This window comes from Bradyrhizobium nanningense, assembly GCF_004114535.1.
Taxonomy (GTDB): domain Bacteria; phylum Pseudomonadota; class Alphaproteobacteria; order Rhizobiales; family Xanthobacteraceae; genus Bradyrhizobium; species Bradyrhizobium nanningense.
In genome coordinates, this window is sequence record NZ_LBJC01000013.1 from 1 (window position 1) to 115343 (window position 115343).

Genomic DNA, 115343 nt, shown 5'->3' on the forward strand with positions numbered 1-115343 from the left:
GACCGACGTTGCCGTTTTGCCATCTGACACCTCTCGCTGCCTAAGCTATAGGTGTCCACCGATTTAGGGGAGGTCCAAGTCTGGATTGCTTCGTCGCCAGCGCAAATTGCTTCGCAATTTGTCGCAAGGGCTCCTCGCAATGACGAGCCGAGAGGCCGTCGCACCAAATAAAAACGCCGCCCGGGATTGGGCGGCGTTTCATTCCAGAACGTGCAGAGGTAGTTCGGCGGAGAAACTACCTCAAACTCGTGAAAATCTCAAGACCGATAGCCCGGAAGCTCGCGGTCGAGCTTGCGCAGCAAGGGCGGCCACACGAGGTTGGTGGCGCGCAGCTCGGCGCGATCGCGGTTGGCAAGCAGCTCGGTGTTCTTCTCGATCGCGGTTCCCTCGACCGGGTAGACCGGCGTGCCGAGTGCGCGCGTGCGCACCTGCATCGAGCAGGCGCGCTCGAGGTGGTACATGCGCTCGAAAGCGGAGGCGACCGAGCGGCCGACCGTCAGCGTGCCGTGATTGCGCAGCAGCATGTGATTGTGGTCGCCGAGGTCCTTCTGCAGCCGCGGTCGCTCGTCGTGGTCCAATGCGATGCCTTCATAGTCGTGATAGGCGAGGTCGTGGGTGACGAGCTGGGCGGTCTGGTTCAGCGGCAACAGACCTTCTGCGCTGCTCGACACCGCGGTGCCGTCGAGTGTGTGGAGATGCAGCACGCAGATCGCGTCCTCGCGGACCTCGTGGATCGCCGAATGAATGGTGAAGCCCGCGGGGTTGATGCTGTATTCGCTCTCGGAGAGCTGGTTGCCGTGCAAATCGACTTTGACGAGGCTCGAGGCCGTGATCTCGTCGAACATCAGCCCATAGGGGTTGATGAGGAAGTGATGCTCGGGACCGGGCACGCGCGCGGAGATGTGGGTGTCGACCAGATCGTCCCAGCCGTACAGCGCGACCAGACGATAGCAGGCGGCGAGATTGACCCGTTGCTGCCACTCGGCCTCCGTCATATCAGACGGCACTTCCTTCAGGCGCGCTTCCGCTGGCGACATGGCTGATCTCTCCGAACATCGTTGTTGCGGGGAGGGAGCGTAGTCGTGGTGGTGAGGGACGGCAAGGCGGCCAGAGCGGGGCTGTTCAGCGTAGCCCGCATGCTTGTCCGCCGTAGCTCGAAGAGCGAAGGCGGAAGCGCTACGGGTGAAAATCATTACGGCGCGGGGATCGACAGCAAGCTGGAAATGCTGCGGCCGCGGATGTCGTAGACGCGGGCGAACACCACGTCGTCGCGCTTGATCTCGACCATGACAGGCGCGGTCAGGCCCTTGCAGTAGAACTCGCCGAGCGTCATCGCGAAATCGGCTGCGTTGGAATCCCAGCCGATAGTGAAGTCGGGCCCAAGCGCGACCTGCGCAGGGCGCTGCGGACCGCACACCGCGACCTTCCATTTGCGGCTTGCCGGCGGCACCTCCTGGCGCTCGACGAGTTGCTCGCGCAATCCGTCGGAGGCCTGCTTCAGCGCAAGGCCCCAATAGTCCAGCATGAAGCGGTCGTCGGCGCCGCGCACGGTGCCGGCGATGTGGTTGAAGTGCGTGTATTGATAGGGATGCAGCCGGATCATCTCGGCGAGCGACAGCGCGAGGCCGAAGCAGAATGTCGCGAGCACGACCGGCTGCCAGGTGCGGTGATTGGCGCGCAGGCGCTCCATGACCCAGGCGAACGCGACGCCGCCGAGCACCGCCATCGGCGGAATCACGAACACGAAATGGCGGATGCCGTTGTACAGCGCCGGCCGCTTCACCATCGCGATCGCGAGCGGCAGAGTCGCAGCCAAGGTCAGCATCAGCAGGATGGTCTTGCGCCGCGCCGGCACGTCGCCTCGCGGCAGCATGGCGAAGGTGCTGACCACGGCGCCGGCCATCAGCACCAGCATCACCTCGGGCAGTTGCAGCGCGAACAGGGTCGGCAGATAGGACCAGGGCATGTCCGGCACCGACACGATGGCGCCGTCGAACATCTCCTTCCACGGCTTCTCGAAGAAGTGCGAGAAGTAGGTCAGCGCCTCGAAGGGATTGCCGGGCTCCATGATCGACCACGGCCAGATCAGGCCCATCACGAGGTAGCCGAACGCGAGGCCGGGCAGCAGCACGTAGACGACATGGGCAAAGCGGCGGACCGACTCGCGCAGCCCCTCGCTGCGCAGCTCCTCCAGGAACAGCGGCACGAAGCCGAGCATGGCGTAGACCAGCGCGAGCCCGCCGAGGATGCGGCAGCCGATCGAAAGGCCGGCACCCAAGCCGACGATCAGGATCGTGCGCGGCGACGGCTGCGGATATTCCTCGGCGAGCCGGACGAGGCCGAGCATCAGGATGATCATGGCCACCGCGAAGGGCGCGTCCTTCGGGTTCATGAACATGTGGCCGTAGAAGATCGGGCAGAGCGCGAGCAGCAGCAGCGCGGCGAGACCGGCGAGCGGCCCGCCGACGCGGCGGGCGAGGCGCCAGGTCACCGCCAGTCCGATCACGCCGACGATGGCTCCGACCAGGCGGCGCGTCTCGAACAATTCGAGCGGAATGACTTTGTGGAGAAGGGCCGCGACCATGTCGAAGCCGCCGCCATACATGTAGAGATTGGCGAAGGAGAGCGCCGCATTGTCCTTGAAGCCGGAACCGAACATCCGCAGCAGCAGGTCGGCATATTCGGCGTGGGTGTAGTCGTCCCAGCCAAGGCCGTAGTCGCGGAAAGTCAAGCCTGCAATGACGGCGACCGCAGCCAGCACCAGCATGGCGAGATCGTCGCAAGTCCGTTCGACCGAGCGCCGCTGAGGCGTGTCGATCGCGGAAGTCGTGATGGATGTCATGGCTATCGGTGCCCCGGAATCCCCTCTTGGCGCAGCTGGTGCGCGCGGGCCTCAACCCCGGACTTCCTATAGCGCAGTTCCATTACCAAGTAATTGGGCATTATGGCTAAATTCCTGATGCGACGCAGCAATTCCGGATCATTGACAGCAGTCTAGCAGTAGCGAGCCCTAGCTGAAGGGAATGTGAATAAGTCCCTGATTTCCTTCCCATTAGGAACGCTGCTTGCAATTGGCCGTTGGCGTGGAACAGCGTATGACGGTATCGTGGCGTGACGGGTCGCGTGTGGATGTGCGGCCGGGGGTGAGTTCGATGACCTTGGCATTGTTGATCGCGGGGATTTTCGCCGTTGTGGCGGGCCTCCTTTCGATCCTATTCGGCTTCTCCGTCAGGGAGTTCAGCCTCGGCAGCCCCCTCATAATCTCGGGCACGATCGCCGTCTGCTCCGGACTGTTACTGGCCGGCCTCTATGTCGTGGTCGCGGAACTGAAGGGCATCGCTCGCCGGCTGGCCGGTGCGCCGTCCGAGGTGCGGGTCAGGCCCGTGCTGCCGGGCCTCGCCGCATCAGGTGCTGCTGCGCCCGAGCCGATGCCTGCCTCGGCGGCCAGGATCGAGTCGGCGCCGCCACCGGCCGCAGGCCCGCCGCCGTGGCAGAGCGAAGCTGCCGCGCGCGAGCGGCCGCGTGTCGAGACGCCGCCGGAGCCGGAGGCTCCAACGCCGCCCGCGGCTCCGGAAGCGCCGCGCCGGCGCAACCTGTTGTTCGCCTCGACCTCGCGCAAGGAGCGGGAGCGCGCGGAGGCGAAGGCCACCGAGGGCGCGCCGCCGCAGCTACCTGCGGAGCCCAGTGAGGCCCTGGACACTCCGCCTGCAAGCTTTGACGATGCTTGGCCGAAGCCGGACCGTATGCGTCCGCCGGAGCCGCCGGCCGCCTTGCGCCGCCCGCCGCCGCGCTCGCCATCGACCTTTGCGGAGGCCGCTCCGCCGCCTGCACCCGAGCCGCCGCCGCCACCTGTCGAGCAGCCGCCCGTGACCGTGCTCAAATCCGGAATCGTCGACGGCATGGCCTATTCGCTCTATTCCGACGGCTCGATCGAAGCGCAGATGCCTGAGGGCATGATGCGCTTTGCTTCGATCGACGAGCTGCGCGCCCATCTCGACCAGCGCGGCTGAGGCGGCTGCGCCCAAGTAAAGCACCACCTCTCGTCTGTAATCAGTCGATCGTCGTCAGTTGTCGGATTTCAGCCGAACGTATTGTTGACACGGAATACTTCGCCGTCGTCTATCCCGTGAGGCGCAAGGTGGAGAGAGGGCGGGCCCATGTCGGATGCGGGGGCTAAGAATTTCATCGAGCTGACGGCGAGCATCGTGTCGGCCTATCTCAGCAACAATCCGACGCCGGCTGCGGAGATTCCGAACCTGATCAGCCAGGTGCATGGCGCGTTGGTGCGGGTGTCGTCAGGTCGCACCGAGGCCGCGCCGCTCGAACCGGCCAAGCCGGCGGTCTCGCTGAAGAAGTCGATCGCGCCCGATTATCTGGTCTGCCTGGAAGACGGCAAGCGCTTCAAATCGCTGAAGCGCCATCTGCGCACCCAGTACAACATGACGCCGGAACAATACCGCGAGAAATGGGGCCTGCCGGCCGACTATCCCATGGTCGCGCCGAACTATGCGGTGGCGCGCTCGCAGCTGGCAAAGCAGATGGGTCTCGGACAGCAGCAGCGGAAGCGGAAGTAGATCGGGTCACTGCTCTCGTAGGATGAGTTAGCGCAGCGTAACTCACCACTTCTGGTTCTGCGGATAGAGAAGCGGTGGGTTACGGCTTTCGCCTAACCCACCCAACGAAGCCTCTCACGTCGCTTCCGCGAGCGCCTCTTTCGCGTCGGTCTTGATGCGCTCGACCAACGAGCGCAGGCCGTTGGAGCGCTGCGGCGTCAGATGATCGCGAAAGCCGAATTCGTTGAACACGGCGATGGCGTCGGTATCGAGAATCTCCTGCGGCGTACAGCCCGAATAGAGCGAGAGCACGATCGCGACCAGCCCGCGCACGATATGCGCGTCGCTGTCCCCGCGATATTTCAGGATCGGCACACCCTTGCTGCGGTCGACCAGCTTCTGGAGCCAAACCTGGCTGACACAGCCATTCACCTTGTTCTCGGCGGAGTGCTCGGCCTCCGGCATCGGTTCCAGGGTGCGGCCAAGCTCGATGACATACCGGTAGCGGTCGTCCCACTCGTCCAGAAGCTCGAAATTGTCCCTGATTTGGTCGATTGTCGTCATGCTGGCCCATCTTTCCGCTTCCCGCCAATATAGGGATGCGAGGCGCCGAAATCGATAGGGTTTGGGGCCTAATTCGCCGGCTGCGGGCCGCGCCATTCCAGCGCGAGGTCGTCCTGGCTCAGGGTGTCGCGCGGCGCTTCGCTCGCGGCAGTGTCGCCTTCGCCGGCCATCGCGATCGAGCCGGTGTGATCGGGCGCTTTCTTGTCGTTCTTGTCGTTCTTGTCGGTCTTGTCGTTCTTCTCGTTGCCGATCTGCTCTTTCTTGTCGTTGATGATCTGGTAGATCTTGCGCGCGCCGTCCTGGGCGCGCTGGCCGATGATGGTCGCGGCCTGTCCGCCGACCTCGCAGGCCGCCGGCTGGCGCTTGCAGAACTGGGTCATATCGGAGACGGCCGCGGTCGCAGCCTGCACCGCGTCGGCGGCGCCGATCTGCGGCAGCTTGTCCGATTCGGGCGTCTTGTCCCGCGGCAGGAGCACCAGCACCAGCCCGAGCCAGAATGTGATGCGGAGCAGAAAGCGCATCTTTATCGACCTGTATGGTAGATCCCGTCCGCGGCGATGGTCCGCGCGCGTTTCGACCTAGCAACTCTCGATAAATCGCAAGTGATTGCCTTGAGCTTAATTCGCGGAAAATTTACGCAAAATTCTTCGGGATCGAAGGTGTCGTAAATTTTCGATTGACGCCGAGGCCCGTGATTCTGCCGGCGGGCAAATCCACCAATTCGAAACCATGAGCGGGAAGGTGAAACCCTGTGTTCACCATCCGCAGCGAAGACGTCGTCAAATCGTCTAAAAAGCCACGCGATGTCCCGGCGTCCGGTCGCGCATCCCGCCGCCTTAGCACTCGTTTAAGGTCGCTCTGACACGGTGGCTCAACGACAAGGAGGCGTTCCGGCGCGTCTTCTAAAGACGATTGAGCCGAAGCGCGAGACCCGTGACAGTTTTGAGTATCATCCGCGATTGTCTCGATGCACTGCTGCATCCCTCCGCGCGTTACGATGCGCTGATGCGAGCACGTCATCGTGCCTTCATGGCGCCTCGGCTGCTCGGCAGCCTGGCCGCCTTCGCCGCATTCCCGATCTATCTCGCCATGCGGGGCGCGCCGAGCGCGGTCGAGGTCGCCGCTTTCGCCTGGCTGATCGCGCCCATCCTGCTGTCCTGGTTCCTGTCGCGCACCGGCCGCTATGAAGGCGCGCATGTGCTGTCGTCGCTGGCGCTCGCCGGCCTGATCATGGCGGTCGCGGGCACCACGGGCGGCATCGAATCGTTCGCCGCGGTCTGGCTGGTCGTGGTTCCCCTCGAAGCCGCGCTGTCGGCCTCGCGCCGCGTCGCCGCCTTCGCCTCATTGCTCGCGCTGTCCTGTGCGGGACTCCTGATCCTCCTCAGTCAGCTCGACTGGCTGCCGCCGGCAGACACCAGCGCCGCGGAACGCGGCGTGCTGATGGCCTGCGGTGTCGTCTCGGCGACGCTCTATGCCGCGGGCCTCGCCTTCGGTGCGGAATCGCTCGCGCGCACCAGCGTTGCGCTGCTCTCGCGCGAAGAGGAGCGTTATCGCCTGCTCGCCCGCAACATGAGCGATGTGATCTCGCGGCATCAGCGCAACGGCGCGGTGCAGTTCATCTCGCCGGCGGCGGAGGCCATGCTCGGCATATCAGTGGCGGAGCTGCTCGGTCATGGCCTGTTCGACCGCGTCCATGTCGCCGATCGCCCGGCCTATCTCACCGCGCTGTCCGATGCCGCGCGCGGCGAGGTGCGCAGCGTCGAGTTCCGGCTGCGGCGTGAGCCCGACGGTTCGGAGCGCGGTCGGGCCGATTTTCTCTGGGTCGAGATGCGCTGCCGCCCGCTCGACCAGGATATGGGCCAGAATCCTCATAGCGACGCCACGCGCGAGGCCGAAGTCGTCGCCGTGATGCGCGACGTCACCGACCACAAGCTGTCCGAGCAGGCGCTCGAGCAGGCGCGCAGCGCCGCCGAAGCGGCCGATGCCGCCAAGACGCGCTTCCTCGCCACCATGAGCCACGAGCTGCGGACGCCGCTGAACGCCATCATCGGCTTCTCCGAGATGATCGCGCAGGAGCAGACCCTGATGCTCGGTGCGGCCCAGCGCCGGGAATATGCCCAGCTCATCAACGATTCCGGCCAGCATCTCTTGTCGGTCGTCAACGGCATCCTGGACATGTCGAAGATGGAGTCGGGCAATTTCGAGATCGCGCCCGAGCCGTTCGCGCCGCGCGCCTCGCTCCTGCATTGCTGCAATCTCCTGGCGCTGAAGGCACGGGAAAACGGCATCGACCTCATCACCGACGCGCCCCACGACCTGCCTGTCATGACCGGCGATCCCAGGGCCTTCAAGCAGATCGTGCTCAATCTCGTCGCCAACGCCATCAAGTTCACCGAGCGCGGCGGCCAGGTTTCCGTTTCCGCTGCGGTGACCGGCTCGCAGCTGATGCTGCGCATCAGCGACACCGGCGTCGGCATCGCGCCCGACGATCTCAAGCACATCGGCGCGCCGTTCTTCCAGGCGGGCAGGACCTATCAGCGCCGTCACGAAGGCACCGGTCTCGGCTTGTCGATCGTGAAGAGCCTTGTGGCGTTGCATCTCGGCGAATTGACGGTACAAAGCAAGCTAGGCGAGGGCACCGCCGTCACCGTCAGGCTGCCGCTGGTCTACACGCCGCTGCAAGCCAAGCCGGCCGAGAGCAAGATCGCGACGCTGACGCCGGTGCTGCGCCAGGAGCTTCAAGGCCAGGAGCTTCAAGACGAGGAGCTTCAAGACCAAGCTCACGACCTGTCTCAGGACCAACCCGCTCTGGTGAAGAAAAGTGCCTAAGAAGTCTGCCAAGGACGAAACCGCTCCGCGCCGCCGTGGTGCCAAGGCCGCGATTGTCGACGTCGAGACCGAGCGCAACCTCGTGATGCGCGCGCTGCTGCACAGCCCCAAGGACACGCTGGCCGGTCTCGTCGCCGTCGCTGCGATCGGCGCGATTGTTGCCAATGCGCTGTTCCTGCAGACTGGCCGGCATCCGGCGCCGATGTTCGGCACCGTGATCAACCTTCCCGCGCCGTCATCGGTGTCGCTGTCGAATCCCTTGCCGCGTCCGCGCCCGGTCGGCGCCGATACCTCGCCGCTGGAGCCGCGCGCGACCGAGTTCCGCGCCGAGCCCAAACCTGCCGAGAGGGCCGCCGAGAAGCCACCGGAGAAGCCCGTCGAAGCGACCGCATCGACGCGCTCGAACGATCCGATGACCAACCTGGTCAAGGCGACGACCTCGACGCCGCCGTCCGCCATGCGTCCGCCGGCGCCGATTCCCGTGCCGCAGAGCCCGGCCGCACGGCGTATCGCCGGCGTGCAGCGCGCGCTGTCCGAATATGGCTACGGCAATTTGAAGATCACGGGCACGATGAGCGGCGAGACCCAGTCCGCGATCCAGAAGTTCGAGCGCGAGCACAAGATGCAGGTCACCGGCCAGCTGTCCGATCGGCTGCTGCGCGAGCTCGGTGCGGCGATCGGCCATCCCGTCGAATAACGCGCGTCCCACTGTCATTGACGCGGATCAAATCCGGGCACCGCGCGCCGGCAGACCCTGGCGCGCCCCGCAGGCGCGATTTGCTTGGGATCAATGACGGCCGACAGCTTCGGGGACCATGATCACCCATCTTCAACGAAGAAGAGAGGGTGTCATGTTCAAGGTCTCGGTCCTGGTCTGGATCATGCTGGGTACGGTGCTGGCAGGCGTCAGCCTGATCGTGGTGCTGATGGTGCCGAGCTTCGCCGCGGACGCCATCAGGAACATCCCCTATGCGGTCGCTGTGGGATTTGCGCTTGCGATGCCGCTGTCATACCTCGTCGCACGCCAGATCCGCGGCGGGCAGGGCCTGCGCAACGTCTGAGGCGCGAGCTGAGGCTGGCGGCGCGCGTCACGCTGGCCTATCGTCCGACTCATGCGTTTGAAATCCAATATATGGGTCGCCGCTTATCTGCGCCGATGCCAGACCGAGGGCGTGTTCGGCGCGGTACGCCGTCGCGGTGCCGAGGAGGCGGGAGCGGTGTTCGTGAAGGTGTCGCTGCTCGACGGCCATGCGATGCTCTACGTGCCGGCGCCGCAGACCTCTTACGACGACGGCCGCCCCGTCGATCGCTTCTTCGTGCCGGTGGCGCCGCAACCTCTGCCGGAGCACACCGTCGAGGAACGGCTGACCAAGGAGATCCGCTTCGATCCGGACGCCTGGATCGTCGAGACCGAGGATCGCGCGGGACGGCATTTTCTGGAATTGGCGAAGACGTAACTGCTGCTCGTCGTGTCCCGAACCAGCGGCGACGCGTCAGCGTCGCCGTGCAGAGCCGGGACCCAGAAGGCGGCATCAACGGACGCGGTGAGATGGGCCCCCGGCTCTGCAGCGCACCGCACCGGACGATGCTTCGCGTCGCCGGCGCGCTGCGCTGCGTCCGGGGCACGCTGCAATGACAAGCTTGGGATACGTCTCGCTCAGCGTTGACGCGGCGCGCGAGCCAGTCACCGTTCCGACGATCCGTCGGTGCCGGTGCGGCGCGGCGGCATCGCACCCGGCTGCACGCCCGGCCGCGTCTGGCTTGCGCCGGCGCGGGCGCGCTGGCGTTCGCCGTCGTGCAGTGACGGCTGGTACTTCGCGCGGGTGACGGCGAGCGTCGAGCCGCGCCAGGCCGCCAGCATCACCAGCGCCGAGCGGTCGACGAGGCGGTCGTAGAGCCGCGACAGCCGGTACACCTCGTTCACGGAATTGCCGATCTCCGGCTTGAAGAACAGCAGGATGCGCTGGAACACCGGGCTCGGCATGTCGAGCGCGCGCGCGGCGACGGCGAGTGCTTCACCGCCGGCATCGTCGACGATCTGGGCTGCGACGCGCGAGGGCAGGATCAGGCTGTCGCCGAGCTCGAGGGCGAAGCTCTCGACGTCGCCTGCGATCGCCGCCATCTCCAGGATCTGGATCGCGCGCTTGGCGCGCACGGTCGGAATCCGCGGCGCGGCCTTCAGCGGGGTCTGCGCCAGATTGTGCAGGATCAGCGCGCGCTCGGATGGGCCGGCGCCGAAGAACATGTCGTGGATCTCGGCAGCGTCCTTCGGCTGCATCGCCATGTTGGCGGCCATGCGCAGCTCGGCGTCGCTCGGCGTGCGGGCTGGGGAGGGGGGGTGGGCGGGCGCCGGGATCTCGCGGGCGAGCGGAACCCTGCGGCCTTCCTGGGCTGCGACCAGCCCGAGCTTCTGCAGCACCGGGACGGGCGTCTGCGGATAGATCGCGAGCTTGGCCTTGATGGCCGCGCGCGTCGCGTCGTCGACCTGGTCGATCAGCCGCGTCGCAAGCTCGGTAAATTGACGCTGCTCGTCGTCGCTGTGGATGCGCGTCTGGACATAGAGGTCGGTCAGCACGCGCAGCAGCGTCGGCCGAACATCGACGCCTTCGCGACGGGAGAGGGACATCAGCCCGTCGAATCCGGGAAACAGCGACTTGGTCATGGAGAGATACGCGACCTGGAAGACATACTCGTCGCCAGCCTATCGCAGGCTCCTTTAAAGGCTCGTTAAGGAAAACGAGGCGTGAAGCCGAACGCTCGCTTTGTAGCGATCTCGTGCCTTAACGGGACGTCGCGGCCGGCCCGTGCGGCTACGGTCCGAATGGGTCGTTTACACCCCGTTAACCATGAACTGATCTTAATGAATGCATGTTGCAGGGGCGCGTTCGGTCGCGCGGCAATTGAAGAGAGCTGACATGGGGACCATCATTGAATTTCCGGCCGGTCGCCGGGTGGGCTCGTCGGGGGATGTCGCTCCGCGCGCGGACATGGGAACGATCCTGATCCTTCCCGTCATCCGTATCGAGCGCGAGGCAGATGAACCCAGCGGCGATCGCGGCCCTGAGCAGGGCACAGCGCCGGGGCGCCGTCGTCGCCGTCGCTGACATCCGGCTTCATGCAATGCCGGACAATATCCGCCAGATCCGGCCCGTCACATCGGCCGTCCTGCTCGCACTGCTGGCTGCGACGCTCGGTGCGTGCAGCGGCGGTGATTTCGGCCGCACCCGGGCCGACATGCGCAGCGACGACATGCATCGCTGGCTGGGCGCGGAGGTCACCTCCAGCGTCGGCCTGAAGCCCTCGCAATTCCAGCTCACCGACGAGGAGCGCCAGCTACGCGACCTCGCCTATCCCATGATCGAGCCGCCGCTGTCGCGCCCCGCATGGAAGAGCGTGTTCGGCGACTACAAGGCGATCCCCTCGCCCTGGCGGCAGAAGGTCGTGTTCGACCGCACCATGTATGGGCGCACGCTGATCGACGAGCCGCACCGCTCGCATTCCTCGCGCTATGCGCAGCTGATCGAGGACGTGCGCAATGACATCACCCGCTTCGAGCCGTTCTTCGCATCGGCGATCCGCGTCATCGATCTCGACCGGAAGCGCAATGCCAGCATGGCGCGCGTCTCCGCGCTCTCGCCGAGGGAGCAGGAGGATGCGGTCGCGCGCATGCAGGAGAACTCACTGATCGTGCAGTGGGTGCAGCAGTGCCTCGAGCAGCGCATCTCGTCCTATCGCTGGGCGCTGGAGCGCCTGGTGATCCAGGCGCCCGACGGCATGGCCGCCGATGCCGACCGCCTGATCGGTGAACTCGCCGCCCAGACCGCCAACCCGCCGGTCCAGGCCCAACCGCCCTACGGTCGCGCGGTCATCTCGAAGGGCTGAGCGTTTTGCGCGCGCCCGCCCGGCGCCCGGTTCGATCCGGCCCGCGTGGCTTCTGCAGCTTTCCGACAAAATCCTTCAGCGGATCCGCCAGCGGCGCCGATGCGAGGTAGGCAAGGCCGACCTCGCGCGTCACCTTGACCTCGATCTCGCGCACGGCGACGTCGGGATTGCCGCGCGCCACGCCCTCCGGAAGGATGGCGACGCCGACGCCGGCCGCGACCAGGGCGATGGCCCAGTCCTCCGATTGCGCGATCGCTGCGGTCTGGCGACGCTGCGCGGCGCGGCCGAAGAAAGCGCTTTGCTCGCAATGGCAGCGGTCGATCAGCGGTACGCCGGCGAGATCGGCGGTCCGAAGCTTGTCCTTCAGCGTCAGCGGATGCGACGGCGGCAGTGCGGCGACATATCGATCGCTCCACAGCGCGACGAACTGCTCGTCCTTGCGCAGCATGCTCTTGGAGATGATCCGCGCATCGGCGGGCTCGTCGCTGCCGACAAGGCGGAGCGCGACGTCGCTGCGCGCCGTCAGCGGCTTCAGGAGCGCGATGGTCCGGGGCACGTCGAGCGTGCGCATCAGGCCGAGCGTGACATTGGTCTTCGTGCTCGGCTTCCTGAACAGGCTGCGCGCTGCGTCGGCCTCGTCGATGATGCGGCGGGCCAGCGTGTGAAACTGCTCGGCCGAGGCGGTCGGCGCCACGCCCTTCTTGTGGCGGATGAACAGGGTGGTGCCGAGCTCGGCCTCGAGACTGGTGATTGCGGTCGAGATCGACGGCTGCGATACGAAGCAGGCCCGCGCGGCGGCGGTCAGATTGCGTTCGCGGTAGACGGCGGCGAAGTAGCGGAGTTCGCGGATATCCATAGGAATGGCCTAGAGATAATATCAATACTCGATATTTTACCTATGGATTGGGTCATGGCAAGAACGTCCCGCTCATGAACCGGCAGGGACACGCGATGAAGATCCACCATCTCAACACCGGCACGATGTGCCCGCTCGGCCGCCGACTGGTGAACGGCAGCGGCGGCCTGTTCCAGCGCGCCCGCCTGGTCTGCCATTGCCTGCTGGTCGAGACCAATGACGGGCTGGCTCTGGTCGACACCGGCATCGGCCTCGGCGATATCGCTGCGCCCGAGCGGTTGGGACGTCGATGGCTGCGCCAGACCGCGCCAAGACTCGATCCCGCCGAGACGGCGGTCGAGCAGGTCAGGGCACTCGGTTATTCACCCAAAGACGTGCGTCACCTGTTGCTGACGCATCTCGACCGCGATCACGCCGGCGGCGTGCCCGACTTCCCCCACGCCGCGATCCACGTCCATCGCGCCGAATACGACATGGCGGTGCTGCGCAAGCCGGCGCCGCCGCAAGGGCGCTATGTCACGGGCCAGTGGAGCCACGGATCGCGCTGGCAATTCTATGGCGAAGCCGGCGAGGACTGGTTCGGCTTCAAAGGCGTGCGCGCGCTCGGCGACACGGAAGCGGACATCCTGATGATCCCGCTCGCCGGCCACACGCTCGGCCATTGCGGCATCGCGGTGCGCTCGGGCGAGACATGGCTGCTGCATGCCGGCGACAGCTACTTCCACCATGCCCAGCTCGACGCATCGCCGCGCGTGCCCTTGATGCTCGGCTATTTCCAGCGCCGCGGCGACATGGACAGAAGCATGCGGATCGCCAACCAGGCGCGGCTGCGCGCGCTCAAGCTGAGCCACGGCGACCGTGTGAGGATCGTCAACAGCCACGATCCCGCCGACTACGAGCGCTGCCGCTGCGGAGGGCATTGAGCGCGGGGCCGTTGACGTCAGCGCTGCCCGTCGTGCACGGAGATCTCCGATGCCTTGAGGCCGCCGATGCGCGCGTGGGGGCGGCCGCCGGTTGCCATCACGAGGCCGAAGGCGATCTCGTCGCGCCGTGGCGCATCCCACAGCGTCATCTCCGCGGTGCCGAAATGGCTGCGGACATAGGCGGCGTGGATGTGGCCGAGCGGCACCATCAGGCGCGTGCCGGGTCCGCCGATGGACTTTGCCGCCGGGACGATCGCTTTGGGCTGTCCCAGCATCTCGCGCATGCCGTGGCCGCCGGCTTCGTGCCAGACCGCGCCGTGCTCGAGCTCGCCGTCTTCGCCGACGATGATGCCCTTGCCATAGGCTTCGATCTGCGGCGCGCCGCCGAGCTGCGCGATCAGCCCGCTGGCGAGCTCGCGGCCGAGCTCACGTAAGGACGCCTGAAACGGCATCAGGTCGGGCTCATAGCGGCCGGCGAAGGGATTGCGGATCACGGCAACGGCGGTGCCGACCAGAAGCGGCTTGTCCAGCCGGGGCCCGCGCTCATGCCAGATGGTCTCGACGCCGAGCGCGGTCTTGCGAATGTCGTAGGACATCAGCGGCCTTGCGCCTCGTCCACGACGGGATTGCGGAGCACGCCGATATTCTCGATCTCGACCTCGACCACGTCGCCGGCTTTAAGGAAGATCGGCGGCTTGCGGGTGAAGCCGACGCCGGCCGGCGTACCTGTCGCGATGACGTCGCCGGGGACGAGGTCGAAAATGGTCGAGCAATATTCGATCAGCCGCGGGATCGAGAAGATCAGCATCGAGGTGTCGGAGGACTGCACGGTCGCGCCGTTGACGCGCGTCTCCAGCTTGAGCTTGGTGGGATCGCCGATCTCGTCCGGTGTGACCAGCCACGGACCGAACGGGCCGGTGCCGACGAAGTTCTTGCCCGAGGCGATCTGCTGGGCATGACGCTGCCAGTCGCGCACACTGACGTCGTTGTAGATCGAGTAGCCCGCGACGTGGCTCCAGGCATCGGCCTGGCTGATGTGGCGGCCGCCCTTGCCGATGACGACGGCGAGCTCGCCCTCCCAGTCGAAATTGTCCGAGACCTTCGGCCGGATTACCGGCGCGTTGTGCGCGACCTGTGAACGCCAGACCCGCAGGAAGATCGGCGGAAACTCGGTGATCTCGCGCTTCATGCCGAACGCCACGGCTTCATTGTGGTGGTCGAGATAGTTGCGCACGGCGCAGACGATCTTCTCGGGGCGCGGGATCACCGGCAGATATTTGACGTCGCTCAGCGCCAGCGTGGGCTTCTGCCCGCCGACGATCGCTTCGCGTTTCGCGTAGTCATCGCTGCCGAGAAAGTCCGCAAGCGTCGGGTACTGGGGCAGGGCACGGCCCAGATCCACCACGCCGTTTTCGACAACGGCGCCCCAGCTCTCGCGATTTCCGTCCAAGAACGACAGCAGCTTCATTGGTCTCGCCCCAAAGTTTCCATTTTCGATCTATCGTATTATTTTCGAAAATCTGGCGGGACGCAAGCCCGCCGCTCTGAAATTGCCGATGGCCTATTCGTTGTCGAGCAGATGGCCGGCGTATTTCGCCACGTTGTCGGAGGTCGAGCGGATATGCGCCTCGATCAGCTGCACGGCGAGATCGGCATTGCGCGAGATCGCGGCCTGCATGATCGCCTGGTGCTCGCCGGCCTTGTCGCGCGGGCGCGGCCGGAAATTGGCAGAGAGGTGCCGGTAGCGCTCAGCGCGGTCGAACAGCTCGGCGCGAATGGCGAGCAGCGTCGCCGAGCCACAGGCCGAGACCAGTGACTGATGGAACTGGCGATGGGCGATCTTCCATTCGGGATCGCGCAGGGGATGCTCGGGATCGCGCTGCTCGATCCGCTTCAAGCGGTGCAGCGTCGAGATCACGGCGATTTCCCAGTCGTCATCGCCGCGCGCGATCGAGCGGCGGATCAATTCCATCTCGATCAGCACCCTGGCGTCGGTGACCTCCACCAGATCCTGGCGGCTGACCGGTGCCACGCGAAAGCCGCGCTGCTCCTGGGCGTCGACGAGGCCCTCCGCGGCGAGCGCGGTCAGCGCCTCGCGCAGCGTGGTGAAGCTCGCGCCAAAGCGTTCGCGCAGGACGTCGAAGCGCAGCGGCTCGCCCGGCGGAAGTGCGCAGGCAATGATCTCCTCGCGCAGCCGATGGGTGATGTCGGCGGCGATCGTCTTGCCGAATTCCTTGCGGGGGCGAATGGCGCTGTCAGGCATGGTCCTGCCCATGAATCGATGGCTCAAGATGCCGCGCCAAGGACCATCTTGCAATAATTTTCGTAAACGATATGATTTTCGAAAATATGGTCTGGGGAGCGTGAAGACATGAGGGCAGTGCTGGTGCGTCAGCCGGGTGGGCCGGATGCACTTGAGGTGGTCGAGCTGCCGGTGCCCGAGCCGGGCGCAGGGCAGGTGCAGGTCCGGGCCGAGGCGTTCGGCGTCGGGCAGCCCGACGTGCTCATCCGGCGCGGCGTCTACAAATGGATGCCGCCATTGCCGGCCAATCCCGGCAACGACGTCGCCGGCCGCATTTCCGCGCTCGGGCCGGGTGTCGCGGGCTTTGCGATCGGCCAGAAGGTGCTGCTGAGCGCACGCGATCTCGCCCAGCGCGGCGGCTGTTATGCCGACTATGTGGTTGCACCGGCGGATGCCGTGCATGCGCTGCCTGACAATGTCGATCTGCAAGCCGCCGTGTGCCTGTCGAACTACCAGGTCGCCTATGCGCTGCTGCATGAGTGCCGCCATGCGCGTGCGCCCGCATGCGTGCTGGTGATCGGCGCTGCCGGCGGCGTCGGCACCGCACTGGTGCAGCTGGCAAAGCTCGCCGGGATGACCGTGATCGGCACGGTCTCGACCGAGGAGAAGGCCGCGTTCGCCAGGGCGAACGGCGCCGATCACATCATCTTCTACCGCAGCGAGGACGTGGTGGCACGAACGCGCGAACTGACGAAGGGCGAGGGCGTCGGCCTCGTGCTCGACCATGTCTGCGGGCCCGAGTTCACCGCCTATCTCGGCGCGCTCGGCAAATGGGGCACGCTGCTGTCGTACAACGCCTTTGCCGGATTGCCGGAAGAGAATCTAATGGCGGCGATGCGCAACCATCTCGACATCTGTCCGGCCGTGCGTTGTTTCTCCTTCCACGTCTACGACCACGATCGCGACGGCCGCCGCGCCCTGATGCGCAGCGTGATCGAGGCGCTGAGCCGCAATGCGATCAAGCCGGCGATCTCGGCGGTCTTGAGGCTCGACGAGGTCAGGAAAGCGCATACGCTGCTGGAGCAGGGCTCCGCGCTCGGCAAGATCGTCATGATACCATGAGGGGTGGACGATGACACAAGCACCCATTGCACGCTTCACCCGGCTGCGGCACGCCACCTTCACCTCGCCCGATCCGGAGCGGCTGCTCGACTATTATCGCGCGGTGATCGGCCTTGGCCTCGTTGCCCGCGACGGAGGCCGCCTGTTCCTCGCCAGCGATTCCGAGCAGCTCTCGCTGGTGATCGAGCCCGGTGATCCCGCGCTGAAGAGCATCGCCTTCGAGATCTCTCCCGATGTCCAGCTGGAGGCGCTGGGCGCCGCGCTGAAGCAGGCCGACTTGCGGCCCGAGCTCCACAGCGATTCCCTGCCTGGCGTGTCCGGGCTGCTGTCCTTCAGTGACCCCGAGGGGACGCGCTTCGAACTGATCCAAGGCTGGACGCCGACGCCTGCGCAGGAGCGGATCGGAGGGCTCGCCGTCGTCAAGCTCGGCCATGTCGCGCTGCGCACGCCCGATCCGAAAGCCGCTTCGGAGTTTTATGCGAATGTGATGGGACTGCGGGTCTCCGACTGGATCGAGGACCGCTTCGTCTTCATGCGCAGCGGCTTCGAGCATCACACGCTGAACTTCGCTCGTGCGCCCGCGCGTAGTCTTCATCACTTCGCCTTCGAGCTGCGGGGGCCTGACCACATGCATCGCGCGTGCGACCATCTCGCGCGGCACAGGCTGTCCGTGCTGTGGGGACCGGTTCGTCACGGCCCCGGTCACAACACCGCGATCTATCACCGCAATCCCGACGGGCATCTGGTCGAGCTGTTCTGCGACCTCGACCGCATGACCGACGAGGCGCTGGGCTATTTCGATCCGCGCCCCTGGCACCGCGATCGTCCGCAGCGGCCAAAGGTCTGGGTCGGCTTGCCGCGCGATGTCTGGGGCATGCCGCCTTCGCCGGAATGTACGGAGTTCGCGCGTTAGCGCGATCGCAACTTGAAGACGCCGCACGCGCTGCGGTCAACGATAGAATAATCAAAGGGAGAGGCATCCATGCGTCGGATGAAGCGGCTTGCTGCGTCCATTTTTCTGCTGGGCATTTGTCTCGCAACCATCTCGGCGCTGGCGGACACCTATCCCTCGCGCCCGATCCGCCTGCTGCACGGATTTGCCGCCGGCGGTGCGGCCGACACGCTGTCGCGCATCATCGCCGACGGTCTCGCGAAGAAGCTCGGGCAGCCCATCATCGTCGAGGCGAAGCCTGGCGCGGGTGGCAACATTGCGGCGGACGCGATCGCGAAAGCGGCGCCCGACGGTTACACGCTCGGGCTCGTCACCGGGGCGCATGCGATTTCCGCGGCGACCTACAAGAGCCTCGCCTACCAGCCCGCCGAGAGTTTTGAGATGATCTCGACGCTGGTCTATTACGCGCTCGTCATCGCCGTGCGCAACGATCATTCCGCAAAATCGCTCGGCGATCTCATCACTATCGCGAAGGAGAAGCCGGGCGCGCTCAGCTTCGGATCGGTCGGCTTCGGCAGCACGCATCATCTGGCGGGAGAGCTGTTGAACGCGACCGCCGGCGTCGAGATGGTGCACGTGCCGTATCGCGGCGATTCGCAATCCGTCACCGCACTGCTCGGGGGAGACGTTCCTGTCATCGTCGGCACGCCCGTTTTGCTCGCCCCGCAAATCCAGAGCGGCGCGATCCGCGGCTTGGCAGTAACCTCGCCGACGCGCACCGCGTTGCTCCCCGATGTCCCGACGGTTCAGGAAGCCGGCATCAAGGGCTATGACGTGCGCACCTGGGCAGGCCTGCTGGCGCCCAAGGGAACGCCGCCCGCCATTATCGCTGCACTCAACGCGGCGACGCTGGACGCGCTCCGAGACCCCGAGCTCAGGCAGCGGCTGGAGACCGCCGTCGGCGGCGAGGTCCGCGGCAGCTCGCCGGAGGAGATGAAGAAGCTGATCGAGAGCGAAATCGCCAAATGGACCGGCGTGGTGGAGCGGGCGAAGATCCCGAAGATCTGAGCGCTCGACCGGGGCGCGCGATGATGACTTCGAATGTGCAAAAGTGGACATAACGACCTCCTTGCATGCGGTAGTGCAATTCCTAGGGAATCGATCGGGAGCGCCGCGCTAATCGCTCGACGACCGGCTTGAATGTCGGACTGCGGCGTGCGTCATTGACCGCCCGGGAGGAGAGCGTGGCCGCCAGAGCAATCAGCCATATCGCGCGGGTGCTGGTCGTCGGGGTCTGTCTGATCGCGGCTGCCCGGTCTGCGGCTCAGGAAGACAAGAAAACGGACGAGGACAAGCCTGCCGATCCCGATACGGGAGAAAGCACGGTCGAGGAGAAGACGCTCGGGCTGCTGCCGAACCCCTGGCAAAAGAACGGCGTGAAGTTTGCCGCGACCTATATCGGCGAGGTGCTCGGAAATCCCACCGGCGGCCTGAAGACGGGCGCGGTCTACGAGGGCCGGCTCAACCTTGCCGTCGATCTGGACTTCGAAAAACTGGTCGGCCTCGACAAGCTGACCTTTCACGCCAATATGTTTCAGATCCATGGCGACGGGCTGTCGCGATCGAATCTGCAGAATTTCTTCGTCGTCAGCGGTATCGAAGCGTTGCCCGCGACCCGGCTTTACGAAGCCTATTTCGAGAAGCAGTGGGGCGACAAGAAAGTCTCGCTCAAGTTCGGGCAGCTCGCGGCCGACAGCGAATTCTTCAATACCAAATATACCGATGTGTTCACCAACGCATCGATGGGCTGGCCGGCGATCACCTCGCTGGCGTTGCCGAGCGGTGGGCCATCGCCGCCTCTGGCGGCGGTGGGCGCGCGCCTGCTTGTCAACTTCACGGACCAATTGTCCGTTCTCGGCGCGATTTTCGACGGCGATCAAGCCGGTCCGGGCCCGGGTGATCCGCAAGAGCGCAACCGCTACGGCGTGAATTTCCGCGTCAACGATCCGCCGCTTCTGCTGGGCCAGATCCAATATGCCTGGAACAACAAGAAGGGCGATCCGAATCTGGCTGGCCAGATCAAGATCGGCGGCTGGCGCCATTTCGGATCGTTCGAGGATCTGCGCTTCGCCTCCAACGGCGCTTCGCTCGCCGCGCCGGCGAGCAGCGGCGAGCCGCTGCTGCTTTCGGGCGATATCGGAGCCTGGGCGGTCCTCGAGCAGCAGATCTACCGGGTGCCGAACAGCGACGACCGCGGCATCGGCATTTTCGCGCGGGTGTCGGGCGCGCCGGCCGACCGCAACCTGGTGGACCTCTACGTGGATGGCGGCATCGAGCTCATCGGACTCAGCAATGCCCGTCCGGACGACAAGTTCGGCATCGCCGCCGGCTATGCGCATGTCTCGAAACGCGCCCAGGCGCTGGACGCCGACTACGGCAAGTACGTGGACCCCCGCTGGCCGCTGCGGAGCTTCGAGGGGCTGTTCACGGCGGTCTATCAATATCAGGTCAAGGACGGCTGGACCGTTCAGCCGAACTTCCAATACATCGTCCATCCCGGCGGCGGCGCGACGGCTCCGGCCGGACCACGGCCGGGAAGGCCATTACCAAGCGCGTCCGTGTTTGGATTGCGAACGACGCTGAAGTTCTAGTGCAGGCTGGTCGGCGGCCCCGGAAGTTGAGGGGGCCGCGTCGCGGGAGGGCGTTTCGCTCACGAATGCTTGACCGGGATCAATGACTGTTTTCGGCGTCCGAATATGCTAGTGAAGCTGTGTTCCAGCCGAAAGGTTAAGCTGATCTTGATGCGGTTCGTCCGTACCATCCTGGCATTCGCAATCGCCATATCTCTGGCGATGCTGCCGGTTGGCGTCTCCGCCTCTCACCTCGCCATGTCGCCGGACGACATGCAGGCGAGCATGCAGATGGGCGGCAACGCCGAGATGTCGATGGACGAATGCTGCCCCGACATGAAGGGACCGGCCTCCAACACAGGCGATTATAAATGTGGGATGGGCTTCTGCTGCGTCGGCGGGCTCGTTGCGCTCGATGACATCAGGCCCGTCGCGTTCGCGCATTTCACCTTAGCGGCGAGCAAGATCGCCATCCCTGAGGATCAGGTCGTCTCCGTCCTCGGCGGCAGTCCTCCCTTCCGACCTCCTCGAATCTGATCTCGTCAAGCCTTAAGACGCGAGCGGCACGCCTGCTTGCGACGACGACTGACGTGCGCGCTTTTCTGCGCCACGGCGGAAGATCAGATCATGAGGACAGGACAATGCTTTCCAGATTCAGCACAGCGGCGCTCGCCGCCACCCTTTCGCTTGCCGCTTCCGCCGCAATGGCGGGCGCCGGCGAATACGTCTTCGAGCCCGTCAATGCGCAGATGAAGAAGGGCGACGACGTCACGCTCTCGGTTCGCCTGACCAACAAGCAGACCGGCAAGCCGGTGGCGGACGCCGTCATCTTCAAGACCCGCGTCGACATGGCCCCCGACGGGATGGCCGAGATGGAATCGGCCGTGGCGCCGCTGCCGTCGAAGGAGCCGGGCGTCTACGCCTTCAGGACGGACCTGCCGATGGCCGGGCGTTACCAGGTCACGCTGTCGGCCAAGGTGCAGGGCGAGGCTGAGACCGTCACCGGCAAGGTGGTCGTCACGGCGACCAAGTGAGCGCGCGGACGCCGCTCGCGGCGTCCGGACTTCTCTTTCTCATTCAGATGGACGCGCGCCGGGCGCGCGAAGACACACCATGAAGACGCTGCGTCTCCTGACGATTCTCACACTCGGCGGTGGCCTCGCCTTGGGCGGGCACTGGTCCTCGAACGACGGGCGCTGGTCCGTTCACGCCGAGGTGACCCCGGCTGCGGCAGAGGCGAACCGGGCTCCGCTCTATTACCGCGATCCCGGCGGCGCGCCTCTGTGGTCCGCCGCTCCGAGGAAGGACGACCGCGGGCGCGACTATCTGCCGGTCTATGACGATCAGCCCGCCGCGGCGGCACCGAAGCCGGCGCAGGCGGAATCATCGCGAAAGATCCTCTACTACCGTAATCCCATGGGCCTGCCCGACACCTCGCCGGTGCCGAAGAAGGATCCGATGGGGATGAACTATATCCCCGTCTACGAGGGCGACGAGGTCGACGACGGCACGGTGAAGCTTTCGCCGGGCAAGATCCAGCGCACCGGCGTGAGATCCGAGCCGGCCCGGCGTCGCGCCATCCGCGTCGCGGTCAAGGCGCCCGGCACGATCCAGCTCGACGAGCGGCGCGTCTCGGTGATCGCAATGCGCGCCGAAAGTTTCGTGCAGAAGGTCGCCGACGTCACCACCGGCACGCGCGTGAAGGCGGGCCAGCCGTTGATGGAGATTTACAGTTCGGCGGTCGCGTCCGCCGCCGCTGAATATCTCTCGACAATCACTTCTAAGACCACGGGCGGGATCGAGATCTACGGCCGCGGCTCGCGGCAACGGCTGGTCAATCTCGACGTCCCCGAGCAGGTCATCGCCGAGATGGAGAAGACGCGGGTCGCGCCCGTCACCATCCATTGGTCGGCGCCGCGCGACGGCATCGTGCTCGAGCGCAGCGCGATCGAAGGCATGCGCGCAAATCCGGGCGACGTGCTGTTCAAGATCGCGGACATCTCGCTGGTCTGGGCGCTGGTCGACGTCGCCGAGCGCGATCTCGGCAATATCGCGGTGGGACAGGGCGTGGCGGTGCGCGCGCGGAGCTTTCCCGGCCGCATCTTCAGCGGCAAAATCGCAATCGTCTATCCGCAGGTGAACCGCGACACCCGGACGGTTCGCGTCCGGATCGAGCTCGCCAATCCCGATGCGGTGCTGCTGCCGGACATGTACGTCGATGCCGATATCGACACGGCTGATAGCGCGCCCGTCCTGGCGATCCAGGACAGCTCGGTGCTCGACACCGGCACGCGCCAGGCCGTCCTCGTCGACAGGGGCGAGGGGCGCTTCGAGCCGCGCGAGGTGAAGCTCGGCCGGCGCGGCGGCGGCTACATCGAGGTGCGGGACGGACTTGCGGAGGGCGAAGCGGTGGTCACATCCGCCAACTTCCTGATCGATGCGGAAAGCAATCTGAAGGCCGCGCTCAAAGGCTTCGCCGACGCGGCGCCTCAGGCTTCCGAACCTGGCCATGCGCCGGGAGAGCACAAATGATCGCCCGCATCATCGCCTGGTCGGCGCGCAACCTGCTGCTGGTGCTGTTCGGCACCGGCTTTGCGGCCGCCGCCGGTCTCTATGCGCTGATCCATCTGCCGCTGGATGCGATCCCGGACCTCTCGGACACGCAGGTCATCGTCTACACCGAATATCCCGGCCAGGCGCCGCAGGTGATCGAGGACCAGGTCACCTACCCCTTGACCACGGCGATGCTGACCGTGCCGAAATCGAAGGTCGTGCGCGGCTTCTCGTTCTTCGGTGTGTCCTTCGTCTACGTGATCTTCGAGGACGGCACCGACATCTACTGGGCGCGCTCGCGCGTCCTGGAATTTTTGAACGGCGCTGCGTCGCGGCTTCCCGCCGGCGTCTCCCCGACCATCGGCCCCGATGCGACCGGCGTCGGCTGGGTCTATCAGTACGCGGTGATGTCGAAAGAACTGAACCTCGCCGACGTCAGGACGATCCAGGACTGGAATCTGAAGTTCGCGCTGGCCAAGGCCGAAGGCGTCGCCGAGGTCGCCAGCATCGGCGGCTTCGTCAAGCAGTACAACGTGGTGCTCGATCCGCAGCGGATGCGCGATCGCGGCATCAGCATGCAGAAGATCCGTGAAGCCATCCGCGCCAGCAACGCCGATGTCGGCGGCCGCACTGTCGAGCTCGCCGAGTTCGAATACGTTATCCGCGGCAAGGGCTACCTCAAGAGCATCAACGATCTCGGCAACATCGTGCTGAAGACCTCCGGCGGCACACCGGTGTTGCTCCGCGACGTCGCTCATGTCGAGCTCGGACCGGACGAACGCAGAGGCATCACCGAGCTGAACGGTGAAGGCGAGGTCGCAAGCGGCATCGTGCTGCAGCGCTTCGGCGTCAACGCTCTCGACGTCATCGAGAACGTCAAAAAGCGCTTCAAGGAGATCGCGAGCAGCCTGCCGAAGTCGGTCGAGATCGTCCCGGTCTACGACCGCTCCAGCCTGATCTACGCGGCCATCGACACGCTCAAGCACACGCTGTTCGAGGAGAGCATCGTCGTCGCGCTGGTCTGCATCGTGTTCCTGCTCCATGTCCGCAGCGCGCTGGTCGCGATCCTGATGCTACCGGTCGGCGTGCTGATGGCGTTCGGCGCCATGAAGCTGCTCGGCCTCGGCTCGAACATCATGAGCCTCGGCGGAATCGCGATTGCGATCGGCGCCATGGTGGATGCCGCGATCGTCATGATCGAGAACGCCCACAAGCATCTCGAACGCGCCAAGCCCGATCAGTCCCGCGTTCAGATCCTGATCGATGCCGCGTCCGAGGTCGGGCCTGCGCTGTTCTTCAGCCTGCTGATCATCACCGTGTCGTTCATGCCGATCTTCACGCTGGAATCGCAGGAGGGGCGGCTGTTCAGCCCGCTTGCCTTCACCAAGACGTTCTCAATGGCGGCTGCGGCTCTCTTGTCCGTCACTTTGGTGCCGGCGCTGATGGTGATCTTCGTCCGTGGCCGGATCGTGCCGGAGAGCAGGAATGTCATCAACCGCTTCCTGATCTGGGTCTACCGTCCGGTGATCAAGGGCGTGCTCCGCGCCAAGACGTTGGTGATCCTGGCCTCCCTCGCCATTCTCGCCGTCACGACATGGCCGGCCCGCCAGCTCGGCACCGAGTTCATGCCGACGCTGAACGAGGGGACGCTGCTCTACATGCCGACCACGCTGCCCGGCATCTCCGTCACCAAGGCGGCCGAACTGATGCAGATTCAGGATCGCATCATCAAGTCGTTCCCCGAGGTCGCCTCCGTCTACGGCAAGGCGGGACGGGCCGCGACCGCGACCGACCCGGCGCCGACCGAAATGTTCGAGACGGTGGTCAACCTGAAGCCGAAGGAATCCTGGCGCCCCGGCCTCACCGTCGACAGCCTGATCGCGGAGATGGACAAGGCGCTGCAATTTCCCGGCGTCTCCAACGCCTGGACCATGCCGATCAAGGCACGCATCGACATGCTGTCGACCGGCATCCGCACGCCTGTCGGCGTCAAGGTCATGGGTACCGATCTCGTCGAGATCGACCGGCTGGCGCGGCAGGTCGAACGGGTGATCAAGACCGTCCCGGGCACGTCGTCGGCTTACGCCGAGCGCGGCATCGGCGGCTATTATCTCGAGATCGTCCCGGACCGTGAGGCGCTCGCCCGCTACGGCATTTTGATCCAGGACGTTCAGGACACCATCGCGGCAGCGCTCGGCGGCCAGACGGTGACGACGACCGTGGAGGGACGCCAGCGCTTCACGGTGAACATGCGCTATCCGCGCGACCTGCGCGACAATCCCAAGGCGATCGCCAGCGACATCCTGGTGCCGATGCCGGCGGGCGGCGCCGTGCCGCTCGGCGAGGTCGCGAAGGTCGAGCCGGCGCGCGGACCGACGTCGATTCGGACGGAGAACGGTCAGCTCGCGACCTACATCTATGTCGACATCCGCGATCGCGACATCGGCAGCTACGTCGCGGACGCGCAGCGCGCCGTGACGGAGAGCATCCAGTTTCCCGCCGGCACCTACGTCGTCTGGAGCGGCCAGTACGAATATCTCCAGCGGGCTGCCGCCCGCCTGAAGATCGTCGTGCCCGTGACGCTCACGATCATCTTCCTGCTGCTGTACCTGAACTTCAAGGCGCTGACCGAGACGTTGATCGTGATGCTGTCGTTGCCGTTCGCGCTGGTCGGCGGCATCTGGATGATGTGGTGGTTCGGCTTCAACCTGTCCGTCGCCGTCGCGGTCGGCTTCATCGCGCTCGCGGGCGTCGCCGCCGAGACCGGCGTCGTGATGCTGATCTATCTTGAGCAAGCTCTTGCAGAGATCAAGGCCAAGCGAAGCGCGGCCCATCGGGTTCTCACGCGCCAGGATCTGCACGATGCCATCATGGAGGGGGCCGTCGAGCGCGTCCGCCCGAAGATGATGACAGTGGTCGCCATCATGACGGGCCTGCTGCCGATCATGTGGAGTACCGGTGCGGGCTCGGAGATCATGCAGCGCATCGCACTGCCGATGATCGGCGGGATGATCTCGTCGACGCTGCTGACGCTGATCGTAATTCCGGCGATCTTCGGGCTGGTCAAAGGCTTCCGCTTGCCTCCCAAGGACGAAGACAAGGGACCATCGATCAAAGTGCCAGAGCCGATCAGTACGAGATCGCGGGTGCTGGAGCCTGCCGAATGAGGTGAGCCATGATGCACGACATGATGTCGGGAACGTTCGGGACGATGGGATTGATCACCGCACTGATCGTCATCGTTCTCGTATTGACGGCGGCGGCGCTGATCAAATATCTCTTCAAGGGAGATTGAAGATGCATCGCTTCTATCTTACCGGACTGGCTGTGATCCTGGCTTCCTCGCCCGTTCTTGCGCAGCAGGATGCCGTGACTCGCGGCCAGCGAGATTTCCGAGGTTGCATGCCGTGTCACTCGCTAGAGCCGGACCGGAACATGACCGGCCCGAGCCTCGCACAACTATGGGATCGAAAGGCCGGCAGCTTGGAAAGCTTCGAACGCTATTCCGATGCGCTCAAATCGTCTGGAATCATTTGGAACGAACGCTCGCTTGATGCCTGGCTCATGAACCCGGAGCGCATGGTGCCGGGCAACGAAATGCCATTCAACGGTATCAAGGATGATCGCGCCCGCGCCGATTTAATTGCGTTCCTGAAGCAGGCCACCAAACCGGGCGCGCAGCCGCAGTCCGCTGTCGAAGGTCGAATGGGAGGGATGACGGGCGGAATGATGGGGGGCGGCGGACGCGATCCCGATTTGAAAAGCCTGGAGGAGAGTATGCAGGTAGAAGCGATCACCTATTGTCACGACACCTATCGTGTCATCACCGCCGACGGCAAGACGCGCGCCTTCTGGGAGCGCAATCTGCGCCTGAAGACGGATTCGGGCAAAGATGGTCCACAAAGCGGCGCGCCCGCCCTGGTACCCGCCGGCATGATGGGCGACCGTGCGGACGTGATCTTTGCCGCACCTGAAGAGATCAGCAAGACTATTGAACGGCGATGCTAGGAGACGCGCATGGGCTTCTACAACGATGTCATTCTCCCGCGGCTTTGCGACCTTGCGATGCGGAACAAGGAACTTGCGCCCTACCGGGAGCGCGCGGCCCGTGCCGCACACGGCCGGGTGCTCGAGATCGGCATCGGGTCCGGCCGCAACCTGCCGTTCTACGGGACGACCGTGAAGCAAGTCGTGGGGCTTGAACCCGGCGCGAAGCTTATCGAGATGGCGCGACACGCTCCACATCCGGAAACTCCGGTCGAGTTTGTCGAAGCTTCGGCCGAGGCCATACCGATCGGGGACTGCAGCATCGATACGGTGGTGACGACCTGGACCATGTGCAGCATTCCGGACGTCGATCGCGCGATGACAGAGGCGCGCCGTGTGTTGAAACCGGGAGGGAAGCTCGTCTTCGTCGAGCACGGCCGCGCGCCCGAACCGCGCGTGCGCTGGTGGCAAGATCGCCTGACCCCCGCGTGGATGTGCATCTCGGGCGGCTGTCATCTCAATCGGGACATTGCAGACATCCTGAACCGGAACGGCTTTCGCATCGAGGAGATGCGCACCGGATACATGAATGGGCTGAAGCCCATGACCTTCATGTACGAGGGCCAGGCGAGTCCTCGTTGACACCTGTGGCAAGGAGATTCGAAGATGAAGAAACGCGCGCATTTGATGACGCGCCGGTCGCTTGTATGGCTTATGGCCGCGGCGGTCGTTGCCGGGCCTGCCGGCGCGGCGCAGGCCGAACAAGCCACCATCACGGTGCATAAGGATCCGAACTGCGGCTGCTGCGCCGGCTGGGTGCAGCATCTCCGAGACGCAGGATTTACCGTACGGGTGGAGGAGGCTGCCGATCTCGACGCGGTTCGGAGCCGTCTCGGCATTCCCCCGGACTTGGCCGCGTGTCACACCGCGGAGGTCGCAGGTTATCTCGTCGAGGGGCACGTGCCGGCTGCGGCCGTGCGGCGGCTTCTCTCGGAGCGTCCCATTGCGAAGGGGCTCGCCGTGCCGGGCATGCCGATCGGATCGCCCGGGATGGAAGGCGGCAAGCCGCAGCCCTACGCCGTCGTGCTGTTCGGTGCTGATGGACAAAGGCCATTCATGCGCTTCGTCGGCTCGCAGGCGATCGGTTGAGAGCTATCGACGAAGCATGTTCCCAGGCTCGGCGTCACGGAAACCGAGGCCACGGCCGGTGAACTCTTCGTGCCCCGCGCCGGCGATTTTGAGAAGACTCCCCGGATTGACAGCCCTTGGCACCGGCCCTCGCTGACGAGCCGGCCGTCGAAAGAGAGAAGGGCCCTGCAGGGCGACGCATTCGCCGTCCTGCAAGTCGAATGAGACAAAGATGTGCAGACGTTTGAGTGCGCGGACCGTCAGCATGTGTCAGTGCTTGCGCTGCAGCCGATCGGCAACTCGCGCGGCGATTTCCGCAGGCGCCTCGTTCGGGTAAGGATGCACCGAGCTGACATTGATCTCGCCGAGTACATAGCTGTCGGTGCCGTCGGGAAGGACCGGACCAAGCATGAAGTCGGCGTCCCAGATCATTGGTAGGTCACCTCGCGCGATATCTAGCAACGAGGTCAGCTGCGGCGTCCACTCCTCTTCCATTAAGCGACGCAGCCGCTGGAAGCGCGGGTCCGCGTTCGACGTGTAGAGCCGTGGTCCGGCCTCGGAACGTGCGACCGGCGAGTCAACCAAGGCCTTGACTTTGTGATGACCGAAGCCGGCGCAGCGATCACCTGCCATATAGCAGCGCACCACACCTTCGCTCAAGCGAGGCTGGAACGGCTGATCGACCACGCTGCCGTTTTCGAAATACTCCGCGCAACGGCGGACAAAATCATCCAGCGTCAGTTCCTCGGACCCATCCCTGGTCGCGTCGAGCACCTTTATCATCGGGGAAGCCGGCAGCCTCTCGACTTTCCAGACGCCTTGACCCCCGTTGCCCCGGTTGCGCTTGATTACCCGCGGACCGGTGGCGAGACGTGTCGGCAACTCGGCGCGCATGGCCGCGGCGGTTTGATATAAAGCCGTGTCGCATCCCCACCCCATCGAGCGGGTACGATAGAGGACCTCCTTGGTGCCCATCTTGAGAATGACGTCCGGATGAGCGCTGACCCACACGCCCCGTGCGGCGACGTCCCGTAGCAGCGCGTCGAGATCGGCGCGATCTCGACCGTCCTGAATTGGGTTAACCCAGACCAGCACGCCGTCCGCCGCGAGCAGTTGATGCCGCACCTCCTCGGTGAAACTTTCATCGTAGATCGCCGGCCACGCCTCGATGCCCAGAGCGGCGAGGGCTTCGAAGACGTGCACGAAGCGGCTGTTCCGCGGGTTCGCATCCTGGCGCGCCGCAGCGTCGCCTCGCGAAAGAATGGCCACGGAAGGTCGGGAAGAGGGCTGTCGTTCGGTATTCATGCGCAAGCTCCACGAATGGCGTGCTGCGCAGAGCTTGGACCGAGGCCTCACGGGGAGTCTGCTTTGTCCCCACTTGCGGAACAATAATCGGACCGTTTGCGAGTTTCAAGGCGGCGGTCGGCGCGTTCCGTTCCAATCGTGAACTCTTGGTGATGCTCGCTCGCGGTCGGTAGGCTCGCTCCGGCACATGCCGGTTGACAGCTTCCGGGCCTCGGGGTTTTATCTCTGGACCGGGGACGTGCGATCTCCCCGTGAGGCGACACGCCCAAGCATCGCGTCCTGATCACCAAGGGCGCAGCATGCCATCATTCACCCCCGATACATCCGACAGATTATCCCGGCCTCGGTACAGCGCCCGCGCCGACCGCATCGCTTGCGCGCGCGGCGTTGCGCCCTTTTGAGCACCGAGCCGGGATGTAGGGGCAGGATCGCGAGACGGACTTCGCCTGGGGCAGGGCATAACCAGGAGAACGATCATGCGACCAGGAACAACCTTCCGCACCGCTCTATTGCTTGCGATCGCGGGCGGGCTGTCGAGTGCCCAAGCCCTGACACAGGAGGAACTCGTCGCGAGGATCCAGGCGGCCGGTTACACCCAGGTCAGCGACATCAAGTCGACCGCCGAGGGCATCACTGCCAAGGCGCTAAAGAACGGCAAGGCGGTGACGCTCGTCGTCGACAGCAGCGGCCAGGTCAAGGAGCGAAACTAAGTCGGAGGAGTAGAACGATGAAAAGAATCATCTGGTCCGTGGCGGTCATTGGCGCCTGCCTCGTTGCATTTCGCGTTGGCCCCTTCATCCCGGCATATGCCCAAGATGCTGACTGGCAGAAGGTTGACGAGAATTTGGGGCGCAAGCCCGCCGTCTCGGACGACGTCCGCCGCTACGGCTTTCCCCGCACCGATCTCTCCGTGACCTTGGACGGGGTGACGATCAAGCCGTCGCTGGCGCTCGGCGGCTGGATCGCGTTCAAGCCTGCGCATGGCGGCGCCATGATCATGGGAGACCTCGTGCTCCTCGAGACCGAGATCAATCCCGTCATGGCCAAGATGATCGCGAGCGGTCTTGCGATCACCGCCGTGCACAATCATCTGCTGCGCGCCAGTCCGGCCACGTTCTACATGCACATCGCCGGGCACGGCGACCCCGTCAAGCTGGCCTCGGCGATCCATGATGCGCTCGCCGAAAGCAAGACCCCGCTGACGGTCGCGGCGCCATCGAACCCGGCACCGGCGATCGACCTCGATACGGCCAGGCTGGATCAGATCATCGGCGTCAAAGGGCAGGCCAACGGCGGCGTCTACCAGTTCAACGTCAAGCGGCGGGACCCGGTCACCGAAGACGGCATGCCGCTGACGCCGGTCGGCGCGATGGGCGTCGCGATCGCCATCAATTTCCAGCCGACGGGGGCAGGCAAGGCCGCCATCACCGGCGATTTCGTGCTGACCAGCGACGAGGTCAATCCGGTCATCGTGGCGCTGCGCACGCACGGCATCGAGGTGACGGCGCTGCACAGTCACATGCTGGATGAGCAGCCAAGGCTCTTCTTCATGCACTTCTGGGCCAATGACGACGCGATCAAGCTCGCGGGCGGCCTGCGTGCCGCGCTCGACAAGACCGCCAGCACGAAAAGCTGACGTCTGGGAGGGAGCTGCGCACGATGATGCGTCGATCCGGACGCGTCCTTGACCGGATCCTCGTCATCCAAAGCGGCGCTCCAACGTATCGACAGAGCAGGCATTCTCCTTGTTCGTGCCGCTGTCTTGCAGTGCAGCGCCACGGGCTGGGATGCTTTCTGAACTCATGCGCGGGCCGGGTGTTACCGTCTATCGAACTATGGAGGAGATTATGCGTGTTCTTGCGACGATAACGGCAGTTCTGCTGTCCTGCACTGTCGCCCCCGCGCTCGCCGCCGAAGCGGAGAAGGCCCCGGCCCAGTCGGACCCGGCCGCTGCTCCAGTACAGCCGGATCAAACGCCGCGCCAGGCCGAGCAGGCCCGCGAGCAGAGCAGAAAGGATGCCGAAGACGTTCAGATTGGGCGTGATTGGAAAGCGCAAGGTGGCGGTGAAGGCGGCCGCGCGGATCGAGCTGAGCCATCCGGACAGGAGCATCAGACCGTCGGTCGAGACTGGCGAGCTCATCCTGACGCTCGTGAGCCGCGGTGAGCCGACAGCCGACCCCGGAGAGTCCTGCGCATCCATTTGACAAATCCGCCAACTGCGCAATAGTTGTACGTACGGGGAAGCGATCTCCCCGTGAGGCGACATGCCCAAGAATCGCGTCCGGTTCCGATAAGGACGCTGCATGTCTGCCGTTTGCCGCCCCCAGCCCCAAGACGTTCTATCCGTGCTTCGCGCGTCGATGTCTCGTTGTCGGCTGCGGGATCGCCGTGCCGACGGCCTCCGCCGAGCCAGGCACGGCGTACGACCGAATGTGAAACTTCTCTTTGATCTCAATGGAGAACTGCCATGACGCACGTCATGAAACCGCTGTCGTGCGACCCGAGTCGCATCCGCGGCATGTCGGAGCGGATGATTATCAGCCACTACGAGAACAACTATGGCGGTGCAGTCAAACGGCTGAATCTGATCGCAGAAAAGCTCGCCGAGATCGACTTTGTCACCGCGCCCGGCTTCTTAATCAACGGCTTGAAGCGCGAGCAGCTCATCGCAACGAACTCGATGATCCTCCACGAAGTGTTCTTTGATGGTCTGGGGGACGAGAGCGATCCGGGAGCAAGTCTGAAGGAGGCCTTGGCACGCGACTTCGGTTCGTACGAGCGGTGGCGGTCGGAATTCATGGCGATGGGCAAGGCGCTCGGCGGTGGCTCCGGCTGGGTCTTGCTGACGTGGTCGCCGCGCGACCGCAAGCTCGTCAATCAGTGGGCGTCGGATCACTGTCACACCCTCGCCGGTGCAACGCCGATTCTGGCGCTCGATATGTACGAGCACTCCTATCACATCGATTATGGCGCCAAGGCCGGCAGCTATGTGGACGTTTTCATGACGGCGGTCAATTGGAGCGTCGTGCAGCGGGCTTACGAAGGGATGCAGGAATGAGGCGCGCTTCACACGACGCATTGCGTCTGATCGGTTGCGCGGCGCTGCTGGTCCTTACGATCGAGGCACGCGCAGGAGATCGGTTTCAGCCGCTGGACGGCAAACAGATCCGTGCACGTATGGTGGGCAAAGACATCACCGATGGAGCGCATTGGTCGCTCTATCTACGGCCAGACGGCTCGATCATAGGTTCAGAGTCCGGAGATTCCTGGACCGGTAGTTGGAAAATTCGCGATGAGAGGCTCTGCATGACGCAACCGAGCATCACGTCGCTTGTCTGCAACCAGGTCTGGATGTCGGGCGAAAATATCAGGATGCGCGCCATCGGGGATGAAAAGACGTTCGAGGCTAAAGTCTTGGCTCACCAACCGAACCGATGAAACGATTGCAGGTCCGGCCCGGCAAGCAGGCTGCTTTGGAGGGCACGACCAACATCAATCAAGATCGATGAAAGCTCCGGCGCCGGACAAAGTGCTACTCACGAAAGGAAAATCGAATGCGAAGCGCGGCACTGGGTTTATGCGTGCTGATTGGTCTGTTCGCTGCGAGCGCGACGGCGCAGGCTCAAACATCCTGCAGGGTATGCGCCGAACAGCAAAAAGCCTGCATGAAGAATTATGCAGGGCCAGCCTGCAAGACCGAGTATCAGATATGTCGCAAGTCCTGCAGGAAGTGAGGCCCATGGAGCTCGGAAGCTTGCGAGCGAGTTGTTTCATCTCGGCACTTGCTGCCGGCGCCGGGAGCCTGATCGCCATCCATGCTGGTCTTGCCACAGCCAAAGGTCTGCGTGCCCTTACCGGCGCAGAGATACGTGCGAGCTTCACCGGCAAGCAACTCACTGACGAAGTCCATTACCGTCTCGTCTATGACCCGGATGGCACGCTTCGAAGCTATGCGATGGGCGTGAAGAAGATCGGCAAATGGCATGTCGATAAGGACGAATTATGCCTCGATCTCGGAGAGACCGATGATGGCTGCTATCGGGTTACGCTGAGCGGCGAACGGATTGAGCTGACGCCGACGGGCATCGGCGGCCCGCTCGATGGCATTTTGCAGCCGGCATATCGCGGCGACGGGAGGTAGGCCGGACAGGCATCTGAATAACGGCTGGCGATTTCGGGGATGCCGCGACCTCCCCGTGAGATGGGGTCCCATCCAAGTGCGCGCCACCTCGTTCCGAGGGACGACCCTATGGATACACTTGTCTTCACTGTCTTTGCTCTTGCCGCGCTCATCGGCGGTTTCGTCAGCGGCTTCTCGGGCTTCGCGATGGGCCTGGTGGTTTCTGGTGTCTGGCTGCACATCATCACGCCAATGCAGACCGCCACTCTGATTGCTGGATACGGTCTGCTCACCCAAGGCTACGGCATTTACAAGCTGCGACATGTCCTGGATCTGCGCAAGGCATGGCCGCTCGCGCTCGGAACCGTGATCGGCATTCCTATTGGCGTCGGAATTCTCGCCTATCTCAATCCGGTCCATCTAAGGTTCGGCGTGGGCATGTTGTTGTTGATATATGCGATCTACGGCCTCGCGCGGCCGGTATTCGCGCCGCTGAAGATCGGGACCGGTGCCGATATCGCGATCGGCATCTCGAACGGCATGCTTGGCGGCCTGACGGGGTTGGGCGGCGTCATCTCCACGATATCGTGCCAGTGGCGGGGTTGGCCGAAGGATGTGCAGCGAGCCGTCTTTCAGCCGGTGCTGTTCATCGCCTTCGTGGTCATCTCCCTGTCGCAGGCCGCAGCCGGCACGCTCACCAAGGAAACACTGATGCTGTACGCTATGGGTGTTCCTTTCATGGTCGCGGGCCTTTGGTCCGGCTTCAAACTGTTCGGCACGATCAAGGACGAGACATTCCGCAAGACTGTATTGGCATTGCTGCTGTTTGCGGGACTCTCGCTGATCGTGTCGATCCCGCCGTTTTCCTTCCGTTGACCATGAGGGCGTCATGCCGCTGAAGAGCTTGGGCTTCATTTCCATCCCGAACGGGCCCTTCTGGTATTCTCGGATGAGTGATGACGCGAAGACGGAGCGGGGCACGCCCCACGCCCACGGAGGAGCCGCATGTCGAGAAACTTGATGACCCGCACCGCCGCAATCCCAGCGTCCCGACCCTCTGCGCGGGCGAGGCTTGCCTTGACCTGCATGCTGGCTCTGTTCGTAGGAGGGAATGCCGTGGCCGAGACCGTGAATTTTGACAACGCTCCCGCCGGAATGCCGCCCGAAGGGTGGACCTTGACGATGACCGGCAAGGGAGCGCCGAAATGGACCGTCGAGGCCGACCTCACGGCGCCGAGCAAACCGAACGTTCTCAAGCAATCCGGACGAGCGACGTTTCCGGTGGCCATCAAGAGCGATACCTCCATCCGTGACGGCTTCGTGGAGGTCAAATTCAAGGCGGTTACCGGCTCTGAGGACCGCGCCGCGGGAGTGATCTGGCGCGCGAGGGATGCCGACAATTATTACGTTGTGCGGGCCAACGCGCTGGAGGCCAATGTCGTGCTCTACAAGATGGTGAGGGGCGTTCGAACCTCGCTGGAGATCGTCGGTCGCAAGGGCGGCTACGGTGTCGGCACGCCGGTGTCATCCGGGCAATGGCATGCGTTGCGCTGCGATTTCGCGGGAAGTCGGTTCAAGGTGACCTATGACGGAAAGCCGTTATTCGAAGTGGAGGACGCGACCATGACGGATCCCGGCATGATTGGCCTGTGGACCAAGGCGGACAGCGTCACGCTGTTCGATGATCTGGCATATGGCGCGGTCAAATAGGCGCTTGTCACCTTTGCCGGAGATTGTCATGAATGTTCGATGTTGGTCGGTCGCGACCGCTCTGCTGATCGCATCCATCGGTCCAATGCGGGCGGAAGAAGCCCTTGTCGCCTACAAATCACTTAGCCCGGAACTGGCGCTCGATCTTGCGCGCGCCGCGTTGGACAGCTGCCGTAGCCGTGGATATCAGGTCGCCGTCGCTGTCGTCGATCGCTCCGGCGTCACGCAAGTGATGCTGCGCGATCGCTTTGCAGGGCCCCACACGCCATTGACGGCATCCGGCAAAGCGTGGACCGCCGTGTCGTTCAAGACCAGCACGACCGAGCTGAATGCAATCAGCCAGCCCGGCATGATGCAGGCGGGCATTCGCGATCTTCCCGGAGCAGTCATCATAGGAGGAGGACTGATCGTCGAAACAGGCGGCTCTCTGGTCGGAGCGGTCGGCGTATCCGGCGCACCCGGCGGCGACGCGGACGAAGCCTGCGCGAAAGCCGGGATCGAGGCCATACGCGACAAGCTGGAGTTCTGAGACCGGACGTCAAGACTACGGCTGGACTGCTCATCAACGTCGGCGCGAGCTTGGCGCGCCGCCCTCGCAGGGCGAGGTGCGGCGCGCTTGGTCGATGGAAAATGAACAATCAACCAGTGTTGCCCAGTCGGCGGAGGCAGACTTTCGAGCTTCCGCAACGATCGTTCTCGATAAACCCATGTCCGCGAGCAACCGGTCATCCAGTTCGAGAAGCTCGCCGTATTGGCGGCGCCGCGTTATTCCGTTCAAGAGCGCGAGCGGCAATCTCCAGACCCATGCAAGATTTGGAGAAGGGCTGAAGGCTGCGCGGGATGTATCGGTTGAGGCAATGGTGCTGTCGCAAGACATGTTTCACCTCCGAAATGGAGCGAAACAACGCTTGGCTCGAGAGCTGGTCGGGCGGTTGTATGTGGCCCGAAACCAACCGCTATCATGCTCCTCCTTGGCGCACAAGCGATCCCTGGCAGTGCGTGACCTGAGACCGGATCGTGATGTCTGCGGCTGCTGAAAGTCGCCCAGTTGTGTGAACCGGCTCATACAATCGACCACAGGTTGCTCCTATCTTTTCGAACCGCGCCACAGAGCGATTGTTTTAGCGACTCTCCGTTTGCCTCCGAGAATGCCCTCTGGCGCCGCCGTCCCAGTGGAACGTGACACGGCCGGACCAAACATCTGGTCCGCTGCGGCATTAACGCCTCGAAAGGAGCTTTCCGATGCTGACCTTTCTTCAACACGATCCTTCCATTCCCGTCGACGTCCAGGACACGGATTTCACGCGCGATCTGCTCGGCAGATACGTGTGCAGCACATTCGACGAAGCGGTGAGCAACGGCGGCAGGCCGTTCGACGTCGTGGTGATCGGCGCCGGGATGTTCGGCGCGTATGCGGCCAACAGGATCTATCGTAAAGGTGCCGACCAGAACCTTCGGGTGCTCCTGCTCGACGCGGGAGGCTATCTTGCCCCGACGCATGTGCAGAACATGCCGCATCTTGGCCTGAATGCGCCGGATACCGCCTTGGTGACCCGCAATGATCAGGATCGGGGTGCGCGCAACGGTGTCTGGGGCATTCCTTGGCACAGCAACGAGCCGTTCACCGGCCTCGCTTACTGCCCCGGAGGACGCTCTCTATTCTGGGGCGGTTGGGCGCCCCGGCTCATGCCGGCCGACCTCGCGACGTGGCCCAATGACGTGCGCGCTTTTCTGATGGCGACCTATCCTGACGTGGAGCGCGAGATCGGCGTAGAGGACAAAGCTGACTATCTATCGGGTCCGCTCAACACGGTGCTCAATGCGCAGTTGCAGGCTGTCGCCTCGGGCACGAGCGCGATCATGCCTGACGTGACATTGGACGTCGTCGAGGAAGCTCCGATCGCGGTGCAGGCGAGCTCCCCGGGCCCTGGGCTGTTTTCGTTCGACAAGTTCAGCAGCGGACCCCTGCTGCTCGAAAGCATCCGGGACGATATCGCCAAGCGCTGGACCTTGAACGATAACTCGCGGCGGCGCTTCTTCCTCGTTCCACGGTGCCACGTGATACGGCTTCGCAACAGCGGAGGCAGAGTCACCGGGATCGATCTCACCTACAATGGTCAGTTCCGGTCGCTTTCCACTCCGTCCAATCTCAGTCCCGATTGCCAGGTCGTGGTCGCGGCGGGAACGATCGAATCGACGCGACTGGCCATCGAGTCGTTTCCGGTGGCGCGTGGTGCGTACAGCATGGGTGCCAATTTCATGGCGCATCTGCGCACGAATCTCACCGTGCGCGTCAAGCGCAGTGCGCTCGGGCTCGCCGCGGCCACAACCCTTGAGCAGGGCGGCGCGATCGTGCGTGGCGAGATCACCAACCCGGACGGAAGCAAACGGCGCTATCATTTGCAGGTACTGGCATCGGCCGAGAAGGGACAGAATCCGGAAGCGACGATGTGGACGATGGTGCCCGACATCGACCTCTTGCGAAACCTGCTGTCAAACGAGGACCCCGACTGGGTGGCCATCGTCTTCCGCGGCCTCGGAGAGATGGATGGCGACAGGACGGCCGGCCCCGGCAGCGCCACGAGTTTCGTAAATCTCACCAATGCGGCCGACCCGCTTCAAAATGATGGCATGAGCGCGCGTGCGTGGGTCAATTTCACGCCGACGTCGAATGACTATACGGCATGGGGCAAGCTCGCTGCCGCGGCCGTCAAGCTGGCGGAACGCTTCGGCAAGACCGCCGGCGACGTCGAGTACTTGTACAACGGCGGTTGGCAAAGCGCACCGCCACCTGATCCGTTTGCTGCCACTAAGGACCAGCTTGGCAACACCCATCATGAAGCGGGCACGCTGTGGATGGGCGACGATCCAACCACGTCGATTACGGCCCCCAACGGACAATTCCATCATATCTCGAACGCCTACGTCGCCGGCCCTGCCTTGTTCCCCACCGTCGGCTCGGCGAACCCCTCCTTGACGGGGCTTGCGCTCGCGCGTCGGACGAGCGCGGCGGTCGTTGCGGCATTGACGCCGGCACCTTCGGCACGTTCCAAGCCGCTATACGCCGGGAGCCTGGCAGACTGGCAGATGTCGGGAGGTGGAAGCTTCCTCCAGGTTTACGACATCCTCGAATCCGTCGGGGGGCCCGGCTTGCTCTGGTACACGCGCGAGAGCTTCTCCGATTTCGTGCTCGAGCTCGAATGGCAATACGCGAACCGCACCGACAATTCCGGTGTGTTCATCCGCGTGCCCAACTTGAACAGCTCGAATCCGAACGATTGGACGGCTGCAATCGACCAGAGCTACGAAATCCAGATCGATCCGCGTGGATACAACTCCGAAAAGAGCATGGAGAACGATCCCTTGCGCAGCACCGGCGCAATCTACAACGTCAATGCGCCGATCCGCACCGATGTTGCGAAAGGCCCGTGGCAGTGGAACACATTCGTCATCGAGGCTGTCGGCAGCCGCATCAAGGTGACGCTGAACGATGTGGTCGTGAACGACTTCACCGACCCCAGGCCCAGGTCTCTTCGCGGGCACATCGCGCTGCAAAACCATCACGATGGTTCGAAGGTGCAATTCCGCAACATTCGCATCAAAGCGGTGGTGCCGGGGGTCACTGAGTTGCCTCTCGCCAGGGTTGCCTAATCTCTTCGGGCCCCGTGCAACGCGGAGCGCTCATGGGCGCTCCGCGTCTGGTCGGCCGCCTTACTGGCGGGCCTCCAAAGCCGTCGGGGCTCTGGCTGCGCCCGCTTCATACCAGTCCCGGGTCGCCTTGACGATGCGGACGACGGACAGCATCACGGGGACCTCGACGAGCACGCCGACCACGGTCGCCAGCGCTGCGCCGGAGTTCAGGCCAAACAGGCTGATCGCGGCGGCGACCGCCAGCTCGAAGAAATTGCTCGCGCCGATCAGGGCGGCTGGAGCGGCGACGCACCAGGCCACGCCAAATCGTCGGCTCAGCCAGTACGCCAAGCCCGCATTGAGATAGACTTGGACGAGGATCGGCACGGCGAGCATGGCAATGACGAGCGGCTGCCTGACGATCTGCTCGCCCTGGAAGCCGAACAGCAGCACCAATGTGGCGAGGAGCGCAACCAGCGACAGCGGCTGCAGCGTTCGCATGACGCGGTCGAAGCCGGCCGTGCCGTTTCGCAGCAGAACCTTGCGCCACAGCTGTGCGACGATCACGGGGACCACGATGTAAAGCAGGACGGAGAGCAGCAGCGTGCCCCAGGGGACGCTGATCGAGGCCACTCCGAGCAGCAGTCCCACCAGCGGCGCGAACAGGAACACCATGATCACGTCGTTCAGGGCGACCTGGCTCAGCGTGTAGTGAGGCTCGCCCTCGCACAGGTTCGACCACACGAACACCATCGCGGTGCAGGGCGCGGCCGCCAGCAGAATCAAGCCGGCGATGTAGGACGAAATCTGGCCTGCCGGTAGCAGCGGTGCGAACAAATGACCGATGAAGAAGGGGCCGAGCAGCGCCATCGAGAACGGCTTCACGGCCCAATTGATGAAAAGCGTGACGCCGACGCCGCGCCAATGTTTCCGCACCTCGCCCAGCGAGCCGAAGTCGATCTTCAGCAACATGGGCACGATCATGAGCCAGATCAGCACTGCGACCGGCAGATTGACCTTGGCGACCTCGGCGGCCGCGACCGCGCCGAAGAAACCGGGCAGGACGTGCCCCAGTGCGACGCCGACGACGATGCAAAGCGCAACCCACAGAGTGAGATATCGTTCGAAGATGCCCATCGTCAGGCCACGTCGCCTCGGTTGGACGTCGCGCCATCGGAGCGGCCGATCTCGCGCAGCCTGGTGCCGAGCGACAGTCGGTCGATGCTGCTGAGCGGCAGATTTACGAAGGCATCGATCCGATACTTGAGGTAGCGGAACGCAGTGACGAACGCTGCCTGCTTCTCCAGCTCAGAACCTTCGACAGCTGCAGGATCTTCGATACCCCAATGCGCCGTCGTCGGGTGGCCGGGCCAGACCGGACATGCTTCTCCGGCTGCGTTGTCGCAAACGGTGAATACGAAATCCATCACGGGCGCATCGGCGGCTGCGAATTCCAGCCAGCTCTTCGCGCGCATCCCGTCGACCGGGTAGTCCATGGACTGAAGCGTGCGCAGCGCGAGCGGATGCACCGCGCCCTTTGGCGTGCTTCCGGCGGAGAAGGCCCGAAAGCGGCCGGCGCCGTCTTTGCGAAGGATCGACTCGGCCAGGATGGATCGTGCCGAATTGCCGGTGCACAGAAACAGCACATTGTAGATATGGTCAGGCACGGCTTCGCTCCTTTCGTTTCGGCGAGCAGCAGGATTGCAGTGTCTGACGACGGGATTGCAGACCTCCGGTCGTCCCCCGCAGCAATCGCGAAGCAGGAAGAGCGCGACGTCGCGGAATTCGTCGAGATTGGCGCGGTAGACGATCGAGCGGCTGTGCCGCTCGGAAGAGACGAGGCGCGCCCGGCTCAGGATCGCCAGATGCGCTGAGAGCGTGTTCTGCGGGACCTCAAGCAGGCGGGCGAGGTCGCCGGCGGCAAGGCCCTCGGGCTCGTGCCTGACCAGCGTCCGGAATGCTTCCAGACGGGTCGGTTGGGCCAGTGCAGCGAGGGCGAGGACAGCTTCTCTGTTTTCCATATATCCAGATTTACGGAAATCACGGAAGAGCGTCAACCTGAAGCTCGTCGTCAGTCGCGCATTAATTCGAATATTCTAGAAATATGGTTTGACAGGGAGCGCGGACGGGCGCAGCGTGGGTGTCATGAAGATCGCCGACGCAGCAGCACGTTTGGAGGCCCTGGGCAATCAAACCCGGCTCCAGATCTACCGGGCCCTGGTTCGGGCGGGGCACGCGGGCATGCCCGTCGGCCGCTTGCAGGAGAAGCTGAAGATCCCGGCGTCGACGCTGTCGCATCACATCAAGACCCTGGTTGCGGTCGGGCTCGTCAGCCAGGTCAGGGAATCGACGACGCTGATCTGCCACGCCAACTTCGATGCGATGCGCGGCCTCGTCGCCTTCCTGGCGGCGGAGTGTTGCGCCGACGAAGCTGGATGCAAGGGAGCGCAAACGGCGGCGTGATCCTTTTGTGAATTTATTCGATGATTCTAGAAATACAGGATAAGTCGGAATGAACGCCAAAATGAGCGCCAAGACGGTAGCCATCATCGGTGCAGGGCCGGTTGGGCTCGCCGCCGCTGCGCACGTGCTCGAGCGCGGCATGTCTCCGATCGTGCTCGAGGCCGGGCCTGAAGCCGCCCACGCGATCCGCCAGTGGCAACATGTCCAGCTGTTCTCGCCATGGGAATACAATGTCGACAAGGCGGCGGCGCGCCTGCTCGCGCCGACGGGATGGAATTCGCCGGACCCTCAATCCTATCCGACCGGCGGCGAGCTGATCGACCGATACCTGACGCCGCTCGCAACGCGCACGCCGCTGCGCGAGACGATCCGCATGTCGAGCCGGGTCACGGCGATCAGCCGCGCCGGCTTCGACAAGGCGAAAACGAAGGGCAGGGAGCGGGCGCCGTTCGAGATCCGCTATCAGAATGGCAGGGGTCCCGAGGTGCTGCTGGCCGATGCCGTTATCGACGTATCGGGCACGTGGTTCTCCCCCAATCCCGCCGGCAGCAACGGCTTGCCTGCGATCGGCGAGCGCGAGCGCGCCGACCGCATCGCCTATGGCATGCCGGATGTGCGGGGCACCGACCGCGCCAGATATGCCGGCAGGATTGTTGCCGTGCTCGGTGGCGGCCATTCCGCGGTGGGGACGCTGATCGATCTCGCACAGCTCGCGGGCGAGGTGTCCGGCACGCAAGCGATCTGGCTGTTGCGCGGCGCCGATCCCGCAAAGTCATTCGGCGGCGGCCGCAATGACAAGCTTGCCGCGCGCGGCGAACTCGGCGCAGCCTTTGCCGCACTCGTGGCCGCCGGCAAGATCAGGGTTGAGAGCGAGTTCGGAGTCACTCACCTCTCGGAGTCCGAAGGTCGCCTCAGGATTTCCGGCGGCGGCGCGCGAAGTGTAATGGCCGATGAACTCGTCGTCTCCACCGGCTTTCGTCCCGATCTGTCGTTCCTGTCCGAGCTGAGGCTGCGCCTCGATCCGGCCATCGAGGCGCCTGTTGCGCTCGCGCCGCTGATCGATCCCAACGAGCATAGCTGCGGCACAGTCCGTCCCCACGGCGCGCGCGAGCTCGCGCACGACGAGCCGGGCTTCTATCTTGCCGGCATGAAGTCCTACGGCCGTGCACCGACCTTCCTGATGATGACCGGATACGAGCAGGTCCGCTCCATCGCGGCCGACATCGCCGGCGACAAGAAGGCTGCGGCGCGGGTCGAGCTCGTGCTGCCGGAGACCGGCGTCTGCACGCGCGGCGGCGTCGAGGCGGCGGGCGCGGGATGCTGCGGCGGTCCGGCGAAGGAAGAGACGTCAGCCTGCTGTGCCGCCGATGAAATCGCCAAGAAGGCAGGCCGCGCGGGGTGCGGCTGTTCATGACGCACTAAGCAGCATCGGTGCTTGTCGCAACGACAGCCGCGCACGCGATCCTCACCTGAGGGCCCGCCAAAGGCGGGCGTCTCGAAGGATAGCCACAGGGGAAATCGATCCCATATGCGATTGCCCCGCATCAGACGGGAGGCGAGCATTCGGAGTCTGGACGGGGGACCGCTGATCGCGGTGATGTGCATCGGCCAGCTCGGCAATCTGCTGCCGCACGTGACGCTGTCCGCGAATCTGGCGCAGCATCTGATGCCGGCGTGGGGACTGTCCGCCGCCGAAGGCGGACTGATGGCGAGCGGTTATGCGTTCGGCTACATGCTGGCCGTGCCGGTGCTGACGACACTGACCGACCGCATCGATGCCCGGATCGTGCTGCTGTGCGGCTCCATCGTCAGCGGACTTGCAACCGCGGCCTTCGGCATCTTCGCCGACGGATTCTGGTCGGGCACCATCATCTGGTCGGTCGCAGGATTGGGCTTTGCCGGCGCCTACATGCCGGGGCTGAAGGCGCTGACCGACCGGTTGCCCGCCGGCGACACCTCGCGGGCGGTGACGCTGTACACGTCGAGCTTCTCGGTCGGCGTCGGCCTGTCGTTCCTGGTTGCGCAAGTCCTCGCCGATCGCTGGGGCTGGCGGACCGCGTTCTATGTCACCGGCGTCGGTCCGATCGCGATGGTGGTCGCGTGCCTTCTGATCGAGGGCCGTCGGCCGGCTGCGAAAGCGGGACGGCTGCTGAACTTCGCGCCCGTCTTCGCCAATCGCGAGGCGCTCGGCTACATCCTCGGCTACGGCGCGCACTGCTTCGAGCTCTACGGCATTCGCACCTGGCTGGTCGGATTCTGGACCTTCGTCGTTGCGCATCAGGGCGGGCCGTCCTGGATGACGCCGGTGCTGATGAGCTTCTGCTTCGCGGTGATCTCGATGCCGGCCAGCATTCTCGGCAACGAGGCCGCTCTGAAATTCGGGCGGCATCGCGCGATCACGGTCGTGATGATCGCTTCGGCTTGCGTCGCGCTCGTGATCGGCCTCAATGCAACGGCCCCGGCGTGGCTGCTGGCGCTGCTGCTGATGATCTACGGCCTGACGGTGCCGGCTGATTCAGGTGCGTTGACCGCCGGCATGTCGGCGGCGGCCGTCTCCGAGCATCGCGGCGCGACCCTGGCCCTGCACTCCACGGTCGGCTTCGGCTTGTCGGCGCTCGGCGCCTGGGGCACCGGCGTCGCGCTCGACACGGCGGGCGGACCGCAGAGTGCGAGCGGCTGGCTGCTGGTGTTCGTCGTGCTGGCAGCCGGTATCGCGCTGGGACCGTTGGCACTGCTGTGGGCGCGGAGGGATCATTCGGTCAAGCGGCGATCGTGAGCACGCTTGTTTCGACGGAGCGTTAGTCCGGCGCGGAATGACGAGGGCTCGCGCGCTTGTTGCATGAGCTTGAACCATCCGCCAGGCGTTGACGACCAAGAGCCGGGCATAAGATCGGCCGGCCGCGTCGGTTGGGAGCGCGATCGAAATGCCGATCGGGCAGAGATCATGTTCGACGTTCTCGTGAATTCCCTGGTTGTTCTGTCCTTTGGCTTTCCCGCCGTGCCATGGCTCTTTGGTCGGCGATGGGGAAGAAGAGGCGTCTGGCTCAGCACGGGATGTGCCATCGTCATCCTGCTCTGTCTTTTTCCCATCGTGTTTTGGGTTGGGTGCGGTGCCTGTGGGCAGGGCGCGCTAGCCATCTTCCTGCTGGTGCCGATCTGGATTGCTTCGGCATTGCTGACGGTCGCATCGGCGACGGTCGCCCACTTCAAATTCGCGCACTGACGCGGCTCAGGAAGAAGACCGAAGCCATATCGGATGTGCGGATCATCATGATGATTCAGGTTTCCACGTACAGGTTGAACGATCAACGCACGAGTTGCGGCCGATAATGGGTGCAAGACCAAAGCCAGGAGTCCGCGTCTGGGCTATAGCGGACTATCACGGCGATGCCCGCTCACGGCCGCTTGTGATCCATAAAGGTCACTTACACCTCAGTGACGCCCTAAGAACAAGGCCCGGTGACATGGTGGCAGCAAAGCCAGGTCATGCTATGCTATGTGCTGACCACTTAAGATAGGGCAGGCGAACATGCCAAGGCAACTGTCCATGGGATTGAGCGGCGAAGATGTCAAACATCTTCAAAACGCTCTTAATACGATAGCCCAGTATAATCAGCCCAAATTCGACACGGCGAACGCGCTTCTCAAGACAGATGGAATCTTCGGAGTTAGGACGAAGGCGCGGGTTGTCGAATTTCAGTCACGCAATAACATTGTCGGTGACGGCATCGTTGGCTCGATCACCATGAACTTGATCAACATAGCAATGGATGTGATCAAGAGACTCCCAGCGCCACCTCCGCCCGTCGGGATATACAAGCGAATGTTCGCAATAATTTACGCGGGCATGTTCCATGACAAGATCACATCGGACGGGCGAATAGCTACCAAAACCGGATATCCCAAAGCAGTAAATGGTGTGAATCTAACACCCGGCCTTCCATTCAGCCAGATCGGCGCTGTAGCCGGAGAGGAGGATTGCACTCACTTTATCTCCTGCTGCATCGGACGGCCGCCGGCCATGAAGGTCATGGGGACTCACATTGAGGGCGGCGGCCTACCACTACAGACAGCCCCGCACGTTAAGCAAGCTGGCGCCTATGGTCGAGACACGGTACCTGAAATGGTGCCGCATCTGGTTTCTGCGAAGCTGGCAACAGTGGTGGGGCCGCAGTTTCAGCCTAGAGATTTGCCACTTACAAAACATAATATTTTGACCAAGCTTCAGCCCGGCGATCTCATCGCATACGCCTCGAAAGACAAGCCCGCCAACTATGAGCATCTGGTAATTTTGGTCGGCCCGACTGCTATCGCTTGCCATACACGTTCTAGATTCGGGCCGGATTTTGATACTATTGGCTTTCCTTGGGTGACTTTGCTCCGGCTTCCATAGTCTATGTCCGGTGCCGTGGACTTCTGTGCCAGGAGCCGCCTGCGTACGCTCTGGTGCGCATAAGACAGCTTCGTGCCCACCCCAATCATCGGCCTTCCATCACGGCCGCTTGCTGACGTTGGTTCCTGTTGGCCCATAACAGACCTCATCGCGTAAGCCGACGACCTTCAGCTTTTGACCCGAAGCGGACCACGACGTCGGACGGCGAGATGATGCCGTCGGCGCGCGCATGCGCGATCAAGGTGTAACGCTCCGTGCATGCGGACCCATCGGAGAAGCCGCCTTTGCTTCGGACACGCGATCGGCCTCTTCGCGCACCGCGCGTTTGCGCAGGATTGCGGGGCCTGTCGAGACGAGCGCGCGACGGATTGTTGGAGGTCGGCTACCGAAACAACTTCGAGACGACGGCGATGATTTGCCGCGTGTTCTCGAACACCGTCGCGATCTCGTACGTTAAAACGAAAAATGCACAGTAGAACGCGCCCGGATAGCATTGGCTCAATGATAGTAACGGGCGGCTTAAAGGCGTCCTGATTTCGTCACGGCTCATGATATATGCAAATAGGCCCCCTAACACAGCGCCCGCAGCAACATCCGATGGATAGTGGTAGCCGAGGTAGATGCGGGGGATACCAACCACGACCAAACTGTACAGGATAGCGAGCCATCCCCATCGACCGTAAATAATCAGCAGACCCACGGCTAAAGCAAATACCATAGCAGCAGTATCACTCGGGAATGAGCTCCAGTTCCATAATGTCTCGCTGGAGACATAATAAGGCAGTGTGAAGCGGGTCGCGGCGTCATGAATGGGTCGTAACCGGAACGGCAATAGCGATCTGATGACTTTTGCCAGAACGAGTGACGTGATCGTCGCGGCAAGGGTTGAAATGACTAGCTCGCGACGCGTTTCTTGATTCCGGTAGGGTTGGAACCAGACTAACCATAGAATCGATGTTAGTAGCGCGCCTTTGAGTAATGGTAGATCGGCCAAAAAGCTGACTGACGCATCGAAGCTCGATGAGCGATGAGCGAAGCTGTTGATAAATCTTAGGAGAACGAGATCTAGGTTCATCGCCTGAACACCGCTAAGCTCGCATCAACAGCACAGCAGGGCTATGATCCAGCTACAATACGTGGGAATCTCTGCGCGAGAAAGCCCGGCAGCAGCCAGGAGTTTTTCTTCACCCCTAACCCAGCCGCCACGTCGAGGCTGGATCGTTCGCCGATAATCTTTGTGGTGCATTGACCGCATTACCGAGCGGGGGCGATGGCTGCGCCGATCCTTTTGAGGCAAACACGCGACGTGATTGAGCCTCCCGAGTCTGGCGTTGGCCCATCGGCGAAGTCGCGCGCCGTTTGACGGAGGTCCGCTCAATGCGGCGCAGGGACCAGATTTGCTCAACCTGAGTTATTCGCATTTTGACCCAAAGCGGCCTGTCCGATCGGATACATCAAAACCTGATGTTCCGGATGCTGGCACGAAGTGATCTCACGGCTTGCGCCATCTACGGCATCATCCCCTTGGCCTTGATGATGGCAGCCGCCTCCGGTGTCTTGAGATAGGTGATCAACGCCTGCGCAACGGCCGTCTCTTTGGTGTCCGTTGAAAGCGCCGCTGTGAATACCACATCCTGCTGCAAATCGCCGGGGAATGGCCCAACAACGTCGAGTCCCGGGGCGGTGAGCACGTTGATAAGGAAAACGCCAACCTCTGCGTCGCCGTTGGCAACCGCCTCGACGACCTTGGCAGGTCCGGGCTGCGCCCTGATCTTAGCCTTCATCGCTTCACCAATGCCGAGACGTTCGAACGCCCGCAAAACCTGTGCACCGGCCGCGCTAGCGGGGATGGTGGCGACTGATTCCGCCATGAGCAACGTCTGCTTCAGGGCATCCGGCGTGCTAATGTCGGGTTTGGAAGCACCGGAACGGACCGCGATCCCGAGCCCCACGCGAGCAATGTCAGTTGTCGGCCCGGCTACGAACTGAGCTTGAGCGGCAGCGTCCTTGAATACTTCCCGAGGGACCACACCGAGGTCAAAGGGACCGCCAGTCGTGGCCAGCTTGATTAGTTCGGGGGTCGTACCGAAGCGAACAATGAGCTTGTGGCCCGAGGCATGCTCGAACTTCGGTTTAAGCTCTCCCCAAATCGTCGTCATGGCGCCGCCGGCCAACACTCTGAGCTCGGCGGCCTGCGCATTGGTGAGCCACAACAGGATGATCGCCAACCCCAGCGTTGACGCGACTACATTGCCCGAGAGCTTCTTCATGATGCCCCCCGATTGCGGTTCCTGTTTCTGAATCATCGAGCCGTTTGGAACTGCCGATCAATGTTCATGGTTTTTCGTGCCGTAGCAAGACAGTCGCGCGGCCCCGGTCGTAATCGACCTGATGTCCGGTCGTGGCCCATCAGCGAAGTGCTCGCGCGCTCGCGTTGAGGTCCGCTCGGCGCAGGGAAGCGGACCAGATTTGCTCACACTGCGTTCTTCGCATTTCGACCCACAAGAGACATCAGCGCGCATGTGGTGCACCTATCGGATGATTGTTTGAGCCGATAGGATATTGGCTCTGAGCCGGGGGCGGACTATGAAGCGGCGAGATTTCATTGCGGCAATCGGTGGCGCGGCGGCGTTGCCGCTGGCCGCGCGGGCGCAGCAACCGGCGATGCCAGTGATCGGCTACCTCGGTATGGGCTCGTCCGACACGGAGGTGTTTCTGGCCGCGTTCCGTCAGGGACTGAGCGAAGCCGGTTACGCCGAGGGCCAGAACGTGACGATCGATTATCGCTGGGCGGAGGGTAACCCCGAGCGATTCCCCGCTCTCGCGGCCGAACTGGTTATGCTCAAGGTCCATGTCATCTTGACCACTGGAGGCACACTCGCCGCCATAGCCGCCAAGCGGGCGACGGCGACTATCCCCATCGTCTTCGCTGCTGTTGGTGATCCGGTAGCAGAGGGCCTCGTCGTCAGCTTGGCGCGGCCTGGCGGTAACGTCACAGGGTTTTCTATCACCCTTCCCGACCTTATCGGCAAGTTGCTGGAACTGGTCAAGGAAGCCGTGCCGGGGGCCAGTCGGGTCGCTCTTCTCTTTAAACCAGATACCATGCCCGACCGCGTCAGAGAGGCTAGACTAAAGGAGGCCGATGCCTCGGCGCGGGCGCTCGGGATGGAGCTTCAAGTTTTTGAGGCGCGGGAACGGGGGGACTTCGACGGGGTCTTCTCGGATATGTCCAGTGCGCGCGCGGGTGCTCTGGTCGTGTGGCCAACACCCGTATTCCAACTTGAGCGACGACGCCTCGCGGATCTCGCGGCAGAGCATCGGCTGCCGGCTGTCTTCCAGTCCAGGAACTATGTCGAGGCTGGCGGCCTCATGTCCTACGGACCGAATCTTCCTGATTTGAGTCGCCGCGCCGCGATCTACGTAGGCAAGATTCTCCAGGGAACGAAACCGTCTGACCTGCCCGTCGAGCAACCGACCAAGTTCGAACTGGTGATCAATTTGAAGACCGCTAGGGCGCTTGGCGTCGTTGTCCCGGCCTCACTACTCGCCCGCGCCGACGAGGTGATCGAATAGACCCGGTCTATTTCCGGGTTTGGCCCGTGGCTGACTTCCACTCCCGGCCTCACACCGTCCGCTTCCGAGGACGAAGCTGAATTGCGCTTTGAAAGCTGCCGAGGGCGGCCCTTGACCGATAACGGCGTCGCTGTCTGCAATGTCAATGAGGCGGCGTAACCGGCCATGGCACCAGCCCTTCGGCCTTGAGAGCAGCAACCACAGCCGCGCGAGACCCTACTCGCTGCCGATGAGCTAGACTAGCACGGCGGGATAGGGCGACAGATCAAAATCCACCCAGGGTGCGACGCGCGATGGCTCGCCGGCCTATTTTGCTTCCGGCTCGCAGAGCCAGCTCATCTTGAACTTTCCAAACCGCAACCTCGTGATCGCGCTCGCATCCAGCTCTACCCTTCCCGGTGGGGCCGCGAGGTTCATAAACGAGGTTGTGTTATCGGCGGAGGCGGCGTTGCCGGCGGGAGCGGCGTGTGCCGGGCGCCTGGATCAGTGACGGGACCGAGCCGACATTGGCTCGCCGGCCGCTTTATGAGTCCAAGGCAAGCGCCCAATGATTTCAATGCCCCCGCTACTGTGCATGGGGTTGTTTTCGCGCTTTTCGTGATGAGGCCTGCCGAACCGGCCGAGCTTCACCGCCGTCCGCGCGGCGCCTCGGCCTTGGCCGGCGGCTCGGTCTGCGGCGCGCAGGTCGCGGCTTGAAGCGTTGCCTGCGCCTGCTGCATCAGCCCGGGCTCGGCGGCGAGCGCCTTCATCAAGATCAGGCCGGTGGTGGTCGGGGAATCGATGATCAGGCGGTCGGCCGCGGTGACCTCTTCGTCCTCGGGCAGCTCGTTGTGCTGCGCTTCCGTCATGAGGTCGAGCTCGATCACCTTGCGCCCCGCCGAGCGGTCGTTGATGGCGTAATAGGCGATCTCGTTGCGGGTGTAGAACGACACCGAGGTGTAGGCTTGGCTGACGGGCACGGTGAGCTTGATCGGTCCGCCCGAAAGGTCGTAGCGGCAGATCGCCAGTGCGAAGGCCGGGTCCATGAACGGCATCGGCGACGTGCTGGGATCGGCGAGGGGAAGCTGGGTGACGGCGTTCACCTTCGTCATCGGCGTCAGCCTTGAATAGGCGTCCTGCGTCGCGATCCGCGGCAGCGCCAGCACGCTGACGAGATGGACCACGAGGCCCAGAACGATGCCGGCAACGATTGTGAACAGCAGGCGTATCATGAGCAGCCCACCGTCGAGATCGAGGGCATCGGCGCATCGCGCTGGGTGCGGGTCGCCACGCCGACCGGGGTGTCGTAGAGGCGCAGCATCAGTGCGTAGCGCTCGATGCCGCCGGTCGGCAGCCAATTGCCGGCGCGCGAGCGCGAGGCGATCCGGATCTCGAACGAGCCGTCGGAGGACCGCACGATCTCCTGGCTGGTGAAGCCGTAGCGCGCCAGCGAGTTCGCGACGAGATGGCCCTTGCGATCGTAGAGCGTCAGCGTCCAGAACCGCGCCGGCGGCGTCACGCCGGAGACGATCACGTCGCAGCGGCCGTCGAGCGCCTTCTTCTTGTCGTCGGTGGTGGCGGTGAAGGCGACGCCGTCGCCGGTGCCGATCGGCAGCTCGCCGTTGCGCACGATGGTGGCGCGCGAATAGGGATCGACGTCGGCGGTGCCGGTGCGGGGGCGGGCGGTCCAGGCGCCGATGGTGAGCGCACCGATCTCGGTGCCGCGCGTCGTCGTCATCCAGGTCGCGCCGACGCCGACCACCGTCGCGAGCAGAAGGGCCGTCAATGTGATCAGGATCAGCCGCACGGGTTTCGATCAGTTCTTGCGCGGAGCGGAGGCGTTGGCATTCTCTTCCGCATAGTTCTGCGGGAAGGCGAGGGCGCTCGTCGCCGAGGACGGCTTGGCGTCGGTATCCGCCGATTTCTTCGCCGTCCTGGCCGCGTCATCCAGCAGCTTCTCGACCCGCACCAGGATGTCGGCGCCGCGCTTGGTCAGCACCGGCGGCGGACCCGGCTTGGTCTCCAGGATCTTCGGCGCCGCATTGGCCTGCGCGTTGGCTACATGCTGCGGCGGGAGCTTCTGGCCCATGCCGACGCCGGGGATCTCCCGGACCTCGACGCCCTGATGCGCCGCGACCATGATGTCGTGCCAGGTCTGCGCCGGCAGCGAGCCGCCGGTCATGCGGTTGGTCGGCGAATAGTCGTCGTTGCCGTACCAGACCGCGCAGGTGAAATTGCCGGTGTAGCCGACGAACCAGGCGTCGCGATACGCATTGGTCGTGCCGGTCTTGCCCGCGGTCGGAATGCCGTCGAGCGCCGCGCGGCGCGCGGTGCCCTCGCTGACGACGTGGCTCATCATGCCGGCCATGTCGGCGGCGATGTTCGGCGGAATGGCCTGCCGCGGCTTCGGGCCGTCGCGGTCCCAGCGCCAGACGAGGTCGCCGGCGCCGGTGCGCACCTCGAGCACCGAATGCGGCGTCACCGCCTTACCGCGGTTAGGGAAGGTCGCGTAGGCCACGGCGTGCTCGAGCACGGTGACCTCGTCCGAGCCGATCGGCAGCGACGGCGTGTCGGGCAGCGGCGCCTTGAGGCCGAAGCGGCGCGCGACCTCGACGATCTTGGCGCGGCCGATCTTGGCCGGGTTTGGCGCCTTCGGCTGCTCCTTCTGGCCGATCGCGATCGAGAGCTTCACCGGCACCACGTTGATCGAGCGCGTGATCGCCTGCGTCAACGTCACCGAGCCGGAATAGGAATGGCCATAGTTCTGCGGACACCAATTGCCGATGCAGACCGGGCCGTCGACCACGATCGAGTTCGGCGTGAAGCCGTGCAGGAGCGCGGTGGTGTAGACGTAAGGCTTGAACGAGGAACCGGGCTGGCGATAGGCGTCGGTGGCGCGGTTGAACTGGCTGGCGCCGTAATCGCGGCCGCCGACCATGGCGCGGATGCCGCCGTCGAGATCGGCGACGACGGTCGCGGCCTGGGTCGCGTGATAGTCGCGGCCGAACTGGCGCAGCTGGTTCTCGACCGCGTCCTCCGCCGCCTTCTGCACGTTGGTGTCGATGGCGAGCCGCACCACGAAGACGCGCTCGGTGTAGGACTTCGGGAAGGTGTCGACCAGCTTGCGCATCTCGTCGAAGGCATAGTCGAGATAATAGTTCGGCGAAGCCTCGTCGCGGCGGTCGACGGCGAACGCCGGATTGCGGCGGGCGCCGAACACCTGGCCCTCGGTCATGAAGCCGGCATCGACGAGGTTGTCGAGCACGACGTTGGCGCGGGCGCGCGCGGCGGGCAGGTTGATGTGGGGCGCGTACTTGGTCGGGGCCTTGAACAGGCCGGCCAGCATCGCAGCTTCCGCCAGCGTCACGTCGCGCGCGGATTTGTTGAAGTAGAAATGCGCCGCGCCGTCGACGCCGAAGGTGCCGCCGCCCATATAGGCGCGGTCCAGATACAGCTTGAGGATCTCGTTCTTGGTCAGGCGCCATTCCAGCCAGACCGCGAGGAAGGCCTCGTTGACCTTGCGCTCGATGGTTCGCTCGTTGCTCAGGAACAGGTTCTTGGCGAGCTGCTGGGTGATCGAGGAGCCGCCCTGGCGGACGCCGCCGGCCTGCGCGTTGGTGACGAGGGCGCGCGCGGTGCCGGCGATGTCGATGCCGAAATGCTCGTAGAAGCGGCGGTCCTCGGTCGCCAGCGTCGCCTTGATCAGGACATCAGGAAAATCTTCCAGCGGGATCGAATCGTTGTGCTTGATGCCGCGGCTGCCGATCGGGTTGCCGTAGCGGTCGAGGAAGGTCACGGCGAGATCCGACTTCTTCAGCCAGTCCTCGTCCGCGGTCTCGCGGAAGGCGGGGATGGCGAGGGTGAGCATCACGACCAGGCCGCCGAGGCCCAGCGTCGCGGCCTCCGACAGCGGCTCGATGAACACCCAGCGCTTCCAGCGTCCGACATAGAACCGGTCCATGAAGGTCGAGTAGCGCTCGTAGAGCTCGCGGATGCCCTTGGCCGAGGAGAACAGCGAGGAGTCGATGCGCGCATCGAGATCCAGGAAGAAATTCCGGACCTTCTGCTTCCAATGCGGTGGTATGATCTGGCGCACCTAGAACCCTTGAGGCTCGCTTCGAAAGCGTTCAAGCACCCGGCCGGGGCGGCATCGAGACGTCTTGGGGGAATGTTGCGGCAAACCCAAGGCGCCCGGCCAGCATCCGAGGGACTTGCTGTTCCTTCTAGCCGAGCGGGGCCCATAAACCAATGGTCACGCTCGCGATTTTGAACAACAGGCCTAATTGACCCCGGTTCATTACGGGCCTTGCGGGCGCGTTGCTTGCACCATCCCGGCCGCACGCCCTAGATGGCGTCGCCGTTACTCTTTCGAACCTTTGTTGAGGCGCATGACCGCAGCTCCCAAACGACCTTCCGGCCAGGAAGGATTCTTCTGGAAAACCAAGACGTTGGAAGAGATGTCGGGGGCCGAATGGGAAAGCCTGTGCGACGGCTGCGGCCGCTGCTGCCTGAACAAGCTCGAGGACGAGGACACCGGGCAGATCTATTTCACCCATGTCGGCTGCAAGCTGCTCGATGGCGCCAGCTGTGCCTGCAAGGACTATCCGAATCGTTCCGACAAGGTTCCAGATTGCGTCCGCCTCACGCCGGCCAATGTCCGCACCCTGAACTGGCTGCCGCCGAGCTGCGGCTACAAGCTCGTCGCCGAGGGGCGGGACCTCTATTGGTGGCATCCGCTGGTCTCCGGTGATCCCAACACGGTCCACGAAGCCGGCGTCTCCGTGCGCGGCCGGGTCGAAGGCAGCGAGGAGGAGATCCCGGACCAGGAGCTCGAGGACCACATCGTGCAATGGCCGGCCCTGCTGCCGAAACGGGCCCGCCTGAAGCGACGTCCGAAGGACTGAGGCGCGGCACGCAGCCGATCACGTGGTCGGGATGGCTCGGGGGCGGGATGCACCCATGCGCCGTGGTGCCTGCCCGGGACAAACTTTGCTGTCTAGATTGGGCTGCATAGAACGAATCCTTCGCGGCGTTGCGCCGCCCCACGACGTCCGAGCGAGATGAACAAGTTCGACCGGCAGAGCAGTTCTGCCGACATCCAGACTTTGCCCGACGATATCGCCGAGGAGCTGTCCCGGCTGCCGAGCGAGGTCATCAGCGTCGATGACGCCCCGTCCATCACGCCGCCGGCGCCGCTGTCACAGGACGAGGTCCGCACCATCGTCATCAGCCTGATGCTGACGATGTTCCTGGCGGCGCTCGACCAGACCATCGTGGCGACCGCGCTGCCGACCATCGGGCGCCAGTTCCAGGACGTCTCCAATCTCTCCTGGGTCATCACCGCCTATCTGCTCGCCTCGACCGCGGTCGCGCCGGTGTTCGGCACGCTCAGCGATATCTACGGCCGCCGCGCCATGATTATCACCTCGCTTAGCCTGTTCGTGGCGGGCTCGGTGCTGTGCGCGATCGCACCGAACATGCCGATGCTGGTCCTGGCGCGCGGCCTTCAGGGCCTCGGCGGCGGCGGCATCATGCCCGTCGTGCAGACCGTGATCTCGGACGTCGTCTCCCCTCGCGAGCGCGGCCAGTATCAGGCCTATTTCTCCAGCGTCTGGATGGTCGGCGGCATTTTGGGCCCGGTCATCGGCGGCGTGTTCGCCGAGCATCTGCATTGGTCGATGATCTTCTGGATCAACCTGCCGCTCGCGGCTGCAGCGATCGTGATGCTGCTGCCGAAGATGAAGAAGATCCCGGTATTCCACCGCAAGCGCAAGGTCGACTGGCTCGGCGGTATTCTGCTGATGGCCTCGGCCGTCGTCTTCATGCTGGTGCTGACCTGGGGCGGCACGCGCTATCCCTGGCTGTCGCCGACCGTGCTGGCGATGGTGGGCGGCGCTGTCGCGCTCGCGGTCAGCTTCGTGTGGCACGCCCGCCGGGCTGAGGAGCCGTTCCTGCCGCTCAAGCTGCTGACCGGATCGGTGGCGCCGTTCGCGCTGACCGCCGGCGGCTGCGGGCTCGGGGCGATCACCGGCCTCACCGTGCAGCTGCCGCTTTATTACGAGCAGGTCTACCATTTGAGCGCAAGCGAGGCGGGTCTCGCGCTGATCCCGCTTGCGGCGGTCTCGACCATTGGCGCGGCCGTCGCCGGCCGCACCATGGCCCGTGCAAAACACTACAAGCGCGTCGCCATCATCGGCACATCCTGGGCCGCGCTGTGCGGCCTCGGCCTCACGCTCACCACCTTGCCGCTGTGGGGGCTCTTGATGCTGATGGCGACGTTCGCGCTCGGGCTCGGCACCACCTTCCCGGTCTGCGTGGTCTCGCTGCAAAACTCGGTCGCGCGCCCGCAGGTCGGCACCATCACCGGCGCGATGAACTTCTTCCGCTCGCTGATGTCCTCGTTCACGGTCGCCGCGTTCGCGGCGATCCTGCTCATCGCGCTCGGTATCGACGTTCCGCTCGCCGGCGAGCATCACGCCGCGGGCAGCGTGGCGATTCCCACTGAGGACATGCGGCACGCCTTCCGCTACGTGTTCGGCGCCGCCACCGCGCTGATGACCATTGCCGCGCTGTGCCTGATCGCGATGGAGGAGCGGCCGCTGGCCGGCCCCTCGGCGAAGCAACCCGTCGAGATGGCGGAGTAAGCTCAGCCCGCACGATCCGGGAAGCTGCTCTTGCGCGGCAGCATGATCGTGAATTCGGTAAACTTGCCCGGCTCCGTCGCGACGTCGATCGTGCCACCATGCTGCTTCACCACGATGTCGTGGCTCATCGACAGTCCGAGGCCGGTGCCTTCACCGGCCGGCTTGGTGGTGAAGAACGGATTGAACATCTTCTCCTTCACCTCGTCCGGGATTCCCGTGCCGTTGTCGCGAATGCGGATCTCGATGCGATCGCCGCGGTCGCGGGTCGCGGCGGTCACGACCGGCTCGTAACCGGCCGCCTCGCTCTCCGCCTTGCGCTTGGCGACCGCATGGAATCCGTTTCCGATCAGGTTCAGCAGCACCCGCGTGATCTCCTGCGGGAACACATCGGCTGAGCCGGCCGCCGGATCGAAGTCGCGTTCGAGCGTCACGTCGAACTGCGGCTTCTCGGCCCGCGCGCCGTGATAGGCAAGGTTGAGGCTTTCCTCGACCACCGCATTGATGTCGCTCATCCGATGCTCGCCGCCGCCCTCGCGCGAATGCAGCAGCATGTTCTTGACGATGGAATCGGCGCGCCGTCCGTGCTGCACGACCTTGCCGAGATTGTCCTTCAAGAGTCCCGTGAGCTCGTCGACCTCGGCGCGGACATCGTTCGCGAGGGTGACGGGCGCGAGCACCTCGTTCAGCTCGTCGGTCAATTCGGCGGAGAGCGATGCAAAATTGTTGACGAAGTTGAGCGGATTCTTGATCTCGTGCGCGATGCCGGCGGTGAGCTGGCCGAGCGAAGCAAGCTTCTCGGTCTGCACCAACCGGTCCTGCGCCGCCCGCAAATCGTCCAGCGATTTCGCAAGCTCCCGCGTACGGTCCTGCACCTCGTTGAACAGGCGCGTGTTCTCGATCGCGATCACGGCCTGGTCGGCAAAGGTCTTGAGCAGGTTGATCGCCTTGTCCGGGAACTGACCGGCTTGCGGCCGCGTCACGGCGATGGTGCCGATCGCAACGCCGTCGCGCAGCATCGGCGCCACGAGGATGCTGCGATAGCCCCGCGTCCGCGCCAGCTCCTTCATGGCCTCGGTGAGATCAGGCTCGTTCTGCATGTCGCTGCGGAAGGCATATTGTCCGCTTCTCGCCACCCGGCTGTGAATGCCCGATGACGACAGCGGCGCCGGGAAGGAACTGAGCAGATCGGCATTGCCCGCTTCATTGTCGGTGGTGAAGGCAGCCAGATGCAGCATGCCGTCCTTGAGGCGGATAACGGTGGACGAATGTCCTCCGATCAACGCCTTGGCGCTGTCGGAGATGGCCTGGAATACCGGCGTGACGTCGGCGGGCGAAGCCGCGATAACCTTGAGGATATCGGCGGTCGCGGTCTGGCGCTCCAGCGCTTCCCGCGTCGCATTGAACAGGCTGACATTCTTGATCGCGATCACCGCCTGGTCGGCGAAGGTCTGCAGCAGGCGCACGTGATGCTCGGCGAAGGCACCAGTCGTACGGCGCGTCGCGATGATGAGGCCGATCGCTTCGCCCTCGCTCATCAAGGGCGCGAACAGCATGCTGCGGTAGCCGCGGGCACGCGCGATGTCGCGCGCGGCCGGCTCGAGCTCGGTGTCGGGCAGTTGCGCGGCGGCCCCTTTGGCCACCAGCTGGTAGGGCGGGAATTGCGCGAAGGGCACGGGGAACGAGGCCTGCAGCACACGATCGCCGGCCGGATCGGTCGGCGTGAATGCCGCAAGATGCGCGGCGCCGTCGACATAGCGCAGCACCGCCGTGGAGAAGCCGCCGATCAGCCGGTTGGCGTTGGCGGCAATGGCCTCGAACACCGGTTGCACGTCGGAGGGCGAGGCCGCCATCACCTTCAGGATGTCGGCCGTCGCGGTCTGGCGCTCCAGCGCCTCTTTCGTCTGGTTGAACAGGCGTGCATTCTCGATCGCGATCACGGCCTGGTCGGCGAAGGTCTGCAGCAACTGCACCAGGTCGGGCGCGAAGGCCCCGGGCTGGGCGCGCGTGACGCTGATCATGCCGACCGGCGTGCCGCGGTTCATCAGCGGCATGAATAGCACGCTGCGGAAGCCGCGCAGCCGCGCCAGCTCGCGGTTCAGCTCCGGAACGTCCTCGGCTTCGCTGTCGGGAAACTGGATCGTCTCGCCGCCGCGCACCAGCGCGAAGGTCGGAAACTCCGCGATCTTGCGGGGGAAGGAGGCCTTCAGCCCATCGTCCGCCTCCGGGCTGGTCGGCGTAAACGCCACGAGGTGCAGCTCGTCGCCGATGAACTGCAGCACCGTGGCGGAGAAGCCGTCGAGCAAGCGCTTGGAGCTGGACGCAATCGCGGCGAATACCGGACGGGCGTCGGAAGGCGAGGCCGCGATATTGCGCAGGATCTCGGCGCTGGCGCTCTGGCGATCCCGCGCAGTCGCCAGCTCGCTGCGTAGCCGCGCATTCTCGGCTGCAAGCTCGTTGGCGATATCGTTGGGACGGTCAGTCATTCGTAATCCAGTCCGATGCCGCGAGCCGCGCGGCATCGAGCCGGATTATCACATCCTCCGCGGTCGGAGCCAGCGTTCGGCTTGCCTCACGTGCCCGGCCGCGACACTTCCGTCTCCTTGCTGGTGATGAACTCCAGCAGCACCGGCACGCCTTCCTGCGTCTTCTGGATGCCGCGCTCGATCGCGGGGATGACGTCCTCCGGTCTCGTCACCCGCTCGCCGTAGCCGCCGAAGGCGCGCGCCATGGCGGCGTAGTCGCCGGAGATGTCGGTCGAGCGATATTTCTCGGTCGAGACCGGCATCACCTTCAATTCGATCGCCATCGAGAAATTGTTGAGCAGGATCGACATGATCGGGATGCGCTCGCGCACCGCGGTCTCGAAATCCATGCCCGTGAATCCAATGGCGGCATCGCCCCAGACGTTGATGCAGAGCTTGTCGGGTTTCGCCAGTTTTGCGCCCATCGCAAGGCCCAAGCCGTAGCCGAGCTGCGTCGTCTTGCCCCAGCCGAGATAGGTGAGAGGTTTTGTCGATTTCCAGAACGGCGAGAGCTGGTCGCGCGGGCTGCCGGCATCATGCGTGATGATGGTGTTGTCGATGTCGACGGTGTGCTGCAGATCCCACAGCACGCGGTAGGGGCTCAAGGGTGCGTCATTGCTGGTGAGCTTCGGCATCCATTTCGCCAGCCACTCCTTGTGCGAGGCCGCGATCTCGGCCGCAACGGCTAAGGCATCGCGATCCGAGGTGACGGTCTTGCCGATCTCCTCCAGCAGCGCGTCGAGCACGAGACCGGCATCGCCGACCAGGCCGATCTTGGCCTCCACGTCCTTGTTGAGATGATTGGGTTCGAGCGTGGAATGGATGATGGTCTTGCCCTTCGGCATGGCGATGCCGAAGTTCGTTTCCGTGAACGAGCAGCCGATGCCGAAGATGACGTCGGCCTCCGCGAGGAACTTCGGCACCGCGCGCGGCACAGCAAGGCCGCCGGAGCCGAGCGAGAGCGGATGCGTCTCCGGGAACGAGGATTTGCCACCGAGGCTGGTGGTGACGGGGATCGCCAGCCGCTCGGCGAGCCGCCTCAGTTGCGGCCAGGCCTGCGCGTAATGCACGCCCTGGCCGGCATAGATCACCGCACGCTTGGCGTTGATGAGCAGGTTGGCGGCCTCCGTCACATGCATAGGGTCGGCGCCGTAGCGCGTGCGCAGCACCGGCGTGTAGTCGAGCGGCTCCGGCACCTCCTCGTTCCACATGTCGGAGGGGATCTCGACGATCACGGGCCCGCCGCGGCCGTTCTTCAATTTGGTGAAGGCGCGGCGGAAGATGTTGGCGACCTCGGCCGCCAGGATGATCGGCTCGGACGATTTCGCGAACGGCTTCATCGCCTCGCTGGAATTGAAGTTCGGCTCGATATGCGACAGCCGGCGCTGATAGCCCATCGGCAGCACCAGCACGGGAACGGATTCGCCAAAGCACTGGGCGACGCCGCCCATCGCATTCTCCGCGCCGGGCCCATGCTGCATGCAGAACGTGCCGATGCTGCGTCCCGAGGTTACGCGCGAGATCGCGTCCGCCATGTGGATGCCGACGCGCTCCTGCCGCACCATCACCGGGCGGATCTCGGCTTTCGCCGCATGCTCGATCAGATGATTGACGGGATAGCCGCAGAGGATCTCGATCCCCTCGCGCCGCATGATTTCCGCAATGGCGGTGCCGAGCTTCATGGCGTCTCTCTCCCTTTAAGGCATGGCCGGTTGCTCCGGCGATTGGGGAGAGAGGATCAGGAAATGGCGAGATCGACAAGCGCCCGCGGTCGCGGCGATCGGAGGTCAGCCATGCGGCCGGCCGACTTGCGAGTGATTGCGTCGGCGCGTCACGCCTGGGCGCCGACGCCGCCAACGCAAGTCCGGAACCGCCTGTTTAGACCAGCGTGCCCGCGTGCAAGCTTGCATGGGCGAGCAGCGATTGAAGCACGACGTTGCTGCCGGGCCCTCCGTCCAGCACGTCGATGCCGCCGCCGCCGCTCAGGATGTCGTCGCCGATCCCGCCGAGCAGCGTATCGTTGCCGGCGCTTCCGATGAGGACGTCGTCGCCGACGCCGCCGTCGAAAACGAGGTGCGGCCCGCCGGGGCCGACGCCCGACGCCGTGATCACGTCATCACCGCCCAGACCGTTGATAGTGATGGTGTCGTTGAAGTCGAAATTCTCGATCACGACCTGGCTGGCCAGACCGTCGATCACCAGCGCGCCGTTGCTGTTGAGCGACAGCGTGATGACGTCGTCCCCGCCGGTGCCGTTGATTGTGATGTTGTCGACCGCGCCGTCGCCGCCGGGGGTGCCGGGGACGCCGCCGAGGTCGATCTTCACCTGCGTCACGTCGGTGCCGCTCATGTCGCCGACGGTGATCTTGTCGGCGCCGCCGCGGGCGTTGAACGCGATCGTCTCGACGCCGCCCGTGTCCATCGTGATGGAAGCGACGTCCCGCGTCAGCTCGGCACGGGAGCCGTTCGCGAAGATGTCGATGGTTTCGGCGATGTTGGCGCCGTTGAACAGCAGGGTGTCGCTGCCGGCCTGGCCCTCGATCGTGTCGTTGTCGTCGCCGGGATTCCAGACGAAGGTGTCGTTGCCTGCACCCATCAGGGCGACGTCGTTGCCGTCGCCGCCGTTGATGAGGTCGTCGCCCTGGCTGCCGCGGATGGTGTCGTTGCCGATGCCGCCGTTGATCGTCAGCTGCAGCACGCCGGCAGCGAGCCCGCTGGCGTCGATGGTGTCGTCGCCGGCAAGGCCATTGAGCGTCAGCTGATCGGTTGCGTCCATGGAGGTCAGGTGGGTCGCCGCATGCAGGCCGAACACCGTCACGCCGCCGGCATTGCCGCTGACGCCGAACGTGTCGGCGCCCTGGGTCGCGTCGACCGAGACGGTATCGACGGCGCCGTCGGGCGTTCCGGCCGGACCGGCGAGGTCGATGTTCACCCGCGTCACGTCGGTCCCGCTCAAATCGCCCACCGCGATATGGTCGGCGCCGCCCAACGCGTGGATATCGACGTGCTCGACCCCGTGCAGGTCCATCGTGATATTGGCAACGTCGCGCGTCAGCAGGGCGCGGTCGCCGTTCGCCACAACGGCCATGGTCTCGGCAATGTTGGCGCCGAAGAACTGCAGCGTGTCGACGCCGGTGCCGCCCTCGACGGTGTCGCTGCCGTCGCCGGGATTCCATTGAAAGACATCCGTGCCAGCACCCAGCAGGGCGACGTCGTTGCCGCGGCCGCCGACGACGAAATCGTTGCCGTCGCCGCCGATCAGCGTGTCGTTGCCGCCGCTGCCGGTGATCGTGTCATTGCCGGCGCCGCCATCGATCGTCAGGTGCACGATCCCCGCGGCAAGCGCGGCCGCCGAGATCGTATCGTTGCCGGCGAGGCCTTCGACGAGAAGGGCATCGTTCGCGCCTTCCGCATTGGTGATGTTGACGGCGGCCGGCAGGCCCGTGACCGCGACGGACGTGCCCGAGCCGGAGATCTGAATCGCGTCGGCGCTGTTCGTGCCCACCAGCGTCACGGTATCGGCCGCGCCGTCACCGGCGCCGGCCGATCCGAGATCGATATTGACCTGTTTGACGTCGGTGCCCGCCAGATTGTTGACGACGATGTTGTCGCTGCCGCCGCGTGCATTGATGGTGATGGTTTCGATGCTGTCGAGGTCCATCGTGACGTTGCCGACGTTGCGGGTCAGCTGCGTGTGTCCGCCACTGGCGGCGGACAAGGTGATGTCCTCGCTGATGTTCGCGCCGTTGAAGAGGAGGGTATCTGTTCCGGCCTGCCCGTCGACCTTGTCGCTGCCGTCGCCGGGGTCCCACTGGAAGGTATCGTTGCCGGCGCCCAAGAGGGCGGTGTCGTTGCCCTGGTTGCCGTCGATGAAATCGTTGCCGTCGCCGCCCAGCAGGCGATCGGCGCCGTTGCCGCCGAGGATCGTGTCGTTGCCGGCGCCACCGTCGAGCGTCAGATTGATCAGCGCAGCGAGATTGCCGGTGGCAGTAATGACGTCGTCGCCGCCACCTGCATGGACCACGAGGTTTTCCGTGGTGCCGATGTCCAGCGAGAACGGTGCCGGATCGACCCGGTCGAAGCGCACGCGCGTGCCGTTGGCCGTGATGGCGAAGATCTCGCTGCCGTTACCGCCGTTGACCTCGGTGGTGTCGATGCCTTCGCCGCCTTCCATCAGGTCGCTGTCGTCGCCGGGGTTCCAGATCATGCGGTCGTCGCCGGCCTCGCCGAACATCTGGTCGTCGCCGTCGCCGCCGACCAGCACGTCATTGCCGGAGCCGCCGAACAGCAGGTCATTGCCGCCCTTGCCGAACAGCGTGTCGTTGCCGGACTGGCCGAATAGCATGTCGCCGCCGGATCCGCCGGTCAACGTATCGTTGCCGGCGCCACCGAACAGGTTCGCCGCTGGCATCGCGCCGTTGCTCTCGTCGATCGTGATGATGTCGTTGCCGTCCAGCCCGAAGGCCTGGATCAATTTGGTGTTGGCGACCGTGGCGGGGCCGCCTTTGACCGCGACCGCGCCGCCGTTGACGACGATTGTCCCGGCCGCATTCCGGCCCAACGTGACCGCGTTGTTGTTGCCGTCGCCAAAGACGGTGAGAATTCCGGCGGAAAAATTTGCTATGACAGCCATGTGCACTTCTCGCTCTGCGTGATCGAAATGGGCCGTGCGGCGGGATCGTGACGCTCTTCGCGATGCCGAGGCGAACGACAAACGATCTCGTCTGTAGGCCGGGACGCCAGTTCCGGCTTGAGGGAAGTCTTCGGACCGGCTCCTGTTTTTCTTGAGAACAGCTTGATTTTCGGGCGAGGCCGGTCTGAGCGCGACGCCTCGTCCTTCGAGACGACCGCTTTGCGGTCTCCTCAGGATGAGGCTCATCGGCGCCGGTGCCGTTGAAACTGCTGCCGCGCACACCGTCCTCATCCTGAGGAGCCCGCCTAAAGCGGGCGTCTCGAAGGATGGTTGCGGGCGATGGGCGAGACGAAGAGCCGAATGGGTCTTGTCCGAAGCGGGGTACACAATCCCTTGCGTTGCCCGACGTGCAAAACACGCCAGCGCTGGGTCGAGAGCCGCCGGAAAAAATATTCGTATTTACAGGAATTCGGTTTTGCCGTACAAGCCTGGACATCCCGCCCGCCACAAGGGGCGTTTCGCGATCGTCACGGGACGCGGGCCGGGATGCGGTGGCCGCGACGGCGTCGGCGCGCGATGTGGATTGCAGGGCGGGCGACCGTGAGCAGCGACAGGCGCGATACGACACGGCGCTGACAGCGTCTTCGAATGGCCTCGACGGTGAGCGCACGCCAGCCGTGGAGAACCCAGCGAGGATGTGCGCGGACGGAGAAGTCGTGTGGTCCTGACGCCCGGGGTCTGTGCGTCAAGTCCTGCGGAGATGCAGCGGCCAACCGGCGCGCGCATCGATCATCCGCAAGGCGACGGGGGCAATAGTGCATCGCTCCCCGGGGAGAGCACGAAGGACACCGTGAAAACCATCCGCGCAGGGAAGGCCGGGATGTCCCGGCGTCACCTGTCGTCCACCCCGTGCGCGCTTCTTCAGCACACGCGGGACTTCGGGTGCCAGCCGGCGCCCGGCCTTCCCTGCGCCCTTGTTGAGATAAGGGCGGAAGAAGACAGCAAAGCTCGGGCGAAACAAGCCGCGAGAATGGGCAGGCGTGTCAATCGTCAACAGCGGTCTTCTGCCCCGGACGCAGCGCAGCGCCCCCGGCGATGCGAAGCATCGTCCGGTGCGGTGCGCTGCAGAGCCGGGGCCCATGTATCAGCGGAATGCGCAGCCTTCTGGGTTCCGGCTCTGCGCCGCAGCGCAAGAGCGCTCCAGCGCGTCCGGGACACGAGAGAGGCGTGTTAAGGCGATGTCATCTCCCCACACTCCGTCATTGCGAGGAGCTCTTGCGACGAAGCAATCCAGAGTCTAACCGCCGAGGGATTCTGGATTGCTCGCTGCGCTCGCAATGCGGAATCTGCTGAGACGCCGATGCCTATTACTGCGACCGCCGTCCGGCTACACCTTCTCCTCCAGCGCCCGGCGCAGCCTGCGGATGATGACGCCGCGGGCGCGGTCGTCGGCGGCCGCCCCAATCCTGTCGTTGATGTCGAGCATGAGCTCCGACATCTCGTTGTGCCAGTCGAGACGGGTCACGGCCTCCGGCGCGAGCCGCCGACGGTGATCGACGTCGAGCACGCGCGGTTCGGGCGCGGCGAGCTCGTAGATGTCGTCCAGCATAGGCTGGTAGACCTTGGCCGCCGGAATGATGCGCTCGGCGACGCGTTCGGCGAGTCCGGCAATGGCGCCTTCCTCGCCATGGACCAGGAACAGCCCGCGGGCGATGGGGCGGCGCGCCGCGATCCAGCTGGCAATGCCGGCGCCGTCGGCGTGCCCCGAATATTCGTCGATCATTCGGATGCGGGCCGCGACCTTGATCTCCTCCCCCTGGATCCGCACGGCCTTGGCTCCGTTCTGGAGGAAGCGGCCGAGCGTGCCGTTGGCCTGGAAGCCGGCGAGCAGCACGGTCGCGCGCTCGTTCCACAGCCAGCGCTTCAGATGATGGCGGATGCGGCCGGCATCGCACATGCCGCTCGCGGCGATGATGATATGGAATCCGGACAGGCGCATGATCGCCTTGCTCTCGTCCGCGGTCTCGGTGAATTTGAGATGCGGCGAGTTGAGCAGGCGCGTTGCATCGACCGATGGATCGAGGCTCGCGGCATGGCGGCGAAACACTTCGGTCGCGCGGATCGCGAGCGGAGAGTCGAGGAAGATCGGTGCGGTCGGAATCTCGCCGTGCTCCATCAGGTCGACGAGATCGACGATCAGCTCCTGGGTGCGCTCGACCGCGAAGGCGGGCAGCAGCAGCGCGCCGCCGGCCGCCGCCGCATCGCGCACCTCTGCCGCGAGGTGCTTGCGGCGCAGCGCAGGTGTCGTGGCCTCGCGTATCCGGTCACCATAGGTCGATTCCGAGATGATGTAGTCGAGGTCGCTTGGCGCTTCGGGATCGGGCTGCAGCAGCTTGGCCTCCGGTCCGACGTCGCCGGAGAGCAGCACGCGCAGCGGGCGTGGCGAGCCCTGCTCGGCGATTTCGAGTTCGATCGAGGCGGAGCCGAGCAGATGGCCCGCGTTCCAATAGCGCGCGCGGACGCCCGGGATCACGTCGGTCCAGCGTTCGTAGTCGACCGCGCGAAACGATTGCAGCGATGCGATCGCATCGGCCTGCGTGTAGATCGGCAGCACCTCCTTGCGCCCGCGCGAGGCGTTGCGCCGGTTGAGTTGCGCAACTTCCGATTCCTGGATGCTGCCGGCGTCGGGCAGCATGTAGGAGCAGAGGTCGATGGTGCCGCGCGTCGCCAGGATCGGACCCTCGAAGCCCGCGCGCACGAGTTTCGGCAACAGACCGCTGTGGTCGATATGGGCATGCGTGAGCAGCACTGCATCGATATCGGCAGGGCGGAACGGAAAGGCGCCGTAGTTGAGCTCCTTCAGCGTCTTCTGGCCCTGGAACAGGCCGCAATCGACCAGGAAGCGGCCGCTTGCGGTCTGGAACAGATAGCTCGACCCGGTCACGGTGCGGGCGGCACCACAAAATCGAACGGTGATGCTCATGGAATCGTCTCCGGAAGATGCGTCGTGGTCAGTTCGGACCGCAAGGCGTCCGCGAGAATCTCGTCGAGCGCAATCGCGTTGGTTGGATGCGGCACGCTGTCGGTCGAGCGAACCAACCGGATGCCGGCCTCGGTGAAGGCGGCGATCATCGCGGGTGGAAACAGCGCATGCGTCACGATCGCATCGACGGCGGTCGCGCCCATCGCCGTCAGGGCCTTCGCCGCCGCGATCAGCGTCGTCCCTGAGGAGACGATGTCGTCCACCAGGAGCGCGGGCCGTCCCGCCAGCAGGCCGGGATCGGCAAAACTGATGGAAACGGATCGATCGCCGTGCCGCGCCTTTCGGGCCACCGTATGCTGCAATCGCAGCCGGCTCGCGATGTCGTTCACCCATGGCTCGGACTCCATGTCGGGCCCGATTACGATTGTTGCGGGGTCGATACCGCCGGTCGCCAGCGCGTTCGCGATGACAGGCATGGCGGACAGGTTCTCCGCTTCGATGCCTGGAAAGACCGACCTGATGTCGGGGGTACGATGCAGGTGCGCATCCACGGTGACGATTCGGTCGACGGTCCTTGCGAGCAGAGCGCCCATGGCACGCTGGCTGATGGCCTCGCCCGCATGAAATGCAGCGTCCTGCCGCATGTAGCAAAGATAGGGTGCGACCAGGACCAGCCGCTTCGCGCCGCCACGCCGCAATGCCTCCGCAGCGAACAGCAAGGCGATCAGCTTGTCATTGGGTTGATCGAGCGAGACATAGAGGAGGATGGTATCAGCGGCCGGCGCGACGACGACGCGCAGCTCGCCGTCCGGAAAGCGATGCACGGCGATCTCGGCGCAGGAAAGCCCGAGCCGCGCCGCAAGGCGTGTCGCCGCATCGACGCCGCCGGGCAGTGTCTGGAGCGCGATCGTGCTCACGACGCTGACTTGCCCTCCGTGGCCTCGTGACCGTTGACGACGTAACCGCTCTCCTCAGTGGCGGCATCGGCCGCCAGATCGTGCTCGGGACGGTCGAAGGTGTAGACGCGATAGAGCGGCTCGCCCTGCTCGACGCGATCGCCGATCTTCTTGAACAGGCGGATGCCGGCACCCTTGTCGAGCGGCGCGCCGGCGGTGCGGGCAAGGCGGTTCAGACGCAGGCAGTCGATCTGGGACACCATGCCGTCATGCGTCGCCTTGACGTCGAAGCTGAGCGGCCCCAGCTCGTTGCTGTAGGTCGAGGGGCCCTGGGCGTCGATGATCTTCTGCATCTGCTTCAGTGCCGCGCCGCTGTCGAGCAATTCGCGCGCGCGGGCATAGCCGGCGCCGCCACGCAGCTTCGGATCGTATTCCAGGAGATGTGCGGCGAGCCGCAGCGATTTCTCGCGCAGGTCACGCGGCGCATCCTTCTCGTTGCCGAGCACCGCCATGACGTCATTGGCCTCGAGCACCGGCCCGATGCCGTTGCCGATCGGCTGGCTTCCGTCGGTCACGATCACCTCGACCGTGCGGCCGAAGCGGTCGCCGACGAATTCGAACAGCTTGCGCAGCCGCATCGCCTCGACGCCGCTGGTGACTTTCGCGGTCGGCCCGACCGGAATGTCGATCAACAGATGCGTCGAGCCCGCCGCGATCTTCTTGGACATGATGGAGGCGACCATCTGCTCGCGGGTATCGAGGCTGAGCGGGCGCTCGACCGAGATCAGGACGTCGTCGGCCGGCGACAGGTTCACGTGCCCGCCCCAGATCAGGCAGCCGTTGCAGGCCGAGACGATCGCCTTCATCTCCTCGACGCCGACATTCACCCGCGCCAAGACTTCCATCGTGTCGGCGGTGCCGGCGGGCGAGGTGATGGCGCGCGAGGAGGTCTTCGGGATCGGCAGGCCGTGCGCGGCGACGATCGGCACCACGACCATCGAGGTGCGATTGCCGGGGATGCCTCCGATGCAATGCTTGTCGACGACAACAGGGGTCGGCCACACCAATTGCGTGCCGGCCTGGGCCATCGCCCCGGTGAGCGAGAGCAGCTCGTCGCTGGTGATGAAGCTCGCCGAACCGATCAGGAAGGCGGCAATCTCCATGTCCGAGTAGCGATAATGTGCGAGGTCGTTGATGATCGCGCCGATCTCGGCCTGGCTCAGCGTTCGTCCGTGGATCTTCGCGCGCACCGCTTCCAGGCTCTCCGGAGGGGAGGCCGGCCTGATCGTGACCTGCGTGCCCACGCCTTGCGCGAAGCGCCGGAATGCCGGCTCGGAGAGTCCGATCTCGTCCGGGGCCGCCAGCGTGTCGTCGTCGGTGATCAGCAACGTCGCCAGCATGACCTTGTCGCCCTGACGCAGCTCGACGCGGCTGAAGCCGCGGAAGATCTCGGCGCGCAGCGCTTTCGACTGCCTGGAGAGGACGACGACGTTCTCGCGGCCGGTATCGAGCCGGACGCGGCGGATCTTCAGTCGGGAGTGCGGAAGCTCTGGATGCATGGACAGGCCGGCAGGGAGGAAACCCGGCCTCCATGCTTAGACGTCGCGGCCGTGATGCTGTTGACCCAGATCATGGCCCGCGCGCGGCCGCGGCATGGGCAGGCCGTGGCATGCCGTCACGCAGGCTCGCCGTTGCAGGCGTGCCAGGCCGGAAATGACGGGGGGAGCTGAATGTCGTGGCGATATCGCCGATGTCGGCCGGCCAAACCGGGAATCGGGCGCTACTTGATCGCCGAGCTGACCGCGTTGAACTTGCTGTTGAGGAGGGCGCCGCCCGTGTTGTTCACGGCCGTCACGATTGCCAGCGCGATCCCCGCGGCGATGAGGCCGTACTCGATCGCGGTCGCACCGTTCTCATCGGCAAGGAAAGACCTGAGCAAACGCATTGCCAACTCCTGTTCATCCGATGGTCGCGTCGTCATCGAACTCGTAAATAGATCGAATAAGTCTTTGTGCGCGCCAAAAGAATTAAGCCCGGGCAATCGCGCCTCCGCTGATACGACAGCAGTCATTAAATTAAGGTTCCGCCGCTCAGTCCAAATGGATTCAAATCGGCAGACGCTCGTGGGTAGGGCGAGCGCCGGCAGGCGCTCCCACGACGGTCGCATCGGGGGAGAGGTGTCGGTTAACGGATTGTTGAGGCTGTTTGCCCGGCCATCGCGCTCATCGGCGCCGGCCAGGCGCATTCAGGGCCCGCAACATGGCGATACGGGCGAACATCAGCCAGCCGCCGCCCGTCTCGGCCGCATTGATCAAGGTCTCGACGGCGGTCTGCCAGTGCGCCTCGTGCTGGGCATCCTCGGGCAGTTGCATGATGTAGTCTGCGGCGTCCTGGAGTGTGAGCAGCGTGCGCTTGCTGCTCACGCGAACGGGATCGTCGAACGCCGTCGACCAGGGCATGTCAGGCCGCCCGATCCGCGAGAGGTGGCATCACGGCGCGATTGCAGATGCGATGCCGTCAGCCCGCCTTCTTCGCCCGCACCGGCTTGTCGGCGGCCTTTTTCGGGGCTTCCTTCGCCGTCTTCGCCGCAGCGTCCTTGCCGCCCTTGCCTGATATCGGCAGCAGCATCTCGCGCTGGCCCTCGACGCGCTTCTTCGACTTCTTGGCCTTGGCGGTCTCCTTGGCGACCTTCGCCGCGGGCGCTGTGTCCTTTTCGTTCGCGATGCTCTTCTTCAGCGCGTCCATCAAGTTGATGACGTTGCCGCCGGTCTTCGGCGCGGCCTTGGCTGCGATCGGCATGCCGCTGCGCTTCTTGTTGATGAGATCGATCAGGGCGGTCTCGTAATGATCCTCGAACAGCTCGGGCTCGAACGCGCCGGACTTCTTCTCGACGATGTGCTTGGCGAGGTCGAGCATGTCCTTGGTGAGCTTCACATCCTGGATGTCGTCGAAATATTCGGTTTCGCTGCGGACCTCGTAAGGGTAGCGCAGCAGCGTGCCCATCAGTCCGCTCTCGAGCGGCTCGAGCGCGATGATGTGCTCGCGGTTGGTCAGCACCACGCGGCCGATCGCGACCTTGTCCATGCTGCGGATGGTCTCGCGGATCACGGCATAGGCGTCATGGCCGACCTTGCCGTCCGGCACGAGATAATAGGGGCGGATCAGATAGCGGTTGTCGATGTCGGTCTTCGGTACGAACTCGTCGATCTCGATCGTGTGCGTGGAATCGAGCGCGATGTCGTCGAGTTCGTCCTTGGTGACCTCGATATAGGTGTCGGTGTCGACTTTGTAGCCCTTGACGATGTCCTCGGAAGTCACCTCGTCACCGGTCTCGGCGTCGACCTTGAGGTACTTGATCCGGTGGCCGGTCTTGCGGTTGATCTGGTTGAAGGAGACCTTCTCGGTATCCGAAGTGGCCGGATAGAGCGCGACCGGGCAGGTCACGAGCGACAAACGCAGAAAACCCTTCCAATTGGCGCGGGGGGCCATGGGCTACTCCAAACGCAACAGGGACAGATGACAAGGATACCATCGGGGAACAACGAATCAAAGCAAGGTCGGTTGCTGAATCTTCCAACTGCGTTAACCGGCCGCTGGGCCATGCTGCCGCTTGCCCGATCCCTGCGCAAAAGCCGGAACATCATATCCAATCACGCGTTGGCTCAGGACATCGGCTGCGAGGAGGTCGCGGCTATCGAAAGCGACATCCAGAGATTGAGGGCACCATGGCAACCACGCGAGAGCAGCATCAGATCGTGGAAACTCCGACCGAGGCGCGCCAGGGCGAGCCGGGGCCTTCGGTGGCGGCGCTGCTCGCCATTTCGACCGGGCTTGCGATCCTGATCCTCGCCGTCATCTGGTTCGTATTCTTCCGGACCTGACGGCCGAATTCACGGGAAGGGCGGGACCTCCCGAGGCGCCGCGGCACGCGGCACATAGCGCCCGTCCTGCTGCCGGCTCGTCCGGTCGCAGGGCGGGCGCTGTCGCGTTGGCCGCAAACACATCGTATATGACCAAAAAGTAACGCGGCAGGTTCCCGGCGTTCATATTCGGTTCACGCCGGAATTGCTCATCTGGCGCGGTGTTGTCGCGGTCTATTTCGGGAGAGAAGCGTGCGCCTGCTCGTTGTTGAGGACGACCCCGATCTCAATCGCCAGCTCACCAAGGCGCTGACCGACGCCGGCTATGTCGTCGATCGGGCCTTCGACGGGGAGGAGGGGCACTATCTCGGCGACAACGAGCCGTATGATGCCGTCGTGCTCGACATCGGTCTGCCGAAGAAGGACGGCATCTCGGTGCTGGAGGCTTGGCGCCGCAACGGCCGCACCATGCCGGTGCTGATCCTCACCGCGCGCGACCGTTGGAGCGACAAGGTGCAGGGGTTCGATGCCGGCGCCGACGACTATGTCGCAAAGCCGTTCCACCTGGAGGAAGTGCTGGCACGCATCCGCGCGCTGCTGCGCCGTTCGACCGGCCATGCCCAGAGCGAGCTCAGCTGCGGCCCCGTCACGCTCGATACCAGGACCGGCCGGGTCAGCGTCTCCGGTAATCCCGTCAAGATGACCTCGCACGAATATCGGCTTCTGGCCTACCTCATGCACCATTCCGGGCGGGTGGTCTCCCGCACCGAGCTGGTCGAGCATCTCTACGACCAGGACTTTGACCGCGACTCCAATACGATCGAGGTGTTCGTCGGCCGCATCCGCAAGAAGCTCGATGTCGACATCATCCAGACGGTCCGCGGCCTCGGCTATCTCCTGACCCCGCCGGCGGCCTGACGCGTTCCGGGGCTTGACGGGCCGCGCGACAGGGGCCTTGGTCCGGTCATGACCTCCGACGCCCTGTCATCCTGCGCCTCCCGGGATCGTTCCGATGGCCGCTAGCTCACTTGCCAACCGACTGTTCCTGTCGGCGACCGCCTGGCTCGTGGTGATCCTGGCCATCACCGGCGTGGTGCTGTCGTCGGTCTACAAGAATGCCACCGAGCGCGCCTTCGACCGCCGGCTCAACCTCTATCTGCGCACCCTCATCGCCGAGGTCGCGACTCCCGACGAGCCGCCGGACCGCCAGTTCCAGTCGCTGGGCGAGCCCTTGTTCGAGCTGCCGCTGTCGGGCTGGTACTGGCAGATCACCCGGACCGACACCGAAAAGCCGGAAGTGCGCTCCTCGCGCTCGCTCTGGGACAAGAAGCTGCCGAAGCTGGAGGAGCAGGGCACCGAGCTCACCGCTGCCGGCATTCGCCTCGCCTATGTCGACGGTCCCGAAGGGCAGAACCTGCGCATGGTCGAACGTCCCGTCGATCTCGGCGCCGACGGCAAATTTCTGGTCAGCGTCGCCGGCGACGACACCGAGATATTCGACGAGACGCGCAGCTTCGACTATTATCTCGGCGGCACCTTCACCGCGCTCGGCATCGTTTTGCTGCTGACCACCGTGTTCCAGGTCCGCTTCGGCCTCGCGCCGCTCAAGCGCATCTCCGAATCGATCGCCGACATCCGCTCCGGGCGGGCGGAGCGGCTCGAGGGCGAATTCCCGGTCGAGATCGCGCCATTGGCGCGCGAGACAAACGCACTGATCGATGCCAATCGCGAGATCGTCGAGCGCGCGCGCACCCATGTCGGCAATCTCGCCCACGCGATCAAGACGCCGCTCTCGGTCATCGTCAACGAGGCCGGCGCCCACCTCGCCGATCCCTTCGCGGCCAAGGTGATGGAGCAGGCGGACGTGATGCGCGACCAGGTCGCCCATCATCTGGAGCGTGCGCGCATCGCAGCGCGGGTCTCGGTGGTCGCGACCGTGACCGAGGTGGCGCCCACCATCGAGGCACTGCGGCGGACCATGGAGAAGATCCATCGTGATCGGGGCATCGCGGTCGAGGCCAAGGCCGATCATTCGGCGAAATTTCGCGGCGAGCGCCAGGATCTGGAAGAGATGGTCGGCAATCTCGTCGACAATGCCTGCAAATGGGCAGCCTCACGCGTCTTCATCGAGGCCCTGGTGGAGACGCCGCCCCAGGCGGGGGTGGGCCCACGGCTGCGGATCATCGTCGATGACGACGGCCGGGGCCTGTCGGAGGCCGAGCGCGCCCAGGTCTCCCGGCGCGGCCAGCGGCTCGACGAGTCCAAGCCCGGCTCGGGACTGGGACTGTCGATCGTGACCGACCTCGCCGCGCTCTACGGCGGCAGCCTCTCGCTCGGCGGCGCGCCAACCGGCGGCCTGCGGGCCGAACTGATCCTTCCGGGAATATAATCCTTTGTTCCGACGCGGTTTTTCGTCCTCGCCAGGGGCCGGACGAGGCCAATCAAGGGGATTCGGTCCGACTTCCTAAACGGCTTCTTAAGTGGGCCCTCTTATGATCGCGCCCGGACGCATCCATGTCCGCCATTTTACCGTGCATTACCCGGGCGCATGAGCCAGACATCGATCGAGCGGCTGAGGGAATATCTCGCGCAGCTCCCGCCGCAGGCGCAGGCGCTGCTGATGCGGGAGTTCGAGCGTGCGCTCGAGCGCGGCCAGGACACCGCGGTGGCGACCCTCGTGCTCGAGCAGTTGCGTAAGATCGTCCGCAAGACCGAAGCCGATGAGGCCCCGCCGCCGCGCACGGACGATCTGTCGCGGCTGCTGTTCCAGGTGCTGGAACCGTTCCTGGTCGAAGCGGGCGCCCCGATACGGGTCGGTCAGATCCGCCGCTCCTCGCTGCAGCCGATCTGGCAATGGCTCGGCCGCGACGGCGCGCCGGCCAAGGTCAACGAATTCGAAGCGGCGCTGGCGCGCATGCCAGCCGACAGTGCGGGGCAGGTCGAGGCCTTGGCGCAGAAGCTTCAAGCCGTGGCTGCCGATGCCATTTTCGAGCTGACGGGTCCCGGCGGCGGCGACAAATCGCGCGCGCTGGCCCGGGTCGGCCCGCCCAACGTGATCGAGGATCTCTACTCGATCGGAGCGGTGCTTCAGGTCCGAGAGGCCATCGCCGGCCTGAGCGAGAAGCTGCCGCGCACCTTGCGCGCCTTCGGCGATTCCCAGATCGTCTCGGTGACGTCGGCGCTCAACATTCCGGTGCTTCAGACGCCGCAGCTGCTGCCCTTCGCGCTGTCGATCGTGATGCAGCGGATGACCGCGCCGTGGCAGATCATTCGTCTCGCCATCAAGATTGCCGCCTCCGATGACGAGATCCGCGTCGCGGCGACGCCTTACGGCGTCGCCGTCACCATCGCGCTCCACGATCTGTCCTGTGTCGCGGCCACCTTGCGCATGGACATCAAGCGCGGCCATTTCGACAACGTGGCCGGCAATCTCAAGGCGTTGCACGACGGCGTGCGCGGCCTGCGCACCGAGCTCGACCTGCGCAACGATTCCACCTGGGGCAAGCAGCTGACCTCGATCCGGGCCGACATCTCCAATGCGCTGCAATCCGAGATCGACAGCGTTCCCGGCCGCGTCCGCCGCATCCTGCGCCAGCGCCCCGAGAAGGACATTCCGCCGGGGGCACGGATCGACAGCACCGAGGTGGAAGAGACCGTGGCGCTGATCGATTTCGTCGCGACCTGCCGCAACTATGCGAGCGAGCTTGCAATCAACGAGGTGACGCTGCGCACCTATTCCGATCTCCAGCAATATGTCGAACGCTCGACCGAGCAGCTGGTGCAGTCGTTGCGGGCCGCCGATCACAAGGTCCGCACCTATCGACAACAACAGGTGGACGCCGCGATTCGCTTCTGCCAGGTGCTGTTTGGCGACGATTACGCCTCGCTGATGAGCAGGGCCGCGCAGAACGCCGCGACGGGCGAGCGCAAATCGTCGCGCGCGAGCTGATCCAAGCGCATATTTTCGTGGTCACAATTTCTGGTTGACCCTGCCGCGGGCGCGCCGTACGGTTCCCGCGCAAGCTCGGGGAACCTCTATTTGTGGCGCATGAAACCCGTTATCAGCTCGATCGAAATTGAGAACCGCGTCGTCGTTGCCAAGTATCAAAGGCTGATGGTCGGCGCCAAAGTGGTGCTAGTCGAGAAGGCAAGCGGTCGGCAATGGTCCGAGACCCTCACGCGGGTTGCGTCTCCGGTTCCGGTCGGCGCGCTGCGCATCAGATTGCCGGAAGCCGTCACGCCCGGAACGTACTTCCTGAAGGCTTTCAACGGCCACGGCGAGGCCGCCGCGCAAAGTGCGGATTTCGAGATCGCCTAAGCCGTTGGATTTGCACCGTTTCGAGACTGCGTGCGGTCGCGCCAAATTGACAATTGTCAATTGCCGCATCATCCGGCCGTGGTGTAAAGCCACCTATGGGCGCGGTTCGTGCGCTGCCGGAAGCTTGCCAGATGACGCTATGGTTCGTGTTCGCGCTGATGACGGTCGCGGCGATTTTCGCCGTGCTTTGGCCGCTTGGCCGCAAGGAACGCGCCCAGAATCAAGGTAGCGAGGTCGCGGTCTACAAGGACCAGCTGGCCGAGATCGAGCGTGATCTCGCCGCAGGCTTGATTCCCGCGCCGGACGCCGAGGCTGCGCGCGTCGAGATCAGCCGCAGGCTGCTTGCCGCGGCCGCCAGCGAACCCGAAGTGGCACCGACGTCGAATTTGAAATGGCGCCGTGTGGCGGCCGTGCTGGCGCTCGCCGGCCTGCCGCTGGTTGCGATCGCCGTCTACATGCCGCTCGGCTCGCCCCGGCTTCAGGACTTTCCGCTGGCACAACGGGAGCGCGCGCCGGGCAAGGCGCAGTCGCTCGAGAACCTCGTCGAGCAGGTCCAGCAGCATCTGGAGAAGAATCCGACCGACGGCCGCGGCTGGAACGTGCTCGCGCCGGTGCTGCAGCGGCTTGGCCGTTTCGACGATGCGGTGCGCGCCTATCGCAACTCGCTCACCTACAATGGCGAAAGCGCGGAGCGCCGGGCCGATCTTGGCGAAGCGCTCTCGGCCGCCGCCGGCGGCGTCGTAACAGCCGAAGCCAAGTCTGAATTCGAGCGGGCTCACGCCTTGAACGCCGACGATCCCAAGGCCAACTACTTCCTCGGTCTCGCCGCCGAGCAGGACGGCCGCAAAGACGACGCAGCCAATATTTGGCGCGCGCTGCTTGCGAAAGCACCCGCAGATGCGCCCTGGCGCGCCCTGGTGCAGACCTCGCTGGCGCGGGTCGGCGGCGGCGGCACGATGCCGGCGCTGTCCGATGAAACCATCGCTGCTTCCAAGGACATGGCCGAAGGCGATCGCAACGCAATGGTGCGCGGCATGGTCGAACGCCTGGCCACAAGGTTGAAGCAGAACGGCGACGACGTCGATGGATGGCTGCGCCTGGTGCGCGCCTATCTCGTGATGGGCGACCGTGGCAAGGCGATGGGGGCGTCAGTCGATGCCCGGCAGGCGGTTGCCAGCGATGCCGATCGGCTTCGCCAGCTCAACGAAGGCCTCAAGACCCTGGGGCTCGGCGGATGACGATGTCGGAACGAGAGACGCGGAGAACGGATACGCCATGACGCGCAAGCAGCGACGTATGACCATCATCGGCGGCTCGCTCGCCGTGCTTGCGCTCGCGGCCGCGCTGGTCCTCAACGCCCTTCGCGACTCCATCGTGTTCTTCTCGACGCCGACCATGGTCGCTGAGAAGCACGTCGAGCCTGGCCGGCGGTTTCGTCTCGGTGGGCTGGTGCAGCCGGGCTCACTTCAGCGCGGCGACAATCTCGCGGTGACCTTCGAGGTCGCCGACGGCAACGCCAAGCTGCCGGTGGCCTACAAGGGCATCCTGCCGGACCTGTTCCGCGAGGGGCAGGGCGTCGTCGCCGAAGGTGCGCTCGATGCCAATGGCGTGTTCAAGGCCGATACCGTGCTTGCCAAGCACGACGAGACCTACATGCCCAAGGACGTCGCCGATGCTCTGAAAAAGCAGGGGCACTGGAAAGACGATTACGGCGGCAAGCCTTCTGGCGGCGGCAAGACGTCTGATGCAGGCAAGCCGGCGGCGACGACCGCGCAGGGCAATCCGCAAGGAGCGGTGCGGTGATCGCAGAATCCGGACATTACGCGCTGGTGCTGGCGCTTGGGCTCGCACTGATCCAGTCCGTCGTGCCCCTGATCGGCGCGCGGCTGCGCGACGCAGCGCTCATGAACGTGGCGCGCTCCACGGCGCTGGCGCAGCTCCTGTTCGTCGGCGCTTCGTTCATAGCTCTCGTGATGTTGCACGTGAACTCGGATTTCTCCGTCGCCAACGTGTACGAGAATTCCCACTCGATGAAGCCGCTGCTCTACAAGATCACCGGCGTGTGGGGAAACCATGAAGGCTCGATGCTGTTGTGGGTGTCGATCCTCGCGCTGTTCGGCGGGTTGGTCGCGGCCTTCGGCAACAATTTGCCGCTGTCGCTGCGCGCGCATGTGCTCGCCGTCCAGGCCTGGGTCGCCAGCGCCTTCTATCTCTTCATCCTCGTGACGTCGAACCCGTTCCTGCGTATCGCGAGCCCGCCGATCGAGGGACGTGATCTCAATCCGGTGCTCCAGGATGTCGGGCTCGCCGTGCATCCGCCGATGCTCTATCTCGGCTATGTCGGCTTCTCGATCTCGTTCTCCTTTGCCATCGCGGCGCTGATGGAGGGGCGGATCGACGCGGCCTGGGCGCGCTGGGTGCGGCCGTGGACGCTGGTTGCCTGGATCTTCCTGACGCTCGGCATCGCCATGGGCTCGTACTGGGCCTATTACGAGCTCGGCTGGGGCGGCTGGTGGTTCTGGGATCCGGTCGAGAACGCCTCGCTGATGCCGTGGCTCTCCGGCACCGCGCTGCTCCACTCGGCCCTGGTGATGGAGAAGCGCAACGCGCTGAAGGTCTGGACCATCCTGCTCTCGATCCTGACCTTCTCGCTGTCGCTGCTCGGCACCTTCCTGGTGCGTTCGGGCGTCATCACCTCGGTGCACGCCTTCGCCACCGATCCCACCCGCGGCGTGTTCATTCTGCTGATCCTCTGCCTGTTCATCGGCGGCAGCCTGGCGCTGTTCGCGGGCCGCGCGACGTCGTTGAAGCAGGGCGGCCTGTTCGCGCCGATCTCGCGCGAGGGAGCGCTGGTGCTGAACAATCTGCTGCTCACGGTTGCCTGCGCCGTCGTGCTGTTCGGCACGCTGTATCCGCTGGCGATGGAGATGCTCGCCGACTTCAAGATGTCGGTCGGTGCGCCGTTCTACAACCTGACCTTCGCGCCGCTGTTTGCCCTGTTGCTGCTCGCCGTGCCGTTCGGGCCGATGCTGGCATGGAAGCGCGGCGATCTGCTCGGCGTGACGCAGCGCCTGTTAGCTGCGGGCGTTGCCGGGCTCGTCGCCGTCGCTATCGTCTGGGGCTGGACGACGGGCGGCAGCACGCTGGCGCCGCTTGCGATCGGGCTTGGTGTCTTCGTCATCGCCGGTGCCGTCACCGACATCGTCGAGCGGACCGGCCTCGTGCGGCTGCCGTTCGCGACGGTGCTGCACCGGGCCCGCGGCCTGCCGCGCTCGGCCTGGGGCACCGCGTTTGCGCATGCCGGCCTCGGCGTGGCGCTGATCGGGATCGTCTGCGAGACCACCTGGAACAGCGAATATATCGCGACGATGAAGCAGAACGACGTCGCACAGATCGCCGGCTTCGACGTCAAGCTCGACGGGTTGCTGCAGCATCAAGGCCCGAACTATCGTGAGATGATCGCCGAGTTCAACGTCAGCCGCGATGGTCAGCCCCTCAGCGTCATGACGCCTTCGAAGCGCAGCTTCTCCACCCGCGGCTCGTCGACCACCGAGGCCGCGCTGCTGACGCGCGGCGCGAGCCAGCTCTATATCTCGCTCGGCGACACCACGGCCGAGGGCGCCATCGCGGTGCGCATCTATTACAAGCCGATGGTGCTCCTGATCTGGTGGGGACCGGTGCTGATGGCGTTCGGCGGCGTGCTGTCGCTGTCCGACCGGCGCCTGCGGGTCGGCGCGCCGAAGCCGGCGCGGTCCAAGCAGCGCCTCCAGCCGGCGGAGTGATCCGATGCGCCGGATGATGGCCGCGTTCGCCCTGCTGATGCTGCTGGCTTTGCCCGCGGCCCACGCGGTGCAGCCCGACGAGATCATGTCGGATCCCGCCAAGGAAGCCCGTGCGCGCGAGCTGTCGCGCGAGCTCCGCTGCATGGTCTGCCAGAACCAGTCGATCGACGATTCCGATGCGCCGCTAGCACGCGACCTGCGGCTCCTGGTGCGCGAGCGCATCGGCGCCGGCGACAGCAACTCGCAGGTGCTCGACTTCCTGGTCGCGCGCTACGGCGAGTTCGTGCTGTTGAAACCGCGCTTCGAGCGTCAGACCCTGCTGCTGTGGCTGCTCGGGCCGCTGCTGCTGATCGGGGGCGGCGTGGCACTGTGGCTGCAAATCCGGCGTCGCGCGCATGGCGGTGCAGACGTACCGGCGCCGCCGCTCACGCCCGACGAACAGGCGCGGCTCGCGGCCTTGATGTCCGACGAGACCAAGTCTTCCTAGCGGCGCGATGTCGTCCTGGCTACGTAATGCTACGTAAGCTGCGACCGCCGCCGCGTGCTTCATGCTATATTGACCTTTGTCTGGAAGCTTGTCGCGAGTTTCGATTCCAGACTCTGAGTCCCCCGATGTTCGCGAACAGCAATCTGACGATCCGCTTCCTGGTCGGCGCCGTGGTCGCTGCATTATTGTTTCTGCTGGGTATCGGCGGTGGCACCGGCTTCATTGCGGTGCTCTATCTCAACAACGAGATCACCAGCCTGTCCTCGGACTTCGCCGCGCTGAGCGGCCCCGCGCGCGATCACGCCATGCAGACCTATCAGCAGGCGCAGGCCGCGTTCTCCTACTTCCTGGCCGCCTGCGGCGTGATCGCCGTCGTCGCCGCCGCGATCTGCCTCACCACCTGGTTCGCCGTCCGCAACGGCATCATCAATCCCCTGGCGGCGATCGTCCATGCGATGCGCGAGGTCGCCGATCAGAAGTTCGAGACATCGGTCCCAGGACTCGGCCGCAGCAACGAGATCGGCCTGCTCGCCGGCGCGCTGGAGGTCTTCAAGACCAACGGCCTCGAGCGGCGCCACCTCACCGAACGGCAGCTCCACGAAGCGCAGCACCAGGCCGAGCGATCGAAATTCCTGGACGACCGGATCAAGCGCTTCAACGACCTCGTCGCCAGCGTCGTCGACAGCGTGGCGTCATCAGCCGTGCATCTGAAGAGCAACGCCGAGACGTTGTCACGGACGGCCAACGACACCAGCACCAAGGCCAATGCGGTCGCGAGCGCCGCGAGCCTGGCGAGCGGCAGCGTGCAGACGGTGGCAGGTTCTGCCGGGGAGATGACGAATTCGATCGGCACGATCAGCCGCCGCGTCACGGACGCGACCCAGCGCGCCGAAGGCGCGGCGTCCCAGGCGGAGAAGAGCCGTGACACCATCCACACGCTATCGGACGCCGCCGACAAGATCGGCGAGGTCGTCCAGCTCGTGCAGGCGATCGCCTCGCAGACCAATCTGCTGGCGCTGAATGCCACCATCGAGGCGGCACGGGCAGGGGAGGCCGGCAAGGGGTTCGCGGTGGTCGCCTCCGAGGTGAAGAATCTGGCGCATCAGACCAGCAAGGCGACAGAGGAGATCACCTCCCACGTCGCCAGCATTCAGGGCATCACCGCACAGACGCGCGACGCGATCGACGGCATCTCCAAGACGCTGTCGGAGATCTCGTCCATCATGTCCGGCATCGAGGTCGACACCTCCCAGCAGCGTAACGCGACGCAGGAGATCACGCGCAGCGCCCAGGACGCCGCGCGCGGCACCCTCGACGTCTCCAACCACATCGCCCAGATCACCTCGACCTCCGCGGAGACCGGCCGCATGGCGGCCGAGGCGCGGGATTCGGCGGTCGATCTGTCGCAGCAGGCCGAGACCTTGAAGCGCGAAGTCGACGAGTTCATCGTCAGCGTCAGAGCGAGCTAGAGCGCACAAAAAGCCTCTCCCGCGCCGTCACGGGAACTCGGTTAAGTTCCTGGGGAATCACAATTTTCAGCCTGCGCTAAACTGCCGCATCGGCCTCGTCCTTTCATTACGAAAGTTTAACCCCGCCGCCAGCGCACGGTAAGGCGGGAGTCCCCATCTTCAGGTCCGTAAGGTGCCGCTCTCAGGCATCACATGGATTTCAAGGCCCTGGAGATCTCTACATGACCGACCGTCCCGACCTCTCGAACCTTCCGTCCTACCGGCAGCCCCGCTCGGTCTTCTCTGCGCGCAAATTCGCGCTGATGGCCTCGGTCGTCGCCGGCCTTGGCGCGGCCGTCTATGGCTTTGGCCCGTCGACCTCGCCGGCCGACCTGTTCTCGAGCCCGGCGCATGCGCAGGTCAACAACGAGGTCCGAAAGGTCGAACGTCCCATCGGCTTCGCCGACATCGTCGAGCGCGTGAAGCCGTCGGTGATCTCGGTGAAGGTCAACATCAAGGAAAAGACCGCGAGCAACGATGACGGCGACGATTCCTCCTCGCCGTTCCAGCCGGGCTCGCCGATGGAGCGCTTCTTCCGCCGCTTCGGTGGTCCGGACGGTTTCCCCCCGGGCATGAAGGGCGGCCGCGGCCGCGTCGTGCAGGGCCAGGGCTCCGGCTTCTTCATCTCGCCTGACGGCTTTGCCGTGACCAACAACCACGTCGTCGACGGCGCCGACAAGGTCGAGGTCACCACCGACGACGGCAAGACCTACACCGCCAAGGTGATCGGCACCGACCAGCGCACCGACCTTGCCTTGATCAAGGTCGAGGGCAGCTCGAACTTCCCGTTCGCCAAGCTCGCCGACGCCAAGCCGCGGATCGGCGACTGGGTGCTCGCGGTCGGCAATCCCTTCGGTCTCGGCGGCACCGTGACCGCGGGCATCGTTTCGGCGAGCGGCCGCGACATCGGCAACGGTCCCTATGACGATTTCATCCAGATCGACGCGCCCGTGAACAAGGGCAATTCCGGCGGCCCGGCCTTCGACACCAACGGCGAGGTGATGGGCGTCAACACCGCGATCTACTCGCCTTCCGGCGGCAGCGTCGGCATCGCGTTCTCGATTCCGGCGAGCACCGTGAAGAGCGTGGTCGCCCAGCTCAAGGACAAGGGTTCGGTCAGCCGCGGCTGGATCGGCGTGCAGATTCAGCCCGTCACGTCCGACATCGCCGACAGCCTCGGCATGAAGAAGGCCGAAGGCGCGCTGGTGGCGGAGCCGCAGGCCAATGGTCCGGCCGCGAAGGCCGGCATCGAATCCGGCGACGTGATCACGTCGGTCAACGGCGAGTCCGTCAAGGACGCCCGCGAGCTTGCCCGCACCATCGGCGGCATGGCGCCCGGCGCGACCGTGAAGCTCAACGTGCTGCACAAGGGCCAGGATAAGGTCGTCAACCTCACCCTCGGCCAGCTGCCGAACACGGTCGAGGCCAAGGCCGACAACGACAATGACAGCGGCAAGGGTGCGACCAAGGGCACTGACGTGCCCAAGCTCGGCATGACCGTTGCGCCCGCCAATTCCGTGGCCGGTGCCGGCAAGGAAGGCGTCGTGGTCACCGAAGTCGATCCGAAGAGCGCCGCGGCCGAACGCGGCTTCAAGGAAGGCGACGTGATTCTCGAAGTCGGCGGCAAGAGCGTCGCCACCGCAGGCGAGGTCCGCGATGCCATCAACACGGCGCGGACCGAGAACAAGAACAGCGTCCTGATGCGCGTGAAGAGCGGCGGCCAGTCGCGCTTCGTCGCGGTGCCCCTCGCCAAGGGATAAGCCTTTAGGAGGCTTTTGAGATGAAGGGCGTCGCCGGCATCAGTCGCCCCAGCCGCCGGCGCCCTTCGGGGAGGCAGCGTTACAATAGCTTCCCCTTGCTACCTTCCGGTGGAAAAACGCCCCCCTCCGTCGGAAGGCCTAGGGCGGTGGAGTCCCCCCAGCTTCACCGCCCGCCTTTTTCTCCATGCCAGCGTCTCCCACTCGGCTTGCATGCGATTGCCGCTCGCGCCATGTTTAGAGAAGGTTGACCTCCTTGACCGCCGCCGAACGCACGATGCGCCTCCTCATTATCGAAGACGACCGCGAATCCGCCGACTACCTCGTGAAGGCGTTTCGCGAAGTCGGACACATTGCCGATCACGCCGCCGATGGCGAGGAGGGCCTCGCCATGGCCGAGAACGGCGATTACGACGTGCTGGTGGTCGACCGCATGCTGCCCAAGCGCGACGGTCTGTCGCTGATCGGCGCGCTGCGCGACAAGGGCAACACCGCACCGGTTCTGATTCTCTCCGCGCTCGGACAGGTCGACGACCGCATCAAGGGCCTGCGCGCAGGCGGCGACGACTATCTGCCAAAGCCCTATTCCTTCGCCGAGCTGCTGGCCCGGGTCGAGGTGCTGTCGCGCCGCCGCGGCGGGCCCGCCGAGGACACGCTCTACCGCGTCGGCGATCTCGAGCTCGACCGGCTCTCGCACCGCGTCGCCCGCGGCAAGGACGAGCTGACGCTGCAGCCGCGCGAATTCCGCCTGCTCGAATATCTGATGAAGCATGCCGGCCAGGTGGTGACGCGCACCATGCTCTTGGAGAACGTCTGGGACTATCATTTCGATCCGCAGACCAACGTGATCGACGTGCACATTTCGCGATTGCGCTCCAAGATCGACAAGGGATTCGAGCGGCCGCTGCTGCACACGATCCGCGGCGCCGGGTACATGATCCGTGACGGCATTCGGTAAACTCGTCCGCACCACGGCATTCCGGCTCACGCTGGTCTATCTGCTGCTGTTCGCGATGTTCGCGGCCTCGCTGCTGGCCTATTTCGCCTGGAATACGCGGCGGCTGATCACCGAGGAGATCACGCAGACGGTCAACGCCGAGACCTCGGAGATCAGCGAGATCTACGGCCGCCGCGGCCTGCGCGGCCTCGTGCTGGCGATCGAGTATCGGGCGCTGCGGCCGGGGGCCAACCTCTATCTCGTGACCACGCCGACCGGGCAGGCGATCGCCGGCAATGTCGGCTCGCTGGCGCCCGGCGTGATGGCGACGCGCGGCTGGTCGGAGACCGCCTACCGGCGCCTCGAGGACGCCGACGACCGCGACCATCGTGCGCTGGTGCGCGTCACCGAACTCGAGAACGGCTTCCGTCTGCTGATCGGCCGCGACCTCGCCGAGCGACGGCGGCTGTTCGGCATCGTCGCCAAGGCCGCGCAATGGTCGGTCCTGATCGTCGTGGTGCTCGGGCTCGGCGGCGGCGTCTTCGTCGCGCGCCGCGTGCTGAGGCGCATCGACGCCATGACGGGGACCACGCAGCGCATCATGACCGGCGATCTCAGCGAGCGCCTGCCGGTCGGGCGCAGCGGCGACGAGCTCGATCGCCTCGCCGAGAACCTCAATGCCATGCTGGAGCGGATCGAGGCGCTGATGGTGGGGCTGAAGGAGGTCTCCGACAACATCGCCCATGATCTGAAGACACCGCTGACGCGCTTGCGCAACCGTGCCGAGGAGGCGCTGGCAAGATCGGGCTGCGAGGCCGATTACCGGGCGGCGCTGGAGCGGACCATCGAGGAATCCGACGGTCTGATCCGCACCTTCAACGCGCTGCTGATGATCGCGCGCGCCGAGTCCGGACAGGCGCGCGGCAACATGGATGATTTCGACGCGGCCGAGGTCGCCAACGGTATCCACGAGCTCTATGAGCCGCTCGCCGAGGACGATGGCATGACTCTGAAGGTCAAGGCCGATCCGACCCCGATTCACGCCAACCGCGAATTGATCAGCCAGGCGCTCGCCAATCTGGTCGAGAATGCGATCAAATACGGCAAGCCGGTCGCGCAGGCGGGCGGAACCGTGGTCAGCATGGACGCGCGGCAGATCATGATCGAGGCGAGGCGCGACGGCGACAAGGTGCTGCTCAGCGTCACCGATCGCGGTCCCGGCATCCCCGAGGCCGATCGCGCGCATGCGGTCGAACGATTCGTGCGCCTGGAAGCAAGCCGCACGCTGCCGGGCTCTGGCCTCGGTCTCAGTCTTGCCTCGGCGGTTGCGACATTGCATGGCGGCGAGTTGAGGTTGGGCGACGCTCAGCCCGGCCTTGTCGCCACGCTGGTGCTGCCCGCGCGCGTCGGTGCCGGCGACAGGGTTGCTCCGCCAATACCGGATGTGCCACAGAAGGTGGCATGAACCACTCCGCGCCGGGAAACGCGGACAAGCATGGTGAGAGGCTGGCCGCACGCTTCGCGGAAGCCCCCCATATTGCCGCTTCCACAACCGACGAACGACATTTCGAAAGCTGGCTGAGCGAGCTCGAGCCGGCCCAATCGGCCCGTCTCGAAGCGCTGCTGGCTCATCCCTTTGCCCGGGACATCCTGGCCGGTATCGCGGAATTCTCGCCCTATCTGTTCGATCTGGTGCGCGCCGACGCGGTGCGGCTGATCCGGCTGCTCGAATGCGACCCGGATGCGCATCTGGCGGCCCTGATCGCGGAGGCGAGGGGGGCGGTGCTCGCGGCGGCGGACGAGGCCGAGGTGATGCGGCTGCTTCGCCGCATGAAAGCGGAGACCGCGCTGCTGACCGCCCTGTGCGACATCGGTGGCGTCTGGCCGGTGATGCGGGTGACGGCGGCGCTGACCGATGTCGCAGTGTCCTCGGTGCAGGCGGCGCTCCAATACCTGCTGCGGCAGGAAGCCGCACGTGGCAAGATCTCGCCGCCCAATCCCGAGGCGCCCGAAGAGGGCTGCGGGCTGATCGTGCTCGCCATGGGCAAGATGGGGGCGGGCGAGCTGAACTATTCCAGCGACATCGATCTCATCGTGTTCTTCGATCCCGACGCGACGACGCTGGCGGCGGACATCGAGCCGCAGCCGTTCTTCGTCCGCGTCACGCAAGGGATGGCGCGCATCCTGCAGCAGCGCACCTATGAAGGTTACGTCTTCCGCGTCGATCTGCGCCTGCGGCCCGATCCGTCCTCGACGCAGGTGGCGATCTCCAGGGACGCCGCGCTGAACTATTACGAGCGGGAAGGGCGCACCTGGGAGCGCGCGGCGATGATCAAGGCCCGTGCCTGCGCCGGCGATCTTAAAGCGGGCGAGGCATTGCTCGCCGAGATCGCGCCCTTCGTCTGGCGCAAGCATCTCGACTTCGCAGCGCTCGCCGACGTCCACGACATGAAGCGGCAGATGCAAACCTATCGCGGCCAGAGCGAGGTCGCGGTGGAGGGGCATAATGTCAAGGTCGGCCGCGGCGGCATCCGCGAGATCGAGTTCTTCGCGCAGACCCAGCAATTGATCGCCGGCGGCCGCCATCCGGAATTGCGGGTGCGGCCGACGCTCAAAGCGCTCGACATTCTCGCCTCCAGCAACTGGATCACCCTTGCTGCGCGCGACGAGCTGACCATTGCATACGAATTCCTGCGCCGGGTCGAGCATCGCCTCCAGATGATCGCCGACGAGCAGACCCACGCGCTGCCCGAAGACAAGGACGCGGTCGAGCGTTTTGCGCGCTTCTTCGGCTATCCGTGTCGTGAAGCTTTTGCGAGCGACCTGCTGCGACAGCTCAAGATCGTGCAGGGGCACTACGAAAAACTGTTCGAGGGCGACGATCCGACCGGCACGGCCAAGCTGCCGGCGCTCGATTACAGTGCCGGTCCTGACGATCCGCGGTTGCTCCAGCACCTCGCGACGCTCGGCTTCAAGAAGCCTGCAGCATTGGCGCAGACGGTGCGCGATTGGGTCACCGGCGACTATCGCGTGTTCCGCAACGAGGCGACGCGGAATGCCTTCGTCGAATTCGTGCCGGCCCTGATCGACGGTCTTGCCCATGCCGAGGAGCCGGATCGCGCCGTCGTGGCATTCGATCAGTTCCTGGGGGCGCTCCAGCGCGGCGGCCGGCTGTTCACGCTGCTCGGCCAGAACCGCGAGCTCGTCGCGCTTGTGGCGCTGGTGCTGGGCGCCGCGCCCCGCCTCGGCGAAATGCTGGCGCGGCAGCCGCAGCTGATGGATGGCCTGATCGATCCGCGCTTCTTCGGCGCCATGCCGGACCGGCAGGAATTGTCGGGACGGTTGGCTGCGACCGTGCAGGACGCCGGCTCATACGAAGAGTTCCTCGATCGCCTGCGCCTGTTCGGGCAGGAGAGCCTGTTCCTGATCGGCACGCGGATCCTCTCCGGCACCGTCTCGGCGCAGCAGGCGAGCACGGCCTTTGCCGATGTCGCCGAAGGCATCGTCCACACCGTGCACGGCCTCGTTGCCGACCGCTTCGCCGCCCAGCACGGCCGGATCAAGGGCCAGGAGACCGCGATCATCGCGATGGGCCGGCTCGGCAGCCGCGAGATGACGGCCTCGTCCGATCTCGACCTGATCCTGCTCTACGATTTCGACAGCGACAATCCGGACTCAGATGGACCGAAATCGCTTCAGGGCGCGCATTATTTTGCCCGCCTGACCCAGCGCCTGATCAGCGCGTTCACGACGCGCACCAATTATGGCGTGCTGTACGAGATCGACATGCGGCTGCGTCCCTCGGGGCGCGCCGGCCCCGTGGCCTCGAGCCTCGTCTCGTTCGCGGATTACCAGGCCAACGAGGCCTGGACCTGGGAGCACATGGCCCTGACGCGTGCCCGCGTGGTGTCGGCTTCGCCCGAATTCCGGGAACGCATCGCGCGCGTCATCCGCGACGTCCTGACCCGCCGCCGCGATCCCGTCAGCACGGCCGACGACGTTGCCGACATGCGGCGCGCGATCGCCCAGGAGAAGGGCGAGGCCGATTGCTGGGATCTCAAACATGCCGCGGGCGGCATGGTCGACATCGACTTCATCGCGCAATATCTCCAACTGGTGCATGCGCACGACCAGCCGGAGATCCTGGACGTCAGCACCATGCAGGTGCTGGAAAACGCCTGCAGGCTCGGCGTGCTCCCGCAATCGGAAACCGAGATCTTGCGCGCAGCCGCGCGGCTCTATCACGATTTGACTCAGATCCTGCGGCTGTGCGTCAGCGACCGCTTCAAGCCCGAAACCGCCGGCAACGATCTGCAGCGCGTGATGGCGCGCGCCGGCGACGCGCCGGACTTCTCCTCGCTGGAGGCGCGCGTGAAGGAGACGCAGAGCGAGGTGCGGCGGGTGTTCAGGGCGCTGCTGGAAGGGTCGTCGCCTTCAGCGAGGTAAGCGCCTCACGGACGTCAGGCTCCAGGCCCGCGCCGCCGGCGTCGAGATGAGCGAAGATCGCGCGCTTCATCCTGGGATCCCAGAATTTCTTGATGTGCTCGGCAATCCCCGGCACGGCCTTGCCGTGGCCTTGGCTCTCGAAGAACTTGCCGATCTGGTTGGCCATGTAGATCAGGCGGTCAGGCGACATCGGCAACCTCCGTGGCATGGCGGGCGACAACCCGGTCACCATGCGAAAACACTTCGAATCCGTCCTGGCGGGCAATGGCAATCAGCGTGATGCCGGCAGCTTCCGCGGTGCGCACTGCTAGCGCGGAGGGAGCGGACACCGCGACCATCACCGGCGCGCCGATCGCGGCGGCCTTCTGCACCATCTCGACCGAAACGCGGCTCGTGAGCAGCACCATGCCGCCGCGCGGCTCGGTGCGGCTGCGCGCCAGGGCTCCCGCGAGCTTGTCGAGCGCGTTGTGGCGGCCGACGTCCTCGCGCAGCGCGACGATGTTGCCGGCAGGGGACCAGAACGCGGCGGCGTGAACGGCGCGGGTCTGCAGATTGATCGATTGCAGCGGCGCGATCGCCTGCATCGCCGCCATGATTTCTTCCGGCGTGAAGGTCTGCCCCTGCGGCACGACCGCGGCGGGTCGCACTGCCTCGGCGATGGACTCGATGCCGCAGATGCCGCAGCCAGTGGGGCCGGCGACATGGCGACGGCGCTCGCTGATGCGGGCGGCATCGTCCGGCGCCAGCCACATCCTGAGCTCGATCCCGTCGTCGAGGCGAACGATGTCGAGCGACTTGATGTCGTCGACCGACTTGATGATGCCTTCGTCCAGGCTGAAGCCGACCGCAAAATCTTCCAGGTTCTGCGGCGTTCCCATCATGACGGCGTAGGTGCCGCCATTATAGGTCAGCGCCAGCGGCGTCTCCTCCGGTATGAAACGCGTTCCTTCGGACGCCAGACCGTTGCGCCAGATTCCGCGATCGATCGCCTGAACCGCGACGTGCATGCCGTTACTCCGCGGCTTCAGCCGGCGCGATGCGGCGGGATTGCCGCGCCTGCGCGTCATAGGCCTTCTGCCAGTCCGACGGGCCGTTCGAGGGCGAGACCTGCACCGCCGTGACCTTGTATTCGGGACAATTGGTCGCCCAGTCCGAATAGTCGGTCGTGATGACGTTGGCCTGCGTGTCCGGATGGTGGAAGGTGGTGTAGACGACGCCGGGCGCGACGCGATCGGTGATCTCCGCGCGCAGCGTGGTCTCGCCGGCGCGGCTCTTCAGCCGCACCCAGTCGCCGTCGCGCACGCCGCGCTGCTCGGCATCGTGCGGATGGATCTCGAGGCGATCCTCGGCATGCCAGACCACGTTCTCGGTGCGCCTTGTCTGCGCGCCAACATTGTACTGGCTGAGGATGCGGCCCGTCGTGAGCAGCAGCGGATAGCGCGGCCCGGTGCGCTCGTCGGTCGCGACATATTCGGTCACGACGAACTTGCCCTTGCCGCGGACGAAGCCGTCGATATGCATCACCGGCGTGCCTTCGGGCGCCTTCTCGTTGCAGGGCCACTGCACCGAGCCGAGCTCATCCAGCTTGGCGTAGGAGACGCCGGCAAAGGTCGGAGTCAGCGCCGCGATCTCGTCCATGATCTCGGATGGGTGGCTGTAGTTCATCTCGAAGCCCATCGCCTTGGCGAGGCCGATGGTGACCTCCCAGTCGGCCATGCCGTTCTTCGGCGTCATCACCTTGCGCACGCGCTGGATGCGGCGCTCGGCGTTGGTGAAGGTGCCGTCTTTCTCGAGGAAGCTCGAGCCGGGCAGGAAGACGTGGGCGTAGTTGGCGGTCTCGTTGAGGAAGAGGTCGTGAACAATGACGCATTCCATCGCCGACAGCGCCGCCACGACGTGGCTGGTGTTGGGGTCGGACTGGAGGATGTCCTCGCCCTGCACGTAGATCCCCATGAAGGTGCCCTCGACCGCGGCGTCGAACATGTTGGGAATGCGCAGGCCCGGCTCGGGATTGAGCTTGACGTTCCACAGCGCCTCGAACTGGTCGCGCACGGCATCGCCGGAGATGTGACGATAACCGGGCAGCTCGTGCGGGAACGAGCCCATGTCGCAGGAGCCCTGCACGTTGTTCTGTCCGCGCAGCGGGTTCACGCCGACGCCGGGGCGGCCGATATTGCCCGTGGCCATCGCGAGGTTGGCGATCGCGATCACGGTGGTCGAGCCCTGGCTATGCTCGGTGACGCCGAGGCCGTAATAGATCGCGCCATTGCCGCCGGTGGCGTAGGTGCGGGCTGCCTCACGCAGCGCCTTGGGATCGACGCCGGTGAGAATAGCGGTGGCTTCCGGGCTGTTCTTGGGCTGCGCGACGAAGGCCGCCCATTCCTCGAACTCGCTCCAGTCGCAGCGCTCGCGCACGAAAGCTTCGTTGACGAGGCCTTCGGTGACGATGACATGCGCCAGCGCGGTCATGACCGCGACGTTGGTGCCGGGCATCAGGGGCAGGTGCAGCGCCTTCACATGCGGCGATTCCACCATCTCGGTGCGGCGCGGATCGATCACGATCAGCTTGGCGCCCTGGCGCAGCCGCTTCTTTAAGCGAGAAGCGAACACCGGGTGAGCGGAAGCGGGGTTGGCGCCGATGATCACGACGACGTCGGTGTCCTCGACCGAGTCGAAATCCTGCGTGCCTGCGGAGGTGCCGAAGGTGGTGGCAAGGCCGTAGCCGGTCGGCGAGTGGCAGACGCGGGCGCAGGTGTCGACATTGTTGTTGCCGAAGCCGGCGCGGATCAGCTTCTGCACCAGATAGGTCTCTTCGTTGGTGCAGCGGGATGAGGTGATACCGCCGATGGCGTCGCGGCCGTACTTTTTCTGGATGCCGCGCATCCTGGCGGCGGCGAAGGAGAACGCTTCGTCCCACGACACTTCGCGCCAGGGATCCTCGATCCGCTCGCGGATCATGGGTTTAAGGATGCGCTCCTTGTGGTTGGTGTAACCCCAGGCGAAGCGGCCCTTGACGCAGGAATGACCGCGATTGGCCTTGCCGTCCTTGTACGGCACCATGCGCACCACTTCCTCGCCGCGCATCTCGGCCTTGAAGGCGCAGCCGACGCCGCAATATGCGCAGGTGGTGACGACCGAGTGCTCGGGCTGGCCGATCTCGATCACGGACTTTTCGGTCAGCGTCGCGGTCGGGCAGGCCTGTACGCAGGCGCCGCAGGAGACGCATTCGGAGCCCAGAAAACTCTCGCTCATGCCGGGCGAGACCCGGCTGTCGAAGCCGCGACCCGAGATGGTCAGCGCGAAGGTGCCTTGCACCTCCTCGCAGGCGCGGACGCAGCGCGAGCAGACGATGCACTTGGACGGATCGTAGGTGAAGTACGGGTTGGACTCGTCCTTCGGCATCCAATTGTCATTGCTGCAGCCGTCAGTCTTGGCGAAGACATGGTTCTCGCCCTCATAGCCGTAGCGCACGTCGCGCAGGCCCACGGCGCCAGCCATATCCTGCAATTCGCAATCGCCATTGGCGCCGCAGGTGAGGCAGTCGAGCGGGTGGTCGGAGATGTAGAGCTCCATCACGCCCTTGCGCAGCTTCTTGAGCCGCTCGGTCTGGGTGTGCACGAAGAGGCCGTTCATGACCGGCGTGGTACAGGAGGCCGGCGTTCCGGCGCGGCCTTCGATCTCGACGAGGCAGAGCCGGCACGAGCCGAACGCGTCGACCATGTCGGTCGCGCAGAGTTTCGGGATCTGATGACCTGCATCCATCGCGGCGCGCATGATCGAGGTGCCCTCGGGCACCGTGACCTCATGGCCGTCGATGGTCAGCGTGACCATCGTTGTCGATTTGGAAACCGGCGTGCCGTAGTCGATTTCTTCGATCAGAGACATCGTTGCTCTCCTATTCCGCGGCCTGAAGCGTGGTCGGGGCGGGGGCGAAATCCTCCCGGAAGTGCTTCAATGCACTGAGCACGGGGTAGGGTGTGAAGCCGCCGAGTGCGCAGAGCGAGCCGAATTTCATGGTGTTGCAGAGGTCCTCGACGAGGGCGAGGTTTTCGCTGACCCGCTCGCCGTTGATGATCTTCTCGATGGTCTCGACGCCGCGGGTCGAGCCGATTCGGCAGGGCGTGCACTTGCCGCAGGATTCGATCGCGCAGAACTCCATGGCGAAGCGCGCCTGCCTGCGCATGTCGACGCTGTCGTCGAACACGACGATGCCGCCATGGCCGATCAGGCCGTCGCGCGCGGCAAAGGCCTCGTAGTCGAACGGCGTGTCGAACAGCGCGCGGGGGAAATAGGCGCCCAAGGGCCCGCCGACCTGCACGGCGCGAACCGGGCGGCCGGTGAGGGTGCCGCCGCCGATGTCGTCGACGAGCTCGCCGAGCGTCACGCCGAACGCCGTCTCGAACAGCCCGCCATGACGGATATTGCCGGCGAGCTGGATCGGCATCGTGCCGCGCGAACGGCCCATGCCGAAATCCGCATAGGTCTTGGCACCTTCGGCGAGGACAAAGGGGACGGCTGCGAACGACAGCACGTTGTTGATGACGGTCGGCTTGCCGAACAGGCCGTGATGCGCCGGCAGCGGCGGCTTGGCGCGCACGATACCGCGCCGGCCCTCGAGGCTTTCCAGCAGCGAGGTCTCCTCACCGCAGACATAGGCGCCGGCACCGACGCGGACTTCGAGGTCGAAGCTGTACGTGGAACCGCCGATCTTGTCGCCGAGATAGCCGGCACGCTGTGCGGCTACGATGGCGGCATTCATTGCCTCGACCGCGTGCGGATATTCGCTGCGGATATAGATGTAGCCCTTGGTCGCGCCGACGGTGATGCCGGCGATGGTCATGCCCTCGATCACCAGGAAGGGATCGCCTTCCATGATCATGCGGTCGGCGAAAGTGCCGCTGTCGCCTTCATCGGCGTTGCAGACGATGAACTTGCGGTCGGCCTTGGCCTGCGCGACGGTCTTCCACTTGATGCCGGTCGGGAATCCCGCGCCGCCGCGGCCGCGCAGGCCCGATGCCGTCACTTCGCTCAGGATCGCATCAGGTCCGAGCGAGAGCGCGCGCTCAAAACCCTTGTAGCCGCCATGGGCGCGGTAGTCGTCGAGCGAGCGTGGGTCGATCACGCCGCAGCGGGCGAAGGTGAGGCGGGTCTGGCGCTTCAGCCACGGAATCTCGTCGGTCGCCCCCAACCGCAACAGATGCGGCGTATTGCTCGCGAGCGCGTCGAGCAGGGAGGGCACATCGGCTTCGGTGACCGGGCCGAAGGCGATCCGGCCCTGCGGCGTCGCCACCTCGACCAGCGGCTCCAGCCAGTACATCCCGCGCGAGCCGGTCCTGACGATCTCGATCGTCACGCCGCGCTTGGCCGCTGCCTGCTCCAGTGCCAGTGCAACTTCGTCGGCGCCGACGGCGACTGCGCCGGCGTCGCGTGAGACGAACAGACGCATGCTCATCGCTGGGCCTCCGCAACCAGCGCATCGAGACGCTTCTGATCGAGCCGGCCGATCAGGCGGCCGTCGAGCATCGCGGACGGCGCGGTCGCGCACAGGCCGAGGCAGTAGATCGGCTCCAGCGTGACGCGATCGTCGGGCGTCGTGTTGCCAAGCGACACGCCGAGCTTGGCTTCTGCGCGCGCAGCCAGCGCATCGCCGCCCGCGGCCTGGCAGGCCTCCGCACGGCACAGCTTCAGCACGTGACGGCCGGCCGGCTTGTGGCGGAAGTCATGATAGAACGTGAACACGCCATGCACTTCGGCGCGCGACAGATTGAGCGCCTGCGCCACCATGGGAATGGCCGCCTCCGGCACGTAGCCGAACGCCTCCTGCAGCGCGTGCAGGATGACCAGCGTCGCTCCCTCCTGGCTGGCATGTTCGGCGATGATCTCGGCGCCGCGCGTCTCGTTCCAAGGCGCGTAACAAGGCTCAAAAACCGCTGTCATTGTTCGTTCTCAACCTGAGCGTTTCCTTTGCCGCAAACTAGTTGGAATCATTCGCAGATCAATAAAGCTGTCCCGTGCTGCGATTGCGAATTCGGATCGATTTGCAACCGCAATCGATCGATAGGAAACGGCAATGAAAGTTGGATCGGCTGCCGGTTTTTGCGTGTTGGTGCAGGCGCGGCATGCTAGCTTGCATGCCACGATGGAATTCGAGGGGACGACCGGTTGATCGACAAGCTTGAACTATTGCTGGCGCTGGCGAAGGAGCGGCATTTCGGACGCGCGGCAGAGGTCTGCGGCGTGACGCAACCGACGATGTCGACCGGGCTCAAGCAGCTCGAGGAGATTCTCGGCGTGATGCTGGTCCAGCGCGGATCGCGCTTTCAGGGTTTTACGCCCGAAGGCGAGCGCGCGCTCGACTGGGCGCGGCGGATCGTGGGTGATGCCCGCGCGATGCGCGACGAGATCAACGGGCTGAAGCATCAGCTCTCCGGCGAGATCCGCATTGCGGCAATCCCGACCGTGCTCGGCATGGTCGCTGCGCTGACGACGCCGTTCCGCGCCCGGCATCCCGAGGTGCGTTTCAGCATCCGCTCGACGACCTCGTCGGAGGTGCTGGGATTGCTCGAAAATCTCGAGGTCGATGCGGGGCTGACCTATATCGAGAACGAGCCGATCGGCAAGGTGCGGACCATTCCGCTCTACAACGAGAGCTATCGTCTCCTGACCGCGCCGGATGCGATGTTCGGTGACCGCGAGACGGTGACGTGGACCGAAGTCGGGCAGGTGCCGCTTTGCCTGCTGACGCCCGACATGCAGAACCGCCGCATCATCGACCGCGCGCTGCGCTCGGTCGGCGCGGAGGCGACGCCGACGCTGACCTCGAATTCCCTGCTGGTGCTGTTCACACATGTGAAGACGGGACGCTGGGCGAGCGTGATGCCGGCCAAGCTTGCCGAGACGCTCGGCCTCTCCGACACGGTGCGCTCGATCCCGATCGTCGATCCTGACGTCAATTACAGCATCGGCATGGTCATCCCGCAGCGCGATCCGATGACGCCGCTGATCGCGGCGCTGGTCAACGTCGCGCGCGAAGTGGCACCGACGTTGCAGCTTTAGGGGCTAACGCGAGTTCTAGAGCGGGGCTCGTTCACCTCTCCCGCTTGCGGGAGAGGTCGGCGCGAAGCGCCGGGTGAGGCTTTCTCCTCTTGGGGATTGTCCCATTGCGGAAGCACCCTCTCCCCGACCCTCTCCCGCAAGCGGGAGAGGGAGTGCACCGCCGTAGTGGCAATCACCCTGATCTCATCGCGCCTCAAGCCGCCGCCGAAATCCCGGACGCCGCCTTGATCGCGTCGCGTGGCAGGGTCACGCGGACGACGGTGCCGACCTCGAGCTTGGAGCGCAGCCGCATCGAGCCGCCGTGGAGCTGTGCCAGCGAGCGGGCGATGGCGAGCCCGAGCCCTGAGCCGTGATAGGTCTTGGTGAGCTGGCTCTCGACCTGCTCGAACGGGCGGCCGAGGCGTGCCAGCGAATGCGGCGCAATGCCGATGCCGGTGTCGGCGATCATCAGCACGATCCGGTCGTCGAGTTGCCGGCTGCGCACCACGACGCGACCGCCGTCGGGCGTGAACTTCACCGCATTGGAGAGCAGGTTGACGATGATCTGCTTGGTGGCGCGGCGGTCGGCGACGACGGAGATGGATTTTGCGATGTCGGCGTCGAGCGTGATGTGCTTGTCCTGGGCCCGGCCGGTGACGACCCGCAAGGATTCCGCCAGCGTCCGCGACAGGTCGAGCTGTTCCATGTCCAGCTTCATGCGGCCGGCCTCGATCTTCGACATGTCGAGGATGTCGTTGATCACCTCGAGCAGATAGTGGCCGCTGGTCAGGATGTCCTGGCAATATTCCTGGTACTTCTCGCTTCCGAGCTCGCCGAACATGCCCGAGCCCATGATCTCCGAGAAGCCGATGATGGCGTTGAGCGGCGTGCGCAGCTCGTGGCTCATATTGGCGAGGAATTTCGACTTGGTCTGGTTGGCTTCCTCGGCGCGGGTCTTTTCGCGCTGGTACTTCTCGGCGAGATCGGCGAGCTCGACCGCCTGGCGCTCCAGCGCGGCCTGCGAACGCTTCAGGTCGATGACGGTGGCGCGCAGGCGCAGATCGTTGTCGACCAGCTTCTGCTCGTGCTCCTTGATGCGGGTGATGTCGGTGCCGACCGAGACGTAGCCGCCGTCCTTGGTGCGGCGCTCGCTGATGTGCAACCAGCTGCCGTCGTCGAGCTGCGCCTCGAAGGTGCGCGCGCCCGGGCCTTGGGCAGCGGTTTCGTTGTGGCGGGTGCGCACCTCCGGCATGCGGCCGACCTCGAGCACGGTCTCGTAGGAGGTGCCGGGGATGACGGCGGTCTCCGGCAGCCTGTGCAGGCGCTGGAAGTGCGAGTTGCAGAGCACGAGGCGGTCGCTCGCATCCCACAGCACGAAGGCTTCCGGAATCGTCTCGATGGCGTCGCGCAGGCGGAGGTCGGCTTCCACCGTCCTCTCGGCGAGGCTCTTCTGCTCGGTGATATCGACGGCGATCCCGATCAGGTGCACGCTGGAATCGGTGGCTCCGCGCGTCTTCTCGCAGCGGACGCGAAGCCAGATCCAGTGGCCGTCGACATGCTGCATGCGGAAGGTCTGGTCGATGTGGTCGATCTTCTCCGAGATGAGCTGGTCGGCGATCGCGAACAGGTCGATGTCGTCCGACTTCACCAGCGCGTTGACCTCGCCGAAGGTGAGGAGCTCGTGGCGGCCGTCGAGGCCGAGCATGGAGAACATCGACTGCGACCAGAAGATTCGGCCGCGCGACAGGTCCCAGTCCCACAGCCCGCAGCGGCCGCGGTTGAGCGCGGTGTCGATGCGGCCGCGCACGGCGTCGTTGATGAGGTCGCCCTCGCGGGCGCGGGTGGACTGCCAGTGGAAGGCGAAGCCGAGGATCAGGACGACGAAGCCGGTCGTCGCCGACAGCGTCACCGAGAGTGCGGCGTCCGAGCCCCAGATCGGCTCGTTGCGCTCCTGGATCACGGTGACGAAGCCGGGCAGCGACTTGATCTGCCGCGAGGTCGCCATCGCGGCGTTGCCGCTCGGAAGCGTCATGTCGGAGATGTCGCCGTCGCGTGTCGGCGCCGCGAGCAATTGTGCCGTCGTGATGGCGTCGAGCAGGCGGTCGTTGCCGGAAGGATCACTGTCGACCGGGATGCGGGCGAGGACGCGGCGCTCGATGCCGGCCGAGGTGACGATGACGTGGCGGCCCGAAGCCGTGCCCCAGGACGGGATCAGGTCCGGCAGCAGCGTCGGCAGGCTCTCGATGTTCCTGAGCCGCTCCTGCCGCAGCGAGGTGAGGCGGTCGATGCGTTCGGCCAGCAGATCGGCGAGCGCCGAGATGTCGTGGCGGATCACCAGCCGCTTCTGACGGGTCTGATCGACCACCTGGACGAAAGCGCCGAGACAGATCGTGATCAGGAAGGCGATGATGAGCGTCGGCACGGCGCGACGAAGCGCCGGCTCCGCGATCAAGAGCCGATGATAGGCAGGTTTCGCGATCGATTGCGCCAATCCCTTGATCGAATCGGATTGGACGCACGCGTTCGCGGCGTCTGCACGCGACATGCCTTCGGCCCCCTGAAAACCAGCTTGCAACTGAAGTCCGGAAGCAGCCCCACATCGCTTCCGAATCACAGCGATTTGAATCCAGTTTTCGCGGGCTGTCGAGAGTCAACGAATCGTTAACGCGAAATTATTCTTATCCAGCGCGCAGTTTGTGCGTCGCGCGTCCGCAAACTGACGGATGTGAGGAGTCCGAAACGAGAACGTGTGACTCCTCGCGCGTTCTTCGTCTCGTTTGCCTCGTCACGCGCGCGGCGGTTCGGCGTGACTGATCACGCGCTTCACGCTCGGGAACGCGCGCCGCAGCGCACGCTCGATCGCGTCGACCTGCTCGTGCACCTTGGTCACGCTCATCGACGGTGTCGCGCGGCAGTGGAAGTTGACGATCTCGCCGGCATCGGTGTTGCGGACACGGACATTATGGATGTCGTGGATCGCGCCGTCGGCTGCATATTCCGCCAGCGCGGTGGCGATCGTCCGCACCCGTTCCGCCGTGGCATCGATGCCGAACGGAAGTTCCGGTTCCAATGGCTCGATATGAACGTCAACCTCGACGTCTTCGCCGAACTCCTCCTGGATATTGCGCTCCAGCGTGTTGGCGATGTCGTGGGCGGCATCGAGCTGCATTCCGCCATCGACCTCGAGGTCGATGCTGACGATCAACTTGGCGCCGAGATCGTGCACCGTGACATGGTGGATGGCGAGGCCCGAATTGCGCGCGATCACCATGATGCGGTCGCGCACGGTCTCGTTGTCGCGCGCGACAGGCACCGCAGCGAAAGTGAGGTCGGCATCACCGAACGCCGCGGTGACGGCGGCCTGCGCGCTGCGCTTGATGTCCTCGACGCGGTCGATCGGATAGGTCCGCGGCACCTTTGCGATGGTGTCGATGAACGTGGTCGCCCCGACCATGCGCACGCGCAGCCGCTCGACGTCGATCACCCCGGGCACGCTGCGGATCGCGGCCGTGGCCTTCTCCTGCGCGCCCACGGGAGCGCGATCAACCAGCGTCTGCACGGTCGAGCCGGCCATGCGCAGGCCGAGGGCCGCAATCATCACGGCGACCGCGGCAGCCGCCGCGGCATCGCCCCACCAGAAGCCGAGGGCGGCGAGGATCAGGCCCACGATCACGGCCAGTGAGCCCATCACGTCGGAGGCGAAATGCAGCGCGTCGGCCGCCAGTGCCTGGCTCCTCGTCGCGCGCGCGGCGCGGTGCAGGGCGCGGGCGCGCCAGAGATTGACGATGATGTCGATCACCAGCACGACGAAGGGCACGGCCGAAATGGTCGGCGGCGGGGTTCCCTCGCTCAGCCGGCTATAGGCCTCGACCAGGATGCCGCCGGCGAGCACGTAGAGCAGGGCGGTGACGCCCAGCGCCGAGATGCTCTCCAGCTTGCCGTGGCCATAATGGTGCTCCTCGTCCGCCGGCTTGTCCGACACCCGCACCACCGCCCAGGTGATGATGGTCGCGACCAGGTCGATCGAGGAGTGCAGGGCCTCGGAGATCAGTGCGAGCGAGCCGATCGCGATCCCGACAGCGAACTTGGCCGCCGCCATGCCGGCGCTGGCGAAGATCGAGATCGCCGCGACCGAGGTTTTGTCGTGTTGGGAGGTCATGGCGGGGATTTAGCAGCCCACGGGTGAACATCAAGCGATGATCCACAGCTGTAGTCGCGAGTGACTTGCAGGAGCGGGACCCCGTCATGCCCGGGCTTGTCCCGGGCATCCACGTTCGTCGTCCCAAGCCGCAAAGACGTGGATGGCCGGGACAAGCCCGGCCATCACGAGCGGAGAGAGGCGTGCCATGCGACTTACCCCGCCGCTGCCCCTCACACCGTCACCACGATCTTTCCCAGATGCCTGTTCGCTTCCATGTGCTCGAACGCCCTGTCGATGTCGTCGAACGAAAACACCTTGTCGATCGGCAGCTGGAGCTTTCGCGACTCGACCGCGCCCCAGATGTCCTTGCGGACCTCTTCGAAGATCTCGCGGACTTCCTCGATGGTGCGGGTGCGGAAGGTGACGCCGACATAGTCGATGCGGCGCGCCGCATGCAGGTCGAAGTTGAAATCGGCATGGGTGCCGCCGAGCCGGCCGACATTGACGATGCGGCCTTTCACCTTGGTCGCGGCGAGGTTCTGATTGGCGACCTTGCCCGAGACCTGGTCGATGATGAGGTCGACGCCTTCGCCGTTCGTCGCCGTCAGCACCTCGTCGACCCATTTTGGATCGGAGCTATCGACCGCGAGGTCGGCGCCGTAGTCCTTCAGCCGGCCGCGGCGAGTGGCGTCGGTCGACGAGCCGATCACGAGTTTTGCACCCTTCAGCCTGGCGATCTGCATCGCCATCAGGCCGACGCCGGAACTGGCGCCCTGGATCAGCACGCTCTGTCCTGCCTGCACGCCGCCGATTGTGACGACGGCGTTATGCATGGTCGCGAGCGCGACGGGCAGGGTGGCCGCCTCCTCGAAATTCATGTTCGAGGGCGCGTGGAACAGCCGGCCGTGATCGGCCAGGGTGTACTCGGCGAAGGCCGCCCCGCCCGAGCCCATGATGCGGTCGCCGATCTTGACGCCCTTCGCGTCCGGTCCGAGTTCGGCGACCTCGCCGGCCCATTCCATCCCGAGCACGGTGCCGACGCCGCCGGCCGCGCCATGGGCGTGACCCCTACGCATGCCGGTGTCGGCGCGGTTGAGGCCGCAGGCGCGGACCTTGACCAGGACCTGCGTGCCTTTGGGCTTTGGTTGAGCGACGTCGGAAATCCGAGCGCCGTCAGGACCGTAGACGTAAGCCTTCATGAATTGCTCTCACTTCTTTCAGTGACTATTCCGCCGCTTCGCGTTGCGGCTGAACGATCATGCCCTCCAGCCGGTTGCGGATGATCGCCTCCGCTTCGCGCACGATGCGGGAGATGAGCTCGGCGCAGCTCGGGATGTCCTGGATCAGGCCCTGGACCTGGCCGGCCGACCAGATGCCTTCGTCGGAATTGCCGGTCGCATAGACCATCTTGCCGCGGGCACCGGCGACGAGCTCGCGGATGTCCTCGAATTTTGCGCCTTCCTTCTCCATCGCGACCACCCTGGTCGAGATCTCGTTCTTTGCGACGCGCGAGGTGTTGCGCATGGTGCGGAAGATCAGCTCGGTCTCGCGCTCGTCATTGGCGACGATCTTCTCCTTGATCAGCTGGTGGATCGGGCTTTCCTTGGTGGCCATGAAACGCGTGCCCATGTTGATGCCGTCGGCGCCCAGTGCCAGTGCGGCGACGAGGCCACGGGCATCGGCAAAGCCGCCGGAGGCGATCATCGGGATCTTGATCTTGTTGGCGGCGGCCGGGATCAGGATCAGGCCGGGCGTGTCGTCCTCGCCGGGATGGCCGGCGCATTCGAAGCCGTCGATCGAGATGGCGTCGACGCCCATCCGTTCGGCCGAGAGCGCGTGGCGCACGCTGGTGCATTTGTGCACGACCTTGACGCCGTGCTTCCTGAACTCGTCGACATGCTCCTGCGGCTTGTTGCCGGCAGTCTCGACCACCTTGATGCCGCTCTCGATGATGGCGGCGCGGTATTCGGCATAAGGCGGCGGCTTGATCGCGGGCAGGATCGTCAGGTTGACGCCGAACGGCTTGTCGGTGAGGGCGCGGCAGCGCGCGATCTCCTTCCTGAGGTCCTCCGGTGTCGGCTGGGTCAGCGCCGTGATGAATCCGAGCGCGCCGGCATTGGCGACGGCGGCGACCAGCTCGGCGCGGCCGACCCATTGCATGCCGCCCTGGACGATCGGGGGCTCGACCCCGACCAGTTTCGTGAACCGTGTCTGCAGCATCGTCTGTTTCCCCCTGGGATGGCCCGCAGGCTCTGTTGTCGGTTGATGCCGCAAGGATGCCGCCCGGGGTGGGAAAAGTCTATCAGCGGGGCGTGCGGTGGGGGCGGGGCGGCATGCGGGGGATGAAGGGAGATTCCGCGAGGCGGATAATTTGGGGTGCAACGATCGCATGTGACGACGCCACGCGATCTCGTGTCCCGGACGCGCTGCAACGTTCTTCACGTTGCGGCGCTGAGCCGGGACCCACGCATCCGCGGATGCTCTGAGAGATGGGCCCCGGCTCTGCAGCGCACCGTCAAAGAGACGCTGCGCTGCGTCCGGGGCACGGACAAGTCGTCTGTAGCAAGATAATGGCGAGCTGCCGGACTTCGGCTACTCCGCGGACAGCCGCACCATCTGGCGGCCGCCGTTCATTTCCTTGAGGCGGTTGACGAAATTCTCCGGGCGTTGCCAGCGGTTGGGGACCTGCAGGCCCATGAACTCGGCGATGTCGCCGATGAAGCCGGTGCAGTTGGCGGTCTCGGCGTTCCAAACCGGCGAGTTCGCCTGCAATTTCTTGATATAGGCGAACACGCGCTTGGCGTCGGCCTCGTTCAGGTAGACGCGATAGCTCGCGGTCAGATATTCCGGATCGAGATCGCCGTAGCTCGCGCCGGTTTCCGACGGCACGAAGGTGATGTGACCGAGCACGTAAGCGAGCGTGTCGCCGGCGGGCGTCAGCCCTGCGACCTCGACCGCCTTCTCGCTGGTCTTGCCGTACCAGACGAAGGCATGGCCCCAGCTCGCCGCCGTGCGGGCGCGGAAGTCGACATAATAGGGACCTTTCTCCACGCGCGCGACGGAGCGCCGGGTCGATTGCGGCGCCGGCCGCGACGTGGAGTCGGTCGTGACAAGCGCATTGGCATCGGCCGCGCGCTTGTTCGCTTCGTGCGCCGAAACCGAGGGCATCAGGCACGCGATCATCGCCGCGAGGGCGAGCCCGGCAAGAATGCAGGATCCCGATCGATCAGGTTTGTTCGTCACGCTGTGCCCCTCGACTGTCGGCCGCTTACGCTGGTCTTGCGCGCATTGTGCTAACGCGTCAGTAGCGCGCCGCGACCGGACCGGGCGCCTTGCCGATCGGGGCCTTTCCAACCGGGCTCTTGCCAATCGGCATCTTGCCGATCGGCGCCTGCTCGGCCGGATAGACCGGCACAGGCTGGCGGCGCGGCAGATCCGCAGCGTTCGCGGCCGTCACCAGAGCAAGTGTGGCACCCAGAGCAAATACAATCTTCTTCACAGCGATACCCCTAGAAGGTTTGGTCCAAACACGGCAGTGCCGTGCCCCCAGACACGCCTCACAGAAGGGCGGCCGAATGCGTCCAAGTTGCGGCGCACAGGGGACATGTTAGGGGCATATGTCGGACGCGCGCAGATGTGATGCGTCTGGATGTTTCGGGCGGTGCGATGCCGTTGCAGCTTCTCACCCGATCCGGTTCAAACTATTCCTGATCGTCGCGAAGGTGCCGCCGATGTCCTTGCAAGGGCGGCGCAAAGCGCCGCGCCCGGAATCCATCGGGCGACAGGGACCGCGGAGGAATGGATTCCGGGGTTTGCGCTACGGCGCCCCGGAATGACGCGGGGAGGCGATGGCGCTCGCTCTCGGCTACAGTTGGTAGCCTGCGTGAGCGTAGCGACATCCGGGACCACACGAAGAACCATCCCGGATGCTCCGCTCATCCGGGCGACGTGGTCGTGCGCGCCTCATTTCTCAAGGAAGTTCGAGCGCATCTTGTCGGCGAACCAGACGACGAAGATCGCACCGAACGCGAGAGCAAAGTACAGAGCCGTCCACAAAAGTGCATTACCGGCATTCGTCATGGCGTCCTCCCTTGCATCAGAAACCGATCTTTTGCCGGAGAGGATAGTGGCGGCCGGGACGGCGTGATTTGCGCAGGATCAATTTTGCCGCGCTGCGGCGAAAGATGGCCGGCGAGTCGTCACTCGGGAAACGATGGAGGCGCGCCTGCGAAAGACGAACTACAGCCGAAACTCGTTGGTGAGCTCGCCGATGCCGTCGATCGCGACGGTGACAATGTTCACCGGCTCCTTCATCACGCCGACGCCGACCGAGGTGCCGACGGCGATGAGATCGCCGGGGAGCAGGGTCATGTCGTGGGAGATCCTGCTGACCAGCTGCTGTGCCGAGAAGATCATGTCGGAGATCGGGTAGTTCTGCCGCTCCGCGCCGTTGAGGATGGTGCGGACGGTGAGCTTTGAAGGATCGAGGCCCGTGGCGATGACCGGGCCGAACGGGCCGTAATCGTCGATGCCCTTGGCGCGGGCCCATTGAGGGAAAGTGGGATCGCTGGTCAGGATGTCGTTGGCAGTGATGTCGTTGACGCAGGTGTAGCCGAAGATGAAGCTGTCGGCCTCATCAGGCGAGACGCGGGCGCAGGTCCTGCCGATGACGATGCCGAGCTCGCCCTCATAGGTGGTCTTGCCGTCGTAGTAAGAAGGGCGGCGGATCACGGCGCCCGGCGTCGTGATGCTGGTGGTGGCCTTGAGCAGATAGAGCGGCTCCGGCGGCTCGGGCTGGTTCAGCTTGGCGGCGAGTGCGTGAAAATTATTCCAGAGCGCAACGATCTTGCTGGGCGCGCAAGGCGCGAGCAGCTCGACCTCCGACAGCGCCAGCGTCTTGGCCGTGGCTGCATGGCGGCCGAACATCTCGCCCTCATGCACGCTGATGCCCGATGAGGTCAGCGTGCCGAAACCGGTCGCGCCGTTGTGGCGGAAGCGCAGCCACTTCTTCATCTCGCCAGCCATCACGCCACCGCCAGTGCGCGCGGATCTGCCGGCGTCGAGACGCCGTCATAGAGGCCGGCGATGCGGGCGCGCTGGGTCACCATCGCCAGCACCGAATCGAGGGCGGGCGTGGGGGTGCCGGTGAGGCGGCCCATCTCCTGCACGACGGTGACGAGCGGATCGATCTCCATCGGGCGGCCGCGCTCGAGATCCTGCAGCATCGAGGTCTTGTGAGCGCCGACCTTGCGGGCGCCCTCGATGCGGCGCTCGACGTCGACGCGGAATTTGACCCCGAACGTCTCGGCGATCGCTTGCGTCTCCACCATGATCGCGCGTGACAGCGCACGCGTGGACGGATCGGTGCAGATCACGTCGAGCGTTGCGTGCGTGAGCGCGCTGATCGGGTTGAAGCAGACATTGCCCCAGAGCTTCAGCCAGATCTCGTCGCGGATACGGTCGAGCACCGGCGCCTTCAGCCCGGCGGCGACGAACAGGTCGGCGAGGCGCTGCACATCGGAGGTGATCTCGCCGCAGGGCTCGCCGAGCGGGAAATTGTTGCCATAGACGTGGCGGATCACGCCGGGCGCCTCGATCTCGGTGGCGGGATAGACGATGCAGCCGATGGCGCGCTCGGCCCCCAGCTCGCGCCACTGCCGCCCGCCGGGGTCGATGCTCTCCAGCGTCGAGTTTTCGTATTGGCCGCCGTGCTTGTAGAAGTACCAGTAGGGGATGCCGTTGACGGCAGTGACGATGCGGGTGTGGGGCCCGAGCAGCGGCTGCATCTTCTCGATCACGCCGGTGATCGAATGCGCCTTCAGCGTGATGATGATGTAGTCCTGCACGCCGAGCTCAGTGGGATCGTCGGTGCAGCGCGGATGCACGGTGTGTTGCTCCTCGCCCGCGAGCAGCGTCAGGCCGCGCTCGCGCATCGCGGCAAGGTGGGCGCCGCGTGCAATGAGGCTGACATCGGCGCCTGCGCGCGCGAGCTGAACCCCGAGATATCCGCCGATCGCGCCGGCGCCGTAGATGCAGATCTTCATGAAATCCTCGCGAGGGAGCAGAAGCCGGATTTTGGGACGAAAGATCCGGTCCGGCTCGGAAGGATCCGAGCCGGGGCCGGCAGTCGCAGGGGAAGGGGCGTATCGTTTAGGCGGCGGCTTGCGGCGTGCCGTTGAGAGCCTCGTCAACGGCAGCTGCGATGTCGCGCATGCTGATGACGGAGACGAGGCTGTAATCGTCGATCACCGGCAGGTGGCGGATGTGGTGCCGGTTCATTAGGTGCCGGACGTGCTCGATCGTGTCGCTCGAGGTGCAGGACACGAGCTGCTGCACCGAGACGAGCTGCGAGACCTTGACGTTGACGGCGTTTGCGCCGTGCTCGGCAACGGCGCGCACCACGTCGCGCTCGGTGAACATGCCGACCGCAGTGTTTCCTTCCGAGCGGACCACGTCCTTGACCACCAGCGCGCTGATGTTGTTGGCGCGCATCAGCTTGGCGGCGATACCCACCGTTTCGTTCATTCGCACCGTGACAACGCGCGGCGTCTTCTTGCGCAGAATGTCTCCGACCAGCATTGCAACCTCCCTGGGTGAATGTTGGGTGAAGTGTGGTATACATAATGCCAATCGTCAAGCACTGGATTTGGCGGATCCGAAAAATCTTGCGACAACGATACTGACGTTTGTTGTCGAGGCAAAAAGAAAGGGGCGCATCGCTGCGCCCCTTTCTCGTCGTGCGAACTTGTGCAGTTATGCCGTCTCGGTCTTTGCGGTTGTCTTGGCGATCGCGGCCTCGGTGCTCTCGGCTTCATTGCCGAGGATGAAGGAGCGGCGCAGCGGCTTGATCACGAACAGCGCCATCAGCGCCGCCGTCGCGTTCAAGGCCACCGCGACCACGAACACGGCTTTCCAGCCATAGGCCGCCGAGATCACGCTTGCGAGCGGAACGAGCAGGGAAGCGGTGCCCTTCGCGGTGTAGAGCATGCCGTTGTTGGTGGTCGCGAACTTCGAGCCGAAGGTGTCGCCGCAGGTCGCGGGAAACAGCGAGTAGATCTCGCCGAACACGCCGAAGTAAACCGCGGTCGCCAGCACGAAGACCAGCGGGATGTGACCGTAGGCCGACAGCGTCAACAGCATCAGCGCGGCGGTGCCGAAAGCGATGAACATGGTGTGCTCTCGGCCGATCGTGTCGGAGACGAAGCCGAAGAACGGGCGGCCGAAACCATCGAAGATGCGATCGAGCGAGATCGCAAAGGTCAGCGCCGCCATCTGGAAGCCGGCGAGCGTGACCGGCGTGTTCGCGATCTTGAAGTCGTGCGCGATCGGGGCGATCTGCGCCGCGGTCATCAGGCCGCCCGAGGCGACCATGACGAAGACGAGGTACATCACCCAGAAAATAGGGGTGCGCAGCACTTGCGGCGGGGTGAAATCGATCTTGGTCTGCGGCAGATTGAGCTGCTTCTTCTTCGGCGGGATCGAGAGCCGCGGCGGCTGGATGAAGAAGGCGAGCACGAACACGATCAGGCCCTGGCCGATGCCGAAAGTGAAGAAGGCGTGCTGATAGCCGCTTGCGGCGATCATCTGTGCGATCGGCACGATGGTGAGCGCGGCACCGGCGCCGAAGCCGGCAGCGGTGGCACCGGCGGCGAGGCCGCGGCGGTCCGGAAACCATTTCAGCGCGTTGCCGACGCAGGTGCCGTACACCGCGCCCGCGCCTATGCCGCCGATGATAGCGGCCGCGTAGAGCAGGGTCAGCGAGTCGGCATAAGAGTTGAGGATCCAGGAAAGCGCGATCATCACGCCGCCGAACATGATGACGATGCGTGGGCCGTATTTGTCGACGAACCAGGCCTCGACCGGCACCAGCCAGGTCTCGGTGACGACGAAGATGGTGAAAGCAAGCTGGATCGCGGCGCGCCCCCAATGATGGGCCGCATCGATCGGATCGACGAACAGCGTCCAGCCGTATTGCAGATTGGCGATCATCGCCATGCAGACGATGCCCATGCCGAGCTGGAGCCAACGGAAACCGGTGCGAAGAGGCGCGGCCGTGACGGCGCCATCCGTGCTGGAAATCATCAAGAACCTCCCAACGCGCCTGATTGATTGCGACTAGGGATTGCAAGATGACCCAGTGTCGCAAATGTTGTGGCTTATCGTCGCAAGCGCGGCGCGGAGCTTGGTATACCATATCCCAGAATGCAAGCCCTAACTTGGCTCTCCGTCCAAGAAAATGTGCCGGCTCCGCCACGGGCATTGACGCAGGGGCTCGCCAAACGAAAACGCCCGGCCGTGAGGCCGGGCGTCTGCTCGAGGAAGAGCGGCGTAAGGCGCCTCGTCAGAGGGTCGATTTTGCGACCACGACCTTGCGCCAGGGCTTGAGCACCGCGATCGCCAGCAGCGAGGCCAGGATATTGGCGCCGGCCGCGATGATGAACACGTTGTCCCAGTGCCCCGTAGTCTGCTGCACGTAATTGCCGAGTGGCACCAGGAGCGCGGCGGTGCCCTTGGCGGTGTAGAGCAAGCCGGCATTTGTGGTCGCGAACTTGGCGCCGAACGTGTCGGTGCAGGTCGAGGGGAACAACGAGTAGATCTCACCCCAGGCAAAGAACACGAAGCCGGACAGGATCACGAACCAGATCGGATCGTGGCCCCAGAGGTAGAGCAGCCAGATGCCGACCCCTTCCATGCCGAAGGCGATGAACATCGTGTTCTCGCGCCCGATCATGTCGGAGATCCAGCCGAAGAACGGGCGCGTCAGGCCGTTGAGCACGCGGTCGATCGTGGCCGCGAAGGTCACGGCCGTCATGGTCATGCCGATCAGCGTCACCGGAACGGCATCGACCTTCCAATCGACGCCGATCGGCTTCAGATTCGCCGTCACCATCAGGCCGCCTGCGCCGACGATCACGAACATGAAGTACATCAGCCAGAAGATCGGCTGACGCAGCACCTCGGTCGGCTGATAGTTGCGCCGGGTCTGCAACAGGCTGGCATTCGCCACCACGGTCGGCACCTGGCCCGCCTTCGGCGCGATCAGGAAGAAGGCGAGGATGCAGATGAGGATGCCCTGGCCCAGGCCGAAATAAAGGAAGGTGGTTTGGAAGCCACTGTCCTTGATCATGGCCTGGATCGGCGCGACCGTCAGCGCGGATCCTGCGCCGAAGCCTGCGGCCGTGATGCCCGCGGCAAGACCGCGCTTGTCCGGAAACCACTTCAGTGCGTTGCCGACGCAGGTGCCGTAGACGGCGCCGGCGCCGATGCCCGCGATGATCATGCCGAGATAATAGCCGTTGAGCGTGGTCGCCTGAGCGTTGATCGCCCAGCCGATGGCGCAGAGCACGCCTCCGATCAGCACGACCAGCCGCGGACCGTATTTGTCGACGAACCATCCTTCGATCGGCACGAGCCAGGTCTCGAACAGGACAAACAGAGTGAAGGCCCATTGGATCGACGCGCGATCCCAGCCGAACTTCTTCTGAATGTCGGGGACAAAGAACGTCCAGCCGTATTGATAGTTGGCGATCATCACCATCGCGCCTACACCGATCGCCAGTTGCGCCCAGCGATACGTGTCGCTAACGCGCGCGGTGGTAGGGGCCGTTGCCTGCACCATGTCCGTCATAAAGCCTCCCGTGGCGCTTCTAATTTTTCTGCGAGCGCTAGAGCGGCATTCTTGTATGCATTATGCCAAGCTTCAAGCACTGGTCCGGTCACCGTGCGCAAATGTCGCAGCGTTGACGGCTGCGGTTGTGACTCGGGACAGCACAAGTAGAAATGGCCCCGTCTCGCGGGGCCATTCATCAAAAGTCGTATGCGAGCTGCCGTGGAACCGTCCCGAGCTACGCGGCCGCTCGGGAAAGGTGGCTCACAGGCCGAAGCGGGGCAGGTCGCCGTTGTGGTTCGAGATCTCGGCGCTCGCCATCAGGAAACGGTCGACCGCGGCCAGAAAGCGGCTGAACAGCGAGGTGGACGGAGCGAAGGCGACGGAAGCGGTCTTGGCCATTGGAAATCCCTTTCTCGAGACGATCAGTCTTGGCGTCTGGTTCGAAGGAGAATTTATGTATACCAGATGCCAGCGTCTATGCATTTGTTTGCATGGCAGCATGCGACATCCCGCATTGCAGCATAATGCGGGGTTAATGCGGCCGGTTTCGGGCTTAGATTGACCCCGCAAAAGGGGCTCAAGCCTCTTGGAGGCGCTCTTCTGACGCGAAAGGCCCCGAAATCAAGGGACTATCGGGTGCACACTGAAGAGGACGGCCAGGGCCAAGGCCTTGGCAGGACAAGTCAAAGCCGCTAGTGGTCTGCCCCCTTCCAATCATCTGTCAGAGTGGTTCATGTCGAGCGCCTCGCCCGCCGTCTCGATCGGCATCGATTTTGGGACCAGCAATACGGTCGTCGCGCTTGCGGCGGACGATCGCCGGGTCGAGGCCATCCGCTTCGATCACGGCGGACAGCGCCACAGCGTCTACGTGTCGGCGCTGTGCTTCTGGGAGGACCGGCCGGGCGCCGGCGCCCAGGCCGAGGGCGGCCCATGGGCGATCGAGACATTCCTCGAAGGCCGCCACGTCTACCGCTTCCTCCAGTCGTTCAAGACCTTTGCGGCGAGCAGCAGCTTCAACACCACGCAAGTATTCCGGCAGCGCTTCAAGTTCGAGGACATCCTGGCGGCGTTCCTGCGGACATTGGCGCGCCATGGCGGCGAGAAGTTCGGCTTCGAGACGTCGACCATCACGGTCGGCCGCCCGGTGCGTTTTGCCGGGGGCAATCCCGACGAGGCACTGGCGATGCAGCGCTACCGTGCCGCGTTCGAGCGCCTGGGCGCCGGCCATGCCCGCTATGTCTACGAGCCCGTGGGCGCGGCGTTCTCCTTTGCCCGAAGGCTTGAGCGCGACGCGACCGTGCTGGTCGCGGATTTCGGCGGCGGCACCAGCGATTTCTCGGTGATGCGCTTCTCGCGCGCGGGCGGCCACTTGCGCGCCGAGCCGCTCGGCCATGCCGGCATCGGGATTGCCGGCGACACGTTCGATTACCGCATCGTCGATCATGTCGTCTCGCCGCGCCTGGGCAAAGGCTCCAGCTTCCGCTCCTTCGACAAGGTGCTGCCGATCCCCAGCGGCCATTACACCAATCTCGCGCGCTGGCATCAGCTGGCGATGATGAAGAGCAACGGCGATCTGCGCGAGCTCCGGGAGCTTGCGCGCACCGCGCTGAAGCCAGGTCTGCTCGAGGACTTCATCACCATCGTCGATCTCGACCTCGGCTTTGCACTGTACCGCGCAGTGTCGGACGCCAAGGTCGCGCTGTCGGCGCAGGACGAGGTCGACTTCCGCTTCAAGGGCGGCGGGGTCGAGATCGGATCGTCCATCACGCGGAAGAATTTTGAATCCTGGATTGCCGACGACATCGCCCGGTTAGGTGCCACCGTCGACAAGGTGCTGGCCGAAGCCGGCATCACCGCGCGCGAGGTGGAGAAGGTGTTCCTGACCGGCGGCACCTCCTTCGTGCCGGCGGTGCGAAAACTGTTCGCCCAGCGCTTCGGCAACGAACGGCTGATGTCGGGCGACCAGTTCGAGTCGATCGCCTATGGGCTTGCGCTGATCGGGCACAGCCCGGATCCGGATCGATGGACGGCAAGCGGCGGGCTCGCCGCCAAGGCGTAGCAGGCGGCGAGCAGCGTGCCCGCGGCGACGCTGTTCGGTCGCTATTTCTGCTGAATTCGGTTCAGGTAATCGATCACGGCGAGAATGCGCGTCCGCACGACGACCTCCGGGTTTTGCTGCGGCCCGGCCTTTTGCCAATAATAGGGATCGACGGCGTGAGGCAGGTTGACGATGGGATTGAACCGTTCGCCCCATATCGGCATCTCACGAGTGCCGTGAGCTGTGACTGATTTCGACCCATATATGGTTTCGTAGACGGCGTTGGTGGGAAACACCCCGTTGTTGTTCCTGGTCAACATGGTCAGGTCGGAAGGCGGTGTCTTGAGCTGGCCGCTGACCGGTCCCTTGCCCTTTGCATCGGCGCCATGACAACTCGCGCACGAAGACTGAAATTCCGCCTTGCCGATGTCGACTTCTTCGGCCTTGGCGGCGGTCGCGAAGCCAGCGGCTAGACCGGCAATGATCAACCATTCGAGAGCAGATCTCATCATCTCGGCTCCGACCGCAGGGAAGACTTCTGCTCCTAGCCGCTTTGTCCTTCTGACAGTTTGACGCACATCAAGATCGCACACCAGTGCGTAGGGTGGGCAAAGGCGCGGAGCGCCGTGCCCACCGTCTTCCCGATGTTCAGAGAGCATCGCTGGGCACGCTGGGCCTTACCCACCCGACTAGACTGATGTCGTCGCTACTGATTGATCTCCGGCTCGACCAGCTTGGCCAGATTGCGCAGCGATTCCTGCCAGCCGAGATAGCAGGCCTCCGGCGGGATGACGTCGGGAATGCCGGCCTGCGTGATCTCGATCTCGGTGCCGACCGAGACCTTCTTCAGGCTCACGGTCACCTGAATTTCGCCGGGCAGGTTGGGATCGTCGAACCTGTCGGTGTAGCGCAGGCGTTCGCCGGGCACGAGCTCGAGAAATTCGCCGCCGAACGAATGGCCGTTGCCCGTCGTGAAATTCCGGAACGACATCTTGAACGTGCCGCCGACCTTTGGCTCGAAATGATGCACGGTGCAGGTGAAGCCGTTCGGCGGAAGCCATTTCGCCATCGCGTCCGCCTCCAGGAAGGCGCGATAGACCTTCTGCGGGCTGGTGGCGAGAACACGGTGCAGGCGGATTGTGCTGGGCATGGTTGTTATCCTCAGTGTTTGATGAGCCCGAGATTGGCGTCTATGGCCCATTCATGTCACGAGGACGACCGGGAAGCTGCGGATCCGACAGGGCATCACGAATATTTTGCTTCATAGGCGCGGGGCGCGCAGCCTCGAGGCCACAATTCCGCTCTCGTTCTCGTTCAACTCCTGCGCGAAATCAGGGGGCTTCCGTTGCGTCAGACGCTTTGGGCTTTTGCCGTCGTTCTCTGCGGTCTTGGGTCGCATGCGCAAGCCGCGGGCATTCAGCTTCTCGAGTCCGATCCGGCGCTGTCGGGCGCGATCTGGTATCCATGCGCGGCTGAGCCGACGCATGTTGCGCTGGGCAAGCTTTCGGTCGGTGCTGATTTCGACCTGAAGGGCGCGAGGAATTGTCCCGTCACAGGCGCGAAACTCCCGCTCATCATCTTTTCGCACGGTCGGGGCGGCTGGTTCGGCCAGCATCACGACACCGCGGAGGCGCTGGCTGATGCGGGCTTCGTCGTCGCGGCCATCAACCATCCCGGTGACACCGCAAACGATTCCTCGCGGCGCAATACCCTGTCCCTCTGGGGCTCGCGTCCGACGGATATCGTTCGTTTGCTCGATTTCATGCTGAACAATTGGAAGGATCGGGCGGCGGTCGATCCCGCCCAGGTCGGGTTCTTTGGTTTCTCGAGTGGCGGTGCGGCCGGCCTCGTGCTGATGGGGACCAAGCCGGATTTCGAGAGGGTCGCTAGCCTCTGCAAGGAGACGAGCGGCGCTTGCGCGCAGCTTCACAATGGAGAGACGCCGCCCGAGCCGATACAGGATGCGCGTATTCGCACCGCTGTCATCGTTGACCCCGCGCCGGGCGTCCTGACGCGGGAGAACCTCGCCGTCGTCAAGGTGCCGTTCCAGTTCTGGCGCTCGCAGTTCGGCGGGCCCGGCGTCGGCGACGGTTCGGGCACCGCGCGCGTTGCCGAAGAGCTGCCGGGCAAGCCGGAGATTCACGTCGTGCAGGCCGGCCACTTTGCATTCCTTGCCCCGTGCTCGGCCGAATTAGCCGCGGCTGTCCCGCGCATCTGCACCGACACGCCGGTCGGATTCGACAGGCTGGGCTTTCACCGCGAATTCAATGCGGCGGTGGTGAAGTATTTTCGCGAGCAGCTCGGAGAGCACTGATGGGGCGACTTGGCTGCACGATCGCGCTGCTCGTGCTTCTGCTGTCACCGGCAGCGGCCGATCCCGCTCTGCCGGGTCTTGTTCGGCAGGGTCGACTGATCCCGATCACGCTTGGCGATGGAAGCCAGGTCAAGCTCGAGACCATGGTCATCCGCCCGGATCGGCCGGGGCGCTTTCCGCTGGTCCTGCTGGTTCACGGTACAAACCCCGCCACAGGGCAAGCGTTTCGGGCGGCGGCAGCGCAACAATCGCCGTCCGATCTTCTCAATCCTGCCGTCGCGTTTGCCCAGCATGGTTATGCCGCCGCGTCGATCATGCGACGGGGTTTCGGTCGTTCAGAGGGACCGTTTGCCGAGACGCTTTCCGGACCATGCGATGATCGGGACTATCTGGCCGCCGGGCGGATCGCGGCTGAAGACGTCATCGGCGCCGTCGGCACGCTTCGTGATGAGCCCTGGGTCCAGTCCGATCAAGTCCTGCTGATGGGGCATTCGACCGGCGGCTTTGCGGTGACGGCTGCGGCGGCGAGCAATCCTGCCGGCGTCGTCGGCGTCCTGAATTTCGAGGGTGCTCACGGCTCAGTCCCCGGTCGAACCTGCAGCCCGGATCATCTGGTTGCGGATGTTGGCATCTTCGGCCGCACGGCGCGGATCCCAGCGCTTTGGATCTATTCGGAGAACGATCATTATGCTCCGCCGGCTTTGGGTCGTCGCATGCTCGAGACCTACGTCGCCTCGGGCGCGCCGGCGCAGTTGCAGATCTTACCGCCCTTCGGCGTCGAGGGGCATGCCGTGTTGCCGATGGGACCCGCCGACATCTGGTGGCCCGCGGTGGAGAGCTTCCTGAATCGTCTGCGCTTGCCGAGCTCGCTGGTTGTCGAGCTGCCTCCGCCCGCCGCCATTCCGCCGCCGTCGCTGCTCAACGCGGCGTGCACGGGCTATTTCGATGCCTACGTGAAGGCGTGGACCGACGTCAAAGCCTATGCCTGGAATCGTGACGGACATTGCAGCTCAGTCACCGTCGCCCAGCGAACGATCGACGACGCAAAGAGCGAGGCGATGCGCCAATGCGTGGCCGCATGGAAGGAGTGCTCGCTCTATGCGGTCGGACAGGCGCTGGCGCCTGGATAGAGCTGTTTCTCTCCGCCAGATTCGAAACGGGCCGGCCCCGGCTGTAGGCATTAGCGGACAACCGATCTTGTGCTTGGTTCGTTAGGCTAGATCGTGCGCCCTTTCGGATGATGGCATAATGTCCTGTTTTGCCCGACCGCGCAAAAGGTGATTTCGCTAAAACAGAAATTATCTTTGAAGCCAAGACGTTGGCTACTGTGCATGGGGTTGTTTTCAGATTTTTGGTTTGGGCCTATGACAACGCCCCTCATGCAAAAAGGGCCGCCCGTTCGGGCGGCCCTAACGTTTTGGTCGAGGCGGTGCGGCTTACTCCGCGGCCTGCTTCTGCGGCGGGTCGAGGGCGCCGGACTTGTGGATCTCGGCGACCTGGTGGTCCGAGAAGCCGAGCACCTGGCGCAGGACCTCGTCGGTGTGCTCGCCGAGCAGCGGGGAGCGCTCCACCTCGCTCGGGCTATCCGACAGCTTGATCGGGTTGCCGACCGAGATGTACTTGCCGCGGGTGGGGTGGTCGACTTCGACCAAGGTGCCGGTGGCGCGCAGCGACTGGTCCTCGATGATCTCCTTCATCGACAGGATCGGGCCGCAGGGGATGTCGTCCTTGTTGAGGATTTCCATCGCCTCGAACTTGGTCTTGGTCATCGTCCACTGTTCGATGCGGGCGAAGATCTCGTTGAGGCGCGACAGCCGGGCCGGCGGCTTGGCGTAGTCGGGATGGGTCTTCCAGCCGGGTTCGCCGATCACGTCGCAGATCTTCTCCCAGACCGGCGCCTGGGTGATGAAGTAGAGGTAGGCGTTGGGATCGGTCTCCCAGCCTTTGCACTTGACGATGCGGCCGGGCTGGCCGCCGCCGGAATCGTTGCCGGCGCGCGGCACGGCGTCGCCGAACGGAATGCCTTCGCCGTACTGGCTGTATTCCTTGAGGGGGCCGTGGGCGAGGCGCTGCTGGTCGCGCAGCTTGACGCGGGCGA

General features: G+C 64.8%; 104 protein-coding genes and 1 pseudogene (1 of these 105 running past the window's edge). 57 read left to right on the forward strand and 48 right to left on the reverse strand.

What is annotated here, in order from left to right; all coding sequences use genetic code 11:
* Positions 1–257: 257 nt before the first annotated feature.
* Complete coding sequence (locus XH84_RS07425) at positions 258–1037, reverse strand: class II aldolase/adducin family protein (RefSeq protein WP_128917776.1); 780 nt, start codon at positions 1035–1037, stop codon at positions 258–260.
* Positions 1038–1192: 155 nt separating this feature from the next.
* Positions 1193–2842, reverse strand: a complete 1650-nt coding sequence (locus XH84_RS07430; RefSeq protein ID WP_128917775.1) for a glycosyltransferase family 39 protein — start codon at positions 2840–2842, stop codon at positions 1193–1195.
* Between the two features lie 310 nt (positions 2843–3152).
* Here XH84_RS07430 and XH84_RS07435 point away from each other — a divergent pair, with 310 nt between their 5' ends.
* Positions 3153–4010 carry a DUF308 domain-containing protein gene (locus XH84_RS07435; RefSeq protein WP_164937344.1) on the forward strand — a complete coding sequence of 286 codons (858 nt, stop codon included), beginning with the start codon at positions 3153–3155 and terminating at the stop codon, positions 4008–4010.
* 147 nt (positions 4011–4157) lie between these two features.
* Complete coding sequence (locus tag XH84_RS07440) at positions 4158–4574, forward strand: Ros/MucR family transcriptional regulator (protein WP_128918920.1); 417 nt, start codon at positions 4158–4160, stop codon at positions 4572–4574.
* Positions 4575–4688: 114 nt separating this feature from the next.
* Here XH84_RS07440 and XH84_RS07445 read toward each other — a convergent pair whose 3' ends face one another.
* A complete protein-coding gene (locus tag XH84_RS07445) occupies positions 4689–5117 on the reverse strand; it encodes a SufE family protein (RefSeq protein ID WP_128918921.1) in 429 nt (142 codons plus the stop codon).
* A 68-nt stretch (positions 5118–5185) separates the two neighbouring features.
* A complete protein-coding gene (locus XH84_RS07450) occupies positions 5186–5638 on the reverse strand; it encodes a DUF5330 domain-containing protein (RefSeq protein ID WP_128918922.1) in 453 nt (150 codons plus the stop codon).
* A 412-nt stretch (positions 5639–6050) separates the two neighbouring features.
* On the opposite strand from XH84_RS07450, the gene XH84_RS07455 reads away from it, so the two are divergent.
* From XH84_RS07455 to XH84_RS07470, 4 genes are all read left to right on the forward strand, one after another.
* Complete coding sequence (locus XH84_RS07455; protein WP_164936188.1) at positions 6051–7946, forward strand: ATP-binding protein; 1896 nt, start codon at positions 6051–6053, stop codon at positions 7944–7946.
* Positions 7939–8643 (forward strand): peptidoglycan-binding domain-containing protein, encoded by a 705-nt coding sequence (locus tag XH84_RS07460; RefSeq protein WP_128918924.1) that lies wholly within the window; start codon positions 7939–7941, stop codon positions 8641–8643. The genes XH84_RS07455 and XH84_RS07460 overlap by 8 nt, the downstream gene beginning before the upstream one ends.
* Positions 8644–8797: 154 nt before the next feature.
* Positions 8798–9007: a hypothetical protein gene (locus XH84_RS07465; protein WP_164936189.1), complete on the forward strand. Its 210-nt coding sequence runs from the start codon at positions 8798–8800 to the stop codon at positions 9005–9007.
* 51 nt (positions 9008–9058) lie between these two features.
* Positions 9059–9403 (forward strand): DUF1491 family protein, encoded by a 345-nt coding sequence (locus XH84_RS07470; protein ID WP_128918926.1) that lies wholly within the window; start codon positions 9059–9061, stop codon positions 9401–9403.
* Between the two features lie 227 nt (positions 9404–9630).
* On the opposite strand, the gene XH84_RS07475 is transcribed toward XH84_RS07470, so the two are convergent.
* Entirely contained in the window at positions 9631–10608 is a 978-nt protein-coding gene (locus XH84_RS07475) for a DUF2336 domain-containing protein (protein WP_128918927.1), read from the reverse strand.
* Between the two features lie 253 nt (positions 10609–10861).
* Here XH84_RS07475 and XH84_RS07480 point away from each other — a divergent pair, with 253 nt between their 5' ends.
* Entirely contained in the window at positions 10862–11050 is a 189-nt protein-coding gene (locus XH84_RS07480; RefSeq protein ID WP_128918928.1) for a hypothetical protein, read from the forward strand.
* A gap of 16 nt (positions 11051–11066) precedes the next feature.
* Positions 11067–11828, forward strand: coding sequence for a hypothetical protein (locus XH84_RS07485; RefSeq protein ID WP_128918929.1), 762 nt, complete (start codon positions 11067–11069; stop codon positions 11826–11828).
* Here the strand turns inward: XH84_RS07485 and XH84_RS07490 are convergent.
* Positions 11812–12684 (reverse strand): LysR family transcriptional regulator, encoded by an 873-nt coding sequence (locus XH84_RS07490; protein WP_128918930.1) that lies wholly within the window; start codon positions 12682–12684, stop codon positions 11812–11814. The genes XH84_RS07485 and XH84_RS07490 overlap by 17 nt on opposite strands.
* A gap of 95 nt (positions 12685–12779) precedes the next feature.
* Between XH84_RS07490 and XH84_RS07495 the strand changes: the two genes are divergently transcribed.
* Complete coding sequence (locus XH84_RS07495; RefSeq protein ID WP_164936190.1) at positions 12780–13607, forward strand: MBL fold metallo-hydrolase; 828 nt, start codon at positions 12780–12782, stop codon at positions 13605–13607.
* A gap of 17 nt (positions 13608–13624) precedes the next feature.
* Here the strand turns inward: XH84_RS07495 and XH84_RS07500 are convergent, their stop codons facing one another.
* The 3 genes from XH84_RS07500 to XH84_RS07510 all read right to left on the reverse strand — a co-directional run bounded on the left by XH84_RS07500 (position 13625) and on the right by XH84_RS07510 (position 15870).
* Positions 13625–14203 (reverse strand): amino acid synthesis family protein, encoded by a 579-nt coding sequence (locus XH84_RS07500; protein ID WP_128918932.1) that lies wholly within the window; start codon positions 14201–14203, stop codon positions 13625–13627.
* Positions 14203–15075 (reverse strand): fumarylacetoacetate hydrolase family protein, encoded by an 873-nt coding sequence (locus XH84_RS07505; protein ID WP_128918933.1) that lies wholly within the window; start codon positions 15073–15075, stop codon positions 14203–14205. The genes XH84_RS07500 and XH84_RS07505 overlap by 1 nt, the downstream gene beginning before the upstream one ends.
* A gap of 93 nt (positions 15076–15168) precedes the next feature.
* A complete protein-coding gene (locus XH84_RS07510; protein WP_128918934.1) occupies positions 15169–15870 on the reverse strand; it encodes a GntR family transcriptional regulator in 702 nt (233 codons plus the stop codon).
* A gap of 108 nt (positions 15871–15978) precedes the next feature.
* Between XH84_RS07510 and XH84_RS07515 the strand changes: the two genes are divergently transcribed.
* The 12 genes from XH84_RS07515 to XH84_RS07565 all read left to right on the forward strand — a co-directional run bounded on the left by XH84_RS07515 (position 15979) and on the right by XH84_RS07565 (position 28182).
* Positions 15979–16971, forward strand: coding sequence for a zinc-dependent alcohol dehydrogenase family protein (locus XH84_RS07515; RefSeq protein ID WP_128918935.1), 993 nt, complete (start codon positions 15979–15981; stop codon positions 16969–16971).
* A gap of 10 nt (positions 16972–16981) precedes the next feature.
* Positions 16982–17884 carry a VOC family protein gene (locus tag XH84_RS07520; protein WP_128918936.1) on the forward strand — a complete coding sequence of 301 codons (903 nt, stop codon included), beginning with the start codon at positions 16982–16984 and terminating at the stop codon, positions 17882–17884.
* Between the two features lie 69 nt (positions 17885–17953).
* Complete coding sequence (locus XH84_RS07525; RefSeq protein ID WP_128918937.1) at positions 17954–18931, forward strand: tripartite tricarboxylate transporter substrate binding protein; 978 nt, start codon at positions 17954–17956, stop codon at positions 18929–18931.
* Between the two features lie 176 nt (positions 18932–19107).
* On the forward strand, positions 19108–20514 hold the full coding sequence (locus XH84_RS07530; RefSeq protein ID WP_245471647.1) for a carbohydrate porin: 1407 nt from the start codon (positions 19108–19110) through the stop codon (positions 20512–20514).
* 150 nt (positions 20515–20664) lie between these two features.
* Complete coding sequence (locus tag XH84_RS07535; RefSeq protein ID WP_128919026.1) at positions 20665–21030, forward strand: hypothetical protein; 366 nt, start codon at positions 20665–20667, stop codon at positions 21028–21030.
* A 104-nt stretch (positions 21031–21134) separates the two neighbouring features.
* A complete protein-coding gene (locus tag XH84_RS07540; protein ID WP_128918938.1) occupies positions 21135–21527 on the forward strand; it encodes a FixH family protein in 393 nt (130 codons plus the stop codon).
* A gap of 79 nt (positions 21528–21606) precedes the next feature.
* Positions 21607–23025: an efflux RND transporter periplasmic adaptor subunit gene (locus XH84_RS07545; protein WP_128918939.1), complete on the forward strand. Its 1419-nt coding sequence runs from the start codon at positions 21607–21609 to the stop codon at positions 23023–23025.
* A complete protein-coding gene (locus tag XH84_RS07550) occupies positions 23022–26213 on the forward strand; it encodes an efflux RND transporter permease subunit (RefSeq protein ID WP_128918940.1) in 3192 nt (1063 codons plus the stop codon). The genes XH84_RS07545 and XH84_RS07550 overlap by 4 nt, the downstream gene beginning before the upstream one ends.
* Before the next feature lie 8 nt (positions 26214–26221).
* Entirely contained in the window at positions 26222–26341 is a 120-nt protein-coding gene (locus XH84_RS41610; RefSeq protein ID WP_347338736.1) for an archaellin/type IV pilin N-terminal domain-containing protein, read from the forward strand.
* Positions 26342–26343: 2 nt separating this feature from the next.
* Positions 26344–27054, forward strand: coding sequence for a c-type cytochrome (locus XH84_RS07555; RefSeq protein ID WP_128918941.1), 711 nt, complete (start codon positions 26344–26346; stop codon positions 27052–27054).
* 9 nt (positions 27055–27063) lie between these two features.
* Positions 27064–27675, forward strand: a complete 612-nt coding sequence (locus XH84_RS07560; protein WP_128918942.1) for a class I SAM-dependent methyltransferase — start codon at positions 27064–27066, stop codon at positions 27673–27675.
* A 24-nt stretch (positions 27676–27699) separates the two neighbouring features.
* A complete protein-coding gene (locus XH84_RS07565) occupies positions 27700–28182 on the forward strand; it encodes a DUF411 domain-containing protein (protein ID WP_128918943.1) in 483 nt (160 codons plus the stop codon).
* Between the two features lie 249 nt (positions 28183–28431).
* Here the strand turns inward: XH84_RS07565 and XH84_RS07575 are convergent, their stop codons facing one another.
* Positions 28432–29466 carry a Cj0069 family protein gene (locus XH84_RS07575; RefSeq protein ID WP_128918944.1) on the reverse strand — a complete coding sequence of 345 codons (1035 nt, stop codon included), beginning with the start codon at positions 29464–29466 and terminating at the stop codon, positions 28432–28434.
* Positions 29467–29942: 476 nt separating this feature from the next.
* Between XH84_RS07575 and XH84_RS39575 the strand changes: the two genes are divergently transcribed.
* From XH84_RS39575 to XH84_RS07625, 9 genes are all read left to right on the forward strand, one after another.
* Positions 29943–30176 (forward strand): hypothetical protein, encoded by a 234-nt coding sequence (locus tag XH84_RS39575; RefSeq protein ID WP_164936191.1) that lies wholly within the window; start codon positions 29943–29945, stop codon positions 30174–30176.
* A 17-nt stretch (positions 30177–30193) separates the two neighbouring features.
* Positions 30194–31102, forward strand: a complete 909-nt coding sequence (locus XH84_RS07585; protein ID WP_164936192.1) for a DUF1259 domain-containing protein — start codon at positions 30194–30196, stop codon at positions 31100–31102.
* Positions 31103–31482: 380 nt separating this feature from the next.
* Entirely contained in the window at positions 31483–31671 is a 189-nt protein-coding gene (locus XH84_RS07590) for a hypothetical protein (protein WP_164936193.1), read from the forward strand.
* Between the two features lie 263 nt (positions 31672–31934).
* On the forward strand, positions 31935–32525 hold the full coding sequence (locus tag XH84_RS07595) for a superoxide dismutase (RefSeq protein ID WP_128918946.1): 591 nt from the start codon (positions 31935–31937) through the stop codon (positions 32523–32525).
* Complete coding sequence (locus XH84_RS07600) at positions 32522–32905, forward strand: hypothetical protein (RefSeq protein ID WP_245471648.1); 384 nt, start codon at positions 32522–32524, stop codon at positions 32903–32905. The genes XH84_RS07595 and XH84_RS07600 overlap by 4 nt, the downstream gene beginning before the upstream one ends.
* A gap of 67 nt (positions 32906–32972) precedes the next feature.
* Complete coding sequence (locus XH84_RS39580) at positions 32973–33608, forward strand: hypothetical protein (RefSeq protein ID WP_164936194.1); 636 nt, start codon at positions 32973–32975, stop codon at positions 33606–33608.
* A 108-nt stretch (positions 33609–33716) separates the two neighbouring features.
* The gene (locus XH84_RS07615; RefSeq protein ID WP_128918949.1) at positions 33717–34463 is read left to right on the forward strand and encodes a sulfite exporter TauE/SafE family protein; all 747 of its coding nucleotides are present in this window, start codon (positions 33717–33719) and stop codon (positions 34461–34463) included.
* A 240-nt stretch (positions 34464–34703) separates the two neighbouring features.
* Complete coding sequence (locus tag XH84_RS07620; protein ID WP_245471649.1) at positions 34704–35297, forward strand: hypothetical protein; 594 nt, start codon at positions 34704–34706, stop codon at positions 35295–35297.
* A 28-nt stretch (positions 35298–35325) separates the two neighbouring features.
* Positions 35326–35826: a GlcG/HbpS family heme-binding protein gene (locus tag XH84_RS07625; RefSeq protein WP_206734125.1), complete on the forward strand. Its 501-nt coding sequence runs from the start codon at positions 35326–35328 to the stop codon at positions 35824–35826.
* Between the two features lie 33 nt (positions 35827–35859).
* Here XH84_RS07625 and XH84_RS07630 read toward each other — a convergent pair whose 3' ends face one another.
* Positions 35860–36174 carry a YjiS-like domain-containing protein gene (locus XH84_RS07630; RefSeq protein ID WP_128918950.1) on the reverse strand — a complete coding sequence of 105 codons (315 nt, stop codon included), beginning with the start codon at positions 36172–36174 and terminating at the stop codon, positions 35860–35862.
* 365 nt (positions 36175–36539) lie between these two features.
* Here XH84_RS07630 and XH84_RS07635 point away from each other — a divergent pair, with 365 nt between their 5' ends.
* A complete protein-coding gene (locus XH84_RS07635) occupies positions 36540–38948 on the forward strand; it encodes a 3-keto-alpha-glucoside-1,2-lyase-like domain-containing protein (RefSeq protein ID WP_128918951.1) in 2409 nt (802 codons plus the stop codon).
* Positions 38949–39008: 60 nt separating this feature from the next.
* Here the strand turns inward: XH84_RS07635 and arsB are convergent, their stop codons facing one another.
* The 3 genes and pseudogenes from arsB to XH84_RS40635 form a co-directional block, all read right to left on the reverse strand.
* Complete coding sequence (gene arsB, locus XH84_RS07640; protein WP_128918952.1) at positions 39009–40064, reverse strand: ACR3 family arsenite efflux transporter; 1056 nt, start codon at positions 40062–40064, stop codon at positions 39009–39011.
* A gap of 2 nt (positions 40065–40066) precedes the next feature.
* Positions 40067–40594, reverse strand: a complete 528-nt coding sequence (locus XH84_RS40630; RefSeq protein WP_141937185.1) for an arsenate reductase ArsC — start codon at positions 40592–40594, stop codon at positions 40067–40069.
* 117 nt (positions 40595–40711) lie between these two features.
* Positions 40712–40948, reverse strand: a pseudogene (locus tag XH84_RS40635) (ArsR/SmtB family transcription factor); the annotation flags it as partial.
* Positions 40949–41072: 124 nt separating this feature from the next.
* Here XH84_RS40635 and XH84_RS07650 point away from each other — a divergent pair.
* The 5 genes from XH84_RS07650 to XH84_RS07670 all read left to right on the forward strand — a co-directional run bounded on the left by XH84_RS07650 (position 41073) and on the right by XH84_RS07670 (position 45783).
* The gene (locus XH84_RS07650) at positions 41073–41390 is read left to right on the forward strand and encodes an ArsR/SmtB family transcription factor (protein WP_128918954.1); all 318 of its coding nucleotides are present in this window, start codon (positions 41073–41075) and stop codon (positions 41388–41390) included.
* A 61-nt stretch (positions 41391–41451) separates the two neighbouring features.
* The gene (locus XH84_RS07655; protein ID WP_128919031.1) at positions 41452–42804 is read left to right on the forward strand and encodes an NAD(P)-binding domain-containing protein; all 1353 of its coding nucleotides are present in this window, start codon (positions 41452–41454) and stop codon (positions 42802–42804) included.
* 183 nt (positions 42805–42987) lie between these two features.
* Positions 42988–44166 (forward strand): MFS transporter, encoded by a 1179-nt coding sequence (locus XH84_RS07660; RefSeq protein ID WP_128919032.1) that lies wholly within the window; start codon positions 42988–42990, stop codon positions 44164–44166.
* A gap of 168 nt (positions 44167–44334) precedes the next feature.
* Entirely contained in the window at positions 44335–44613 is a 279-nt protein-coding gene (locus tag XH84_RS07665; protein WP_128918955.1) for a hypothetical protein, read from the forward strand.
* Positions 44614–44919: 306 nt separating this feature from the next.
* On the forward strand, positions 44920–45783 hold the full coding sequence (locus XH84_RS07670; protein WP_128918956.1) for a peptidoglycan-binding protein: 864 nt from the start codon (positions 44920–44922) through the stop codon (positions 45781–45783).
* Between the two features lie 382 nt (positions 45784–46165).
* Here XH84_RS07670 and XH84_RS07675 read toward each other — a convergent pair whose 3' ends face one another.
* Together XH84_RS07675 and XH84_RS07680 are read right to left on the reverse strand one after the other, a co-directional pair.
* Complete coding sequence (locus XH84_RS07675) at positions 46166–46858, reverse strand: phosphatase PAP2 family protein (protein ID WP_128918957.1); 693 nt, start codon at positions 46856–46858, stop codon at positions 46166–46168.
* A 433-nt stretch (positions 46859–47291) separates the two neighbouring features.
* Positions 47292–48053, reverse strand: coding sequence for a molybdate ABC transporter substrate-binding protein (locus tag XH84_RS07680; RefSeq protein ID WP_128918958.1), 762 nt, complete (start codon positions 48051–48053; stop codon positions 47292–47294).
* A gap of 316 nt (positions 48054–48369) precedes the next feature.
* Here XH84_RS07680 and XH84_RS07685 point away from each other — a divergent pair, with 316 nt between their 5' ends.
* Positions 48370–49356 carry an ABC transporter substrate-binding protein gene (locus XH84_RS07685; protein ID WP_128918959.1) on the forward strand — a complete coding sequence of 329 codons (987 nt, stop codon included), beginning with the start codon at positions 48370–48372 and terminating at the stop codon, positions 49354–49356.
* Positions 49357–49982: 626 nt separating this feature from the next.
* Here the strand turns inward: XH84_RS07685 and XH84_RS07690 are convergent.
* From XH84_RS07690 to XH84_RS07700, 3 genes are read right to left on the reverse strand one after another with little or no spacing between them, the layout of a single operon-like run.
* Positions 49983–50567: a DUF1254 domain-containing protein gene (locus XH84_RS07690; RefSeq protein ID WP_128918960.1), complete on the reverse strand. Its 585-nt coding sequence runs from the start codon at positions 50565–50567 to the stop codon at positions 49983–49985.
* Positions 50564–51142: a DUF1214 domain-containing protein gene (locus XH84_RS07695; RefSeq protein ID WP_128918961.1), complete on the reverse strand. Its 579-nt coding sequence runs from the start codon at positions 51140–51142 to the stop codon at positions 50564–50566. Before XH84_RS07695 ends, XH84_RS07690 begins: the two co-directional genes overlap by 4 nt.
* A 9-nt stretch (positions 51143–51151) precedes the next feature.
* Positions 51152–53431, reverse strand: coding sequence for a transglycosylase domain-containing protein (locus XH84_RS07700; RefSeq protein ID WP_128918962.1), 2280 nt, complete (start codon positions 53429–53431; stop codon positions 51152–51154).
* A gap of 292 nt (positions 53432–53723) precedes the next feature.
* Here XH84_RS07700 and XH84_RS07705 point away from each other — a divergent pair, with 292 nt between their 5' ends.
* The gene (locus XH84_RS07705; RefSeq protein ID WP_128918963.1) at positions 53724–54239 is read left to right on the forward strand and encodes a YcgN family cysteine cluster protein; all 516 of its coding nucleotides are present in this window, start codon (positions 53724–53726) and stop codon (positions 54237–54239) included.
* A 156-nt stretch (positions 54240–54395) separates the two neighbouring features.
* Positions 54396–55979: an MDR family MFS transporter gene (locus tag XH84_RS07710; protein ID WP_128918964.1), complete on the forward strand. Its 1584-nt coding sequence runs from the start codon at positions 54396–54398 to the stop codon at positions 55977–55979.
* Between the two features lie 2 nt (positions 55980–55981).
* On the opposite strand, the gene XH84_RS07715 is transcribed toward XH84_RS07710, so the two are convergent.
* The 9 genes from XH84_RS07715 to ku form a co-directional block, all read right to left on the reverse strand.
* Entirely contained in the window at positions 55982–58462 is a 2481-nt protein-coding gene (locus XH84_RS07715) for a GAF domain-containing sensor histidine kinase (protein WP_164936195.1), read from the reverse strand.
* 86 nt (positions 58463–58548) lie between these two features.
* Positions 58549–60183 carry a thiamine pyrophosphate-requiring protein gene (locus XH84_RS07720; RefSeq protein ID WP_128918966.1) on the reverse strand — a complete coding sequence of 545 codons (1635 nt, stop codon included), beginning with the start codon at positions 60181–60183 and terminating at the stop codon, positions 58549–58551.
* A gap of 196 nt (positions 60184–60379) precedes the next feature.
* A complete protein-coding gene (locus tag XH84_RS07725; RefSeq protein WP_128918967.1) occupies positions 60380–63133 on the reverse strand; it encodes a beta strand repeat-containing protein in 2754 nt (917 codons plus the stop codon).
* Positions 63134–64520: 1387 nt separating this feature from the next.
* Positions 64521–66116 carry an MBL fold metallo-hydrolase gene (locus tag XH84_RS07735; protein ID WP_128918969.1) on the reverse strand — a complete coding sequence of 532 codons (1596 nt, stop codon included), beginning with the start codon at positions 66114–66116 and terminating at the stop codon, positions 64521–64523.
* A complete protein-coding gene (locus XH84_RS07740; RefSeq protein WP_128918970.1) occupies positions 66113–67033 on the reverse strand; it encodes a ribose-phosphate pyrophosphokinase in 921 nt (306 codons plus the stop codon). Before XH84_RS07740 ends, XH84_RS07735 begins: the two co-directional genes overlap by 4 nt.
* Complete coding sequence (locus tag XH84_RS07745; protein WP_128918971.1) at positions 67030–68571, reverse strand: thymidine phosphorylase family protein; 1542 nt, start codon at positions 68569–68571, stop codon at positions 67030–67032. Before XH84_RS07745 ends, XH84_RS07740 begins: the two co-directional genes overlap by 4 nt.
* 221 nt (positions 68572–68792) lie before the next feature.
* Positions 68793–68957: a Flp family type IVb pilin gene (locus tag XH84_RS07750; RefSeq protein WP_128918972.1), complete on the reverse strand. Its 165-nt coding sequence runs from the start codon at positions 68955–68957 to the stop codon at positions 68793–68795.
* Between the two features lie 277 nt (positions 68958–69234).
* Positions 69235–69471, reverse strand: a complete 237-nt coding sequence (locus tag XH84_RS07755) for a hypothetical protein (protein ID WP_128918973.1) — start codon at positions 69469–69471, stop codon at positions 69235–69237.
* Positions 69472–69529: 58 nt separating this feature from the next.
* Positions 69530–70501: a non-homologous end joining protein Ku gene (gene ku / locus XH84_RS07760; RefSeq protein ID WP_128918974.1), complete on the reverse strand. Its 972-nt coding sequence runs from the start codon at positions 70499–70501 to the stop codon at positions 69530–69532.
* Between the two features lie 236 nt (positions 70502–70737).
* Between ku and XH84_RS39585 the strand changes: the two genes are divergently transcribed.
* From XH84_RS39585 to XH84_RS07825, 14 genes are all read left to right on the forward strand, one after another.
* Positions 70738–70893 carry a hypothetical protein gene (locus XH84_RS39585; RefSeq protein WP_164936196.1) on the forward strand — a complete coding sequence of 52 codons (156 nt, stop codon included), beginning with the start codon at positions 70738–70740 and terminating at the stop codon, positions 70891–70893.
* A 231-nt stretch (positions 70894–71124) separates the two neighbouring features.
* Positions 71125–71790, forward strand: a complete 666-nt coding sequence (locus tag XH84_RS07765) for a response regulator transcription factor (RefSeq protein ID WP_018315821.1) — start codon at positions 71125–71127, stop codon at positions 71788–71790.
* A 94-nt stretch (positions 71791–71884) separates the two neighbouring features.
* Positions 71885–73261 (forward strand): sensor histidine kinase, encoded by a 1377-nt coding sequence (locus XH84_RS07770; RefSeq protein ID WP_128918975.1) that lies wholly within the window; start codon positions 71885–71887, stop codon positions 73259–73261.
* A gap of 159 nt (positions 73262–73420) precedes the next feature.
* Positions 73421–74821, forward strand: a complete 1401-nt coding sequence (locus XH84_RS07775; RefSeq protein ID WP_128918976.1) for a hypothetical protein — start codon at positions 73421–73423, stop codon at positions 74819–74821.
* Between the two features lie 99 nt (positions 74822–74920).
* A complete protein-coding gene (locus XH84_RS07780; RefSeq protein ID WP_128918977.1) occupies positions 74921–75190 on the forward strand; it encodes a hypothetical protein in 270 nt (89 codons plus the stop codon).
* A 131-nt stretch (positions 75191–75321) separates the two neighbouring features.
* Positions 75322–76428 carry a c-type cytochrome biogenesis protein CcmI gene (gene ccmI, locus XH84_RS07785; RefSeq protein ID WP_128918978.1) on the forward strand — a complete coding sequence of 369 codons (1107 nt, stop codon included), beginning with the start codon at positions 75322–75324 and terminating at the stop codon, positions 76426–76428.
* 37 nt (positions 76429–76465) lie between these two features.
* On the forward strand, positions 76466–76993 hold the full coding sequence (gene ccmE / locus XH84_RS07790; protein WP_128918979.1) for a cytochrome c maturation protein CcmE: 528 nt from the start codon (positions 76466–76468) through the stop codon (positions 76991–76993).
* Positions 76990–78972, forward strand: coding sequence for a heme lyase CcmF/NrfE family subunit (locus XH84_RS07795; RefSeq protein WP_128918980.1), 1983 nt, complete (start codon positions 76990–76992; stop codon positions 78970–78972). The genes ccmE and XH84_RS07795 overlap by 4 nt, the downstream gene beginning before the upstream one ends.
* Before the next feature lie 4 nt (positions 78973–78976).
* Positions 78977–79459, forward strand: coding sequence for a cytochrome c-type biogenesis protein (locus tag XH84_RS07800; RefSeq protein WP_128918981.1), 483 nt, complete (start codon positions 78977–78979; stop codon positions 79457–79459).
* A gap of 125 nt (positions 79460–79584) precedes the next feature.
* Entirely contained in the window at positions 79585–80928 is a 1344-nt protein-coding gene (locus tag XH84_RS07805; protein WP_128918982.1) for a methyl-accepting chemotaxis protein, read from the forward strand.
* Between the two features lie 221 nt (positions 80929–81149).
* Positions 81150–82727, forward strand: a complete 1578-nt coding sequence (locus XH84_RS07810; protein WP_128918983.1) for a Do family serine endopeptidase — start codon at positions 81150–81152, stop codon at positions 82725–82727.
* A gap of 274 nt (positions 82728–83001) precedes the next feature.
* A complete protein-coding gene (locus XH84_RS07815) occupies positions 83002–83682 on the forward strand; it encodes a response regulator transcription factor (protein ID WP_039185038.1) in 681 nt (226 codons plus the stop codon).
* Positions 83666–85126 (forward strand): sensor histidine kinase, encoded by a 1461-nt coding sequence (locus XH84_RS07820; RefSeq protein ID WP_128918984.1) that lies wholly within the window; start codon positions 83666–83668, stop codon positions 85124–85126. The genes XH84_RS07815 and XH84_RS07820 overlap by 17 nt, the downstream gene beginning before the upstream one ends.
* On the forward strand, positions 85123–88107 hold the full coding sequence (locus tag XH84_RS07825; RefSeq protein WP_128918985.1) for a bifunctional [glutamine synthetase] adenylyltransferase/[glutamine synthetase]-adenylyl-L-tyrosine phosphorylase: 2985 nt from the start codon (positions 85123–85125) through the stop codon (positions 88105–88107). The genes XH84_RS07820 and XH84_RS07825 overlap by 4 nt, the downstream gene beginning before the upstream one ends.
* Here the strand turns inward: XH84_RS07825 and XH84_RS07830 are convergent.
* Genes XH84_RS07830 through XH84_RS07850 form a run of 5 tightly spaced genes read right to left on the reverse strand, consistent with a single transcriptional unit; the run spans position 88067 to position 94044 of the window.
* Entirely contained in the window at positions 88067–88297 is a 231-nt protein-coding gene (locus XH84_RS07830) for a formate dehydrogenase subunit delta (RefSeq protein WP_164936197.1), read from the reverse strand. The genes XH84_RS07825 and XH84_RS07830 overlap by 41 nt on opposite strands.
* Positions 88287–89114, reverse strand: a complete 828-nt coding sequence (gene fdhD / locus XH84_RS07835) for a formate dehydrogenase accessory sulfurtransferase FdhD (RefSeq protein WP_128918987.1) — start codon at positions 89112–89114, stop codon at positions 88287–88289. The genes XH84_RS07830 and fdhD overlap by 11 nt, the downstream gene beginning before the upstream one ends.
* 4 nt (positions 89115–89118) lie before the next feature.
* On the reverse strand, positions 89119–91992 hold the full coding sequence (gene fdhF, locus XH84_RS07840; protein ID WP_128918988.1) for a formate dehydrogenase subunit alpha: 2874 nt from the start codon (positions 91990–91992) through the stop codon (positions 89119–89121).
* Between the two features lie 10 nt (positions 91993–92002).
* Complete coding sequence (locus tag XH84_RS07845; protein ID WP_128918989.1) at positions 92003–93559, reverse strand: formate dehydrogenase beta subunit; 1557 nt, start codon at positions 93557–93559, stop codon at positions 92003–92005.
* Complete coding sequence (locus XH84_RS07850; RefSeq protein WP_128918990.1) at positions 93556–94044, reverse strand: formate dehydrogenase subunit gamma; 489 nt, start codon at positions 94042–94044, stop codon at positions 93556–93558. Before XH84_RS07850 ends, XH84_RS07845 begins: the two co-directional genes overlap by 4 nt.
* Before the next feature lie 225 nt (positions 94045–94269).
* Here XH84_RS07850 and XH84_RS07855 point away from each other — a divergent pair, with 225 nt between their 5' ends.
* Positions 94270–95163: a LysR family transcriptional regulator gene (locus XH84_RS07855; RefSeq protein ID WP_128918991.1), complete on the forward strand. Its 894-nt coding sequence runs from the start codon at positions 94270–94272 to the stop codon at positions 95161–95163.
* A gap of 193 nt (positions 95164–95356) precedes the next feature.
* Here XH84_RS07855 and XH84_RS07860 read toward each other — a convergent pair whose 3' ends face one another.
* From XH84_RS07860 to XH84_RS39590, 12 genes are all read right to left on the reverse strand, one after another.
* Positions 95357–97687 carry a PAS domain-containing sensor histidine kinase gene (locus tag XH84_RS07860; protein ID WP_128918992.1) on the reverse strand — a complete coding sequence of 777 codons (2331 nt, stop codon included), beginning with the start codon at positions 97685–97687 and terminating at the stop codon, positions 95357–95359.
* A gap of 240 nt (positions 97688–97927) precedes the next feature.
* On the reverse strand, positions 97928–99301 hold the full coding sequence (locus tag XH84_RS07865; RefSeq protein ID WP_128918993.1) for a cation-efflux pump: 1374 nt from the start codon (positions 99299–99301) through the stop codon (positions 97928–97930).
* A 212-nt stretch (positions 99302–99513) separates the two neighbouring features.
* The gene (locus XH84_RS07870; protein WP_128918994.1) at positions 99514–100482 is read right to left on the reverse strand and encodes a zinc-binding dehydrogenase; all 969 of its coding nucleotides are present in this window, start codon (positions 100480–100482) and stop codon (positions 99514–99516) included.
* Positions 100483–100507: 25 nt separating this feature from the next.
* Positions 100508–101503 carry an NAD(P)H-dependent flavin oxidoreductase gene (locus XH84_RS07875; RefSeq protein ID WP_128948131.1) on the reverse strand — a complete coding sequence of 332 codons (996 nt, stop codon included), beginning with the start codon at positions 101501–101503 and terminating at the stop codon, positions 100508–100510.
* 372 nt (positions 101504–101875) lie between these two features.
* Positions 101876–102526, reverse strand: a complete 651-nt coding sequence (locus XH84_RS07880) for a hypothetical protein (RefSeq protein ID WP_128918996.1) — start codon at positions 102524–102526, stop codon at positions 101876–101878.
* Positions 102527–102584: 58 nt separating this feature from the next.
* A complete protein-coding gene (locus XH84_RS07885) occupies positions 102585–102782 on the reverse strand; it encodes a hypothetical protein (RefSeq protein ID WP_249153894.1) in 198 nt (65 codons plus the stop codon).
* Positions 102783–103522: 740 nt separating this feature from the next.
* Complete coding sequence (locus XH84_RS07890; RefSeq protein ID WP_164936201.1) at positions 103523–104296, reverse strand: fumarylacetoacetate hydrolase family protein; 774 nt, start codon at positions 104294–104296, stop codon at positions 103523–103525.
* 11 nt (positions 104297–104307) lie between these two features.
* The gene (locus tag XH84_RS07895) at positions 104308–105327 is read right to left on the reverse strand and encodes a 2-dehydropantoate 2-reductase (protein ID WP_128918998.1); all 1020 of its coding nucleotides are present in this window, start codon (positions 105325–105327) and stop codon (positions 104308–104310) included.
* A gap of 106 nt (positions 105328–105433) precedes the next feature.
* Entirely contained in the window at positions 105434–105862 is a 429-nt protein-coding gene (locus XH84_RS07900) for a CBS domain-containing protein (RefSeq protein ID WP_128918999.1), read from the reverse strand.
* A gap of 174 nt (positions 105863–106036) precedes the next feature.
* A complete protein-coding gene (gene oxlT, locus XH84_RS07905) occupies positions 106037–107365 on the reverse strand; it encodes an oxalate/formate MFS antiporter (RefSeq protein ID WP_128919000.1) in 1329 nt (442 codons plus the stop codon).
* Positions 107366–107624: 259 nt separating this feature from the next.
* Positions 107625–108911, reverse strand: coding sequence for an oxalate/formate MFS antiporter (gene oxlT, locus XH84_RS07910; protein WP_128919001.1), 1287 nt, complete (start codon positions 108909–108911; stop codon positions 107625–107627).
* Positions 108912–109154: 243 nt separating this feature from the next.
* Complete coding sequence (locus XH84_RS39590; protein WP_164936198.1) at positions 109155–109292, reverse strand: hypothetical protein; 138 nt, start codon at positions 109290–109292, stop codon at positions 109155–109157.
* A gap of 334 nt (positions 109293–109626) precedes the next feature.
* Between XH84_RS39590 and XH84_RS07915 the strand changes: the two genes are divergently transcribed.
* Entirely contained in the window at positions 109627–110952 is a 1326-nt protein-coding gene (locus XH84_RS07915; protein ID WP_128919002.1) for an Hsp70 family protein, read from the forward strand.
* Between the two features lie 41 nt (positions 110953–110993).
* Here the strand turns inward: XH84_RS07915 and XH84_RS07920 are convergent, their stop codons facing one another.
* Together XH84_RS07920 and XH84_RS07925 are read right to left on the reverse strand one after the other, a co-directional pair.
* A complete protein-coding gene (locus XH84_RS07920) occupies positions 110994–111443 on the reverse strand; it encodes a c-type cytochrome (RefSeq protein ID WP_128919003.1) in 450 nt (149 codons plus the stop codon).
* Positions 111444–111637: 194 nt separating this feature from the next.
* The gene (locus XH84_RS07925) at positions 111638–112081 is read right to left on the reverse strand and encodes an SRPBCC family protein (RefSeq protein ID WP_128919004.1); all 444 of its coding nucleotides are present in this window, start codon (positions 112079–112081) and stop codon (positions 111638–111640) included.
* A 195-nt stretch (positions 112082–112276) separates the two neighbouring features.
* Here XH84_RS07925 and XH84_RS07930 point away from each other — a divergent pair, with 195 nt between their 5' ends.
* Positions 112277–113245 carry an alpha/beta hydrolase family protein gene (locus tag XH84_RS07930; protein WP_245471651.1) on the forward strand — a complete coding sequence of 323 codons (969 nt, stop codon included), beginning with the start codon at positions 112277–112279 and terminating at the stop codon, positions 113243–113245.
* Complete coding sequence (locus XH84_RS07935) at positions 113245–114375, forward strand: alpha/beta hydrolase family protein (RefSeq protein WP_128919006.1); 1131 nt, start codon at positions 113245–113247, stop codon at positions 114373–114375. The genes XH84_RS07930 and XH84_RS07935 overlap by 1 nt, the downstream gene beginning before the upstream one ends.
* A 306-nt stretch (positions 114376–114681) precedes the next feature.
* Here the strand turns inward: XH84_RS07935 and frc are convergent, their stop codons facing one another.
* A protein-coding gene (gene frc, locus XH84_RS07940; protein ID WP_128919007.1) for a formyl-CoA transferase crosses the window boundary here: on the reverse strand, positions 114682–115343 show its 3' portion. The gene runs 616 nt beyond the window's last position; only the last 662 of its 1278 coding nucleotides appear in the window; its start codon lies off the right edge, out of view — the gene reads right to left on this strand; the stop codon is at positions 114682–114684.

Bases quoted from the DNA above. Each gene is read 5' to 3' on its own strand.
- XH84_RS07425 (WP_128917776.1), bottom strand. From the start codon at position 1,037: ATGTCGCCAGCGGAAGCGCGCCTGAAGGAAGTGCCGTCTGATATGACG.
- XH84_RS07430 (WP_128917775.1), bottom strand. From the start codon at position 2,842: ATGACATCCATCACGACTTCCGCGATCGACACGCCTCAGCGGCGCTCG.
- XH84_RS07435 (WP_164937344.1), top strand. From the start codon at position 3,153: ATGACCTTGGCATTGTTGATCGCGGGGATTTTCGCCGTTGTGGCGGGC.
- XH84_RS07440 (WP_128918920.1), top strand. From the start codon at position 4,158: ATGTCGGATGCGGGGGCTAAGAATTTCATCGAGCTGACGGCGAGCATC.
- XH84_RS07445 (WP_128918921.1), bottom strand. From the start codon at position 5,117: ATGACGACAATCGACCAAATCAGGGACAATTTCGAGCTTCTGGACGAG.
- XH84_RS07450 (WP_128918922.1), bottom strand. From the start codon at position 5,638: ATGCGCTTTCTGCTCCGCATCACATTCTGGCTCGGGCTGGTGCTGGTG.
- XH84_RS07465 (WP_164936189.1), top strand. From the start codon at position 8,798: ATGTTCAAGGTCTCGGTCCTGGTCTGGATCATGCTGGGTACGGTGCTG.
- XH84_RS07470 (WP_128918926.1), top strand. From the start codon at position 9,059: ATGCGTTTGAAATCCAATATATGGGTCGCCGCTTATCTGCGCCGATGC.
- XH84_RS07475 (WP_128918927.1), bottom strand. From the start codon at position 10,608: ATGACCAAGTCGCTGTTTCCCGGATTCGACGGGCTGATGTCCCTCTCC.
- XH84_RS07480 (WP_128918928.1), top strand. From the start codon at position 10,862: ATGGGGACCATCATTGAATTTCCGGCCGGTCGCCGGGTGGGCTCGTCG.
- XH84_RS07485 (WP_128918929.1), top strand. From the start codon at position 11,067: ATGCCGGACAATATCCGCCAGATCCGGCCCGTCACATCGGCCGTCCTG.
- XH84_RS07490 (WP_128918930.1), bottom strand. From the start codon at position 12,684: ATGGATATCCGCGAACTCCGCTACTTCGCCGCCGTCTACCGCGAACGC.
- XH84_RS07495 (WP_164936190.1), top strand. From the start codon at position 12,780: ATGAAGATCCACCATCTCAACACCGGCACGATGTGCCCGCTCGGCCGC.
- XH84_RS07500 (WP_128918932.1), bottom strand. From the start codon at position 14,203: ATGTCCTACGACATTCGCAAGACCGCGCTCGGCGTCGAGACCATCTGG.
- XH84_RS07505 (WP_128918933.1), bottom strand. From the start codon at position 15,075: ATGAAGCTGCTGTCGTTCTTGGACGGAAATCGCGAGAGCTGGGGCGCC.
- XH84_RS07510 (WP_128918934.1), bottom strand. From the start codon at position 15,870: ATGCCTGACAGCGCCATTCGCCCCCGCAAGGAATTCGGCAAGACGATC.
- XH84_RS07515 (WP_128918935.1), top strand. From the start codon at position 15,979: ATGAGGGCAGTGCTGGTGCGTCAGCCGGGTGGGCCGGATGCACTTGAG.
- XH84_RS07520 (WP_128918936.1), top strand. From the start codon at position 16,982: ATGACACAAGCACCCATTGCACGCTTCACCCGGCTGCGGCACGCCACC.
- XH84_RS07525 (WP_128918937.1), top strand. From the start codon at position 17,954: ATGCGTCGGATGAAGCGGCTTGCTGCGTCCATTTTTCTGCTGGGCATT.
- XH84_RS07535 (WP_128919026.1), top strand. From the start codon at position 20,665: ATGCGGTTCGTCCGTACCATCCTGGCATTCGCAATCGCCATATCTCTG.
- XH84_RS07540 (WP_128918938.1), top strand. From the start codon at position 21,135: ATGCTTTCCAGATTCAGCACAGCGGCGCTCGCCGCCACCCTTTCGCTT.
- XH84_RS07545 (WP_128918939.1), top strand. From the start codon at position 21,607: ATGAAGACGCTGCGTCTCCTGACGATTCTCACACTCGGCGGTGGCCTC.
- XH84_RS07550 (WP_128918940.1), top strand. From the start codon at position 23,022: ATGATCGCCCGCATCATCGCCTGGTCGGCGCGCAACCTGCTGCTGGTG.
- XH84_RS41610 (WP_347338736.1), top strand. From the start codon at position 26,222: ATGATGCACGACATGATGTCGGGAACGTTCGGGACGATGGGATTGATC.
- XH84_RS07555 (WP_128918941.1), top strand. From the start codon at position 26,344: ATGCATCGCTTCTATCTTACCGGACTGGCTGTGATCCTGGCTTCCTCG.
- XH84_RS07560 (WP_128918942.1), top strand. From the start codon at position 27,064: ATGGGCTTCTACAACGATGTCATTCTCCCGCGGCTTTGCGACCTTGCG.
- XH84_RS07565 (WP_128918943.1), top strand. From the start codon at position 27,700: ATGAAGAAACGCGCGCATTTGATGACGCGCCGGTCGCTTGTATGGCTT.
- XH84_RS07575 (WP_128918944.1), bottom strand. From the start codon at position 29,466: ATGAATACCGAACGACAGCCCTCTTCCCGACCTTCCGTGGCCATTCTT.
- XH84_RS39575 (WP_164936191.1), top strand. From the start codon at position 29,943: ATGCGACCAGGAACAACCTTCCGCACCGCTCTATTGCTTGCGATCGCG.
- XH84_RS07585 (WP_164936192.1), top strand. From the start codon at position 30,194: ATGAAAAGAATCATCTGGTCCGTGGCGGTCATTGGCGCCTGCCTCGTT.
- XH84_RS07590 (WP_164936193.1), top strand. From the start codon at position 31,483: ATGCCGAAGACGTTCAGATTGGGCGTGATTGGAAAGCGCAAGGTGGCG.
- XH84_RS07595 (WP_128918946.1), top strand. From the start codon at position 31,935: ATGACGCACGTCATGAAACCGCTGTCGTGCGACCCGAGTCGCATCCGC.
- XH84_RS07600 (WP_245471648.1), top strand. From the start codon at position 32,522: ATGAGGCGCGCTTCACACGACGCATTGCGTCTGATCGGTTGCGCGGCG.
- XH84_RS39580 (WP_164936194.1), top strand. From the start codon at position 32,973: ATGAAAGCTCCGGCGCCGGACAAAGTGCTACTCACGAAAGGAAAATCG.
- XH84_RS07615 (WP_128918949.1), top strand. From the start codon at position 33,717: ATGGATACACTTGTCTTCACTGTCTTTGCTCTTGCCGCGCTCATCGGC.
- XH84_RS07625 (WP_206734125.1), top strand. From the start codon at position 35,326: ATGAATGTTCGATGTTGGTCGGTCGCGACCGCTCTGCTGATCGCATCC.
- XH84_RS07630 (WP_128918950.1), bottom strand. From the start codon at position 36,174: ATGTCTTGCGACAGCACCATTGCCTCAACCGATACATCCCGCGCAGCC.
- XH84_RS07635 (WP_128918951.1), top strand. From the start codon at position 36,540: ATGCTGACCTTTCTTCAACACGATCCTTCCATTCCCGTCGACGTCCAG.
- arsB (WP_128918952.1), bottom strand. From the start codon at position 40,064: ATGGGCATCTTCGAACGATATCTCACTCTGTGGGTTGCGCTTTGCATC.
- XH84_RS07650 (WP_128918954.1), top strand. From the start codon at position 41,073: ATGAAGATCGCCGACGCAGCAGCACGTTTGGAGGCCCTGGGCAATCAA.
- XH84_RS07655 (WP_128919031.1), top strand. From the start codon at position 41,452: ATGAGCGCCAAGACGGTAGCCATCATCGGTGCAGGGCCGGTTGGGCTC.
- XH84_RS07660 (WP_128919032.1), top strand. From the start codon at position 42,988: ATGTGCATCGGCCAGCTCGGCAATCTGCTGCCGCACGTGACGCTGTCC.
- XH84_RS07665 (WP_128918955.1), top strand. From the start codon at position 44,335: ATGTTCGACGTTCTCGTGAATTCCCTGGTTGTTCTGTCCTTTGGCTTT.
- XH84_RS07670 (WP_128918956.1), top strand. From the start codon at position 44,920: ATGCCAAGGCAACTGTCCATGGGATTGAGCGGCGAAGATGTCAAACAT.
- XH84_RS07675 (WP_128918957.1), bottom strand. From the start codon at position 46,858: ATGAACCTAGATCTCGTTCTCCTAAGATTTATCAACAGCTTCGCTCAT.
- XH84_RS07680 (WP_128918958.1), bottom strand. From the start codon at position 48,053: ATGAAGAAGCTCTCGGGCAATGTAGTCGCGTCAACGCTGGGGTTGGCG.
- XH84_RS07685 (WP_128918959.1), top strand. From the start codon at position 48,370: ATGAAGCGGCGAGATTTCATTGCGGCAATCGGTGGCGCGGCGGCGTTG.
- XH84_RS07690 (WP_128918960.1), bottom strand. From the start codon at position 50,567: ATGATACGCCTGCTGTTCACAATCGTTGCCGGCATCGTTCTGGGCCTC.
- XH84_RS07705 (WP_128918963.1), top strand. From the start codon at position 53,724: ATGACCGCAGCTCCCAAACGACCTTCCGGCCAGGAAGGATTCTTCTGG.
- XH84_RS07710 (WP_128918964.1), top strand. From the start codon at position 54,396: ATGAACAAGTTCGACCGGCAGAGCAGTTCTGCCGACATCCAGACTTTG.
- XH84_RS07715 (WP_164936195.1), bottom strand. From the start codon at position 58,462: ATGACTGACCGTCCCAACGATATCGCCAACGAGCTTGCAGCCGAGAAT.
- XH84_RS07720 (WP_128918966.1), bottom strand. From the start codon at position 60,183: ATGAAGCTCGGCACCGCCATTGCGGAAATCATGCGGCGCGAGGGGATC.
- XH84_RS07725 (WP_128918967.1), bottom strand. From the start codon at position 63,133: ATGGCTGTCATAGCAAATTTTTCCGCCGGAATTCTCACCGTCTTTGGC.
- XH84_RS07735 (WP_128918969.1), bottom strand. From the start codon at position 66,116: ATGAGCATCACCGTTCGATTTTGTGGTGCCGCCCGCACCGTGACCGGG.
- XH84_RS07745 (WP_128918971.1), bottom strand. From the start codon at position 68,571: ATGCATCCAGAGCTTCCGCACTCCCGACTGAAGATCCGCCGCGTCCGG.
- XH84_RS07750 (WP_128918972.1), bottom strand. From the start codon at position 68,957: ATGCGTTTGCTCAGGTCTTTCCTTGCCGATGAGAACGGTGCGACCGCG.
- XH84_RS07755 (WP_128918973.1), bottom strand. From the start codon at position 69,471: ATGCCCTGGTCGACGGCGTTCGACGATCCCGTTCGCGTGAGCAGCAAG.
- ku (WP_128918974.1), bottom strand. From the start codon at position 70,501: ATGGCCCCCCGCGCCAATTGGAAGGGTTTTCTGCGTTTGTCGCTCGTG.
- XH84_RS39585 (WP_164936196.1), top strand. From the start codon at position 70,738: ATGGCAACCACGCGAGAGCAGCATCAGATCGTGGAAACTCCGACCGAG.
- XH84_RS07770 (WP_128918975.1), top strand. From the start codon at position 71,885: ATGGCCGCTAGCTCACTTGCCAACCGACTGTTCCTGTCGGCGACCGCC.
- XH84_RS07775 (WP_128918976.1), top strand. From the start codon at position 73,421: ATGAGCCAGACATCGATCGAGCGGCTGAGGGAATATCTCGCGCAGCTC.
- XH84_RS07780 (WP_128918977.1), top strand. From the start codon at position 74,921: ATGAAACCCGTTATCAGCTCGATCGAAATTGAGAACCGCGTCGTCGTT.
- ccmI (WP_128918978.1), top strand. From the start codon at position 75,322: ATGACGCTATGGTTCGTGTTCGCGCTGATGACGGTCGCGGCGATTTTC.
- ccmE (WP_128918979.1), top strand. From the start codon at position 76,466: ATGACGCGCAAGCAGCGACGTATGACCATCATCGGCGGCTCGCTCGCC.
- XH84_RS07800 (WP_128918981.1), top strand. From the start codon at position 78,977: ATGCGCCGGATGATGGCCGCGTTCGCCCTGCTGATGCTGCTGGCTTTG.
- XH84_RS07805 (WP_128918982.1), top strand. From the start codon at position 79,585: ATGTTCGCGAACAGCAATCTGACGATCCGCTTCCTGGTCGGCGCCGTG.
- XH84_RS07810 (WP_128918983.1), top strand. From the start codon at position 81,150: ATGACCGACCGTCCCGACCTCTCGAACCTTCCGTCCTACCGGCAGCCC.
- XH84_RS07815 (WP_039185038.1), top strand. From the start codon at position 83,002: ATGCGCCTCCTCATTATCGAAGACGACCGCGAATCCGCCGACTACCTC.
- XH84_RS07825 (WP_128918985.1), top strand. From the start codon at position 85,123: ATGAACCACTCCGCGCCGGGAAACGCGGACAAGCATGGTGAGAGGCTG.
- XH84_RS07830 (WP_164936197.1), bottom strand. From the start codon at position 88,297: ATGTCGCCTGACCGCCTGATCTACATGGCCAACCAGATCGGCAAGTTC.
- fdhD (WP_128918987.1), bottom strand. From the start codon at position 89,114: ATGCACGTCGCGGTTCAGGCGATCGATCGCGGAATCTGGCGCAACGGT.
- fdhF (WP_128918988.1), bottom strand. From the start codon at position 91,992: ATGTCTCTGATCGAAGAAATCGACTACGGCACGCCGGTTTCCAAATCG.
- XH84_RS07845 (WP_128918989.1), bottom strand. From the start codon at position 93,559: ATGAGCATGCGTCTGTTCGTCTCACGCGACGCCGGCGCAGTCGCCGTC.
- XH84_RS07850 (WP_128918990.1), bottom strand. From the start codon at position 94,044: ATGACAGCGGTTTTTGAGCCTTGTTACGCGCCTTGGAACGAGACGCGC.
- XH84_RS07860 (WP_128918992.1), bottom strand. From the start codon at position 97,687: ATGTCGCGTGCAGACGCCGCGAACGCGTGCGTCCAATCCGATTCGATC.
- XH84_RS07865 (WP_128918993.1), bottom strand. From the start codon at position 99,301: ATGACCTCCCAACACGACAAAACCTCGGTCGCGGCGATCTCGATCTTC.
- XH84_RS07870 (WP_128918994.1), bottom strand. From the start codon at position 100,482: ATGAAGGCTTACGTCTACGGTCCTGACGGCGCTCGGATTTCCGACGTC.
- XH84_RS07875 (WP_128948131.1), bottom strand. From the start codon at position 101,503: ATGCTGCAGACACGGTTCACGAAACTGGTCGGGGTCGAGCCCCCGATC.
- XH84_RS07890 (WP_164936201.1), bottom strand. From the start codon at position 104,296: ATGAAGAAGTGGCTGCGCTTCCGCCACAACGGCGCGACCGGTTTCGGC.
- XH84_RS07895 (WP_128918998.1), bottom strand. From the start codon at position 105,327: ATGAAGATCTGCATCTACGGCGCCGGCGCGATCGGCGGATATCTCGGG.
- XH84_RS07900 (WP_128918999.1), bottom strand. From the start codon at position 105,862: ATGCTGGTCGGAGACATTCTGCGCAAGAAGACGCCGCGCGTTGTCACG.
- oxlT (WP_128919000.1), bottom strand. From the start codon at position 107,365: ATGATTTCCAGCACGGATGGCGCCGTCACGGCCGCGCCTCTTCGCACC.
- oxlT (WP_128919001.1), bottom strand. From the start codon at position 108,911: ATGACGGACATGGTGCAGGCAACGGCCCCTACCACCGCGCGCGTTAGC.
- XH84_RS39590 (WP_164936198.1), bottom strand. From the start codon at position 109,292: ATGGCCAAGACCGCTTCCGTCGCCTTCGCTCCGTCCACCTCGCTGTTC.
- XH84_RS07915 (WP_128919002.1), top strand. From the start codon at position 109,627: ATGTCGAGCGCCTCGCCCGCCGTCTCGATCGGCATCGATTTTGGGACC.
- XH84_RS07920 (WP_128919003.1), bottom strand. From the start codon at position 111,443: ATGATGAGATCTGCTCTCGAATGGTTGATCATTGCCGGTCTAGCCGCT.
- XH84_RS07925 (WP_128919004.1), bottom strand. From the start codon at position 112,081: ATGCCCAGCACAATCCGCCTGCACCGTGTTCTCGCCACCAGCCCGCAG.
- XH84_RS07935 (WP_128919006.1), top strand. From the start codon at position 113,245: ATGGGGCGACTTGGCTGCACGATCGCGCTGCTCGTGCTTCTGCTGTCA.